This window comes from Reyranella sp. (assembly GCF_965279625.1).
Lineage (GTDB): Bacteria > Pseudomonadota > Alphaproteobacteria > Reyranellales > Reyranellaceae > Reyranella.
In genome coordinates, this window is record NZ_OZ257251.1 from 4,896,799 (window position 1) to 5,004,661 (window position 107,863).

Sequence of the window (107,863 nt, forward strand, 5' to 3'; positions counted from 1 at the left end):
GCCGCGTCCGTCGCCCATCCGCGATCCTACCTGTATCGGACCGCGCACAATCTCGCCGTCGACCATGTCCGCCGCCAGCGCCGGGAGCGCACCGATCCGGTCCCGGTCGACGACATGGAGGGGGTGGCCGACGAACGGCCGTCGCCCGAGCGGGTGGCCGGCGGCCTGAGCGATGTCGCGGCGGCGCGCGATGCGCTGCTGGAACTGCCCGAACGCACCCGCCAGGTCTTTGCTCTGACGCGTATAGAAGGCCTGACCTATGGCGAGGTGGCGCGGCGCCTGCAGATCTCGGACAGTTCGGTGCAGAAGCATCTCGCGAAGGCCGTGAAGCACGTCATGCAGCGGCTGCGCGGACGCTAGCCGGACTCGCTCAAATAAACTTCGCGATGGTTTACCGGATCGGCGGCGGGACTCGTCTTACTGGCGTGGCGATCCCCCTATGTCGACGAGAAGGTCAAGGCCGGCGTGACTGAGCCCAGCGAGCAACAGGACGAAATCGACGAGCGGGCGTCGCTGTGGCTGGCGAAGCTGGGCGATGGCCCGCTGGCGCCCGCCGAGCATCGCGCGCTCGAGCAGTGGCTGGCCGAGGACCCGCGCCACTCGATCGCTTTCCGTGAGGCGCAGGACGCCTGGAGCCTGATGGATGAGGTGGCGAACGCGCCGGGTGCCCTGTTGCACGATGTACAGGTTGCGGGCGTGTCGCCGCCGCGCCGCGCTGCCGGGCGTTGGCGCACGTTTGCAGCCCTGGCCGCGAGTCTCCTGGTGCTGGTTGCCGGCGCGATCCTGTGGATCGGCGATCCGATGGTGATGGTCGCGGCCGACCATCGCACCGCGCCCGGCGAGCGGCGCACGGTGCATCTCTCCGACGGCAGCACGGTCGAGTTGGGACCGGCCAGCGCGATCGCCCTGCATTTCGATGCGGTCGAGCGGCGAGTCGAATTGCTGAGCGGGCTTGCGTATTTCACCGCCGCGCCGCGCAAGGGTGAGGAGCGGCGGCCCTTCGTGGTGCAGGCCGCGGCGGGGAACGCGCGCGCGCTCGGCACGCAGTTCTCGGTGAATCGCCTGTCGGACTCCGTCGAGGTCGTCGTCGTCGAGCACGAGGTCGCGGTCTCGGTCGCGAACGCCGGAGGCCGTCCGGCGGAGATCGTGCTCTCGCCCGGCCAGTCGGTGCGCTATGCCGAGGCGGGACTTGGGCCGCCGCGCCCGGTCGACGTCGAACAGGCGCTGGCCTGGCGGCGGGACCGCCTGGTGTTCGATCGCGTGACGCTCGGCCATGTCGTCACCGAGCTCAACCGCTATCGCCGTGGCCGCATCGTGATCGGCAACGCGAGCCTCGCGAACCGCCGCGTGTCCGGCGTGTTCGCCCCCGCCGAGCCCGATACCGTCCTCGCCACCATCGCCCGCGAACTCGGCGTGCGCACGGCGTCGGCGCCGCTGGTGACGGTGCTCTACTGACGCGAGCGACGGAAAAAATCCGCCAACTCTTTACCGACTCCCGTCTTCACTTCGTCTCAATCAGGGAGAGCCGAGCCGAACGCCAGGCACTGCAAAGCGTAAGGGAGAGTGCGGTCATGGCGAAGCGGGCAACGGTGCGGAAGGCTCTTCTCGCGGCGACATATGTCGCCGCGCTTTCGATCGCGGCGCCCTGCGTGCACGCGCAAGGAAGGGAGCCCGAACTCGCACAGGCCGTCGTGGCCTATGATATTCCCGCCCAGGACCTGAACACCGCGCTCCTTACCCTCGCCAGCCGCGCGGGCCTGCAGATCTTCTTTGACGTGCAACGCGTGCGCGGCCTGCGGAGCAATGCGCTCGCCGGCACCTTCACGCCACAGCAGGCCCTGACCCAGCTTCTGTCGGGCACCGGCGTCACCTTCCGGTTCACCGGGGCGAACACCGTGTCGCTCGACCCGCCCGGCGCGACCGGCGGGGCGATGCAGCTCGATCCCGTTCAGGTGCAAGGCAACCTGGTGCCGCCCCAGGCGATGATCGACAACCTGCCGCCGGCCTATGCGGGCGGGCAGGTGGCGACCGGCGCTCAAGTCGGCATCCTCGGCGAACGCAGCTTCATGAACACCCCGTTCAATCAGACGAGCTACACATCGGAACTCATGCGCAACCAGAATGCGCGCACCCTGGCGGACGTGGTCGCCAACGATCCGTCGGTGCGCAATTCCTGGTCGGCATCGAGTTACACGACGCCGTTGATGATTCGCGGCTTCAGCTTCAACAACAACGACTGGGCCTTCAACGGTCTCTATGGCGTTGCGCCGCCCGTGCAGGTGCTGCCCGACTATCTCGAAAGGGTCGAGATCCTGAAGGGGCCGAATGCCATGCTGAACGGCATGCCTCCGTTCGGCAGCGTCAGCGGCAGCATCAATCTGGTGCCGAAGCGCGCCGGCGACGAACCGCTCAACCGGGTGACCGCCACCTACGCCACGGGCGCGCAGTTCGGGGGTGCCGTCGATTTCGGTCGTCGCTTCGGCGACGACAAGGAATTCGGCGTGCGCTTCAACGGCACCTATCGTAACGGCCAGACGGCGGTCGACCGCCAGACGCAGGAGCTGGGCGCCGCCGTCTTCGGCATGGACTTCAAGGGCGATCGCGTCCGGCTCTCGTTCGATTACGGCTACCAGACGCAGACCGTGAACTCGCCGCTGCGGCCCACCTATGTAGCCGCCGGAGTCGCCGTGCCGGCGGCGCCGGGCGGCCGGGCCAACTGGTTCCAGCCCTGGACCTATATGCAGACGGACGACCTGTTCGGCGCCGTCCAGGGTGAGTTCGACATCACGCCCGACTGGACGGCCTTTGCGGCGATCGGCGGCCGCCAGCAGAAATATTCCAGCCTGTCGGGTTTCGCCACGATCACCAATGCCAACGGCAATCTGACCGACGCGCCCTTCAACTTCCCCGGCTGGTCGAACGCGGATACCCAGACGGCGGGCGTGCGCGGTCGCGCCACGACCGGTCCGGTGAGCCACGCTCTGTCGGTCACCGGCACGCGGGTCTACCTGGAGAACGGATCGCTCTCGCCGGTACTCGTCTCCGTCCCGTCGAATCTCTACAATCCCACCTTCGTCGCAAAGCCCTTCGTGCCGACCCTCAATGCGCCGAAAATCGCCGGCACGCAGCTCACGAGCCTTGCCGTGGCCGACGTGGCGTCGGTGTTCGACGAGCGCATCCAGTTCATCTTCGGCGGACGCCTGCAGCGCGTTCAAGTCACCAACTTCAGCAACGTGACCGGTGCGGTGACGGCGTCTTACGACCAGAGCGCCTTCTCGCCGGCGCTCGGCTTCATCGTGAAGCCCTGGGACAACGTGTCGATCTACGGCAACTGGATCGAGGGGCTGCAGCAGGGACCGACGGCGCCGGCCGGCACGGTCAACGCCGGCCAGATGTTCGCCCCCATGAAGACCAGGCAGTACGAGGTTGGCGCCAAGGTCGATTTCGGCAAGTTCGCGACGACGCTCAGCCTGTTCCAGATCGAACAGCCCTCGGGCTTCACCAATCCGTCGACGGCCGTCTACTCGGTCGACGGCATACAGCGTAACCAGGGGATCGAGCTGATGGTCTTCGGCGAGCCGTGGGAAGGCTTCCGGCCGCTGGGCGGCATCACGCTGCTCAACGGCAAGCTGCTCAGCACCGCGACGCCCCTTACGCAGGGCAAGACCGCGCCGGGCGTGCCCAACGTACAGCTCAATCTCGGGGCGGAGTGGGACGCCAGCTTCCTGAAGGGCCTGACGTTCTCGGGGCGCCTGATCTACACGAGCGCGCAGTATCTGGACGCGGCGAACTACCAGAGCATCCCGGGCTGGACGCGCTTCGATGCCGGCGTGCGCTATGCCTTCGAGCGGCCGGGCGGCAAGCCGGTGGCGCTGCGCCTCAACGTCGAGAACCTGTTCGACGCCAACTACTGGGCCTCGGCGACCAGCACCTTCGGTCTGTCGATGGGCGCACCGCGAACCTTCCTGTTGTCGCTGACGACCGACTTCTGACGGACGTATGGCAAGAGACGACATCATGAGACTGCGGCGCTGGGCGCTGGTCCACAAATGGACCAGCCTCGCCTGCACGGTGTTCCTGCTGCTGTTCTGCGTCACAGGGCTGCCGCTGATCTTCGGCGACGAGCTGCGCGATCTGCTGAGCGACGAGCCGCCCTTCGCCGACCTGCCGGCGGGAACGCCGAACGCGAACCTCGATCGCATCGTGGCGGCGGCGAGGGAGAAGCGGCCCGATCACCATGTCTGGTTCGTCTTCGTCGACGACGACGAACCTAAGGTGCTGGTCGGCATGCTGCCGTCGCCCACCGCCGATCCGAAGACCACGCGCCGCTTGCGGTTCGACTCGCGCACCGGCGAACTGCTGAACGAAATCGAGCCCGCCGACGTTCGGCCGCTCACCTTCCTGGACCTGATGCTGCGCCTGCATCGCGACTTGTTCGCCGGACTGGCGGGTGAATTGTTCCTGGGCTTCATGGGGCTGGTGTTCGTCGTGGCCGTCGTGTCGGGCGGCGTGCTCTACGCGCCCTTTGCCCGGCGGCAGGCCTTTGGCGCATTGCGTGGCGCCTCGCGTCGCCTGTGGTGGCTCGATCTGCACAACATGCTGGGCGTGGTGACGATCGCCTGGGCGCTGGTGGTCGGCGCGACCGGCGTGATGAACGAGCTGTCGCAGCCGCTCTTCGCCGTCTGGCAGCGCACGGACGTGCAGGAAATGCTGAAGCCCTATCGCGGACAGTCGGTGCCCGAGGTCAGCTCCTTCTCCTCGGTGCAGGCGGCGTTCGAGCTGGCGGCCAGAACTCTGCCGGACCGTCATCCAACGAGTGTGGTGTTTCCCAATGGCCGGGTCGGCAGCCCGCATCACTTCCTGATCTGGACGAAGGGTAATGCTGCGCTCACGGCGCGCCTGTTCACGCCGGTGCTGGTCGAGGTGGTGAGCGGCAAGCTCACGACCGTCGTGGAGATGCCGTGGTACCTGCGCACCTTGCAGGTCTCGCGTCCGCTGCATTTCGGCGACTATGGCGGCCTGCCGCTCAAGATCATCTGGGCGCTGCTCGACCTCGTGACGATCGTGGTCCTGGGCAGCGGCCTCTATCTCTGGCTGTCGCGCCGCCACTCGCCGATCGAGCTGCGTCTCAGGGAAGAGGCAGCGACCCTGGAGTCCGCGCGGTGAAGTGCTGGCGTTGGCCGCTGGTGCTGGCGGTGCTGACCGTCGTCGGCCTGCTGTCCGCCCTGCTGGGCGAGGGCGGGCCCTTCTGGCTCGTTTCGTGGGGGGCACTCTCGATGCCGCTGCTGGTCATCGCGCTTGCCGTCTTGCGATCACTTACATCGCGCAGGAGCTGATTGCAGGGTTGGGACACCGCCATTACGCTTCCGTGCCTGCCGCTCCATCGGGAGATGCCGCGTGTCCGCGAGAACCATCCTCATCACGATCGGGCTTTCGGCCTGGCTGCTGGCGTCGGCGGCGGCCTTTCTCTTCGTCGCCTATACGACTTTCTTCGGGATCGCCGTCATCGGCCTGGCCATTTGCTGGACCGCCACACAGTTCGAATTGGATGCGGATGCGCCGGTGGGTAATGCCCTCAACCCGGGATTCCTCGCAGCGCAAATTCAGGCCAGGCGACCTGTCGAAAGAGCAACGCCTCTCCGCGCAGCATGAGCAGTCGCTTGCGATCCAGTCGGCGCGCTTCTTCAAACTGTTTGGCTTGAGCCTCGTCGTCATCGGCCTGTGCGGCGGCCTGTACTACCAGCTCTGATGGCTCGGCCCGTCTTCCGTCAGGGGCGTGACGGGTGGTGCAGCCGGTGCCGCAGGCGATCGGCGTGCGTGTGGAGGTGGTGGCGTAGCCCGCGAAGCAGGCCGCCTTTTGCCGTCGCCTCGAAGATCTCGTCGGGTCCCTCGGGATCGAGCACCTGGTTGTCGGCCAGCCACTTTTCGACCTCCTCGAGGTCGGGGACCTCGTAGGGGCGTAGCGACCGGCCGTCGCCGCGCAACGCCTCGATGGCCTCGATCAGCGAGCCCTTGGTCTCGATCGCGGCGGCGACCGTGTCGGCGGGGACGCCCAGATGCTCGGCGAGCAGGCTGTCGCGCAGGGAGCGGATCTCGCCTGCGGCGGCCTCGTTGCCGGGATGAGCGGCATCGATGGTGACGTCGCATTCGGTGTCGAGGCGCATCGAGCGGTTGTTCAGGTTCGAGGAGCCGACATGCAGCACTTCGTCGTCGACGATCGTCATCTTCGCGTGCACGTAGATCGGCTCGCCGGCCTGCGTGAAGGGGTGATAGATCCGGAACCGTCGATGGCAATCGAGGTGTTCCAGCGCCCCGTAGAGCCGGGCGCGCGCCGTATCCATGGCGACCGGCTCCAGCCAGCCCTGCGATTTGAACGGATTGACCAGCACGATCTCGGGCCCGTCGGGCTCCTCCAGCCGGTGGGCGATCGCCTCGGCGATGCGACGCGACGCGAAGTACTGGCTCTCGGCGTAGATGTATTTCCGGGCGCGGGCGATCAGCGCGAGATAGGTCGCCTCGATCTCGCGCACCGGCGCGCCGCCCTTGCCGTCCCCCTCCGGTCGCGAGCGGCAGATCGCCACCGCAATGTCGCGGAACTGGGCGTCGAGCCCATCGGGCCAGCAGTCGCAGGCGCCTTCGACCGGGGCCAGCACCGCGCCGCCGGCCGCCTGCCAGCGCTGCCGTGCGAGCTCGCCCAGCGCCGCCGCCACCGGGCCTTCGAGGATGGTGGTCGCATCGTGCCACGGCGCATAGGGGCTGCCACCGGGACCGACTCGGCGCGGATCGTGGTCGTGATGCTCGGGCGTGTCCCAGCGATTGCTGGTCATGTCGATGCCGCCGCAGAAGGCCAGGCAGTCGTCGATCACGACGATCTTGTGATGGTGCGAGGCGCCCAGGGTCACGGCACTGTCGAGCCGGGTGTGGATGCGCGGGTGCGCCATCCAGCGCATCAGCGTGAAGATCGTGGTGCCGCGGAACAGGGTCTTCACCGCGCCCATGTTCCAGCGCAGCAGGAACACTTCGAGCTCGGGATTGTGCTTCACCAGCCACAGCACGAACTCGCCCAGGGTGCGCGGCTCGCCCGGCAGGCGCTCGTCGGAGAGCTCGATGCGGGCGTCGAAGTCCCAGCCGATCAGCATGATGCGCTTGCGCGCCTTCAGCATCGCCTTGCGGCCGACCTCGAAGTAGGCCTTCGCATCGACGATCAGCCCGGCCCGCGTCGCGGTCTCCCGGCGCCAGTACGGGGCCGTCGTGTCGGTGCTGTCGCTTGCCTTCATCTGTCCAGTCTAGCGCATGCCGGGGAGAAGGGTGGGCCGCATCTGCTTCAGAAGTGCCAGGCGAGGCGCAGCGTTGCGCTCTGATTGAGGTACGCCGTCCCGGCCGAAAGCCCGTAGGCCGCCTTGGCCTCGAAGCCATGGGTGCGATAGACCTGCAGCCCGGCCTCCAGGGTGGCGAGGAGGTTGGGAGCGGCTACCGTCGCCTGGAACGCGCCCAACCCCGCCAGTGGGCCGGAGACGAACCAGGTCTGGAAAGTCGAGCCGCTGTCGGGCAGCACCGTCGCGCCCGCCACGAGGTAGGGCCGCAGGATCGTGTCCTGGGCCACGTCGATCCGGCCGCCGACTTCCAGCGCCGGCACGATCGCCGGGTGAACCGTGCTCTCGCCGCCGAATCCCATCGCCAGCCCGGACCCGCCGGACTCCTGGAACGCCGGCCGATTGAAGTAGCGCAGCTCGAGGTCGAGGCGCGGCCGCAGGTACCAGCCGTCGAAGGGAACCTCGTAGGCGCCGCGCAGCCGAAAGCTGCCGCCATAGGAGGAGCTCGCGCCGGTGATCTGGCCTGCCTCGCGTTGCAGCGCGTTGACGCTCGCCCCGAAGGCGAGGCCGGCCGCCAGCAGCCACGGACCGCGCACCCACTTGAGCGCGAGGGCGCCGTCGTAGGTCTGGCCGGTGCTCGACACGTATCCGCCGCCGGCCTGGCCCGACGCGAAGCCGATCCCCAGGAATCCGCCCAGGAACCAGTCCTCGGCCACCTGCGTCTGGCCGCCGATGCGAAACACGGCCGCCTGGGACGTGCCCGACGCGTCGCCGCTTCCCTGGCTCGTCCACTGGCCGGACACGGTGCTCCACAGGCAGCCATCCTCGGTCAGCAGGAGCGATCCGCCCGCGAACACCGGGCAGCTGAAGGCCGGCGTCGGCGAGACCGCGGCGCCGGCGGCCGAACCCGCAGCCGCCCCGGCCGAGGCGGTGGTTCCGCCCGTGCCCATGGCGCCCACGATCATCGCGCTCGCCACCACGACGTCGGCGACGATCGTCGCGTCGCGCGGCGGCAGGCCCAGCGAGGTGAGCGCGTTCTGCAGCGTCGAATCGATCTGTGAGACGGTGCCCGGCCGTCGGATGTCGTCGGCTCTGGCGGAATGCGTGCCCAGGACGAATGCGCCGGCCAACGCCAGCAGGCCGATGCTTCGCACGATCCACGCCCTCTCGACTACTCGAACGCCGGCCGATGCCCGCCGTGGGCATCGCCATTCCAACGTTGGTCATCTCGCACGAGCGGGGATTGGCGCCAAGCGAATATAGCCCCCGTCTGGTCCGGGTCGGAACCGATCGTCGTCCATCGTTGTCTCGGTGCTGGGGAGCCGGGGCCGTGGTATCTGGAGGCATGGCAACGACGCGATTGCGCGAAAAGTTCCGGGACCTCTATTTCGGCGACGGTCGCGAGGCCCGCCGGTTCCGCTACGGGCTCGTCGGCTTCGACCTGGCCACGATCGCCCTGTTTCTCGTCGCGCCTTTCGGCGGCCACCAGCCGTGGATGATCGCGCTCGATCTCGTCATCGGCATCCTGCTGTCGATCGAGTTCATGGCGCGGCTCTGGGTGGAGCGCCGGCCGTTGCGCCATCTGTTCAGTATCACGACGGCCGCCGACCTGATCGTGATCGCGTCGCTGCTGCTGCCGGTCTTCCTCGAGAACTTTGCGTTCCTGCGCATCGCCCGGGCGCTGCGCCTGCTGCGCTCCTACCACCTGCTGCGCGACCTCAGGCGCGATTCGGCGTGGTTCCGCCAGCACGAGGACATCATCCAGCGCACGGTCAATCTCGGCGTCTTCATCTTCATCGTGACGTCGGTGGTCTACGTCACCCAGCACCACATCAATCCGCAGATTTCGAACTACGTCGACGCGCTCTACTTCACCATCACGACGCTCACGACCACCGGCTTCGGCGACATCACCCTGAAGAGTCCGGGCGGCCGGCTGCTCGCCGTGATCATCATGGTGGTCGGCGTCGGCCTGTTCCTGCGCCTGCTGCAGGCCATCTTCCGGCCCAACAAGGTCCGCTTCGAATGCCCCTCCTGCGCCCTGCTGGTGCACGATGTCGACGCGGTGCACTGCAAGCATTGCGGCATCGTCCTGCCGATCCCGAACGAGGGGATTTAGACGAGATCACACTCTTCCCCTTTGCGGAGTCCGCAAAGGGGAAGTGCCCTCGTCTTACGAGGGCGATGGGGTCATGACCCCCTGCGCCCCTCCGGGGCACCTCCCCCGAGACGGGGGAGGGGAAGATGCTCTATAGCGCCGGTCCCGCGAGGATGCTCCGGGCCTCCGCAGCGATCGTCTCGGCGATGGTGGCGTAGCTGTCGGCATAGGCCGAGCCGTCGCGCCATACCGCGGCGAGGGAGCGGCTGGCGCTCCAGCCGGCCATCGGGAGGCGCGTGACCATGTCGGCGCCGCCCACCTCCGACCGCAGATAGAGTTCCGGCAGGATGGCGAAGCCCAGACCCGAGCCGCACATCTGGCGCAGGCTGTCGAGGCTGGTGCCTTCATAGTCCTCGAGCAGCGTGGCCTTGAGGTCGTCGCAGATCTCGCGGGCCTGGCGGTGGGCATGGTGGCGGCGGTCGAGGCTGAGGAAGCCGATCCCCGCCAGGTCGCCGCGGCGCACTTTGCCTGCGCGGCCGAGCGGATGCTCGGGCGGGCAGACGATGTGCAGCGGCTCGCGGAACAGCGGCTCGATGTGCAGGTCGCTGCCCGAGACGGGCAGGGGCGACAGCACCATGTCGAGCTCGCCGCGCGCCAGCTCGCGCGCCTGCTCGTCGGGAATGCCCTCGCGGATGTAGAGTCGCAGGTCTGGGAAGCGCCGGTGCAGCGAGGCCACGATGCGCGGCATCAGGTAGGGGCCGAGCGTCGGCGTGACGCCGAACCGGATCGTGCCCGCGATGCCCGCCCGCGAGCGCCGGACCATGTCCTCGGCATCCTTCACGTCGAGCAGGATGCGGCGCGCGCGCGTCACCAGGTCCCGGCCGATCGGCGTGAGCTGGACCGGGCTCTCGTTGCGCTCGACCAGGGTCACGCCCAGCCGCGCCTCCAGCGCCCGCACCTGCTGGCTGAGCGTGGGCTGGGCGATGTGCACGGCGTCCGCGGCCCGCCGGAAATTCCGGGTGTCGGCCAGGGCCACCAGATAGGAGAGCTGGCGCAGCGTGGTCATGGCGGGATCATGGAGGGGTGATAGTCCATGACTATCGACTCTGGCCCATTCTTTCTATTTCTACAATCGCCCGCGGCCGCCCATCTTCGCCCTCTCACCCGCAGAGGACGAACCAACATGCGCCGCCCCACCCTTCGGACCCCGGTATGACCGAGCTTCTGGTCCAGCCCTTCCTCGGCACGCCCGTCTGGTTCTGGCTCGCCTTCGTGACCCTGGTGGCGGCGCTGACCGCCTTCGATCTCGGCCTCCTGCACAAGGAGGACCGGGTGATGGGCATTGGCGAATCGCTGAAGCTCTCGGCCTTCTACATCTCGATCGCGCTGGCCTTCGGCGCCTGGGTCTGGGTCGAGAAGGGCGCCGAGCTGGGCATGCAGTACTACACCGGCTTCTTCATCGAGAAGGCGCTGTCGATCGACAATATCTTCGTCATCAGCCTGATCTTCACCTTCTTCGCCATCCCGGCGAAGTACCAGTATCGCGCGCTGCTGTGGGGCATCATCGGCGTCATCGTGCTGCGCGGCCTGATGATCGCGGCCGGCGCGGCGCTGGTGAGCGAAGCCTACTGGGTGCTCTACCTGTTCGCCGCCTTCCTGATCGTGACGGGCATAAAGATGTTCTTCACCAACGACCAGGAGCCCGACCTCGCCAACAACGCCGCCATCCGCTGGATCTCCACCCGCCTGCGCGTGACCAAGGAGCTGCACGGCGACCGCTTCTTCGTCTCCACGCCCGACCAGCGCACCGGCCGCATGGTCCTGGCCGCGACGCCGCTGTTCCTCGCGCTGGTGGTGATCAACCTCGCGGACCTGGTGTTCGCGGTGGACTCGGTGCCGGCGATCTTCGCCATCACCACCGACACGTTCGTGGTCTACACCTCGAACATCATGGCGGTGCTGGGCCTGCGCGCGCTGTACTTCGCGCTCTCGGCCATGATCGACCGCTTCCACTACCTGAAGCACGCGCTGGCCGCGGTGCTGGTCTTCATCGGCTCCAAGATCTTCGTCTCGGACTTCCTCCTGGACGACGCGAAGTTCCCGCCCATCGCCAGCCTCGCCGTCACCATCGGCCTGATCGCCACCGGCATCGCCTGGTCGATGTGGAAGACGCGGGAGGGGGCGGCGCAGCGGTGAGGGGCGTGCTTCATAAGGCGGTAGTTTTCTGGTGGAAAACTCCGTTGGCGGGTCCGCAGGGAGTCATCTGATTGCCTTTTTCACACCCGCGCACCACGCATCGAATGAAGCAAGTTCGACGGAAAGCTGCTCAATCCTCTTCCATTCCGTCTCTGGATCCACAGCTGAGATAACTGCTTTGCCTGAGTGATGGGCGTGTTCGCCGCGGAGCTCCCCGAACGTTTGCAGGCTTGGGAGAAGCGTAGATCCAAACGCTGATGCCGGAATGCCCAGTGGGACAAACAGGCTGAGAACATTGGCCTCTTTGATCCCGTGGTTATCTTTGATTCGGCTATAGAAGTCTTGAAACAGCGCTGTCGCTGCGCCGTTAAACAACTGTGGACTGTCGTTCGCATTATTCAAGACGGTGGGCACACCAATCTTCTTGATCATGGTGGCAAGAAGAAAGCCAAACGGTACGCTTACTTTCCCGGACTTCTTCCAAAGCTTCTCACTGTTGCGCGCAATATCTTTTGCCCACTCTTCAAAGTAGCTCTCAAAAGCCGCATGACACAGGACCAGAAAAGCTCTTGTGCTCGCTTGAACCTTCGGCATGTCTGGATAGACGCCGAGATTATCAAATTGCGCCGGAAGAAACTGTTTCCTCAACAGCACGATCTCGCGCTTCAGACTCGCCAATCTCTTCGAGTCGGCCATGGCGCTTACTGACTGGCCCCTCTCGTCGATTCTGTAGATCTGTTTGCGACGGGTATCTTTGGAGCTTTGACGGGATTGCCGATGATCTTGGAAAGTGCAGCCGCCCATATATTCAATCGAGTCGATGTGTTCGATGCACCCGCGGTGTCGCTCTCAATAGCCTTGAGAAATTTCGAATCTGTTGAGAATAGGTCCTTGTAAGCTTTTCTTACCTCCGCAGCTTTTGATCGCAAGGCCTTGCGCACTGCAGGCTGAGAGTGGAAATAAATCAATGCATCAAAAATGGCTCGGTTGAACTGTCGCGAGCTGGGCTTCTTGGCTAACTCATCACCAAACACATTCACCAGTTCTTTTACCCCATCTTCAAAGTCTGAGACCGCCCTTTCAACAGAAGGACCGTTGTCGGCCCAATTCGAGTTGAATGTCTCGAATGTCGCATCTAGAAATCCCTTCATTCTTCCCGGGTAACCCTCGGCGAAGAATCTGAAGCTGATAAAGCGAGCCAATATCTCAGTGTCTCGCATTCTGGGGTCGGGCCCGCTGATACCCAATAGTTTCCGAAGTCCGGCGGATTCGGCGGCTCTGTCATCAACGAAATTTGCAAACTCACCGGGTAGTAGCGCCTGTCGCAATTCCTGGGGAGATAAGCTAACGCTGCCTGTATTCAAACGCAGAAATACAGTGTGAAGGAAATCTGTATCCTTCCAATTCCTGATAACAACTGTCCGTATAGTCTGGTTACACAGCGCGTCGAAATCATTCCTGCTAGATTGTTCATTTGATAGATCGGCAAATGACTTTCCATCCAGGTCCTCACGAAGTGTCATACCCGAGAGTCTATACTCATTATTAGTTCCCTCGCCGTTACCCCAAAATTGAAGAATGGTTAGAAGTCGCTGCTTGCCATCGAGAACGATAAACTTGCCGCGTTGTCGCTTTGCTTCGGCTAGTACAATTTGTGGGATCGGCAAGCCCACAATCAGGGATTCGATAAAGCGGCTCTTTCGATCTTGCTTCCATGCGTCTCGGCGCTGGAACCGCGGATTAAGTTGAATGTTGCCGCGCGTGAGTTGAGAAACGATCGTTTCGGTGGTCCAGTCAGTGCCAGTTACAACAGCGGCTATTTCACCGGGCTCGAGTTGTTCAGCAACGCCTTCCTCATCCGCCTCATCGTCGAATTGGAGATCAGGATTTAGAATCTTCTTTGCCATCAACTAGGCTCCACATCGTCCAATCGTCAGCGTGTACAACTTTCGGCCCGCTTGCAGCTACCGTCAACCCGAGCCGAGTGACGAACTGCTTCGCTCTCTATTTCCGAAAGCGGGTTCAGGTGGGAAAGCGCGAGATCGCAGCGAGACTAGGTGAAGTTGGTCTGATGTGGATGAAGTTGGCTGCTGGCCGCCAACGCCTGCGTCAGATCCGCGATCAGATCGTCCGGATGCTCGATGCCCACCGACAGCCGGATCGTCGTGTCTAGAACGCCGATGCGGTCGCGGACTTCGAGGGGGACGCCGGAGTGGGTCATGGCGGCGGGGTGGCTGGCCAATGACTCCGTGCCGCCGAGGCTCACCGCGAGCTTGAAGATTTTCAGCGCGTTCAGGAAGGCGAAGGCTTCCTTTTCGCCGCCCTTGATGTCGAAGGAGAAGGTCGAGCCGGCACCGGTGCATTGGCGCTCGTAGAGTGCCTTCTCGGGCGAGCCCGCCGGCAGCAGGCCAAGATAGTGGAGCTTGGCCACGCTGGGATGGGCCGCTAGCCATTCGGCGACCAGGCGGGCGTTGGAGTTGGCGCGTTCCATCCTGAGGCCCAGCGTTTCCAGCGAGCGACCCAGCATCCAGCAGGAATGCGGGTCGAGCTGGGTGCCGAAGCTGCCGCGCAGGGCGCGGATCGGGCCCATGATCTCCTTCCGGCCCATCGACGCGCCGGCGATCAGGTCGGAATGGCCGCCGACATATTTGGTGAGCGAATAGAGCGAGACGTCGGCGCCGTGGTCGAGCGGGCGCTGGAAGACAGGCCCCAGCAGCGTGTTGTCGCAGACCAGCACGGGCGGCGGCGTGCCCTGGGCCGCGCCGATCTCGTCGGCGAAGCGGCGGAGCAGGGCGATGTCGACCAGCGTGTTGGTCGGATTGGCCGGCGTCTCGATCATGATGACGGAGATGCGCCCCTTCGAGCGTGCCTGGGCGACGGCGGTGCGGATGGCGGCCTCGCTCACCCCGTCGATGAAGCCGACGGCGCTGATGCCGAAGCCCGACAGGGTCTTGGCGAGCAGGGTTTCCGTGCCGCCATAGAGCGGTTGCGAGTGCAGCACCACGTCGCCGGGACGCGCGAAGGCGAGCAGGGTCGTGGAGATCGCCGACATGCCGGAGGAGAAGAGGGCGCAGGTCTCGGCGCCCTCGTAGACCGCCAGCCGGTCCTCGACGATCTCGCTGTTGGGATGGTTGAAGCGCGAATAGACCAGGCCGGCGGCGCTGCCGGCGGGCGGCGTCTTGCGGCCCGAGGCATAGTCGAAGAAATCGCGGCCTTCCTCGGCCGAGCCGAACACGAAGGTCGAGGTCAGGAACACCGGCGGCTTCACCGCGCCTTCCGACAGCGCCGGGTCGTAGCCGTAGCTCAGCATCAACGTCTCGGGCTGGAGCTTGTGGTTGCCGATATGGGTGCGGGACGGGCGCGGTGCGGTCATGGCGTGTCTCCTGTCGCAGGGGCGGGCCTCATCCGCATGATGACGGCAAGGTGTGTCGAAACGGTGTGCCTGCCAGAAAAACAGACCTCCCCTGAGGAGCGGCCCGAAGGGTCGCGTCTCGAAGGGGGGGTACGCGCACCCCGTCTGTTGTCCATCCTTCGAGACGCCGTGCTTCGCACGGCTCCTCAGGATGAGGTGGAAGTGTCCTAAGCCCCCATCAACACCGCGATCTCCGCGCGCACGCTGGCGGAGCGCCGGTAATACTGGTGCGAGCCGGCGAAGCCTGTGTCGTAGTCGGTGAAGCCGCTGCAATCGATCCTGCGGTAGGTGGCGGGCGGGAACAGGATGGGGTCGCTGCCGCCCAGCGGCCCGTCCTGGCCGAGGCGGTGGCAGAAGTTCAGCGTCTCGCTCAGCCCGTCGAGCACCTGGTCGCGGCGGTTGTGCAGGACGGTGATGCGCCGGCCCAGCCGGCAGAGCGGCGCCAGGCTGTTGGTCACGGCCGCGTCGAAGGCATCGTCGACGATGTCGGCCGCGGCCAGGAAGATGTGATCGAACATCTCGGCATCGCCGTTGCCGTTTTCGAACCAGGCCTGCACCGCCCCCTGCAGCGCGAGGTTGCCCATGCTGTGGGTCAGCAGGAAGGTCCGCCGCCCGTTGCGCCGCGCCGTCTCGAGGATGGGCAGCAGGTTGGCGAAGAAGCGCATCAGCGGCAGGCCCGAGCCGCCGGCCATCCGCTGGTCCGAGCGGTAGGGCAGGGTCGGGAAGGGGACCGTGAACAACTGGCCGCGCGAGGGCCAGCTGAAGGTGACGACGGCGGTGTCCGCATCGGCGACGCCCGATTGGGCCAGCCATTCGCGGTTGAAGGCCGCGCGCGTCAGCGCATCGGCGAAGCTGTTGGCGAAGCCGTGGATGAAGACCAGGATGTTGCGCCCGCCCTCCGCCAGATCGTCGATCGCGGTCTGACTGAAGCCGCCTTTCTGCAGATCCTGCAGCGAGCGGATCGCGCCCACCGTGTCGGCCGTCAGCCCGGCGCTGTCGACGAAGGCCGTGCCGTAGGTCACCTGCAGCGGATTGTCCGGCGCGACCATGCTGAACGTATAGTTCTCCGGCCGGTCCGCCGGATGGTTCGCCACTCGATTGGTCGCGAAATAGACGGTGGTCGTCATGATGCTCTCCCCGCGTCGCCCCGCAGCGTGATCCTCTGCCGTTCTTTGTCAATCGGCATGGTTGCACGACGGGCCGTGCGCTCGCGCGCTAGGGGCCCAGCAGCCGCGCCACCTCCGTCACGGCGCGATGGGCCAGCATGATGGCGGGCGGGTCGATCGGCGTGACGAGCGAGGAGAGCTTCACGATCACGAGCCCGTGGTCGGGCACCACGAACAGGTTCTGGCCATGGATGCCCATGGCGAACAGCAGGCGCGGCGGGCCGTCGACGATGTACCAGCCATTGCGATAGCGCGTCGTGCCGAGACCCATGGCGCCGAAGCTCGCGCCGAACTGTCCGGCGCGCCAGGCGCCGGCGTCGCCTCCGGTCCACAGATCGTCGATCACGCTTTGCGCCACGACCTGATGTGGGCCGCGGCGGCTGCCGTCGAGGACGAGCTGTCCCAGGCGTGCGACATCGCGGGCGGTGGCACAGACGCCGCCGCTGCAGCGCGCGGCGCCGCGACTGTCGACGGTGATGAAGGCGTCATGCGCTGCCCCCATCGGTTGCCACAGAAGCTCGCTCGCGAGCTGCGCGTAGGAACGGCCGGTCGCGCGTTCGAGCGCAAGGCCCAGCAGGTCGGTGTTGGCCGAATCGTATTTGAAAGCGCCGCCATGGGCGCCGGACACGGGCGCCATGCCGGCGAAGAAGCGCGCGAGGTCGGCGGGTGGCGCGCCCGCGGGCAGGGCCTCCCAGCCCGTCGCCGCGGCGTAGGCGGCGAGCGTCGCGGCATCGAGCGCGGCGCCGGCCCGCATCTCGAGCAGGTGGCGCACCGTCGCGCCGCGCCACGAAGTGTCGGCGATCTGGGGGACGAGCGTCGCGACGGGCGCCTCGAGGTCGAGCGTGCCGGCCTTGCCCAGCAGGCTGGCAACGAGGCCGGTCACCGCCTTCGACATCGACATCAGGATGTGCGGCGTCTCAGCGTCGAGTCCGTTTCCGTAACTCTCATGGACGATCCGGCCGTGTTGCAGGACGAGGAAGGCGTCGGTCGCCGTGGCGGCCAGCAGCGCCGGCAGGTCGAAATGCCGATCGGGCGCCAAGGCGACGTCGAAGGCGCCGAACTCGGCCATCGGTCCTTCGGGCAGGTCGGAGGGCGCGCCGGGCGCGGCCGCGATGCGCGCGGTCGGGATGAAGTCGGGGACGGTGCGGAACGCGGTGGCGATGACTTCAGGCGTGCGCCAGGTGGCGAGCGTGACGGGACTGTTCTGGGACATGGGCCACGCTAGCCAGATCGGCGGCCTTCCACTATCCGTGAGGCCCCGCTTTTCATTCGAGATCGTCCGAACGTGGATCCGCTTGGGCAGACCGTCGCGCTGCTGCGCCCGAAGGCCCTGCTGTGGAAGCAGATGCAGGCCAACGGCAACTGGACCGTGCGCTTTCCGGCGAGCACCGGTGTCGTCTTCTGCTTCGTCGCCTCGGGCCACTGTGAGTTCGGGGTCGAGGGCGAGCCGCCGCGCGCGCTGGAGCAGGGCGACTTCCTGCTGCTGTCGAGACCGCCAAGCTGGCGTCTCGCGCGCGAGACGGACGCGGCCCGGCCGACGGTCGTGGTGGACTACACGCCAAGAGCGGGGGGCCCGGAGCGCGCACGCTTCGTGGGCGATGCCTCGCGGCCGCCCGAGGTCGAGATCCTGGGCGGCCGCTTCACCTTCGATCCGACCAACGCCGACCTGCTGACTGGCCTCGTGCCCCGCCGCGCCGAGATCCTGTCGCATAATCCGACGGGTCCGCGCCTGCATCATCTCCTGGCGCTCATCCGGGACGAGTCCTCGTCGGAACGTGCCGGGCAGGCACTGGTGCTCGAACGGCTGCTCGAGGTCCTGCTGGTCGAGGCGATCCGCCAGGCCCCCGCGCCAGGTGTCGTTGCAGAACCGGGGCTGCTCACCGGCCTCGGCGACCCACAGCTCGCCAAGGCGCTGAACGCGATGCACGGAGACCTGCGCCGGCCCTGGACGGTGGAGCGGGCGGCCCGCGTCGCCGGCCTGTCGCGCTCGGCATTTGCCGAGCGGTTCACGGCGGTCGTGGGCCTGTCGCCGATGGATTATCTGCTGCGGCTGCGCATGGCGCTCGCCAAGGACAGGCTGCGCTTCGGCGGCGCGCGGCTGGCCGAGGTCGCGACGGCGTGCGGCTACCGCTCGGTGAGTGCGTTCAGTACTGCCTTCCGACGCGTCGTCGGAATCGCACCGGGGGCCTTTGCCTCGCGCCCGTGATTGCGAGGCAGCGGTGAAATCGCCGATCGGTGCATGCTAGGTTGCCCCCATGACGACGTCCCTTCGCGAGGCCTGGGCGGCCCTGCCGTCGCGGCTCAGGCTGCTGGAGCCGGTGACCTTCTCCGATGCGGAGTGGTCGCTGCTCGAACGCCTGCACGGAAACTTCAACGATCGCGAGGCGCATGCGGACCTGCCGCTGGCGATCGCCCGCTTCCGTGACGCTGCGGTGAAGGAGATTTTCGAGCGGGCACGGCAGTTCGACGATGTGGTGACGGTGAACGTCGACGAACGCTGGGAGGAAAGGGCTGCCGTCGGCGCGGGCGATGCCATGGTGCCCTGGGTGCGGCTCTACAACGAGGAAGTCGACGCGATGATCGCCGTGCTGGTTCCCCCGGCACGCTATCGCAAGGAGCACTATGCCTACGGCAGGTTCGTCTTTCCCGAGCCGCACGGGCTGCACACCGACCACAGTCTGGAAGATCCGGCGGCCGGCGGCGAGCCGATCTGCATCGCGCGGATCGAGACGCTGGGCACGCACTATGTCGACGGCGACTACCGGCTGCAGGATGCCGCGACACAGAGCATGCTGAAGGCGCTGCGCTATTGGACGCCCGTTCCCGAGGGCGAGCCTGAGCAGGTCTTCGCCGAGCTGCTGCGGCGCGGCACGCTGAAGACCATCCCGGTGAACCATGTCATGCTGATGGTCGCCGGCAATGCCGCGGACAACGCCCAGGTCACGCAGCACATCTCCGCCCGCCCGCCCGAGGGCGGCCTGCACTCGGCGTTCTTCCAGCGACAGTACCGGCTGGCCTAGCCCGGGAGGGTGCTTCGTTCCGCGTGACGCGCCGGACGCGTCGCGCGTCATTGACCCTCTCCGGGGCGATGCTTACTGTCCGCCCCCGAGCGACACCAGTGGAACGCCGTGCTCCGGGGGAGCCAGTCGTCCTTAGGGACGGGGCGTTGTTCGTGTCCGCCAGATCATCATTCCGACGTTGTCGCCGCCCGACCGAGCTGCTGCCAATTTGGCAGTTCGTCGGCGCGGGCGCGTCTTTTCGTGGGACGGCGGCCAGGTGGAGCAGGGAGCATTTCCGGCAGCGGACGACCAATGGAACGCCGGCCATCTCGGCTGCGGGCCGCTCGTGCTCGACCTGCGCAAGAAGCTGAAGGCGATGCCCGGCGGCGTGCTGCGCGTGATCGCGCTCGACATTTCCGCGCCGCACGACATTCCGGCCTGGTGCCGGCTCACGAACAACGAACTGCTCGCGCACGATCCGGCGACCCAGAGCTTCTGGATCCGCTCGCGCGCCGACTGGTCCTGAAGTCAACAAGGAGGAGAGAGACATGCCCGGTTCATTCGTCGTCAGCCTGACCCACGCCAAGAACGACACCGACAAGGCCACGGTGGCCTTCGTCGTCGCCAACGCCGCCGTCGCGTCGGACAAGAAGACCATGGTCTTCCTGTCGATCGAGGGCACGCGGCTGTCGCAGAAGGGCTATGCCGACGACATCCACGAGGAAGGCTTCGCGCCGCTCAAGGACCTGATGAAGAGCTTCGTCGAGGCCGGCGGCCAGATCTTCGTCTGCTCGCCCTGCTTCAAGAAGCGCAAGCTCGACGAGAACAACCTGGTCGACGGTGCGCTGGTGGTCGGCGGCGCCAAGCTGGTCGAGTTCATGGGCGAAGCCTGCCCCAGCGTCAGCTACTGAGCGAACGATCGCCATGACGATCCTCAAGTCCAACCGCCGCGGCTTCATCGCCGCGTCGGGCGCGCTGTCCGTCGCCTCGCTGCTCGCCAGCCCGGCGATCGCGCAGGGCAAGAAGAAGCTGCGCTTCGGCGTCGGCCCGCTGATGCCCACGCCCGACGACACCAGGAAGGCCTATCTGCCGCTGTTCGCGCATCTCGCCAAGGAACTAGGCAATCCCGACTTCGACCTGGTCGCCACGACCGACTGGGCCGGCATGGCCGTCGCCATGGGCTCGGGCCAGCTCGACGTCGCCTGGATGGGCCCGTGGGGCTACATCATCGCCAACAACGCCACCGGCTGCCAGGCCGTGGCGACGGTGAAGTACGACGACAAGCCGACCTACCTTGGGATCATCGTCGCCCGGCCCGACCTGCAGGTGACGAAGTTTCCCGACGACACGAAGGGCAAGTCGATGTCCTTCGCCGATGTCGGTTCGACCTCGGGCTGGCTGATCCCGACCTACTACGCCAAGGAAGTCTGGAAGATCGATCCCAGGACCTTCTGGAAGTACAGCGAGGGCGCGACGCATCCGGCCAACGAGATGGCGGTGAGCTCGGGCCAGGTCGACATGGCCACCGACTTCGACCGCCAGCGCAACGCCATGATCGCGGCCGGCCGCATCAAGGAAGACAGCAACAAGATCATCTGGACCTCGGATCCGCTGCCTAACGATGCGATCGCGCTGCCGGCCAATGCGCCCAAGGAGATGGGCGCCCAGGTGCAGAAGATCCTGACCTCCATCACGGCCGACCAGGCCAAGACCCTGCTGCCGCCGCGCTACACCGGTTTCGTGTCGGCGACGCACAAGAGCTACGACATGATCGAGAAGGCGGGCATCGCCGTCGGCAAGATCAAGCCGAAGGCGTAGAGTCTTTCTGGGCACGATGGAAACACGTCCGGTTTTCCAACAAAGCCCTCATCCTGAGGAGCGCTCCGCAGGAGCGCGTCTCGAAGGATGGGCACGCGCACCTCGTTTGTTGTCCACCCTTCGAGACGCTCACTGCGTTCGCTCCTCAGCGACTGTGTCTGAGGTCAAGCGTTTTGCCATGGTGTCCTGTCTCTGAGGATGGCGTTGAGGATGACAAGAAGTTTGCGGGCGACGGCGATGGTGGCGACCATCTTGGTCTTACCGGCGGCGATGAGGCGCTCGTAGAAGGTTTTCAAGGGTGGGTTCCAGCGCTTGGCGACTTGGGCGCCAATGAAGAGGGCCGTTCGGACCACCGCCCGTCCGCCCCCGATGCGGGCCTTGCCCTTCCAGAGACCGGACTGGCGTGTGTAGGGAGCCAGGCCGGCAAGCGCTGCAATTTTTTTATGATCGAGCCGCCCCAACTCGGGCAGTTCGGCCAGCAAGGTCCTGGCGATGATCGAGCCAATGCCTGGCACCGATGCCAGCAGGTCTTCCTTCTCCCGCCACAGCGGTGAACCGCGCACGGCGCCATCGATGTCATGGTCGATAGTGCCGAGTTCGCGCTCAAGAGCCTTCAACAATCGCTCGATGCTCTTGCGCACGCGCGGCGGCTCGGTGCGATACAGGCGCTGACGTTCGGACGCAATCATCTCGACGATCTGGCGCCGGCGCGCCATCAGATCGGAAAGCAGGCGAGCGGCCCCATCGGGCAGCAGCCGGATCTGGGGCCGGGTGGCCTCGGCGAAGCGGGCGATGACCGACGCGTCGATCGGATCGGTCTTGGCACGCTGTCCCAGCGCCTGGGCAAAGGCCCGGACCTGTGCCGGATTGACGATCACCACAGGCATGCCGTGGTCCGAGAGGGTCGCGGCGACGAGGGTCTCGTAGCCGCCAGTGGCTTCGACCGCCACGAGGTCCACCGTGTCGCCCAGGCGGCGGCACAGCTCGACGAGGCCTGTTGCGTCGCGGGAAACCGCAAAGGCCTCCTGCGACGGCAGGACATGCACATCCAGTCGGTCCTTCGACACGTCGATGCCGACAATGCGACGGTGTTCCATGGCAACCCTTCCTTGCGAAAGCGAGCTCGCGATGCGGCCCACGCGACTGTTCGGGTTCGCTGGAACGACGGACGGGCGACCTTGCTGAGGAACGAGCTTCGACGCCCCGGGGTGAGTCGGTCTACCCGCCGCCACCGCGCCGGCTAGTCTAGCCGATCCGGCAGACGCCGACTTACAAGGGTGAGGTGAGTGGGTCAAGGACGGTCGACGTGTCGAGTATGCGTTGATGGCGAGCGCGGCCGAAAAAGCGCTTGCCGAACTCGAGGCGCAGGGGCGTGGCTTCAGTGTCCGACGCCTGCGCCTTTGGCTCATCGCGGCGCTCGTCCTCGCTTTCTATGCCGTGTCGTGGGACCTCGCGGGCATCGACCTCGAACGGCTGGCGACCGGCCTGCCCAGGCTCGGCCACTGGATCGCGTCGGCCTGGCCGCCCGACACGCGCGAGGTGCCGCTGTTCGCCTATCGCATCGCCGAGACGGTGGCGATGGCAGCGCTGGGCACGACGCTGGCGACGCTGCTCGCCATCCCGATGGCGATCCTCGCCAGCCGCAACATCACGCCGTGGCCCGCGCTCTATTACCCGGTGCGTTGGTTCCTGAACGCGCTGCGCGGCATCGACTCCTTCGTCTTCGCGCTGCTGTTCGTCGCGGCGGTCGGCCTCGGCCCCTTCGCGGGCGTGATCGGCATTGCGCTCCACACCTGGGGCAGTGCCGCCAAGTTCTTCGCCGACCATATCGAGAATGCCAATCTCGGGCCGCTCGAAGCCGTGCGCACGACCGGCGCCGGGCGCTTCACCGCGATCTGCTATGCGCTGGTGCCGGACATATTGCCGGTCATGCTCTCGACCACGCTCTTCTGGTGGGAGTTCAACATCCGCGCCTCGACCGTGCTGGGTGTGGTCGGTGCGGGCGGGATCGGGCTGGAACTGAAGAACAGCATGGACCTGCTCGACTTCCCGCGGCTCTTCACCATCATCGCCATGATCCTGGTGGTCGTGACCGTGCTCGACCAAGTCTCGGCCTGGCTGCGCAAGCGGCTCATACGTTCATGAGCGGCGCTCCACGTCTTACAGCCGTCGGTCTCGGCAAGGCCTTCAAGGGCCATGCGGCGATCGACGACATCAGCTTCACCGTGCGCGAGGGCGAGTTCGTTGCCGTTCTGGGGCCCAGCGGCGCCGGCAAGACGACGTTGTTCCGCTGCCTGACCGGCCTGCTGCCACCCGACAAGGGCGAGGTCCGCGTTGACGACGACGATATCGCGAAGCTGCACGGACGCGCCCGCCGCCGCATCGCCGTGGTGTTCCAGCAGTTCAACCTGGTGAGCCGCCTCAGCGCCCTCGACAATGTGCTGGCCGGCCGTCTCGGCCATGTGCCGGCGTGGCGCGGCGTGATGCGTCGCTTCGACCGTGACGACCGGCTGCTGGCGCTGGAATGCCTCGATCGGGTCGGGCTCTTGCGCCAGGCGATGCAGCGCGCCGACACGCTGTCGGGCGGCCAGCAGCAGAGGGTGGCGATCGCACGCGCCATGGCGCAGCGGCCAAGCCTGATCGTCGCCGACGAACCCGTTGCCAGCCTCGATCCCGCCGCCGGCGCGGGCGTCCTCGAACTGCTGCAGCGTATCGCGCGCAGCGACGGCGTTGGCGTCGTCTGCTCGCTCCACCAGGTCCATCTGGCGCGCACCTACGCCGATCGCGTCGTCGGCCTGTCGCAGGGGCGGAAGGTGATCGATAGTCCGGTGGCCCAGTTCGACGAGGCCGCGTTCGGCCATCTCTACGGCAACAGCGAGACCCCGCCATGAAACCGACCGAGACACATGCGTTTCCCGAGGGCATCACCGGTGCCGATGTCAGCTTCGACGGCGGCGATCTCGATTGCGGCAACGGGCTGCTGCTGCTGATCCGCAAGCACATCGATCCGATGGCGCGCGGCCAGCTGCTGGAAATCCTCTCGACGGAAATCTCGGTCGACGAGGACCTGCCGGCCTGGTGCCGCCTCACCTCGAACGAGCTGGTGTCGTTCCGGAAAGTTGGCAAGCAGCGCAGCTTCGTGATCGCCAAGGGCAAGCTCGCGGAGCGCGGCCAGGCGCCGCTGGGGGTGCGCCACTCCAGCGGCGCTCATACTCAAGCGTCGTCGCAGCCCCAAGCCCCCCGTACCCCCATCGCCGCGCCGTCTGTGCCTCCGATGTCCGTCATGGGCATCGGCTCCTGGCCGCGTCCGCGCTGGATGGTTGAGGCCATGCATTCCTACGTAGAAGGCAAGCTCGACGAGGCCGCGTTCCACGAGACCGCCAACGACGCCGTGCGCCTTGTGGTCGCCGCGCAGGAGCGGGCCGGGGCGGGCGTCCTCACCGATGGCGAGCAGCGCCGCGATTCCTATGCGAGCTTCGTGGCGACCCGGCTCGACAATTGCCAGCTCATCCCGCTCACTGACCTGCTGCCGCTGGTCGACGATCCCGAGAAATTCGAGCGCGAGCTCAGGGCGCTCGACGTGCCGGCCGCCGACGTGCGCCATCCGGCGGTGCTGGGCCGCATCTCGCGCAGCCGGCCGCTGGCGGGCCACGAGGCCGATTTCCTGCGTACCCTGACGGCGAAGCCCCTCAAGGTCGCGCTGCCCGGCCCCTATCTGCTCACGCGCACCATGTGGATGGAGTGCCTCAACGAGCGCGCTTATGAAAGCCGCGAGGAGCTCGCGCAGGACATCGTGACGGCGCTGCGGGCCGAGCTGAAGGATCTGCTCGATGCCGGTGTGTCGCTCGTCCAGTTCGACGAGCCCGTCCTGTCGGAGGTGGTGTTCAGCGGTGCCAAGAGCGGCCCGTCCTTCATGTGCGGCGCGCTTTCGGAATCGCGCGAGCCGGCGCACGAGCTTGCCTTCGCGCGCGACCTGGTCAATGCCGTGGTCGAGGGAAGCCCGCGCGAGCGCATTGCGCTGCATGTCTGCCGCGGCAACTGGACGCCCGACGAATCGGTGGCGCTGAGCGGCGACTATCGCCCGCTGGTCGACACGCTGAAGCAGATGCGGGTCGGCGCCTATCTCCTGGAGATGTGCACCCCGCGCGCCGGCGAGCTAGAGATCCTGAAGGCGCTGCCCGACGAGGCCCGGATCGGCGTCGGCGTGGTGAACCAGAAATGCGCCGAGGCCGAGCCGGTGGAGGAGGTCGTGGCCAAGATCGCCCGCGCCATCGACCTGTTCGGCAAGGACCGGCTGCTGTTCCATCCCGACTGCGGCTTCGCCACCTTTGCCGACAACCCGATCTGCAGTGCGGGTTCTGCCGAGGAAAAGCTCAAAGTCATCGCCCAGGCTGTCGAACGGGTGCGCTGAGCCCAGGCCTCACCACACCATGCGGATGCCGGTGGTGAGCGCGTGGCTGGACGTCTGGCTGGAGACGTCGCCCTCGTAGCGGAGATAGGCCGAGGTCGAGTCGGCCAGCGCCGTGCTGGCGGCGAGGCCCAGCACGACACTGTCGCGCTGCGGCGCCGCACCGAAGGTCGTGAAGGGTGAGGCCGGGGCACCGATGAACGAGGCTGTGACCGGGCGAGCCGTGTCGGCGAACTCGTGGCCCCAACCCAGCCGGAACTGCAGGGCAAGCTTCTCGCGCCAGCCGAGGTCCATCGCGCCGCCAAGCTGCGCGCCGAATACCGTGCGCAGCGAATTGGTCGTCTGCGCGGCGACGCTGAGGCCAAGCGAGCCGGCGCCGGTCTCGGTGAAGGCATTCTGGGTTGCCGTCGAGGCTTGCAGGCGTGCGAACGGCGTCACGAAGGCCTGAGCCAGGCCGCCGATATCGAAGCGATAACCGGTCTCGACCTGGCCGAACACCTGATTGACGCCGGCGCGGCCCTGCGCGGTCGCCGCCGGAATGCCGGGGATCGCGATCTGCCGCGTCATCTGGTTGTCGGAATAGGCATAGGCGGCAAGCGCATCCACGTACACGGGGCCGCGCGCGTAGCTGCCGTAGAGGCCGGCCTGCACCGTGCCGGTCGTACCCTGGCCCTGGAAGCCTTGGACCCATTGCGTGCCGCCACTGTAGCCCACGGTGACACCGAGCAGGAAGTCGGGCGAAAGCTTGCGGTCGATACCCGCGGCGAAGCCGCCGAGATTGTAGGTGAGGGTGCCGGCGTTCGTCGTGCCGAGGATGGTGCCGAGACCGCCGACCGCGCCGCCCCAGGCGCCCCACAGCGCCGGAGTGACGCTGTCGCAGGCCACGTCGCAGGCCTCGGCCAGCGCCACGCGGTTGCTGCCGCCGGAGGAACCGCCGGCCTGGCCTGCGAAGTTGCTCATGAAGAGCTGCGCGCCCGCCACGCCAACCGAGGAAAAGCCGGAATAGTTCTGGCCGCTGAGTGCGTTCAGTGCCGCCGTGCCCGCGGCGGGCGACAGGGTGGTGAGGGTGGCGATGGCGCTGCCGAACGAGCCGGTGGCGGTCGCGGCGCTGGCGTCGAACGCCGCGCCGACCGCCGCCTGGTTCGGCGTCTGTGCACCGCGCGCGAAGCTGCGCGAGACGGTGAGGTAGGCGTTGTTGGCGTCGTAGCTCAGCGACGGAAACAGGAAGGCGTAGTTGCCCATGGCGCCGGCAAAGCTGCCGGTGACTCCGCCGGTGGCATTCACGATCGTGTAGGTCTGCTGCGCGGCGTAGGAGCCGGGGTCGCCAATGAAGTTCACTGTGCCGCCCAGCACGGCAGTGCCGGTGACGTTCACGCGATCGGCCTGGCCCTGGTTGTTGAGTTCGACCTGATAGGTGCTGCCTGTCGTCTGGGTGAGGTTGCCCGTGACGGTCAGCGTGCCGATCGAGTTGCCAGGGGCCAGCATGCCGCCGTTGGTCACGCTGCCGAAGATCGTGCCGGCACCCCCCAGGCTGCCTCCTGGACCGACCGTCACGTCGCTGGTGATGCTGCCGTTCACCGCAAGCCGGCCGTTCGAGACCGTGGTCGGGCCGGTATAGGTGTTTATGCCCGTCAGGTTCAGCAGCCCCGTGCCCTGCATCGAGAGGCCGCCGCTGCCGGTGAGGACGGAGGCGAGCGTCGTGCTGGCCGACTCCGTGACGGTGAGCGTGCTGGCGCCCAGCGAGATCGTGCCGCCGGTTCCCTGGAGCAGGGCGACGCTGACATTGTTGCCATTCAGATCGAAGGTACCGCCATTGACGACGAGTGCGCCGAATGGCGATAGCGATGCGCCCGCCGCGAGACGCAGAGTACCTTCGTTGACGAAAGTGCCGCCGGTGTAGCTGTTGGCGCCCGACAGCGTCAGGATGCCCGGGCCCGTCTTGGTCAGGCCGCCGCTGCCTCCGATCGCCCTGCTGACGCGCAGGTCGTTGCCGTTGGTGTCGAAGGTGCCGCCGCCGGCACCCACCGTGACCGAGCGGTCGATGGTGAAGGCCGAGGTCGCCTGCAGCGTGCCGCCGGTGAAGGTGAGGCCGCCCGACAAAGCGCCCATGGCGGCATCGGTGCCGGCGCGCAGCGTGCCGCCCGAGGCGATCCACAGGCCGCCGGTGAAGGTGTTGCTGCCCAGCAGGTTGACCGTGCCGCCCGAGATGGTGAGGCCACCTGGCCCGGAGATGGTGCCGGAGAAGGTGCCGGTACCCGTCTGACTGAACGTCGTGTTGCCCATGAGGTAGGCGTCGAAATCAGTGGTGAAGCCGCTTGCAAGCGCGAGCGTGCCCGTCAGCGCCAGCATTGGATCCAGCGTCGCAGTGGTGGTCAGACCGGAATCGGACAGTGAATAGCCCACGAAGCCGTTCACCGGATCGAACAGGTAGTTGAAGCCGGCAAAGAACTGCCGGCCGGTGTTGAGGAACGGCGTGCTCGAGGTGGAGCCCTCGACGCGGCACGGCTTCATCGAGTTGCTGGAAGTGGTCGCACACTGCAGCTTTGAGCGGTCGATGTCGAAACTGTAAAGGGCACCCGTCGCCGAGGTGCCCGGCATGGAGATGTCGACCCGTTCGTTGTCGTGGCCGAACGGCTTGAGGAAGGCATAGTCGATGCCGGTGTCGTGGAGAATCGTTCCGCTGCCAGCGGCGCCGCTTCCGACCTTGAGCGAGACCGGAATGCCGTTCCAGAGGTTGGGCCCGTTTGCCGCATCCGGAGTGAGCTGGACGAACGAATAGCCGTTGTTGGCCGTGGTCAGGCCGACGACGATCCGGTCGTTCATGACGACATAGCCCTGGTTGGGCAACGCTGTGCCGTTCACCGAAACGTTGAGCAGGGGATTCATCCCCACCGCCGAGACCTGCGTGAGATTCCCTTGAGCCACGTTCTGGGCAAAGGTGAGAGAGGGGTTGATCGTGCCGCTGTAGACGTTGTTCCTGTTGTTGCCGATGCCGAAATACCTGGTGTTGTCGTCGTTGGTAACGACCAGCACCTTGACGGTGGTTGAACCCGTCGCGGGGGTGCCGCCCGAGGTGCCGCCGAGCAGGCTGACGGGCAACTCATAGAACGTGCCGGACGGCGAGGCGCCGCTGCTGTCGTAGTTGATGGTGCCGGCGCCGAGCGGCTTGTAAGCCGCGAGCGATGGAAGCAGAGCGGCCGAGATTGCGATGCCGGTGGAGCCGGTATCGATGGTGAACCCGTTGATCCTGGCGCCTCCAATCGCAACGTCGATGAGAGCGGCATGATTGCCGGCCACGCCGCCCGAAACCGTGTTCAGAGCGCCGGCCGTGTACTGGATCTCGAGGCTCGTACCCCCCTGGTACATGTTCCAGGCGGGAGCCGACGGCTCCGCCAGGGCCGGCATGCCGGCGACTGCAACAAGAATTAGGGTCAGTCCGGGAAGAAGTGATTTTTGCGGAAACATCATGAAAAGCTACGACCCAGGACTGCCCAAAATGCACAGTCCTATGCATATGCCAAGGAGAGCAAGTTAGGAACTCGCCGTGGTTTCACGTCTCCACGACCCGACCGTGCTTCGGCAATCCCGCCGCGCGCCTCCTATCCGTGCTACACAGAAGCATGACGGTCCACGCCCCCGAAGTTCTTCCGTTTTCCAGCGAACGGGCCGACGGGAACTCGTTCCGCCCGTTGGCCGAGGGCGTACTGGACTATGCCGTCTACATGCTCGATCCGGCTGGCAACGTCGTGAGCTGGAACAGTGCGGCGGAGCGCTTCAAGGGCTATAGCGCGGCCGAGATCGTCGGCAGCCATTTCTCGTGCTTCTATGCCGAGGAGGATCGCCGCTCCGGCCTGCCGGCGCGGGCGCTCGACCTCGCGTTGCGGGAAGGCAGGTTCGAGAACGAGGGCTGGCGCGTGCGCAAGGACGGCACGCGTTTCTGGGCACACGTCGTCATGGAACCGATCCGTGGTCCGGACGGCATGCTGCTGGGCTTCGCCAAGGTCACGCGCGATCTCACCCGGCGGCGGGCGGCCGAAGAGCAGTTGCGCCGCAGCCAGGAGGAAACCCGCCTGCTGGTGCAGAGCGTCACCGACTACGGCATCTACATGCTCGACCCCGAGGGCAACGTGGCGACATGGAACGCCGGCGCCCAGCGCATCAAGGGCTATACGGCCGAGGAGATCGTCGGCCAGCACTTCTCGCGCTTCTACACCGAGGAGGACCGCGCCGCCGGCGAGCCGCAACGGGCGCTGGCGACGGCGGTCCAGGAGGGCCGCTTCGAGAAGGAGGGCTGGCGCGTGCGCCGCGACGGCACGCGCTTCTGGGCCAGCGCCGTCATCGATCCGGTGCGCGGGCCCGACGGCGCGCTGCTGGGTTTCGCCAAGGTCACCCGCGACATCACCGAACGCCGCGACGCCCAGCTCGAGTTGGAGCGCGCGCGCGAGGCGCTGTTCCAGTCGCAGAAGATGGAGGCGATCGGCCAGCTCACCGGCGGCGTCGCGCACGACTTCAACAACCTGCTGACGGCCGTGATCGGCAGCCTCGAACTGGTACGCAAGCGCCTGTCGCCGGACGAGAAGAACCTGCTGCTGATCGACAATGCCATGCAGGCGGCGCGCCGCGGCGCCACCCTGACGCAGCGCATGCTGGCCTTCGCGCGACGGCAGGAGCTCGATCCCGAACTGGCCTCGGTCGCTGCGCTGGTGGCCGGCATGACGACGCTGTTCGACCACACGCTCGGCCCCGCGATCGTGCTCGACGTCGACTGTCCGCCATCGCTCGCCCCGGTACGGGTCGACGTCAACCAGCTCGAGATGGCGTTGCTCAACCTCGTGGTCAACGCGCGCGATGCCATGCCGCGCGGCGGCACGATCGCCATCTCCGCAGCCGAGGTTGAAGCGGGGCCGGCCTCGCCGTTCCCGCTGCCGTCCGGCCGTTACGTGCGCCTCTCGGTGCGCGACCAGGGCCATGGCATGGACGCGGCCACGCTGGCGCGCGCGACCGAGCCCTTCTTCACGACCAAGGGCGTGGGCAAGGGCACCGGCCTCGGCCTCTCGATGGTGCACGGCCTCGCCGAGCAGCTGGGCGGCCGGCTGCAGCTCGAGAGCGGGCCGGGCGCCGGCACGACCGCGTCGCTGTGGATCCCGGTGGCCGCCGGCGCCGATGTCCCGACGCAGCGCTCCCCCTCGGCGCCGGCGCCGGAAGCGACATCGCTTCATATCCTCGCGGTCGACGACGATGCGCTGATCCTCGTCAACACGGCTGCCATGCTGGAGGATCTCGGCCATGAGGTCACCACCGCCTATTCCGGTCACGAGGCGCTGTCGGCCCTCGCGCGGATGAAGAGGGTCGATCTCGTCGTCACCGACCAGGCGATGCCGGGCATGACCGGCACCGAACTGATCGCCGCGATCAGGCGGGAACGCCCCGATCTGCCGATCCTGCTGGCGACCGGCTATGCCGAGCTGCCCAACGGCGAAGGCACCGGCATCCCGCGCCTCAACAAGCCGTTCCTGCAGGCCCATCTCGACCAGGCGATTGCCGAATTGATGCGCGACCGAAACCGGTCGTCCTGAGCGCAGCGAAGGACCTCACGGAACGACCAAAGGACTGTGTCGCGAGGGTTGGATCCTTCGCTTCGCTCAGGATGACAAGGGTTCAGGCGCTGCTGCGCCCCACCTTGGGCTCGGTGCCGGCGAGCAGGCGCGCGATGTTGGCGCGGTGGAGTGCGAGCACGTAGAGGCCGCCGGCGATGACCAGCAGGCGAGAGGGCAGCGGCTCAGGCAGGACACAGACGAGGATCGCGGCCGTCACCGCGGCCAGCATCGAGGCGAGCGACACGATCCGCACGAGCGCCAGCACGGCGAGGAAAACGGCCGCCGCGCCTATGCCGACCGGCCAGGACAGAGCGAGCAGGACGCCAAGTCCCGTTGCCGCCGATTTGCCGCCGGTGAACCCCAGCCAGATCGAGCGGCTGTGTCCCAGCAGCACCGCCAGGCCGCACAGGCACACGGTCCAGGGCAGCCACGCCGCCGGCGCCTGCAGCCAGGGAAAGAGCCAGCGCGCCAGCAGGATCGCCGCGACCCCCTTCAGCACGTCGACGACCAGCACCGCCAGCGCCGGTCCCTTGCCCAGCGTGCGCAACACGTTGGTCGCGCCGGTCGACCCCGAGCCATGTTCGCGAATGTCGATGCCGCGGAGCCTGCCCGCCAGATAGCCCGTGGGTATGGAGCCCAGGAGATAGGCGAAGGCGACGCCTGCGATCCCGAACAGCGAAATGAATAGCGGCGATGTCGCGTCGTGCAGCGGAAGGCTCCTTCGAATCCGTTCCGACTGTAGCGCACAAAGTCGCGACCGTGCGCCATCTGCTTGCTGCCTTCACTCGTCCTGAACTAGTGTTCCGCCCGCAAGATCAAGGGGCGCGAAGGCCCTGGATCAGGGAGGACTGAAGTATGCGTACACCGACTCGTCGCGGGCTCATCGTTGCGGGTGCGGGCGCTCTCGCGGCGCCGGCTCTTTTCGCCACCTCGTCGCGGGCGCAGGGCGCGTTCCCGAACAAGCCGATCCGCATCCTCGTGCCCTATCCGGCGGGCGGCCAGACCGACGGTATCGCGCGCGTCTATGGTGAATATCTCGGCCGAAAGCTCGGCACCTCCGTGGTGGTCGAGAACAAAGGCGGCGCCGGCGGCACGATCGGCGTGGCCGAGGTCAAGCGCGCGCCGCCGGACGGCTACACCATCCTCTGCACCATCTCCTCGTCGCTGATCCAGAACCGGGTCACGGTGAAGGACCTGCCGTACGATCCGGAGAAGGACTTCACCTATCTCACCATGACCACCAGCCTGGGCGGTCCGGTCGTGGCGGCCGAGAAGACCGGTGCCACCAACCTCAAGCAGTTCCTCGAATACGCCAAGAAGGTCGACAAGCTGAACTTCGGCGCCTACGGGCCCGGCTCGACGCCGCAGATGCTGATCGAGACGATGGCGCGCCAGTACGGGTTCAAGGTCGAGGTCGTGCAGTATCGCGGCGAGGCGGCGATGTTCGCCGACGTGGCGGCCCAGCAGCTCGACGGCGCGGCCGGCAGCCCCGCCGGTGCGGCGGCGGTGATCGCTTCCGGCAAGGGCAAGGCCATCGCCATGATGGGCGACCGTCTGCCGGCCTATCCCGGCGTCGAGACGATGGTGGAGCAGGGCGCCGTCGGCGGATTCTACGAGACCCGCGCCTTCGCCGTCTTCGCCGTCCCGGCCGCGACGCCGAAGGACATCGCCAAGAAGCTTTCCGACACGCTGATCGAGGCCGGCACCGACGAGAAGGTGAAGGCGCTGATGGCCAACTTCCTGATCGTGGGCCCGCTCAGCTTTGAGGAGACCAACAAGGTCTTCCAGCGCGACAGCAAGATCATGCTCGAGGTGATGAAGGAGATCGGGATCAAGCCTGAATAGGACCGGGCTTCGCCCGCTCCCATTCGGGCCGTGAGCCGGTGCAACACATCTCTTGAACAGCGAGGAAACAACCATGTCCTTCACCGTGACCAGCGACAGCTTCCAGGAAGGCGCCGCCCTCGGCATGGAGCACATCCTGTCGGCCGAGTACGGCTTCGGCTGCGGCGGCGGCAACAAGTCGCCGCACCTGCGCTGGTCGGGCGCGCCCGAGGGCACCAAGAGCTTTGCCGTGCACTGTTTCGATCCCGACGCGCCGACCGGCTCGGGCTTCTGGCACTGGGTAGTGGTCAACATCCCCGCCGGCACGACCGAGCTGGCGCTCGATGCCGGCAACCCGAAGGCTGGCCTTCTCCCGAAGGGCGCCCTGCAGACGCGCACCGACTTCGGCGCCCCGGGCTATGGCGGCCCGTGCCCGCCGCAGGGCCACGGCCCGCACCGCTACGTGTTCACGGTGTTCGCCGTGAAGGAGGAGAGCCTGCCGGTGAATGCCGAGACTTCAGCCGCCGTCGTTGGGTTTCAGTTGCATTTCAATACGCTGGCCAAGGCCGCGCTGACCGGCACGTTCGAGCGATCGGCTTAGAAGGCCGAGCGAAGCCCGGCCTTCTAAGCCGGTGAGCGTCAGGACATTGCCTTCGGCAAGGTCCGGGAGCGACGTATGGCTCTCTCCACGCCTATCTTTCATCCAATGGCGGAAATTTCCACTTCCCGTCCCGGATCGGCAGGAACGATCCGTCGTCGACACCCACCTCCTCGGCGATGCGCTCGTTCGTCACCTGGTTGAGCGCGAGGATGAGGTCGCCGTTCTTCTTAGGGTCGAGCGCCAGGTTGGCCATCTCGTCGGGATCGGCCTGCAGGTCGTAGACCTCGAGGTCGTTCTTCGCGAGCAGCTCCTCCATCGTCTTCGGCGTGTTGAACAGGACAGGCGAGAAATAGCGCGAGAAGCGGTAGCGGCCGTCGAAGATGCTGCGGATCGACGTCCGGCTCCGGAAGTCCGGCGGATGCCCCGTCAGCATCGCCTCCTGCTGCGCGGGTGGCTTCGTCCTGTAGGTGCGGGTGTCTATCGTCATCGCAGCCCAGGTGGGATCCGCGTAGGACAGCATGTCGAAATTGAAAAGAGTGGCCGGTCGCACGGCCTTCTCTCCCGCGGCGTCCGGGTCGCGCAGCAGCGCGGAGAAGTCCTTGCCCGGCAGCCCCTCGCCGGCCCGGGCGCGGGCGGCGGCGTCCTTGCCGGTGAGTGCCAGGATCGTCGGCGTGAGGTCGAGCTGCGAGGTCAGCGCCCGGCACTGCTTGCCGCCCGCGAGAGCGGGATGGACGATCATGAGGGGCAGGTGGTTCTGTTCCCGGTACGTGGTCGTGCCCTTGCCGCGCATCTGGTGGCTGCCGCCCAGCTCGCCATGGTCCGCCGTGAAGACGACGATCGTGTTCTGCGCCATGCCGTTGCCTTCGAGCGCCTGCATCAGGCGCTCCACCTTGCGGTCGCAGTCGCGGATGGCGTTGAAGTAGTAGTTGCGCAGGGCGCGCCAGCGCCGATCCTCGTCCGGCCAGGCGCCCACCAGCAGGTCGATGGATTGCTGGTAGTAGAGGTGTGCCTTCGGCCGCCCCGGCGCGTCGAGCGGCTGGTGGCGGCTCGCGGGGAGTGGCACGCCGTCCCAGGTCGCGCGGTAGAGTTCGTCGTCCGGAGCGCGGGCGATGCCGAACGCGTGGCGCTTGCCCTGGATGTTCTCAGCTCCGATGTCGGAGTCGAAATACATCGTGTCGTGCGGGTTCACGAAATTGACGGCGAGGTACCATGGCTGGCCCTTGGTGCGCAGCGTCTGAGCTTCCGTCCGCAGCCACGAGATCGCCGTCGCGAGCGTACCGTCGTCGTACGAATAACCACCCAGGGTTCCGTCGATCATGTCGCCGATGCCGAAGAAGTCCTGGAAGCCGTAGGACTGCATGGTCTTGTGATAGTCGAGCAGCGGCGCGTCGACCGGCTTGTCGTTGAGATCAAGGTTCGCCGAGAGATGCCACTTGCCCTGATAGGCGGCGTGATATCCTAGCTCGGCGAGACGGTGGCCGATCGTCTTGATCTTCGTCGAGAGGTCGCGTTGCCAGATGGAGTTGAGGTTGTCGGCGATGCCGGTGTGCTGGATGTGCTGGCCGGTATAGACGACCGAGCGCGCCGAGGAGCAGACGCAGGAGGCCGCCTGGTGATTGAGGAAGGTGACGGCCTTCTTCTTGATCGCCTCGCGCCCTGGCACCGGGAACGGCCAGGTCGGGAAGAAATGCTCCTGGTCGACCAGCACGAAGAGGATGTTGTAGCCGGCGGGCATCGCGGCGCTTGCGGGAGCGGCCGGAGCCGTGGCGGGCGCCTGGGCCTGCGCTTGAGAGACACCGCCCGCCAGCAGGGTCGTGCCCAGCAGGGCCGCACCGGACGTCATGGCCATTCGGCGGGACGGGAGCGACGAGTCGTCTTCGGGCTTCGTCATCCGGTTGCTCCTGTGTGAACGCGCCTCATGCTACGCGGAATGGACGGTCGATTACATACGAAATGAACTCGGCGATTGGGGCGCACTGACGTAGGTTCGGCGTAACGGAGCAGGGAGCGTGAACATGTCTTTTCGACGTATCGCGGTCGAAGAAGCTTTCGTGACGCCCGAGATCCTGGCGGAATGGCAGAAGGTGCTGGCGGGAGCCGACGTCGAGCCGGGTTTCGCGAAGATGGGCGAAACGATCCTTGCGCAGACGCCGGTGAACAAGCCGATGGACGATCGCCTGCTCGACATCGGCGCTGCCCGCATCGCCCACATGGATGCAATCGGCATCGACATGCAGGTTCTCTCGCTCACCTCGCCGGGCGTGCAGGTGTTCGAGGCCTCGCTCGCGACACGGCTCGCGGCCGAGTCGAACGACGCGCTGGCCGCCGCCGTGCGCGCCCATCCGACGCGCTTCGCCGGCCTGGCGGCGATCGCGCCGCAGGATCCCGCGGCGGCCGCGAAGGAGATCGAGCGCGCCGCCGGGAGCCTGAAACTGAACGGCCTGATCGTGAACTCCCATACGAAGGGCGAGTATCTCGACGCGCCGAAGTTCCGGCCGATCCTCGAGGCGGCCGAGGCGCACGACATGCCGATCTATCTCCATCCCCGCGAGCCCGCCGCCTCCTGGGTCGCGCCCTATCTCGACTATGCGCTGTGGTTCGCCGGCTGGGGCTTCGCCGCCGAGACCGGCCTGCATGCGATGCGCCTCATCATGTCGGGCACCTTCGCGCGGCATCCGAAGCTCAGGGTCGTCCTCGGGCACATGGGCGAAGGCCTTCCCTTCTGGCTGCAGCGCATCGACAACCGATATCGGCTGGAAGTGCAGATCGGCGCCTGCCAGAAGCTGCCGCGACTCCCGAGCGAATACTTCCTCGACAACTTCGTGATCACCACGTCGGGTGTGACCTCGATGCCGGCGCTGCGCCTCTCGCTGGACGAGTTGGGCGTCGACCGCATCCTCTTCGCCGCCGACTTCCCTTACGAAGACGACGCCGATGCCGTGCGTTTCATGGACGGGGCGAGCGTCACGGAGGAGGAGCGAAAGAAGATCTACGAGACGAATGCCCGGCGGGTTTTCCGCTTGGCGTAGTCAGCGTCAGGACATTGCGCAGCAATGTCCGGGAGCGCCGCTTGGTGTGGCGACACTCACCTCGAGGGTCGAGCCTAAGCGCGACGTTCTCAGTAGAGCTTGAGGCCGTAGTTCAGCACCACGCGCAGTTCCTCGCTGTTGGTGACGGTGCTGCCCTGCCACACGGTGGACCGGCCGTACTGCGTGCGGAACCAGAGACCCCGCAGCGGCTTGTGGTCGGGACGCCAGTCGATGTGGAAGTCCCATTCGCTCTCGACCAGCGGCGCACCCGCGGCGGGCGCGCTGGTCCAGCCGTTGAAAAAGTGGGCGGACAGCGCGATGCCGGGCAGGCCGACCGGCTTCAGCGTCTGCGACAGGCCGATCATCACCGCCTGTTCGCCGGCGCGCTGGAAGCCCTGGATCAGGGCATCAGTGTAGAAGGGGTTGGCGCTCCACGGCGTCAGGATGCCGAGACCGGGATTCACGACCGAATAGCCCAGGGTCAGGATGCCGGTGTCGTAGCCGAGATCGACCTTCATGCCGAGCTGGTTGGTGGCGAAGGCGTTGCCGCCGTTGATCAGCGTCTGCCCGGTGCTGTTCTGGGCGACGAACTGCGCCGCGGCGAGCGCCGTGAAGCCGCCGCCGAAATCGTGGCCGACCTTGCCCTCGGTGTAGAAGATGTTGAGCAGGTCCTGGCTGTAGTAATTGATCGCGCCGATCGAGACCGGTCCCCAGTTCATCAGGCCGCCCAGGATGCCGACGCCGGCATTCGAGGTGGGCGCGCCCGCCGCGCTGGCCATCGACTGGAAGGCGAGCGCGTCGCGCGGCTTCATGGCGTCGATGTAGGCGACCCCGTAGCGAAAGCTCGGTCCGCCTGCGTCGCCGTTGAACGTGCCGACCAGCCGGTAGCCGGAGAAGGTGTTGGGCGACATGCGGTTGTCGTGCGCGCCGAGGAAAGGCGTGTTGTAGAGGTGGCGACCCAGCGTGATCTCGTAGGCATCGCCGAGATGCACCTGGGCATAGAGCTGGCCGAACACCGCATAGCCCTGCTGGTCGGGCAGCAGCAGCCCCGTGTTGCCGTAGTGCGGCGGCGCGATGACGGGGAAGGACGTGTAGAGAACGGCACCCAGCGAGACGAGGTCGAACAGCTTGCCGGTCTCGGCCGAGACCGAGCCGCCGCTTGCCCAGGCCTCCTGGATGGTCGTGCTGCCCGGCGGGCGTACGGCGTCGCGGTAGTAGCTGCGGGCGTCGATGCTCACCTTGGAATCGCGCAGGAACGCCGGTGTGTCCTGCCAGCGTTCGCGCAGTTCCGGAAACGCGGTGAGCGGCGGCGGCTTCGGCGGCGTGAAGACCCGCTCGATCGCCGTCAGGTCCTCCGACGGGCTCCGCGGGATCGGATATTCCTGCTTGCTGGCCTGCGCCAGCGCGCTGCCCGATCCGGCGAGGATCCCTATGACGCCCGCCACCGCAAGCCCTGTTGCGGCGAGAGATTTCACGAAGACATCGACTCTAACAACGGCACGAACCTCCCTTTTTTGTTGGCGTCGCTGGCGTTCAAGCATGGACGTGCGTCGCCTGTATCGGCGTCAGGTGATGTAGACCTGCGCACGATGATAGGTGAGATAGGCCCGCTGGCTGTCCGAGAAGCCTTGCGCCAGCCAGGGCATCGGCGCTTCGGAGAAGCCGAGCTGTTTCCACGCATGTTCGCCGAGCCCGAGGCGGCGAAGGTCGCCCTGGTCGAAGCGAGGAGAAACCCGCACCTCGCCGCTGTCCTCGAACGAGATGAAGCCGCGATCGAACAGCAGATCGGCATCGGGCGTCAGCAGGAGACCATTGGCGCCGTCGAGTCGCTGGTCGGCGGTCTCGCAGGATCGCCAGGGCCTGATGTGGCTGGCGATCAGGAGGGCGGGATTGGTGATGCCGGTGAGCCGGCAGGCTTGCTCCATCTTCTGCACGTTTGACCGGAAAGTACCCTGACCGCGGCGCGCCTGGATCGTGGCGTTGCGGATCGTGTCCTCCAGGCTGAGGTCGCTGCGAATGGAGGCCTCGACGCGGTCGTCGAGTTCGTCCGTGACGGTGCGGAAGCTCAGCCGGTTGGCGCCGCCGGTTTCGAGCCCGACCGCGTCGACATGCGCGTGCGCCGTGATGATGTCGTGCACTTCCCGCGGAATGGCCGCGAGGTAGACGCCCTGATTGCCGTCGCCGGAAGAGGCGCGAATGGGCGAGTACTTGTCCGGCAGCAGCGGCCCGATCAGGGCGAGCAGATCCTTCGGCCGCACCGGCGGGTCGAGGCGGGTCCAGAAGACCGGCAGCAGCCACCCTTCGTTGTTCCAGTACGTGCCGGTCGCGCCGAACTCCGACGGCTTGGGGGCCGTGAAGGCGAACTCCGCGACCCGTCCGACGTAGCGGATGAGCTGGTTGGCATAGGAGAGGACGAGGTCCCCCGGATTTGCCGCGCGCATATTGTCGTAGAAGCGGTTGCGGGCACCGTTGCTGGAGGTCTTGGGCGACCACAGGTACTGATGCTCAATCTCTTGATTGAACGTCTGCTTGTGATTGACCCACCAGTATTGGCGCATGCGAGTGGCAATCTAGCCGCTGCCTGGGGCACGGGCCAAGGGCCCCGCTTCGGCGGCCCTCAAATCCCCCCTTTCGTTCGGGCGAGGCGCCCGCCATAAGACGGGATGGGGGAGGGCCGATCGACGGCCTTCGTGTTCGACAGGGAACTGAAATGGCCGGGCTTTTGGGGGATCGCGGGACACAGGTCCGCAGGCTCGTCGTGGCAGCGGCGGCGGGCGCGCTGCTCACGGCCTGCGCGAGCAGCGACAGCACGTCCTACCAGGAGCAGGCGCTGCGGGCGTCGGAGGGCGGCGACCTCAAGGCGGCGACCAGCCTGGCGCAGAAGGAGGTCGAGAAATACTCGGCCACCGACCAGTGCTCCTCCACCACCAACTATAATTGCGGCACCCTGGCGCTCGCCTATAGCAGCCTGGCCGAGTACCAGATCCGCAGCGGCAACCTGGCGGCCGGCGAGCGCAGCTTTGACCGCGCCAAGGGCACGCTCCAGATGGTGCCGAAGGACAACAAGCCCAGCGCCACCGGCATGGTCTATCGCGACGTGTCCGAGGCCTTCTGGAAGGCCGGCGACAAGCGGCGCGCCATCGCCGTCTTCAAGGAAGGCACGACCCGCGGTGCCGACGAGTGGCTCTACACCACCTCGGCCGCCAAGGCCGTCTCCCAGCAGGAAGGCCGCCCCGCATCCGCCGGTGCTGCAGGCGCGCCCGGTATGCCCGCCGCGCCAGGCGCGCCGGTTCCGCTCGGCCCCGCCGTCATGCCGGCGTCGGCGAGCGAGCCCGACACGATGGTGAAGCCGACCCAGGTCAACGACCCGGCGACCGGCGATCCGGCGATCAACGATCCGATGCGCGGCCGGGCGCCGAGTTCGGCCGAACCGGCGCCCGCCCCGCTGGCGCCGAGTCCGCTCACCCCGACCCCTTTGCAGAGATCGCGCTGAGGCGCACGCGCCGTCGGGAGGGAAGGACGCCGCAGGCATGCCCAGGGAGTAGGTAGGCAATGAAGGATTGGTTGTTGGCCGGTGGCATCAGTCTCGTGGCGGCTGTCGCGGCCGCTCTTGCGTTCGGGGCGTGGAAGAACGCCGACTTCGTGGATGGGCAGAGCGACCGGCTTCGCATGGAAGGCACCTTCGTCAACGGCTTCTACGACCAGGGCCAGGGCAAGGGCATTCCGGATGTCGGCTTCATCGCGCTACCGAACAAGCACGTCACGGCCCGGAGACTGCTGGACGATCGCGTGATCTACGATGCGTCCTACACGACGGGGGCCGATCATTTTCGTGTCGTTCCCAAGGTCGAGAACGCCCAGCGCTGCGTCCTGCTGTTCGGCGATTCGTTCACGTTCGGCGAAGGCGTGAACGACGACGAGACCACGGCGGCCCAGATCGTCGCCAAGAGCAAGGGACAGGTCGAGGTCAAGAGCCTGGGGATCGGCGGCTGGGGACCGCACCAGTTCCTGTCCGGTCTCCAATCCGGCCGCTTTCAGAAGGCGATCACCTGCAAGCCGACCGATGCGGTCTATCTGTTCATCCCCGCCCATACCGCCCGGGCGGCGGGGCGCGGGAAATGGGACAGGTACGGTCCGCGTTTCGTGGTGGACGACAAAGGCCGGGCGGTGCGTGACGGGAACTTCAATACCGTCGGCAAGAGCTGGCGCGAGCTGGTCGGGTTCAACCGCCTGACCGAAAGCGAGGAGGAGGAGCTGGCGGCGGCGATCATCACCGAAGCCTCGCGCGAGCTCGAGCGCCTGTATCCCGGCATTCGCTTTCATGTCTTCACGTGGGACGGCGTCACCGCCGGCGTGATCGATCGCCTGAAACAGAATGGCGTGCGTGTGCACACGATCCGCCAGATCATTCCCGACTATACCGACGCCTACCTGATCGCCCCGCCGTTCGAATATCACCCGACGCCGGCCGCCTACCAGCGAGTCGCCGACTACCTGCTGACGCTGCTGAAGTAGCGGTGTGCGGTCACCGGATCGCAGTGCAAGCTTCCTCGCAAGAAGGGGGAAGCGCATTTGAGGTAAAGGTCCCTCACTTCGTTCGGGATGACACTGTTTGTTTGATTGAGCGCACTGCGCAAATCCCAACAAAATTGTCATCCCGAACGAAGTGAGGGACCTTTCGCTTTCTTGAAAGGTGAACGGCAACGGCGCTTCAGCTCTTCGATCGCTCGAACACCTCGTGGCGCTCCCGGACATTGCTGCGCAATGTCCTGACGCTTGGGGAACTCAGCGCGGGCCAAGCCAGGCTTGGCCCACGCTTAGCTCACACCTGTGCCAGGCCGCCGTCGACGAAGACCTCGCCGCCGGTCATGAAGCTCGAGTCGGAGGAGGCGAGGAACGCCGCCACCGCGCCGGTTTCCGACGGCTCGCCGATGCGGCCGAGCGGGGTCATGGCGCCGATCGCTTCGAAGGCTTCCTTGCCCACCACCTCGAGTGCGAGGTCCGTCCGGGTCGGGCCCGGCGACAGGACGTTGACGCGGATGCCGGTGCCCTTCAGGTCGAGCGCCCAGCTGCGCGCCAGGTTGCGGACGGCGGCCTTGGTGGCGCTGTAGATGCTGAACTGCGCCGTGCCCATCTCGCCGGTGGTCGAACCGGTGAGGATGATCGAGCCGCCGGCCTTCATCAGCGGCAGGCCCTTCTGCACCGAGAAGATCAGCCCCTTCACGTTGACGTCGAAGATCTGGTCGTACTGCTGCGGCGTGATCGCGCCCAGCGGGGCGAAGGCGCCGGTGCCGGCATTGGCGAACAGGATGTCGAGCCCGCCGCGCTCCGTCTTCACGGTCTCGTACAGCCGGTCGAGGTCGGCCATCTCCGTCACCGAGCCGCGCACGGCGCGCGCCGACGTGCCGAGCGTCGCCACGGCGGCGTCGAGCTGTTCCTGCCGTCTCCCGAAGAGATAGACGAACGCGCCTTCCTCGACGAAGCGCTGCGCGGCGCCCAGCCCGATACCGGTGCCGCCGCCTGTGATCACCGCCGTCTTTCCTTTGAGTCTGCTCATCCTGTGCTCCTGCGTTTGAGGTTGCAAAGAGCTGGAGGCGTACCCACCTAAGGACAAGTATGCACCTTTTGGTAAGTGCCTAAAAATGTCGAAGACCTCCCCGCAGGCCCAGACCTGCACCCCGACCCTGCCGGGCTTCACCTGCGGCCTCGACGCGACGCTCCGGGTCATCGCCGGCAAGTGGAAGCCGCTGATCCTCTACTTCCTGGCCCAGGGTGGCCCGACCCGCTACGGCGAGCTGCGCCGCGCCATGCGCGACGTGAGCGACAAGATGCTGATCCAGCAGCTCAAGGAGCTGACGGCCGACGGTCTCGTCAAACGGACCGACTACAGGGAGGTCCCGCCGCGGGTCGACTACGCCCTGACCCCGCTCGGCGAAAGCCTCGCCCAGGCCCTGGTGCCGCTCTGCACCTGGGGCACGGACAACCTCGCCGAGGTGACGCGGGTCTTCGCGCAGCGCGCGGCCGAGCGCGAGACGTCGAGCGGGAAGGGACTGTAAGCGGGTTCCCCTGTCGCGCGGCCATTGATCGGCGGTCGCTGCCATGGGCAGAGTGGCCCGCAATGAAGCGGCGGTCCTTTCTCGGTTCCTTCGGCGCAGGCATCGCGTCGGCAACGGTCGGCGGCTGCAGTGCGCCGACCCGATTGGCGGCTCTCCCGGAGAGGCGCCTTGACCACGGGCGTTTCGCCGGCATGCCGGACGATTGCCGGGTCGTGCTCGACGGCAGCAACGACAGGCTTTTCGGCCGCATCGCCTTCGCCGCCCTGCGTCGCGAGATGGCCTACGCGCAGCGGACGGGTGGGACCTTGAGCGAGGCCAGCTTTCTCGCGATCTCGGGCGGTGGCGAAAACGGCGCTTTCGGCGCAGGGCTGCTGACGGGCTGGACGCAACTGGGCACCCGGCCGGAGTTCAAGGGCGTGACGGGCGTCAGCACCGGGGCGCTGAGCGCGCCATTCGCCTTTCTCGGGCCGGACTACGACCGGGACCTCGCGAGCGTCTACACCGACAGCGCCGTCGCCGACATCATGACGAGCCGCGGCGTACTGAGGGGATTGCTGGGCGATTCACTCTACGATTCCGCGCCGCTGTTGCGCACGATCCGGCGCTTCGTCACGCAGGGGCTGCTCGCCGCGATCGCCCGTGAATACACCGAAAAGGGCCGCCTGCTGTTCGTTGCGACGACCAATCTCGACGTGCCGGTCGGCGTGCTGTGGAACATGGGGGCGATCGCCGCCAGCGGGCACGCGCGCGCAGCGGACTTCTTCGCCGAGATCCTGCTCGCGTCCGCGTCGATCCCCGGCATCCTGCCGCCGGTGATGTTCGACATCGAGATGGGCGGCGAGCGCTATCAGGAAATGCATGTCGATGGCGGCACGGTGGCCCAGGTGGTCCTCTATCCGCCGTCGCTGGGCGGCGACAACCTGCTGCGCGACGCGTCCGACGCAAGTCCCGGCATGATCGAGGCGCTGTCCCGTCGGCCGCGGCGGCTCTACATCATCCGCAACGCACGGCCGGGCGCCGACCAGGAGACGGTGCCGCGCAACACGATGAAGATCGCCGACCGCGCCATCGCCACGCTGATCCAGGCGCAGGGGCTGAGCGATCTCTACCAGCTCTACGTCATCGCCCAGCGCGATGGCATCGAGTACAACGTGGCATTCATTCCCCAGAGCTTCAGCGACAGGTTGAGCGGCCCCTTCGACCAGGCCTATATGCGCAAGCTCTACTTGGTCGGCCGCGACACCATGCTGAACGGCGCCGCCTGGTTCAGTGCCCCGCCGGGCTTCAACGCGACCCCGGTCCAACGGCTCTCCCTGAACGGGCAGCGAACCTCACCGTGAGAAGCGCCCTCACCCCATCTTCTTCGCCGGGGGCGGGGACCAGCTGCCGTCGATGATCGACGGCGGCGTCTCGTTGGGCCAGTACATGCGCAGCATCAGCTGGAACTTGCCCTTGGGCGCGGGCAGCCAGTTCGACTCCTTGTCGGCGCCGGGCGATTCGTTCTGGATGTAGAGGTCGGTCGAGCCGTCGGCGTTGGCCTTCAGCTTCTGCCGCGCGCTGATCGAGTAGCGGTTGATCGGGTTGGCGACGAAGAAGAAGTCGGCGTCGTACATGGTGAGCGACCAGAAGCCCTTGACCGGCGGGAGCTGGCCCTTGGCGAAGCGCACCACGTACTTGTTCGCGCCGTCATAATCGCGCCCGCTGGCATCCTTCAGCGACATCGGATAGATCGCGTCCTGCGGGCGGTTGGCGCCCAGCCCGATCGCCGTGACCAGCGCGCGGTTCAGATAGTCGGTGCCGTAGATCCCGGTGACCGTGTCGTAGAGCCAGCCGTTCACGTTCTTCACCGACTTGCCGACCTTGAGCTGCAGCATGATGCGGTCGAAGGCGATGTGCGGGATGCGCGCGACGAAGTCGGCATTGAGCTTCGTCTTGTCGAAGTCCTGGCCGGGCACCAGGCCGATGCGGGCGAAGCGCGCGACCGCGGCGGCGTCGGCCGCGACCGGCGGGTTGGTCTTCATCAGCTCGGCCAGCAGCGTGAAGTAGGAGACGGCGTCGAGCGCGTTCACCTGCTCGCGCACCGCCGTCTTCATGTCGACCGACGCGTCGACCGTTGCGGCCGGCGGCGTGTAGTCCTTGCCCCAGGCGCTGAGCGGCACCAGCTTGCACTGGTCCTGGAGCGCATGGACGGCGGCGTAATCCTCCGGCGTGCCGGTGCAGTAGATGCGGCCCAGCATCCAGACCAGGCCGGTCGGCGACTTGTATTCCTTCACGCCGGCGGGAAGCGTGCCCTTCCAGCCCGGGCCGGTGATGGCATAGGTCTGCGCGCCCGTGCCGGTGGTGCGCGCGCCGGGCACCTGGAACACGGTGGTCCAGCCGTCGAGCAGCGGGAACAGGTAATAGCGGCCCTTCATGTCGGGCAGGCTGAGCACCCACGGCTCCTTGCCGACATCGGCCCAGGCGATCGTGTAGAGCGTGTCGGCGTTGGGCGCGGTGACGTCGCGGAAGGCGGCGTTGGGATATTCGCGGATGCGCGCGAACTGGCCCATCGGCGCGCGCGTACCGGCGGGGGCGGCGACGTTGGTCATGATCCGCCGCGTCATCTCCATGGTGACCAGCGGGTAGCCGTAGACATAGGCGTCGGTGGCCAGCCAGAACTCTTCCAGCCCGCCGAGCACCGGCACACCTTCCTGGGCGCGCGCGCCGGACAGCGGCAGCAGGCCGCCGAGGGCCGAGAGCGTGCCGGCGAGACCGCCCAAAGTGGCGTTGCGACGATTGATGGCCATGATCGAACCTCTCTCTTTCAGAATCGGAAACTCGCGCCGACGACCGGGCCGTAGAAGACCTCGTTGAGGCCGAAGGCGGTGGCGCCACTGCCGCTGTTGTAGTTGACGCCCAGCGCACGGAAGCCGAGCAGGGCTGCGATCCGGTAGCCGCTCATCTGCCAGTCGTAGGAGTAGACGGCGAGCGCCTGCCAGCTCAGCGAGTTCTGCAGGTTGAAGCCGCCGATGTCGCCGCGCACCGTGATCGTCTGGTTGGGCGCGAGCTGGTGGCGCAGGCGCAGGCCGACCAGCGGATCGACCCACGCCGTGGTGCCGCTGTCGGCCAGCGCGAAGCCGGCGCTTCGGCTCAGGTTGAAGCGCGTCGTGTCGGCGGTGATCAGCGCGTCGAAGGTGCCGGTGAGGTTGACGTTCCAGTAGCGGAAGCCGCCCACCGCCTCGAGCGTGGTGGAGCCGCCGCCGGCGCCGCCCCAGCGCGCCAGCTCGTAGACGCCGCCGATCTCGACGATGAACATCTGCATCGTGAGCGCCGCATTGGCCGTCGCGCTGAGTTTCAGGCCGGGAAGGGGATTGCGATAGGCGGCCTGGCTGGTGGTGAAGCCCATCTTGGTGAAGACGAAGTCGGCATAGACGCCGAGCGGTCCCTTGTCGGCCTCGAGATAGCCCATGTAGCCGATCAGCGAATCGCTCTTCTGCAGCAGGTCGATGAAGCTCGCATTGGTGTCGACCGTCTGGCCGTGCGAGGTGGTGCTGCCGCTCACGCTCATCAGCCAGCCATAGGTCGCGGCCTGGAAACGCCAGGCGTCGCGATCCGCCGTCGCGGTGTTGGCGGCCGCCGGCTCCGCCATCGCAACGCCCGTGCAGGCGAAGACACCCCCAACGACGATCGCAGCGGCCGCCAACTTCAGATTCAACGAGGCTTCCTCGATCATTGCGATGGGCCCGATATGTCGGCGGCGGTGTGCCAAAGCGCACCGCCCGACGCCATGACAGTTTGCGCCAAAAGTGCAACGATCGGGACAAGGTGACGATTCTCGCGACATCCAAAGAACCCGGCGCGCTCGCCCGCTGCAGCGGCTCTGAAGGCCGGGCGATGCGGGTCGGGCCCATGCTGGGCCTCGAGGCCTTGCTGGCGCGGTTCGGCGTTGCGCTGGCGCCGCTGCTGGCCGAGAGCGGCCTTCCGCCCGACAGTCTTGACGATCCCGAGGCCCGCTGGCCGGTCGACCGGCTGCTCGATCTCGCCGCGCGCGGCGCCGAACGGGCGGACTGTCCGCATTTGGGGCTGCTGCTCGCGGAGCCGGTGGGACCCGACGCGTTGGGCGCGCCGATCGCCGGCCTGCTGGGCGGCGCACGCTCGGTCGAGCGGGCGCTGCGCGGGCTCACGATGAACCTGCATCTCAACGGCGAGGCGCTGGTGCCGGCTCTGACGGTCGGCGCCGACGGCGCCCGCTTCAGCTTCACGCCCTACGCCTATCACCGGCGCGGCACCGACCTCCTCGAGGACTTCTCGCTGGTGGCGGTGGCGAACATCCTGCGCCTCCTGTGCGGGCCCAAATGGACCCCGTCGCGCGTCACCTTCGCCCGTCGCGCGCCGGCCGACCGGCGGCCCTACGAGGCGTTCTTCAAGGTGCCGCTCGCCTTCGGCGCGCCGCTCAGCGCCGTGGTCTTCGATCCGTGCTGGCTGCCGCGCCGGCCTGAGCCCGTGCCGCGGGGACCGACAGCGCCGCCTGTGCCGCCATCGCCCGGAGAGGAACTGGACATCGCGATCCGCGCCCGCCGCGCCATCATCCGCGGGCTGGCGCAGGGCGTCGTCGACGCCGACGCCGTCGCCTCCGCCCTGGGTTTGAGCAATCGCACCCTGAACCGCCGCCTCGCCGAGCGCGGGACCACGGTCCGCGATCTGATCGCCGAGGTCCGCCTCCAGGTCGCGCAGAAACTCTTGCGCGACACCGATCTCACCGTCGCCGACATCGCGGTCACCACCTGCTACGCTGACGTTGCCGCTTTTTCGCGCGCTTTCAGTGCCAGGATGGGCCTGCCCCCGGCGGCCTGGCGGAACCACGTTCGGTGAACACCCCGTGCAGCGCGCAACTTCGCAGGGGCGGAAAGCGTTGCTGCGATGGAACTGCACCTTGGAGGGTCGGCTATGTTGGGAATGTCTGCGAGGCTCGCGCTGGTTGCCGCTATCGGCCTGGCGGCCGCTGCCTGCCAGCCCGCGCCGGCCTACAACAACGCCTACGGGGCGCCCCCGCCGCCGCGTAACACCTATTCCCAGCCGGCGCCCAACTACTACCCCAACCAGCAGGGCTACAATCCCTACCAGCAGCAGAACTACCAGCAGCAGAATTCGGGGCGCTACAATCAGGCCGACGGCCGGCGCTACACCACCGTCGCCGTGACCAATCGCGGCCAGAACGGCTATCAGGATCAGGTCGTGCAGCAGCAGGTCGTCTGCGGCAGCCAGTATTACGACGGCTATCGCAGCCGCACCGCGCCCTACTGCTGATCGGTTCCCCGCGCGCGAAACTCGAAGCGCGGAACAGGACAGCTTACGTCACACCGAAATCCCGGCGCCCCCCTGCTATGAGGCGCCGGAATTATCTGGAGGTGTGTCATGCGTAGGAACAGCTTCATCGCGCTCGGCCTGTCGTTCGCGGGCGCCGCGCTGGTCGGCCCCGCGGCGGCCCTGGCGCAGACGGCGGACTTCCCCAGCAAGCCGATCACGATCCTCGTGGGCTACGCGCCCGGCGGAAACATCGACGTGACGGCGCGCACCGTCGGCCAGGCGCTGTCGAAGCGGCTGGGCCAGGCCGTCGTCATCGAGAACCGGCCGGGCGCCGCCGGCCTGATCGCCCAGACCGCCGCCGCGAAGGCCAAGCCCGATGGCTACACACTGGTGCTGGCCGGTACGACCGGCTTCGTGCTGGCGCCGCGCCTGGTGGCGCAGCCGCCCTATACCGTCGACGATTTCGCGGGCCTCGGCACGGTGTCGGAGACGCCGCTGGTGATCGAAGTCCCGGCCACCAGCCGCTTCCAGAGCTTCGCCGAGCTGGCGGCCTTCGCCAAGGCCAACCCCGAAGCGGTGCGGATCGGCCATGCCGGCAACGGCACCACCAACCATGTCGCGATCCTGCGGATGCAGCAGATGCTCGGCGCGAAGTTCACCGCCGTTCCCTACAAGGGCTCGTCGCCGGCCATCGCCGACCTGATGGGCGGGAACATCGACGCCGTCGTCGACCAGCTCCCGAGCTCGATCGGCCAGCTCCGCGCCGGCACCTTCAAGCCGCTGGCGGTGACCAGCCTGAAGCGCGCCGCCGACCTGCCCGAGACGCCGACCCTCGACGAGCTCGGCCTGAAAGGCTTCGAGGTCGTCACCGGCTCGGGCCTGCTCGCACCCGCCAGGACGCCGCCCGCCACGATCAAGGTGCTGGGCGACGCGCTGCAGAAGGTGCTCGACGATCCCGAGGTCCAGGCCAGGCTGAAGAACCTCGGCACCGAGGCGCGCAAGATGACCCCCGACCAGTACGACGTTCTCCTGAAGAAGGAAGACGCGGCGGCGGCGCAGATGATCAAGGACGGGCTGCTGAAGGGGGAGTAGGGGCCGGCCCGTTTTCGTAGAGCGCGCTGCGCGTGCTAAGGTGCAGCTCGCGCCAAGGGCCCGCGAGACGCTTCGGTGATCAATTCGTACCATCGACTGATTGAATGGGTGGATCGCCCGTCGGTACTCCTCCGGCTGGCCATCGCTTTCATTGCCGGGTGGGCGATCTTCTTTTTGCAGGTTTCCACTCTCGACCAGGTGCCGCCCGATTATGTCGACAAGGGTATGTATTGCCTCCACGCTCTGGGCCACACCCTGAGCATGGCGATGTTCCGAAGCCTGTTCCCCTGGCTGGTCGCCGCACAGATCGCCAGCGTAGTGCTCATCGCGCTCCGGATCGTACCGCTTGTCTAGATCCCGCTCGTGGTCTTGCCGCTGTTCTGGGGCGGGCTGGTCGGCGCCTGTCCTTAGTGCGAAGTCGCCCTCAATTTGGGCGGCCCATCATGGATGAGGCGACGCGCACAGCGCAGGCCCTGAGTTCTTGCTTGCTGTAAGAGGTCTCGGCCATCTGCAGACAGAAGAGGTTCGCGGTCGTCAGGTATCCGATCTCCGTGCGAACACGGACACCACGCCAAGGGTCCGGATCGTCGTTCGCGCCACTACGCCGGCTCGCGCTGGCTTCTATCTCAAGAAGCTCGGACCGCAGCCGTTCCTTTACGTCGAGCAGGGAGAGCCAGACGATCTTCTGCACGAAGTTGAAGCGACAATTCCAGACAGGTTGATTCTGCTCGAAGTAGACGTACGAGCTGTCCCAATCAAAGGCGCCACTACCGTGAACCAGCGCTCCGTCGGCACTGCGGTAGAGGCCCGAAAGGACACTTGTGTTGCCCGCATGCAGGTCCAGGGCCCTGGCCCTTGCTGACAAATCTTGATCTGAAGCGCGCTTGGCGTCGTCCGCCCACGTATTGAAGGGCTCGTCCGAAAGATCAGCCTGTTTGCCGATAACGTCGCCGATGACCAGCGTGGCCGTCGCCGGGACACCTTGTGGCAGTATCCGGATCGGCCGTCGGGTGTCGCGGCCAAGCGCCTTTACCTGCTCCTCGAACTGTGACCTGAGGGCTGGGGCGCATGTGGCATCCGGCGGTTGAAATCCGCGCTGCAGGAGCGTCAATGATGTCGTGAAATCCGGCTCGGCTGCGACCTTCGGGAAGTCCCTCTTGGCGATGAGTGGCTGCATCGCCGCTTCCGTCCGGTCGGCGATCTCGTCGGCCACCTTCATGACCTCAGGCTCAAGCGCGAGAGCCGGGGGTGCGCCACCCGCAACGATCAAGAGAGTCAGCAGCAGCAAACGTGAGATGACCATCGGGCGCCCTCCGCCTCATCCATTTATCGGATGAAGCAGTGTGATTATCAATTCCTGGTGGCGCGGCCCGAGCCCATTAGCGAACTCCCCCCAGTCGTCCGGCACGATCGACGCGGCAGCGTGGCTCGCTGATTGAGTGCGCTATCGTGAGACTGCTAAACACCATTCCTTGTCATCGCGTCAGAAGAAGGCACGCCAATGAAAAACAGCCCCCGCATCATCATCAACTCCGACGTGCTCGCACCCTCGGCCATGGCGTTGCTCGAGGCGCGGGGGGCGGAGGTGCGGATGTTGCCGACGCGGGCCACCGAGGCCGAGATGATCGCGGCGGTGTCGGAGGCGCCCACCCATGCGATCCTGGTGCGCACCACGAAGATCACACCGGCCGTCTATGACGCCGCGCCGGATCTGCGCGTCGTGTCCAAGCATGGCGTCGGCTACGACAATATCGACGTCGCGGCCGCGAGCGCGCGCGGCATCGCGGTGCTGCGCACGCACGGCGCCAATGCCCGCTCGGTGGCCGAGCTGGCGCTGGGCATGATGATCTCGGTTCTTCGCTACATGGTGCCGTTCGACACGGCGCTGAAGCAGGGCACGTGGCCGCAATCGGCCTTCATGGGCCGCGAACTGTCGGGCTCGAAGCTCGGCATCGTCGGCTGCGGCGCCGTCGGCTCCTCGCTGGTCGCGCTGTGCCGGCCGTTCGATCTCGAGATCCGGATCTACGATCCCTACCTCGCGCCCGACGCGATCCCCGAAGGCGTCGGCCGCGTCGATGTCCTCGACCAGCTGCTGGAGTGGGCGGACATCGTCACGCTGCATTGTCCGCTGACCGAGGAGACCGACCGCATGATCGACGCGGCGGCGCTCGCCCGCATGCGCCAGGGCACGTTCCTGGTGAATGCCGGCCGCGGCCCGCTGGTCGATGACGTGGCGCTGGTCGCCGCGCTGGAGAGCGGCCATCTCGCCGGCGCCGCGCTCGACACCTTCGTGGTCGAGCCGCCCGATCCGAACCATCCGCTGTGGAAGCAGAAGAACGTGGTCTTCACGCCGCATATCGGCGGCTCGACCCGGCAGTCGCTGGAGCGCGTCGCCGTGCAGGCGGTCGAGAACATTTTCTACGTGCTCGACGGCACGCCGCTGCCGGCGAAGTGCGTGGTGGGGTGAGAGCGGCCCGCCTGCGGGCGTCGCACACAACCTCATCCTGAGGAGGTCGCGCAGCGACCGTCTCGAAGGATGGGTGTCAGGCGCGGTGCTCGTTCGACCCTTCGAGACGCGCTCCAGAGGAGCGCTCCTCAGGGTGAGGACGGGTCACCCCACGTCCGGCATCTTCTCCAGCAGCTTGTCGAGCGTGATCGGGTAGTCGCGGACGCGGACGCCGGTGGCGTTGTAGATCGCGTTGGCGACGGCGGCGCCGACGCCGCAGATGCCGAGTTCGCCGACGCCCTTGGCCTTCATCGGCGAGGACAGCGGATCGGTCTCGTCGAGGAAGATCACCTCCTGGTGCGGGATGTCGGCATGGACCGGGACTTCGTAGCCCACGAGGTCGTGGTTGACGAAAAAGCCGTGGCGCGTGTCGACCGCCAGCTCCTCCATCAGCGCCGCACCCGCGCCCATGGTCATGGCGCCGATCACCTGGCTGCGCGCCGATTTCGGATTGAGGATGCGGCCGGCGGCGCAGACCGCCAGCATGCGCCGGATCCGTACCTCGGCCGTGGCGGCATCGACGCCGACCTCGACGAAATGCGCACCGAAGGTCGAGAGCTGGTGCTTCTTGTCGAGGCCACCGAATTCGATCGAATCCTCGGCCACAAGCTCGCCCGCCTTGGCCGCGTCGGCCAGCGCGATGCTGCGTTCACCCGAGCGGACCTGGCCGTCGGCGAACTGCGCGTCGGCGGCGTTGAGACCGAGCTTGCCCGTCACCGCCTCGCGCAGCTTCACGCAGGCGGCATAGACGCCGGCGGTCGCGGAGTTGGCGCCGAACTGTCCGCCCGAACCGGCCGAGACGGGGAAGGCGGAATCGCCCAGCTTCACCACCACCTTGTCCAGCGGCACGCCCATCATCTCGGCCGCGGTCTGGGCGATGATCGTGTAGCTGCCGGTGCCGATGTCGGTCATGTCGGTCTCGACGGTGACGATGCCCTTTGCGTCGAGCCGCACGCGCGCGCCCGACTTGATCACCGGCGAGCCGCGATAAGCGGCTGCCATGCCGAGGCCGATCCGCCAGCGCCCCTCGCGCATCTGCCGCGGCGTGGCCTGGCGGGCCGACCAGCCGAAGCGACCGGCGCCGGTCCGCAGGCATTCGGTGAGCTGGCGCTGCGAGAATTTGCGCTCGGGCTTCTCGGGATCGACCTGCGTGTCGTTGCGGATGCGGAACTCGATCGGGTCGAGTCCGAGCTTCTCGGCCATCTCGTCCATGGCGATCTCGAGCGCCATCATGCCGGGCGCCTCGCCGGGCGCGCGCATCGAGTTGCCTTCCGGCAGGTCGAGCACGGCCAGCCGCAGCCGCGTCAGGCGGTTGGCGCCGGCATAGAGCAGCCGCGTCTGCAGGACCGCCGTTTCCGGCTTGCCGTCGGGCAGGTCGCCCGACCAGCTGTCATGGCCGATCGCGGTGATGATGCCGTCCTTGGTCGCGCCGAGGCGCAGGCGCTGGATCGTCGCCGGACGGTGGGTGGTGTTGTTGAACATCAGCGGCCGCTGCAGCGCCACTTTGACGGGACGCTTCGCCGCGCGCGCGCCCAGCGCCGCCAACACCGCGTCGGCGCGCACCCACAGCTTGCCGCCGAAGCCGCCGCCAATATAGGGCGACATCAGGTGGATCTTGTCCTTGGCGATGCCCAGCGTCTTGGCCATGTCGCCGACGCTCCAGGCGATCATCTGGTTGGAAGTCCAGAGCGAGAGCTTGTCGCCCTCCCAGGCGGCGATGCTGGCGTGCGGCTCCATCATCGCATGCGCCTGGTCGGGCGTGGTGTAGGTGGCGTCGAGCGTCACCGGCGCGGCGGCAAAGGCGCCGTCGAAGGCGCCGACAGCACTGTCGGCGGGCTCGTCGTCGGTGCCGGCGGGCTTGGCCTTGTCGCGGGACGCGGCGAGGTCGTAGGCGCCCTTGGCCGGCGCATACTGGACCTTGATCAGCTCGGCCGCGTGGCGCGCCTGTTCGAAGGTCTCGGCGACCACCAGTGCGATGGCCTGGTGATAGTGCTGGATCTCGGGCCCGCCCAGCAGCTTCGCGGTATTGTACTCACCCTTGCCGAGCTTGCCGGCATTCTCGGCCGTGACGACGGCCAGCACGCCGGGCGCGGCCTTGGCGGCGGCGATATCCATCGAGGCGATGCGGCCCTTGGCGATGGCCGCTCCCAGCACATGGCCATAGGCCGCGTCGGGCGCGACATCGTGGCGTTCATAGGCATAGGGCGCGGTGCCCGTGGTCTTCAGCGGTCCGTCGATGCGGTCGAGCGGATGGCCGACGATCTTCAGCCGGTCGATCGGATTGGTCGTGGCGGGTGTATCGAATTTCATGGCTCAGCCCCTCGGCTCGGCCAGCACGGCGGCGAGCGCGCGCTCGGCCAGTGGCACCTTGAACTTGTTCTCTTCGGTCGGTTTGGCGCCGGCGAGCAGCTTCGCCATCACAGGCTTCGCGCCGCGCGACATGTCCGCTTCGGCGTCCTCGCTGCGCCATGGCTTGGGCGCGACGCCGCCCAGGGCCACGCGGCCGCTGCCGTCCGGCTGGACGATGGCGGCGATCGACACGAGCGCGAAGGCGTAGGAGGCGCGGTCGCGCACCTTGCGATAGTGCTGCGTGCCGCCGGCCGGCTTCGGCAGCGTCACCGACGTGATCAACTCGCCGGACTCCAGCACCGTCTCGATCTCGGGCGTATCGCCGGGCAGGCGGTGGAAGTCGGCGATCGGGATCGTGCGCGGGGCGCCCTGCGGCTTCACGGTTTCCACCATGGCGTCGAGGACGCGCATCGCCACCGCCATGTCGGACGGATGCGTGGCGATGCAGGCGTCGCTGCCGCCCACCACGGCGAGCTGGCGGCTGTAGCCGCCCAGCGCCGAACAGCCGCTGCCGGGGCGGCGTTTGTTGCAGGCCATGTTGGTGTCGTAGAAATAGGGGCAACGCGTGCGCTGCAGGAGATTGCCCGCGGTCGTCGCGCGATTGCGCAACTGGCCCGAGGCGCCCGACAGCAGCGCGCGCGACAGCACCGCATAGTCGCGCCGCACGCGGGCATCGGCCGCGAGATCGGTGTTGCGCACCAGCGCGCCGATACGCAGGCCGCCGTCCGGTGTCGGCTCGATCTTGTCGAGGCCGAGGCCATTGACGTCGATCAGATGCGCCGGCGTCTCGATCTGCAGCTTCATCAGGTCGAGCAGGTTGGTGCCGCCGGCGATGAAACGGGCGTCCGGCTGGCGCGCGGCCGCAGCGGCGGCCTCGGAGGGCGAGGCGGCGCGCTCGTAGGTGAAGGGCTTCATGCCTTCCTCCCGGCGACTTCGGTGATGGCGTCGACGATGTTGGAATAGGCGCCGCAGCGGCAGATGTTGCCGCTCATGCGCTCGCGCAGTTCGTCGCCGTTCGTTTGGAGCTTGGCGTTGAGATCGGCGGTGACATGGCTCGGGATGCCGGCCTCGATCTCCTCCAGCACCGCGACCGCCGAGCAGATCTGGCCCGGCGTGCAGTAGCCGCACTGGTAGCCGTCGTGCTTCACGAAGGCGGCCTGCATCGGGTGCAGCTTGTCGGGCGTGCCCAACCCCTCGATCGTGGTGATCTCGCCGCCCTGGTGCATGACCGCCAGCGTGAGGCAGGAATTGATGCGCCGACCGTCGAGGATCACCGTGCAGGCGCCGCACTGGCCGTGATCGCAGCCCTTCTTGGTGCCGCCGAGATGCAGCCCCTCGCGCAACGCGTCGAGCAGCGTCGTGCGCGGATCGAGGTCGAGGTCGCGAGGCTTGCCGTTCACGGTGAAGGAAACTTTGAGTGTCGGCGCGGCGGTGCCGGGGCCGGCGGCTGCCGGCGGGGCGCCGGGAGCGGTCTGCGCCCCGGCCCGTGCGGCCACGGCGCCGACCGCGGCGGTGGCGACGGTGGCCGCCATCAGGGTACGTCTTTTCACATCATTTTCGCGGGGAGTGGCCATGGCTGGCTCCTGCTTGCGGTGGCGCCGGTGCGGGGTTCAGGCCGCTCAACGCCGCGTCCGCCGTCCTCGTTGCGCCGAATCCCGCACCGCTCTTGCCGCGCGCGGCCTGTACCAGCTTCCCCCGTGCGCGCCCGCCGTTGGCTTCGAAGACTGCATAAACGGGGATCGGGCAGCCCACCCGCGCGCCGGGAGCAACCGGCAATCTCCATAGCAAGGGAGAAGTGCGCCTTCGCTCAGGACTCTCTAACGAGCATTGCCGAAAGGAGGCGAAGGTGAAGCGGAAGGTCTGGCCCCGAGAGGACGACGAGGCGCTGAGATACTGCACGCCTGCCCGTACACGGCCGGCCGGATCTCCATTGAGCTCGAATGCTCGCGGCTGACCATCATCAGACTATCCGACGGCGAATCGCCTGGAGGCTGGAGCACTGCAGCTAGACCATCCTGTGGCAGCGTGAGGCGATAGGGCTAAGAGAGTCGGCCACCCGCGCGGGTGTTCAACTGCCGCGGCGAAAGTCTGCACTGATGGTTCAAGATTGAAGCGCAGATTCGGTCTCAACTCTGGATAGTCGCAGTGATGACGAAAGAATTTCATCACGCCTGAGTGAACCGTTGGCTGATTTCCACGAAGTAGCATGACTCATGCCCGGCCTAACTGCAGAGTGTGCGGAGGGGGAGACACAAACTAGGAGCAATCAGAGGGAAAGTAGCGTTATGGGTGCCTTGGGATGGACGATCTACCGGCCGGAGCAATTGGTCGTTATTAGCGGCGTCGGAATATTCGACATCTCTTTCGCCACGGCATTCCGAGAGGCCATGCGGGCAGAGGGTGCCGCCGGCTTCTGCAAGCTGTTTGATTTCAGCCGGCTCGATATCAAGCTCAGCGACCAGGACCTTCAGAGCATGGTTGCCAGCACGCGACTTGCGGGTCCTATAAAGTCTGGGCCGATCGCGCTCTATCTGGGCAAGACACCGCCGCCGCTCCTGGTCGACATGGCGATCCTCTTGAAAGACAGGATCGGGTACCGCAGGCGGATCCGCCTCTTCACCGACGAGTTCGTTGCACGACAGTGGCTACTGTACGAAGGGCCGGCCTTGAACGCTTCACACGAGGCTTTGCTTACTTCGACGACAGATACAGTCGGCGCCCTCGTTCGGCGGTAACGGCCCTCGCTCTCACGGTTTGCCAGGCAGAGAAAGCCGCATGGCTCCCCGACACCGGCGGGGAGCAGGCGGGTCATGTACCGCATTCAGCTCGCTCAAATCGGGCAGGTATCTTGCCTGGCGTGACGCTCTGACACCGAAACAGGCAGACCTTTGGCCAACGAGTTCATCGCCATCGAGATCTCTTTCGCTTTGGCGATGAGCTGCGCCGGATCCGACCCGTCGGACATCGAAACCGAGACCAGCATCCCGCGCTGACGGCGCGAATAGCCGGGCCTACAGCCAATAGGCAAAAGAGAACGATCTATTTGAAACGAAGAACGCCATTGTGAGGATGGCGAACAGTGCCACAGACAGCGCGAATTTGAGTTTCCCAGTCTTCTGCCACACGCGCAGCGCCTCGAGCCAACGGATACGCCTTCGACATATCCGGGTCGCGAGCGGGCTGGGCGGCGTATCCATTCGAGGCGATCAACTTGGGGGCGTTGACGATCCGTGCGCCACTGCCCCTTGGCAAGCAACTCGCGGAAGCGGGCGCTGGCGGCACAAGGCGCATTGGTGAATCCGGCGCGCCGCGAAGAAAGCTGCACTGGCGATTCAAATTAGAGACGGAATCGCAGTCTTTTCGTTGCATAATTGCATCGATAAAGCAAAGTAATAGAAATTTAATAACGATAATATGATATTTAAGGACGTATTGATCCAAGGTTTGGACCTAAAAAGAAATATGATGACTATTACCCGGTCCGATTGCAGGATGCTTTTGGGGGAGAATCGATGGACGACAGGAGCGATCAGAAGGGGGATTAGCGTTATGGGTGCCTTGGCGTGGACGATCTACCGGCCGGAACATATGGTCGTTATTCGCGGTTTTGGCGTATTCGACATCTCCTTCGCCACGGCGTTCCGGGAGACCATGCGGGCAGAGGGTGCTGCCGGCTTCTGCAAGCTGTTCGACCTGAGTCGGGCTCACATTCACCTCAGCAACTTGGATATTCAGACCATGGTCGCGAGTACGCGCCTGCGCGGACCCATTCAATCGGGGCCGATCGCGATCTGTCTCGGCAAGACCCCGCCCCCTCTGCTGGTGGACATGGCGATCCTGCTGAAGGAGCGCATCGGGCATCGCCGCCGGATGCGCCTCTTCACCGACGAAAGCCTTGCGAGACGTTGGCTTGCCGCAGAGGGGCCGGCCGTGAACCCGCCCCCGGCGCTTATTCAACTCCCGTCGAGACACACGATGAGCGTCAGCCTGAGGCGGTGACGCGCGCTCCAACGATCTGCCGTGCGCTGACGGACGGCGATCTCAGCCAGCAGCCTCAGGCAGCGGCGTCCATCACGTCGAGCAGGGCCGGCCGGACGCCCAGCTGCTCGACGAACTGATCGAGCTTGCGGCGGGCCTGCGGGTTGGACTGCTGGTGGCGGGTCGCGAGGATCAGCTCGTTCTTCAGCGTGTGTTCGAGGCCGGTGAACTCGGTCACGCGCACCTTGTAGCCCCGGGCTTCGAGCACCAGGCCGCGCAGCACGTTGGTGGCATGCGCGCCGAACTCGCGGCGATGCAGCGGATGGCGCCACAGCTGGTCGATCGGCGAGGGCTTCGCATGTTCGAGCAGCGACGCGACCTCGGCCTGGCAGCACGGGATCAGCGCCACCACCTTGGCCTCGTGGCGCAGGGCGAAGCGGATCGCGTCGTCGGTGGCGGTGTCGCAGGCATGCAGCGCCGTCACCATGTCGGCGCGGCCGTTCGGCAGCACCGTGTCGGCAATGCCGCCGGCCACGAACGACATGCGCTCGAAGCCGCCGTCGCGGGCCAGCGCCTGCGAACGTTCGACCAGCTCGGCACGCACGTCGACGCCGACGATCGAGCCGCACCCGGCCGGTCCGACCACCAGGTCGTAGAGGATGAAGCCGAGATAGGACTTGCCGGTGCCGAGATCGGCGATCACCGGATCGCTGCCCTCGGCCAGCAGCGTGTCGATCGACGGCCGCAGCAGCTGCACGAGATGCAGCACCTGCTTCAGCTTGCGCCGCGTGTCGAGGTTCAGCCCGCCTTCGCGCGTCAGTACGTGCAGCGCTTTGAGCAGCGTCACCGAACTCTCGCGCGCCGGGCCCGGCCACATCTCCGCCAGCACCTTGCGCGCCGCGATCACGTCGGGCCGTTCGCGGGAGGAGGAGGGCGGTCGCTTGAGGGAATGCTGCTTCGACATCGGGGGAGCTTGTGGGCGAGACCGCAGGCCGCCGCAAGCTCCCCGCGTCGTTTCTAGTGGCGCGCCGGCAGGGGCAGGATCACCGGGACGGGCGGCGGCGGGATCAGAGGCAGGCCGAGCCTGTGGTTGAGCTCGGCCACGTCGTCGATCCAGGGCGAGAGGCGGCCCGAGGCGCCGATCGACGGAAAGGGCTCGGTGGTCACCATCTGCCTCACCGTCACGGAGTCCGGTCGGTGCGGGCCCGCGCCATAGGCGAGGTGGAAGCGGCGCCCGTCGGTGAGGCTCGCGACGCAGTCCAGCGTGCTGAAGGCCAGTGCGCTGAAGGTGCCCGCGCGCTGCATGCGATAGGCCTCGATCTGCTCGAGGTCTTCGAAGGTGAAACCGTAGGGCTGTTGCGCTGCAAGCTCGAAGGCGCGGCGGATCAGGCTGGCATTCCTCTCGAGCGGATCGCGTGCCCCCAAGTCCCGGGCATTGGGCAGGCAATCGAAGGCGATGGACATGGGCTCTCCCTTACAGATGGTGCAGGCCGCGGCAGCAACGCCAGAACCATGCCCGGTGTTCCCGCTCCGCCCATTCGATCATCACGCCTGCATAGTTCCGCGGGTCGGCGATGGTGGGATGGGCCTTTTCGATCAGCTTCGCGGCGTTGAAATGCGCGGTGTAGGAATAGGTGCCGACATGGCGCTCGGCGCGATAATGCGCGACCACCAGGCGGGTCATGCCGGTCAGGCGGCCCCAGGCGAGGATTTCCTCGCGTTCGGCCGCCATGCGCTCCCATTCCAGCGCCACTTCCTCGCGCGTGCCGCCGCGCGTGCAGTGGGCCTTGAGGCGATGAAGCCGCAGCTCCAGCGCATGTTCGCAGAGTTTCGCGGCCTGTTCCGGGCAGGTGAAGTAAAAGCGCCGGATGCCGTTGAACTCGCCGCTGCGCACATCGTCGAACTGGCGCAGCCACCCGTTCAGCTCAGCGTGCTCCGACGCCGTCCAGCCGCCGCGGTGGATGATGGAGGTGGTGTGCGGGAAGGCCCGCTCGAGTTCCGCCGACGTATCGCACCGCACGCGCACCGGCGGCGGTGGCGGGGGAGGCAGGCTGGCACCCATCATCGTCGCCTCCCTTAGTGATTGCGCACGAAGGAACGCACGGAGGCGGCCGACAGGAAGCGCGTGACGCTGAAGGCGCGCGAGCCGCACTTGCCGCAGACCACGCCGGCCTGTTCGAGCGTCCGGCGGTCGCCCGCCACAGCCTTCAGCGCGGCGGCCGTGACGACCACGCGGCGCACGCAATGGTCGCATTCGATGCCGATGGGATGGGTCCCGGTGGCGACGTCGTGAAGCGTGAGAACGGTCATCCAGCACCTCCTTGCTGGGTGGACTCGTATGCGAACAAAACAGGAACAACAAGCCACTTAATGCAGGGGCTCGTAACGGCGAAAACCCGCTAGATGTGGGCTGAAAGCAGTGCTGGCAGCGCCTTCCGCGTCAGTCGGCCGGCATGCCGATATACGGGATGATCTGCCGCTCTGGCTGGTCGAAGTCGATCAGGATGCGGCCGGGAATCTTCGCGATTTCGAGGTTCCTCGTCAGGAAGGCGCGGCTGCCGAAGCGCGGCAGGAACTCGGCTCTCGTCTTCGTCCAGTCGACGAACGCGCAGTACTGCGCGGGCGGCAGGGTGCAGGGATCGCGGGGCGGATCGATCTGGGAAAATCCCAGCGGATGCCAGTCGTGATAGAGGCTGCCGATGAAGCGGCTGGCGGGATAGGGGGCCGGGCCGCAGTTGAACTGCCGCGCCAGCTCGCAGTAACGCGGGTACAAGTCGCGGAAATCGCTCACGCGGTACGACGCAATGTCGGTCGATTGCAGGTCCTTAAGCTCGGCGGGCGTGAGCACGTCGCGGCCTTCGAGGAACCGCTCGCCGATCGCCTCGCCTTTCTCCTGCTCCACCGCGCGGATGATCTGCAACAGGCCGCGCGCATTGGCGGGATAAAGTTCCGTGCGCCGCGGGAAGATGACGGCGGACACGTGCTGACCCTTGCTCAAGCGCAGGCCGTTCTTCTCCAGCGCCTGCTTGGCCGTATAGCCCGCCATCTCCTCGTAGCTCGCGACGAACGAATAGAGCTGGTCCGGTGGCCCGAGCCGCGCCAGCCGGTCGATCGCCAGCCCGGGTTCCTTCTGCGGATCGTAGGCGACCAGGCGAATGAGATGGCCGACAGAGGCGTTGCTCTCCAGGTTCGCCCAGGCCTGCGTGGCGCTCATGCGCGCGAACGCCGGCGTCGGCGCGGGGCGAGGCGGGGCGAGGCCGATCGCCACCGCGGCGAGGATCACGGCGGCGGCCAGGCTCGCGAACAGGGCACTCCTGAGGAGCCGTGTCGAAGAGATCTTCATTCAACCTTCTCTATACCCCGAGACGATCGCCTATGAGCGAAAGGTCCCTCGCTGCGCTCGGGATGACACCGTTTGTTTGATCGGCGCACTGCGCTAATCCCAACATAATTGTCATCGCGGGCGGGGTAATCCCCCCTGGAGCGCAGCGAGGAACCTTTCCCTTTCACGCCTTGCCATCTTTCGGACGTGGTGACACCCCACATCGGAAAGTCATGCTTCGAGGCGACGATCTGGTGACACCTTTCTCCCGACTTAGAACCGCGGCCGGCTCCACCTTGGAAGGCATCGCCGCGGCGTTCGATGCCTCGCCGCTCTCGCAGCGGCGGCATCGCATTGCCGTGACCGGGCTGCAGCGCTCGGGCAAGACCGTGTTCATCACGGCCTTCGCCCATGCGCTGCGCACGGCGGCGCAGGCGCCGATGGCGGCCTTCCCGTTCTTTCCCTGGCGCGCCCATGTGCGCGACGTCGAGCTGCTGGAGATTCCGGGCGTGCCGCGCTTTCCCTTCGAGGAGCGGCTGGACCAGCTTCTTGCCGACAAGCCCGCCTGGCCCGCCCCGACCACCGGCCTCAGCGGCCTGCGCGTGCGCATCCGTCATGGCGATGTCGGGCTGTTGCGCTCGGCGCTCTCGTCCACGGCCACCACCGATCTCGATCTCATCGACTATCCCGGCGAATGGCTTTTGGACCTGCCGATGCTGACCCAGTCGTTCCGCGACTGGTCGCTGCAGATGGAGGAGCTGGCCAACAGCGCCGGGCGGCACGACCTCGCGACGCCGTGGCTGGAGGCGGTGCGCACGCTCGATCCCGCCGCGCCGGAGAACCCGGCCGAGCTGGCACGCATCGGCTCTCTCTACCGCGACTATCTCCTGCGCTGCCGGCAGGAGCGCAGCCTGTGCTTCGTGCAGCCGGGTCGCTTCGCGCTGGCCGACGAAACGGTCGATCCCGCCGCCTTGTTCTTTCCGCTCTCGTCGGTGCGCTCGGGCCTGCTCTCGGCCAAAAGCGGCACGATCGGCGCGGCGCTGCTGCGGCGCCATGCCGACTATCTGAAGCGCGTCCGGCAGTTCTACGGCGAGGTCTTCGGGCGCCTGGGCAAGCAGGTGCTGCTGGTCGATCTCCTCTCCGCGCTGCAGCAGGGGCACGAGGCTTTCGCCGATCTCGGCCTCGCCATCCGCAGCATCAGCGACGCCTTCGACGAGCTGCGGCACCCGCTGCTGCGCCTGCTGCCGATCGCCCGGGTCGACCGGCTGGCGCTGGCCGCGACCAAGGCCGACCATGTCACCGCCGACCAGCACGCCAACCTGGTCAACCTGCTGCGCGACCTGATCGGCGAGCCGTTCCTGCAGGCGACGGCGCGGCAGTCGGGCCTGATGGCCGTGGCCTCGGTGAAGGCCACGACCGATCTCAAGCTCAAGGTGAACGGGCTGGCGACGCCGTTCCTGCGCGGCATCCCCGCCGGCCGCGACGAGGTGCTCGACCTCCAGCCCGGCGTCATCCCCGGCACCATTCCCGCCGCCGACCAGTGGGCCGAGCTGGGCTTCAACATCCGCCGCTTCGAGCCGCCGCGGCTGGGGCCCGCCTTCCGCGACCGGCCGCTGCCGCACGTCAATCTCGACAAGGTCCTCCAGTTCCTCCTCGCGTGAGCATCCCCATGAGCATGACCCCACAGGCTGAGACGCCCCGCCGCCTCGTCGACATGGAGTTCCGGCCGGGCGACCTGCCGCCCGCCGACGCGCCGTCGCTCGACGAGGCGCTGCCGGAGGTGACGACGCGCCCGCCCGCGATCCGCTGGCCGGCGAGGCTGGCGCTGGGCTCGGCCGGCCTGCTGCTGCTGCTCTTCGTCGTGGATGGCGCGGTCTCGCTGCTGCGCAGCGCCATCGAGCAGGGCAGCCTGCTCGACCTCGCGCAGTTCGCCGTGCTCGTAGCCCTCGTCGGCTCGACGCTGTGGCTGCTGGCCGGACAGGCCCGCGCCTATGCGCGGCTCAAGTCGGCGGAGCGGGCGCGCGAGCTGGCCGAGCATCTGTCGCGGCTGGGCGGCGTCGGCAGCGGCGGCCGGCTGGTCGGCGTCCTCGACGCGCTCTACGCCGGCAATCCCGAAGTGCGCGGCAAGCTCGGCGCCGTCTCGGCCGCGCTGCAGCCGCAGCACACCGACGCCGACGTGATCGATCTTCTGAACCGCGAGATCTTCGTGCCGATGGACCGGCGGGCCGACGACCGCATCCAGCGCGCCGCGCTGCGCGCCAGCCTCGGCGTCGCGGCCTGTCCGCATCCCGCGCTCGACGCGCTGGTCGTGCTGGGCATCAGCGTCGCGCTGGTGAAGGACCTGATGCAGATCTACGGCCTGCGCCACAGCGCGCGCGCCGTCTGGCGCATCATCTCGCACGTCCTGTTCTCGGCCTCCTCGACCGCCGTCATGAGCAGCGTCGTGGAGTTCGCGATGAAGGCCACCCACGACCGCATCGCCGCCGCCGTCGTCGGCACCGCCGGCGAAGCCCTCGTCGTCGCCCGCCGCATGTTCGCGCTCGGCATGCTGGCCAAGGAGGAGATCCGGCCGCTGCCGGCGCCGCGGTGAAGCGGCATCTTCCTCCTCCCCATTCAAATGGGGAGGTGGCCCGCAGGGCCGGAGGGGTCATGACCCCATCGCCCTCGTAAGACGAGGGCACTTCCCCTTTGCGGAGTCCGCAAAGGGGAAGAAAATGATCGCTCAGGCGCCGCGGATCTTCGCCACGTGGTGCGCCAGCTTCGCCAGGGTCTGGCCGCCATATTCGACGGCGCCGAAGCCGATCGCGCCGTCGCGTTGCGCCCTGGACGGATGCATCTGGCGCAGGGTGAGGACGGTCTTGCCGTCGCTCTGCTCGTCGAAGGTGACGAGCATGCGGAAGCGGCCGGGATCCTCGTCGAGGTCCGAGCCGTGCTCGACCTCGATGAGGGACGGCGCCTCGAGGCGCAGGAAGCGCATGCGGTTGTCGTAGCGCGTGCCGCCGGGCGCCACCATGTCGAAGCGCCACAGCCCGCCCGGCCGCAGGTCGATCGTGTGGCTCTGTATCTCGAAGCCCTCGGGCCCGAACCAGACCTGGATCTGCTCCGGGTCGGTCCAGGCGGCATAGACGAGGGCGCGCGGGGCGTCGATCACGCGGGTCAGCACGATCTCGCGGTCGAGGGGCCAGTCCTGCCACGCGGACGGCGGCGGCGTGTAGGTCGCGCTCATGGTTCTAGTGCTTCCTCTTCATGCGTTGGACATGGGCCTCGAGGCGATCGAGGCGCCGCTCCCAGGTGGCGATGTGCCGGTGGATCCAGGCTTCGGTCTCCTGCAGCGCACGCCGCTCGATCCGGCAGGTCCGCACGCGCCCGGTCTTCTCCGAGCTGATCAGCCCGCTCTCTTCGAGCACTCGCACATGCTTCAGGAGCGACGGCAGGGCGATCTCGAACGGCTCGGACAACTCGCTCACCGACCTCGGCCCCTCGCACAGCCGACTGACGATCGCCCGCCGGATCGGATCGGAAAGCGCTGCGAAGGCTCTGTCGAGGTCAGGAGAAAGGTTAGCCATGACGGAAACTATTGGACGACGCGACAGCGGCGTCAAGAAAAAGTTTCACGAATGGCTAAGTGTTCAGCCAGCTATTGCTTGCTCAGACGAAGCCTCCGCCGGCAGGTACGTCGCGTGGGATCGCATTGCCGCGACGGCGGACATTGCAGTAAATGGTCGGCGAGTGTTCGCATCGTCCACCGACTGCGGGCTGACTTGGCCACGCCGAATGAGCCATGCCCACCGCACTCATTCATGTTCCGATGCGCGTGCATGAGGGCTGCCTCGCAGGCGCGTCAAACTTTAATGCCAGTCAATGAGACTACGCGATCTTGAAAGTCTTGATAGTCGTGACCAGTTGCGGCGATCAGGTCCGATATCTTATAGAAGCGATTTGTGCTGGGGCTTTCTCTGCGAGCGGTGGTCAAGTCGATCTTGTCCACGTTAACGACAGTCCAGCACTCGACGTAGCCGTTCGCCTTTGCTTTTTGATGGCTCTTTTCAGCTTCGCCAATCCGGTTGTGGATGTTCGAAAAATCAGAACCTGCTTTGACCTCGATAGCAATTATCTGCCGATAAACATTAGGTCGCATTTCTTCGCGAATTATGATGTCCGGATCGGGGGCAAATTCAATAAGGACTTTCCTTCCGGTCGCATTCACTATTTCCATCTGCGAATCTGTGCGGGTTTTAACAGATGCTTTGACGATTTCGTGCACAGCGTTGAAAACCGTGCGAATTCCTGCTGCGCCTTTTCGTACGTTTGCCCCGCCGCGGAGTTGGGGGCCTAGCGTAAGCAAGGTAAGATCATCTAGCAAAGCGGCACTTATTTTCGCTGCGCCAATCCCGCCTATGAGTAGAGCGCCTGCAAGGCACAAGGCCGTTGCTAAGTCTGGGATGTCTTTGACTACGTCTCTACGAAGCGTGCCCCGTTCTTCCATTCCCTTGAAGCGCCCGAGACCCGTTGAAGTGGTGTAGAACTCCTTCTGACTGTAACCATACAGCAGTCGATAATATCCTAAGAGCTTCGGGTTTGCGGTGAGGATTAGAGGAACGGGAAATACCATCTCGCCTCGCAATCCATGTGCAGCCAAAGTTGTGAGGCTTTGCGCAGGGACATGAGCTGCAAGCTCCTTGTCGATATCAGGAACAGACAATGTCCTAACCGTCTCGGACAAAGCGTCTTGCAAGTACTGGCTACGAATCCCTGTCAGCGCAGTAGCGAAGTCAATCTGCGCATCTGGTGGCGGTACTATGATTGTCATGCTGCAATCCTGACAATCTTCACATCCTCGAGGCCATCCCGATTGGAAGCGATTTCCACATATTTCGGATTCAGCTCTATTCCTACGTAGCGGCGGTCGAGCGCCTCGGACACGACCCCAGCCGTTCCAGCGCCGGAAAAGGGATCTAGAACGAAGTCACCCGGCCGGGTGGAAGCCTTAATGCAGGGCTCTACGAGCTTCGGTGGAAACGTGGCGAAGTGTGCTCCGCTGAAGCCCTGTGTATGGACGTTCCACACCGAGCGGCGATTCCTACCATTCAATTCTAGGATAGCCTTGCGGTCGTAAAAATAACGCTCACCCTTCGTGAACATGAAAATGTATTCATGAGCGCGAGTTGGTCTGTCCTTGACGCTTTCTGGCATCGCGTTGGGCTTGTTCCATACGATGTCGGCGCGAAGATACCAGCCATCTTCCTGCAACGCGAAAGCCAAGCGCCAGGGGATTCCAAGGAGATCCTTTGGCTTGAGACCTTCTGGTGTTTCGGGGCGTACGTCCATAGCGCGAGCAGGGTTCTTTTTGTCGGGCGCTCGCCACCCTCTGTTCCCGCTAGTGTAACCATCTCCAATGTTCAGCCAGAATATGCCGTCTTCTCGCAAAACACGCCGAAGTTCGGCGAATACAGTTCGGAGGCGATTGATGAACTGTGGAAGGGTCGGCTCTAGGCCAATCTGATCCGGGATGTCGTAGTCCCGAAGTCCCCAATAGGGAGGTGAGGTAACGGCGCACTGGACACTGTTTGACGGCAGCCTTTGCAGGACCGTGAGAGCGTCTCCCTCAAAGAGAATCGAATCTTCGAGAGACAGAAATTCAGGCTTGGCAATTTTCTTAGTTTTCATTTGAGGAATGCCCACATTGTCTTGATATTTTTGGTGACCGTGCCCCGGTGAGTCGACTAGGTCAACCCAGCTATCGCCAACCTCGCCCCCTAGATTCTTTTCTTCCTTCGTAAGGGCCTCGATGCGTCGGTCCGCTTCCCGCTGAAGCTCTTTCTTTCGCCGTTTCCCGTGCTTCGTCTCGGCGATGCGCTTTGTGTCAGACGTCTTTTCAGAGCCGCCGGTATTCAAGCCTCCCGGACCCAGCTGATTCAACTGCCGATCAAGAAGGGATTGAGCATCTTGCATTACCAGTAGCTGGCCCATGTCGAGTTGATCCTCGAAGATGTCGAGCAATATGATGGTGAGGCGATTGAGCTCCCTGTTCTCGTTCTGCCACGTCCGCAGGCCCATCTTCTCGGATTTATGGTTTGCTTTTTCGGCAGTTAATTCCGAAGGCGTAAGGCTCTTGGCTGCGTAGACCAGCGTGGCTTGTGTCCGCTGGTAGAATTCGCGGGCGGCTTCCGTAGTGCCATCATAGTCTTGGCACAGCGCGCAGATCCGACGAAGCTCGCGGTAGACACTGGCTTCGTCGGAGCGAATTTCTCGAATGATCTCGCGGAGTACAGCGACCTGATCGACATTGTCAGGTTGCTTCAGGCTTGCGGCATCGACCACGAAACCCTTCTTGGAGAATTGCACCAGAATGCCTGTCGCCCAGCGGCGAAAGACTGTGGCCTGGCCGAAGGAAACCCGGTAGCCCACCAAGATGACGACATCCAGGTTGTAGCAATCGATCTGCTTTTCGACCTTGCGGGAGCCCTCTTGGCGAACTTGTGCAATTTTTGCACTAGTTGCCTCGGGCTCTAGCTCCCCCTCGGCATACACATTGGCCAGGTGCTTCGTGACGACCGAGCGATCCACGCCGAACAGTTGGGCGATCTGCGCCTCAGTCATCCACAGGGTCTCACCCTCATAACGGATGTCGAGCCGCAGGCCCTTGTCCGTCCCGTACACAAGGAACCGGTTGCCAGTCTCGTCCTCAACCAGATGCACCGGCTCATTGTCAGTCATGGATTGCCCATCTCGAATGTGAGAACATTCTAGCAACATTTGGCGCGCAATGCGCCACCTGAGTCTTCCGTCAGGACAGGGCCTTTTGGTAGCGGCGCATCTGCCGGAGAAAGCCCGACCACAGGGTGCGCCGCTTCGCGAACCAGACCACTCGCTCATCCTCGCGCCAGGATCGGAACGGGACGCCACTCCACGGCGTGCGCTTCTGGTTTTCGTGGGTCTGCAGGTGGGAGAGCCAGACCAAGGCAGCTCCGGCGTGGGCTTCGTGGGGGAACTGGCCGAGCTGTTCGCAGTCGGGCTCGAGCCAGCGGTCGAAGCCGAGGCCGAGGGCGCGTTCGACCCTCTGGAAGTCGCGGCTGCGGTGGGCGACCTCGGCGCTGCAGATCGCGACGGCGCGGGCGCGGAAGGTCTCGATCTTGATGACAGGCGCGGGGAGGGGGCGGCGGTGGCGGCGGATCAGGTCGGCGACGGTCTCTTTCGGGCGTACGGAGAGACTGTCGGGCATGGGGATAGTATCGGATCGGGGTCCGGATTTTTCAAGTCAAAATCCGGAGTAAAGTCCGGATCTCTGTCTGTCGTCCTGAGCGCAGCGAAGGACCTAACCGGGCGGTCAGGGGACTCCCTTGCGGGCGTGAGATCCTTCGCTGCGCTCCAGGGCGGGGGTTACCCCGCCCGCGATGACAAGGCGTGAACGGCTCGTTCTGCCTTCGACGCTCCCGGACATTGCTACGCAATGTCCTGACGCTCCCCCGCGTTAGCCGAGCTTCGCTCGGCTAACGCCCACCTTTCATGAGTTCATCCCACTCCAGCACGCGGTAGACGCGGAACACCATCTTGCGGTCGACGTCGAATTCCTTGGCCGGACGGTACTGCGCGAGCTTCAGGGTCTTGGCCGAGATGCCGACCAGGAGCTTGACCACGGTCTGGCGCACGCTGGAGCCGGCGATCGGCCTGAACTCGACCACGACATGGTCGTTGACGCTCGGGGCGCGGTCGCGCTCGACATAGATCAGGCTGTTGGGCTTGCGCCACGGCCACATCGAATCGCCCACCACGTTCAGCGCGAACACGTCGCCGCGGCCATGGATGCCCGGCGGGCGCGCGACATGGTCGATCACCGTGCCGTTCATCTCGAACTCGCCGTTGCCGTCGCCGCCCATCGCCGTGCCATAGAGCGGCACGTCGTTGGCCATGTGGCCGAGCATCGGCCGGGCGGGCGCATCGAAGGCGGGCACGACGTTGCCGGCGAGATCGGTCAGGAAGGAGGAGGCCGCGCCGTCGGCCGTCGCGGGGGACTCGCCCTGCAGCTCGGCGACGCCGACCGGACGGCCGGTCTTCTTGGCAGCACCGGCCGCCAGCCGTGCATAGGTCTTGTCGGTCAGCGTCTTGGCGCCGGTCGGGTCGTCCAGGAATTTGCGCAGCGTTCCGTCGCCCAGGCCTGAGAGCGATTCCCACTGGGCGACGTTGAGGCCGGCCCCGGCCATGAAGGCACGCAGGGCCTGGCGGCGCTGGTTGGCGTCGAAGGCCATGCCGTCAGTCTGGCATGTTCCGGACTGATTTCCGAGTGGAGTATTTTCCGGAATCCGGCTTGAAGTCGGATATTAATCCGGATATCTTTCCGGGATGGTCGCTCCGAAGCTTTCCCCTCCCGTCCTCCACCCGTTCCTGGTCGAGGACGCCGCCGACTGCCTAGGCTTCGAACGGGCCGGCGGTTACTCGGCCCGCGCCGCCCGGATGGCGACCCGCGACATGCTGGCCGACCGCGCCCGCGCGCTGGGCTATCCCGAACGCGAGATCGAGCGGGCGGTCGATGCGGCGCTGGCGGCCGCGTCGCTGCAATGAGGACCCGTCGTCTCGACGACGAGGGGCGTGGACGGGCGTTACTTCTCGCCCAGCCAATGCGGCCAGCTGCCCTTGCGCGCCTTGCGGGCCTCGAACTCGGCGTCGGCGTAGCGCTGGGCGGCGCGCGGTTCCCACGACAGCGGCTCGTCGAGCTCGTGGCCGTAGACGACGCCGGAGGCCAGCATGGCGCCGCCGAGATCGATCGGCTGGGCCTCGTCGAGCGCGCATTGCGCCACGAGACGGCATTCCGAATCGTAACGCGCGATGCGGCACTTCACCTTGTGGTCGGCACGCGCCAGCAGGTCCTCGAGCGTGGCCCGCGCGCGCATGCCGGGCACGGTCTCGACCCGCTGGGCATCGCGCAGCGCCGGCGCCTGTACGCCCCAGATCCGGAGCGGCGTCTTGAGGCCGCTGCCGCCCAGCGACTCGCCGTCGAGGGCGAAGGCCTGGCCGGACCAGTTCTGCGGCAGCGCGCCGTTGCTGGCGGTGCAGCCCTGCGGTTTGGCAGGCGCCGCGGCCGGAGCCGCGGGCGCAGCGGCCGGCGGCTTGGCGTTCTGCGCCCAAGCGGCGGGGGCCAGCAGCGCGAGTGAGAGGGCGGCGAGGGCAACTCTTTTCATGCGCCGACCGTGACTTCCGTTTGAGGCGAGGTAAAGGCCGATGGCACGCAACAGAACGATCAAGCTCGAGCTTCTCCTTTCCAGTCGCGCAGGAGCGAGGCCATGAGCCGCGGCCGTCCCTGGAGCGCCGACGATGCGGCGCAGCTCCGCCGGCTGGTCGCCGCCGGCGAGACCGATGCGCGGATCGCCGAGGCGATGGAGCGGCATCCCGACATCATCCGCCGTCAGCGCCGCGCCGCCGGCCTCGCGCCCGGCCAGTCGCGCGCCGCCACGATCATGCTGATGCGCGTGAACCGGCGGCGGCTCGGCAAGAAGGTCGCCGGCAAGTACGACACGGAGAGAACGTGATGGCCGAGCGCCCCACAGAGTTCAGCGAGGCGCTGGCCGCCGAGATCTGCCGCCGCCTCGCCGACGGCGAGCTGCTGTGCGACATCTGCCGCCCGGCCCGCATGCCCAGCCGCGACACGGTGCGCCGCTGGCAGAGTGAGAACGGCCCGTTCCGCGACCGCTATGCCGCAGCCCGCGACCAGCAGGCCGACGCGCTCGCCGAGGAAGCGATCGGTATCGCCCGCAACGCCGATGCCGACACCGTGGCCGTGTGCCGGCTCCAGATCGACACGATCAAATGGCTCACCGCGAAGATCGCGCCGAGGCGCTACGGCGAGAAGGTGGTGCCCGACGCGACCGTGAAAGTCTCGATCGGCGACGCGATCGAGAAGGGGCGGGAGCGGGTGGGGCGGATGCGGGAGGGGGGTAGCTGACCAAACGGAGTGGATTATCTCTAGCGCGGCTCTTCCATGAGGGTCGCATTCGATACTTGTGCCATAACGTCGCTTAAACGAGGCAAGCTGACAAAGCTACCATCGCTTTGAATTAGCGAAATAGCGACCCCCACCACATCGGACGTAAATGGGTTGGGTGCCGTTCTTTCGACGGCTCGAAATGTCTTCCAAGAGGCAGCGTCGATTTTGCCCGGCCCCCACGTCATCACATGAATGCTTCCGGGCCAGCCTCGCGGCTCGGTATTTTTGCGAGTCCGTCTGTTGGCAATCGTAAGTCCTCGTTGCCCGAAAAGAACGGAAGGACGTGCAAGGAAGTGCTGACTGGAGCCAACTTTCTCGCCTCCCGACGGTAAGACTGCTCCACCGTCGAAATACTCAGTTCGAATACCCAGCGTTATTCTTGACGGGTGAAAATCGAAAAACGTAGCCAAGACGATTTCTCGGCCAGGAATAATCTTGAATGGGTGTGCTAATTCCGGTCCCCAGTCGGCCCTGAAAACGAAAGCCTCGCGCTGAACGTCGTAGAAAAATTGCCCAATATCCTCACCATCCCACAATGTAGCCTCCACCCGACCGTCATTTAAAATGGCGGGACTTGCTCTGCATCGTGCAAATATAAAAGAAGACCGCTGCCCCAAACTTAGCCCTCCCAACAAATATGGGGCCGGGGGCGGGTTATCGCCGAATGTTAGCACTGCTAGTTCTCGTGACATGGCGGCCGGAATATTCGAGACAAACAACTGGTGCCGTAGCGGCGCATCGTCAGTCACTATGAACGCATCAAGAGTTGTCGCCGCGCGGGCAAGATGCAGATCTTGCCGCTTGACCTTCAACCCTTGAATTCCGTCGCCGGGCGGTACCGACAATATTGTATGCCGCGTGGAGCAATCTACGAGTAGTCGTTCCAAAGCCTCGAATGGAATAGTCGTCCGGTGCTTATGTTTTCGCAGAATGCGAACAGCGTCTTGATATGCGATGTCATCTACAAACAGCGATACTCCTGCGCCACGCAGCACGGCTAGAGCCTTCGCGCCGAACCCGTCGGAGACAAGGGACGCGTCTAGCAGCACGTTTGTATCTATAACGGCCCGCTTTGGGTGCTCTTCAATTGGGCTTTTGTCCGGAGCGTAACTAGGGGGTGAAGAGGAAGGAAAATCACGATGAGAAAAGACCACCTTATTGGGTGCTTGCTGCTCCCGAAAATATTCGACTAGTTTGGCTCGATCTCCGTGCCCGAGCCGCTTTGTAATCAGCCATTGCGTGAGTTCAAACGTGGTGGAACTGCAACCAATCACTTGAAAGTTAATAGCCGCGCTGCTTGGCCCTAGATCAATTTTTACAATCTCGGACGCGCGCAGCTCGCCGTTGACTTCAAGTTCGAGCTGACAAATTGCGTTGCCGCTACATTGCGCCATCGCGATGAGCGCGATTGGTTTTCCAAAAAATGGGGCGAGGATTTCAGCCTTAATAGCAACGGTCTCGTCGGATACTTGGAAAACCAAGTCGTGTGTGTCACTGATCCAAAGTTCGGCAGCGGGAGGGCGTACTCCGTAGTCGCTTTCAGCGGTGTACCACCTGGCCAGCGACTGTCGCTCGGCCGATGGCTTGGTCGGATAGAACGTTCCAACTAGGATGCATCCTAGTCCCGCCTGGAGATCGATATGGATTTCCCCGGTGAAACCTTGCCCAGGACCAAACGTGATATAACCGCCTGCCACTCTAGGAGGCTTGGGGGCGTTCATGGCGGGACGCCGCGCGAGGTTCGCCGGAATGTGCAGTGAGGCATTATGTGGCCCCCGCATAGAGTGGGGATTTGAGCGTCCGCATGTCTCCCAACCGTGCGCCCTTCAACTCTATTGTGAGGGCGGTAGCGTGAAGCGCGATAGGATCAATATGCTCTCCCAAACGTTCCCTAGATGGCACCAAGGGGCATACAACGCCATTAGTATCGAGCCCGGGGCCACAAGAACCTATTCCAACGCCTGGGAATGCTGAATTGTTAGGATCGAACCAAGTTTATGTTCTACTGAGAAAAACTCCACCGTGCAGTCAGTGAAAAGAGGCCTTCGATCGGACATTGCATCTTCTGCGGTAAGTCCGCGCCGCATTAGGCGACGAGCACATCATTCCCCGCGCGTTGGCTAGTGTACCATCGGAGAGGAACCCGTTTCTGATGTCCCCGATGTCGGCATTCTTCTGGATCCGAGCGGAAGAGATGGCTGATCGGGGTTAGTTCCTTGGCGCCATTCCTGGATGCTGAGATGCTGATATTATAAAACTATGGGTTGATTTCGTTAATCTCGGCCGAAAGGCCCGATCCGACCCATGCCTCACTCAGTCATCGCTCTCCTGCCCCAGCCGGGCGAGGCGGGTGCGTGCGGCGGTGCGCGTCTTGTCGCGACGGTGCTTGTAGGCGAGCAGGTCTTCCGCGCGGATGCGGCGATGGGTGCCGATCTTGTGGTGCGGGATCTCCTTGGTCTCCAGCATCTTCACGAGAAAGGGCCGGGAGACCTCGAGCATGTCGGCCGCCTGCTGGGTGGAGAGATCCGCGCCGGACGGCACGAGCGTGACGGCGTCGCCCTTGCCAATGGCCTGCAGGAGATCGAGCACCAGGCGGGCGACCGCCGGCGGAAGGTCCACGTCGGCGCTCTTGGCTCCCTTCTTGACGTGAAGCGACAGGCCGCCGCGCTTGTCCCGGTGACTCGCCAGGACGGTGCCGGCCTTCGCGGCTTTCTCGGCTTCGGCCGGGGTCGGGAGGCGTTCGGAAAGCGAGTCGTCGACGGGCATCGGGGTCTCCACCTGGTGTGTGTCGCCGCAGGGGCGGGACGGGCACTATAAACGAAACAATCGAAATAGTCGAAACATTCGAAATCAATGTCGCAGGCAGGCGAGCGGGGCCGAAATCGGCAGCCGGTTGCGAGAATTGCGTTGACATACAAAGGCCGGAATGGGCGCACAGGGTCTTTCGTCATGGCCACCAGTTCGATCGAATGGACGAACGCGACCTGGAATCCGGTCGCGGGCTGCACGGTTCTGACGCCGGGCTGCACCAATTGCTACGCGATGCGCCTGGCGGCGCGTCTCGAAGCGATGGGCATGGCGAAGTATGCCGGGCTGACGCGCATGTCGGGCGGGCGGGCGAAGTGGACGGGCGCGGTGCGGCTCGATCGCGCGGCGCTGGGCGTGCCCGTGGGCTGGAAGAAGCCGCGCATGATCTTCGTCAACTCGATGTCGGACCTCTTCTGGGAGGCGGTGCCGGACTCGTTCGTCGCCGATGTCTGGGACGTCATGGCGCGGACGCCGCATCATACCTACCAGATCCTCACCAAGCGGCCCGAGCGCATGGAGGAACTGACGGCGCGGCTGCCGCTGCTGCCCAACGTCTGGCTGGGGACGAGCGTCGAGAACGCCGACCATCTCTTCCGCCTCGATCACCTGCGCCGCGTGCGGGCGGCCGTGCGCTTCCTGTCGCTGGAGCCGCTGCTGTCGTCGCTGGTGTCGTCGGTGCCGGGCGGCATCGATCGCGGTGGAATCGATCTGAGGGGCATCGACTGGGCCATCGCCGGCGGCGAGTCCGGTCCCGGCGCCCGGCCGGTCGATCCGTCGTGGGTGCGCGAGATCCGCGACGCCTGCCGCGCGCAGGGCACGGCGTTCTTCTTCAAGCAGTGGGGTGGGACGAACAAGAAGAAGCAGGGCCGCACGCTGGATGGCCGGACCTGGGACGAGTTTCCGGCGGCGGGCTTGCGGGCGGCTTGAGCGGCGTCATCGATCGGCGCCACGGGCCGCAACGAAACCGGGCTGCGCTCGTTACGCGCCACACCCCTAACCCCGGGAGCGCGCCATGAGCGGTTTGTTCGATTTCGTGAAGACCATCGGCCGGAAGATCTTCGGCGACGACGAGGCCGATCCCTCGGCCAAGATCAAGGCCGAGATCGAAAAGGCCAATCCCGGCATCAAGGATCTCGGAGTCTCGTTCAAGGACGGTGCCGTCTCGCTCACGGGCAGCGGCCCGGTCGAAGCCTTGCAGAAGGCCATCCTGATGGCGGGCAACATCATGGGCGTGAGCCAGGTGAAGGTCGACGGCGCCCAGGTCGCCTCGATCGACGACGGCACGCAGTATTACGTCATCAAGTCCGGCGACACGCTGTCGGCCATCGCCAAGCAGTTCTATGGCGATGCCAACACCTACCCGAAGATCTTCGAAGCCAATCGCGAAGTCATCAAGGACGCCAACCTGATCTTCCCCGGCCAGAAGATCCGCATTCCCAAAGCCTGAGCCGTCGTCGCGACGCGCGCTATCGCCTCCGCCCTGCGATAGCGCCCGCGCCAACCCGATAGTCCTCCCCGACCGCATCCTCTAGGCTTCCGGTCAAGCAGGCGACATGACCTGCCGGAAACGATCGGGGAGGAGACATCGATGCGCCTGACACGTCGCGCCGCGCTGGGCGGCCTTTTGGCTGCGTCACCCGCTTTGGCTACGTCACCTGCCATTGCGCAGACGCGTGCGCCGGCAAGCGACTGGCCCAACCGGCGGCTGCGGCTGGTGGTGCCGAGCGCGGCCGGCGGCTACGAGGTCTATGCCCGCATCCTGGCGCCGCGCCTCGCCGAGCTGCTGGGGCAGCCCGTGGTGGTCGACAACAAGCCCGGCGCCAACGGCATCATCGGCATGCAGGAGGTCCAGCGCAGCGCGCCCGACGGCTACACCTTCATGTTCGCCCATGTCGGCGCCATCTCGATCGGCAGCAGCATCTATCCCAACATGCCGCTCGATCCGGTCGACGATCTCGCGTCGATCTCGGTGGCCGTCACCTCGCCGCTGGTCTGGGTGGTGACGCCGTCGCTGCCGTTCAAGACGATGCCGGAGTTCATCGCCAAGGCGCAGGCCGAGCCCGGCCAGTGGCGCTACGGCCTGCCGGCGTCGGGCAGCATCCCGCACCTGGTCGCCGAGGACACGAAGATCCGCCACAGGCTCGACATGCCGGCCGTGCCCTATCGCAGCACGCCGCAATCGCTGCTCGCGGTGATCAACGGCGAGGTGCCGATCACGGTCGACAGTCTGGGCGCCAGCGCCGGGCACATCGCGGGCGGCAAGCTGCGGGCGCTCGCGATCACCTCGCGCGAGCGCTCGCCGCGCCTGCCCGACGTGCCGACCATGATGGAACTGGGCCTCGATGCGCGTGAGTGGGTGGCCTGGTACGCCTTCATGGCGCCCAAGGGCACGCCCGAGGAGATCGTCCAGCGGCTGAACGGCGCCATCAACCAGGCGCTGCAGGAGGAGGCCATCGCTGCTCGCATCCGCGATCTGGGCGCTTCACCCCGGACCACGACGCCCGACGAGACGCTGGCCTTCATCGCGCAGGAGCGCACCGATTTCGGCGCCATCGCCAAGGCGGGCAACATCCGCGTGGAGTAGGGGGCCGCCGCGTTTCGCCTCGCGTACGGTTCTTGTCCTGCGGCCCCGTCGCCGGGCAAGAACCGTGAAGGTGCGGGCGGGGCGAACGAACGAAACGAACGATTGTTGCCGGGAGTGAGGCGCGGCGCGCCATTCCGGAGTAGGATGCACCGATGTCTGATATCGAAGCTCTCCGCAAATCGCTGGCCCTCTCCTCCGAGGGGCTGGCTTCCGAAGACAAGAAGAAGATGGCGGTCGACGCCATTACGACGATCATCGACGCGCTGGGCCGCGGCGTCGGCCCGTTCGGCGAATGGGAACAGCGCTGCCTGGCCGCCGCGATCGTGGCGCTGCGCGCCGGCAAGAACGACGAGTCCCGCTCGCTGGCGCGGCGCGCGATCTGGCCCGAGGAAAACCGCCGCAATTCCGGCGTCGCCCGCCTGCTGCTGCGGCCGGGCATGCTGACCCTGCCGGAGCTCACCCGCGAACTCGAAGTCGCCGTGACCATGCCCTCGCGCCGCGTCCGGCCGGTCGAATAGGGTCCTTGGACCGCTCCCAAATACAATTGATACAAAAGGGCGGGGGGTAACGCCTCGTCCGCGCCCCGGCCTGTCATGATATCCTGCCACCGGCGCTTTTATGAGGGTACCGGTGCGCAGGGACGACAGGAAGCTTGCCGAGCTCGAGACCAATCTCAACCGGCTCCGTGACGATCTCAACGATCTGTCGAAGGAGCTGAACGTCAATCCGCGCAACACCAGCCTGGTGATCCGCAGGGTCAACCTGATGGGCCGGATCGTGGCCACCCAATCCAACGTCGAACAGCTGCGCGGCACCCTGCGCCACGCCTGAGCGCGCACGGCATCGCTTCTGCGCGGACGTTGTCGTCGCGCCTGCGCTATTGCCGCGACGCCACGCAGCCGTCGATTCGGGCGCTCATCGTGTCGGGATCGCCGAGATCGAAGCTGCGCGTGACGTTGCGCGCGGGGAGGCGCACCTCCATGCGCTTCGACGCGAAGAACACGTCGGTGAAGTCGTTTTCCAGGACCGGGCTCCACAGCCGGTCCGTCGAGCGCTGGGCCAGGGGGAAGGTGAAGCGCTTGCCGCTGGGCTGCAGGACGACGATGGCCTCGTCCCGGGCGCCGCTCGTGGCCGGACCCGGCAGGATGAAGTGACGCCGGCCGTCCTCGCCGAAGCTCAGCCGCAATCCCTCATTGTCCGTGCCCGTCGTGTCGGCGACGCAGCTTACGAACCGGCCCTTGTCGTCGAGGAGGCTGATCGCCCAGCCGCCGAACGTGCCGATCTTCTTCGTCTGCGCGGTCCCGGGCGCCGCCGCGGCGAACGCCCCCACCATCGATCCCAGGACCAGCAGGCCCCGCCACCGCCCGACCATCTCGAACTCCCCCAAGGCGCCTCGATATGCCACGTATTTGCATGCCCGTGCAGCCGGATCCTGTTGCCGTGCCGTGCCCGATGGGCCAGAACAGGCGCGGGTGCCCGCGCCTCGCCGCGGTCAGGGATTAGCGCTGGTCGGGCCGCCAGCGATTCTGTTTCCATGTGGCACCCATGACCCGCAATCCTCACGTGCGTCCGACCCTGTTGCGCCGCTTCATCGATAACGAAGCGTCGGGCGGCATCGTCCTGATGGGGGCCGCGGCGCTGGCGCTGATCGTTGCCAACTCGGCGCTGGCTCCTGCCTATTTCGCGATGCTCAAGGTCTATGTCGGGCCGCTCAGCGTTTCGCACTGGATCAACGATGCGCTGATGGCGGTGTTCTTTCTGCTGGTCGGGCTGGAGATCAAGCGCGAGGTCGTCGACGGCCAGCTCTCGACCTGGTCACGGCGCATCCTGCCCGGCCTCTGCGCCGCCGGCGGCATGGCGGTGCCGGCGCTGATCTTCGCCGCGCTCAACTGGCACAACGGCGAGGTGATCCGCGGCTGGGCGATTCCCACCGCGACCGACATCGCCTTCGCGCTGGGCGTGCTGTCGCTGTTCGGCAACCGTGTGCCCGCGTCGATGAAGGTGTTCCTGACGGCGCTGGCGATCATCGACGATCTCGGCGCCGTGCTGATCATCGCCGTCTTCTACACCGGCAATCTCGACCTCGCGGCGCTGGGCGGCGCGGGCGCGGTGCTGGTGGCGCTGCTCGTGCTCAACCGGCTGGGGGTGCGGGCGCTGCTTCCCTATCTGATGCTGGGCGCGGTGCTGTGGCTGCTGGTGCTGTTGTCGGGCGTGCATGCCACGGTCGCGGGCGTGGCGCTCGCCTTCACCATCCCGCTCGGTCGCCCGGTGGCCGGCGGGCGCGAGTCGGTCCCGAACTCGCCGCTGCACACGCTCGAGCATGCGCTGATCAAGGTCGTGCCGTTCTTCATCATTCCGATCTTCGGCTTCGCCAATGCCGGCGTCTCGCTCGCGGGCTTCGACGTGGCGGCCCTCGTCGATCCGCTGACCCTGGGCGTCGCGGGCGGGTTGGTGCTCGGCAAGGTGATCGGCGTCTATGGCACGGCTCTTGCGACCGTGAAGCTTGGCTGGGCCGACGGTCCGACCAACGCGGCGCCGCTGCATGTGCTTGGCGTGGCGCTGCTTTGCGGCATCGGCTTCACCATGAGCCTGTTCATCGGCCTGCTGGCCTTTCCGGACAGCGCGGCCCTGCAGGACGGCGTGAAAATCGGCATTCTGCTGGGCTCGTTGCTCGCGGCGGTGCTCGGGACGATGGTCCTTCTTCTGAGCCCCCGTCCGGGCGGCGCAGAGGCGAGGGCCTTTTAAAACCTGGGGTTGTTTCCAAGGCCGCCCTACCGCCTTTCGTTGTTGCGCGGCGGGCGCATACTGTTAGTAGTCGTACGATTCTCAGCAAGGACTGCCGAAGGCATGCCACTCCACTGGACGATCGATTCGCGCTCGAAGATCATGGTCGCCACCGGCGACGGTCCCGTCGACCTCGACGAAGTCAATCGCATGCTGGACATGATCGCTGGGTCCAACATCCTGGGTTATCGCAAGCTGTTCGATGGCCGGCTGGTCCAGACGCAGATGGAGCCCGAGCATCTGCTCACGGTCGGCGTCCGCCTCCGGTCGATGCACGAGGCGGCCGGCAGCGGGCTCGGTCCGCTCGCCCTCGTGGTGCGCGACGAGAATTACTGGCAGGTGGCGCGGCTGCTGGGCATCCTCGCCGTGCCGAAGCGGCCGATGCGCGTTTTCAAGCAGGCGGACAAGGCCCGCATCTGGCTCGATTCGCCCGTCATCCTGGCCAGCACGCCGGGCTGAAACGGTCCGGCTAGGGCGTCGGAACGGCGCCCCCGCTGACGTCCGGCGCCTGGTCGTAGAAATCGACCTGCATCCGCATCTTCCCGAGCGGCTCCACGTGGTGCGGCTGGTCGGGCAGGACGAGGCCCGGGCGATCCGGGGTCAGGATCGTTTCCGCGCCGCCGACGATGACGAGCCTGACCTCGCCCTCGAGCACGCGGATTATGCCCCACACGCCGGCCTTCGTCCGGTGCTCGCGCCGCAGCGCCGCGGGCAGCGTCGTCTCGTCGAACACCGGCGTGGATTTGTAGGAGGTGGGGGCGGGCATTTCGTTCCTCATGCGCCGGCGCTAAATCCGCGACCTGGCCACGTCCTGGCCTCGCGTCGCGGCGTCTCAGATGCCCGCGCCAAAGCGGGCGAGGTTCAGCTTGAAGCTCTCCGCGATGCGGGCGGCCTTTGCCTGCAGCGAGCGCGCGGCGGCGGGCGGCATCTCCGCTTCGGTGGCCTCGCCCCACAGGGCGAGCCAGCGGTCGAACATCGCCGGCGTGATCCGCGCGCGATGCCGGAAATGGGCCGCCATCGGCCTGCCGTCGTAGCGGCCGGTGCCCAGCATCAGCGAGGACCAGAAGGCGGCGAGCTTGTCGAGATGCAGCGGCCAGTCGTCGATCGCGTCGTTGAACACGGGGCCGATCAGCGCGTCGGACCGGACGGCGGCATAGAAGCGGCCCACCAGCCGGGCCAGGCTCTCTTCGTCGACGCCTTCGATCTCGCCAAACGCCAGGCCGCTCATCGCCCGCTCCCCTCCTGTGACCGCGAGACATCTATGGCGCGGCATCGACCCTGTAAATCGCGTCACGCGCCCCTGAAGACCCGCACGGCCCGCGAGGTGGCGCGGCCTCAGTATTTGGTGTCGCCGCCACCGCTGGCGGCGCCGCGCGCCGAGTCCTCCTTGATGCGCTGCATGAGCATGGTCGACGAGCTGGTCGTGCCGTTCCAGGTCGCGTTGACGTTGGAGCGGACGCCCATGTAGCGCTCCGACGCCGCGCCGGTGGCGCCGGGGTTGCCGCCGGTCGGGCCGGCCGTGCCGGTGTCGGCGGTGCCGCTGCAGCCGGCCAGGATCAGGAACAACGCCACGAACGGCATCTTCTTCATCGACATGCGAACCTCCACGGAAGAGCTACGGGGCCTGCCAACAGGCGACCGCCGACGACGTTGCATGGTTTTCCCTGGGCGCGCCGTTGGCAAGGCCGTTGGCGGCACGACATCGCCTGTGTAGACAGCACGCGTCATGACGATCGGCGATCCCGGCTCCCGCCCCCATCCCGGCCGATGGCGGCTCGTGCGCTGGGCGGCCTCGTCGGCGACGCTGGGCTTCCCGCAGGCCGCGGCGCCGGTCGCCTTCGCGCTGCTGGCCGTCAGCCTGGGCGGCGCGGCGAGCGGCGGTGCCGCCATGATCCTCGCGATGACCTTGGCGCAGGTCGCGGGCGCGCTGCCGCTGACGCGGCTCGGCCGGGCGCTGCCGATGGCCACTTTCCTGAAGCTGCTGCTGGCGGTCCGCACCGCGGCCCTCGTGGCGATCGCGCTGGGCGCGGCCTTCGGGATGTCGCTGCCATGGCTGATCGCGCTCGCCGCCTGCGCCGGGCTGGTGAACGGCGCCGCCGCCGGCACCCTGCGCGCGGTCCTCAACCAGTTCGCGCCGGTCTCGGGGATGTCGCGGGCGCTGGGGATCGCGGCCACGCTCAACGAACTCACCTTCGTCGCCGCACCGGTGGTGGCCTCGGGCCTCGGCTCGATCTCGCCGGTGTTTGGCATCGTGGCGATGGCGGCGGTGGGTGCGCTGCCGGCGCTGCTGATTCCGAACCTCGGCCCGGCCGCGGCACCCGAAGACATCCCGCGCGAACGAACCTCGATCCTGAGCCCGCCGATCCTGCTGTGGCTCGCCTGCACGATGGCCGGCGGCGCGACCGTAGCCGCCGTCGAGATCGGCGCCGTCGCGCTGGCGTTGGCCTTCGGCTACGAGCCGGCGCTGGCGATCCTGTTCACGGTGCCGCTGTGCCTCGCCTCGGTGGCGGGCGGCATCTGGGTCAGCGTGCGCAACCGGCGGCCGTCGCGCCGCACGGTGATGGCGCAGCTGCTGGTCATGTGCGCCGGCTCAGGGCTGGCGGCGGCCGGCCTCTCGGTGGCCGCGACGCTCGCGGGCGCGGTCCTGATCGGCCTCGTGCTGGCGCCGCTGGCGACCCACTACTCGCTGATCCTCGACACGCTGGCGCCGCCGCACCGCCGCCCGGAAGTCTTCGCCCTGATGCGCACCGCCAACGCCTGCGGCGTCATCCTCGCCAGCGCCCTCCTGACGGCGGCCTCGCTGCCGACTGCGCTGCTCGCGATCACGGGGGTGATGGTGGCGGCGACCGTCGGGGTGGGCGTGGCGGGGGTGAGGGGACGGCACGCTTCGGCGGCGCGGGTAGGGGGCTCCGGAAAGTCAGGCGGCACTTAGGCCGTTGGCGTCGCGGAAGGAGTCCGATCTTCTTTGCCGACTACAGGCGGCCCGAACTTGTTGAAGCGACGAATCTGCTGCGGTTGTCGGAGGTAGGGTAGGGGAGTCGGACTGCGACGGCTAGAGGTGGCCTTTGAGGAGGTGCATGTCTTGCTTGAGCCCCAGCAACTCAAATCGTGCTGACATTGTGTGTTGAAATGCATGGAGCGCGAACAGTCCAGCGCGCGCTGTATTCTTCATCGCACCGGCGGTAAACGTAGTGTTCCCGTGAAGATACTGCACCTTATAGTTCTTAGTCTTTCCCTCTTCGGTCATCGACATGTTGGCTGTCAACGACTTCTCGTTTGGATGGGCGCCGAAGTCGATGCAGTACTCATATAAGCCTTCAAAAACGCGTAGCAGGCTAGGGTCAACCTGCATCAATGCGTCTTTGACGGCGCGCACCGTAAATGTGTTTCTGACCCTCTTCCTTTCGGTTGGCCCGTCGTCTCTACTCAACCATGCGCTGCCAAGTGTTGGATCGCGATGGATGAGCAGAGCGTAGCCGGCGGTCTCCAGAATGGTTCGCACTAAGGGATAGGTGTCGGTCGGCATGCCTGACGCCGCGATTAGTGTAGCAGCGCGATATGCGGAATGAGTACGAAGTAGAAGAAGTGCGACAAGAGCACTTTGAGGTTCTATCTGGTTTGTTGCTATTCGTTGGAGTAGTTCGTCCACGCGATGCAATAGCCGCAATTCCGATGATGCATGCGCAAAGCTCGCAACAACATTGCCTTCTGCTGCTTCCCAGAACGCACTGAGGGAGTCCTTCGCCCATCGGACGGGCACGTTGCGAGTAACGCAACGTGATAAAACGGGGTCTGTTTCGCCGGCTTTCTCTGGAATATTGCTGGTCACTATGCGCCTGCCATATCTCTGCTAGCTGTCGTAACTCGTTGAACAATTGGCGGTGGGGTTGAGACATTACATCCCGCCATTGTCTCCTTGAACAAATCGAACGATGGAGTCGATTTCTGCCACTGTTGTGTCGAACCACTCAGTGCCAGGGGCATCGCGCTTACGTCCCCGGGCGCTGAGAGTGAAGTGAATTGCGTGTTCAACGGCGGAGACTCTCAAGACGCGCCACGTCTGTAGAACCTTCGGATATTCGAAGCAGCAAGTCTGTCGGCATTGTTGCCGGACGCGAGCATCTGCATCGTCTGAGCGAGTCAAGCCAATCTTAATTGGAAAGGCCACATCATGGCGCTCTATGGAAGGAAATGAATAAGCATAGATAAATGCGGGGGCATCGTCGCGGCCTTCTTCTACCTCGGCGTCTGCTTCAGCTTCGGCTTCTTCGATCTCTCCCGCCTCGTCTGCGCGCGAGAGATTCTTGAATATTCCTCCACCGCATCTTTCGAAGATATTCAAGTTCTTGGCGAGGAATGGAATGTAGAAGCCGAATATTCGGCTCATTCTTTCCACCTCGTCGGACTGTTCCTTCTTAATCTCTGTATCCAACTGTTCCTGACTGTATGTCTCCGACAATACTCGCCGAGACAATTCGCGGAGAAGGAAGGGTTGCTCCCCGAATTCACGCGCTAGCTCGGCAATCTTGGGGAGAATCTCGTACCGAGTCGCTCTGTAGACATATGAGCGAGTCGGCTCAAACGGGATTGTCATACTCAGTTCTCTCTATGGTTGTGATCACTGGAGCATTGGCAATGGCGCGCGCGACTTAGATAGCACCTATGGGAAAGAGCCGCATGTATTGCGTGTGACCGTGCTCGCCTTCTCGAGGTGCGCGAGCATCACGCCAGCTTTTGTCTCGCGCTAGGCGTCACGTGAGAGGCGGCGGGTGCGATGGCGACGGCGCGCGATGCGTCCGTTGCCGCCGTCGAACGGGTGGATGGTGACGAAACATAAAATGTGCGACGGCCGCCGCAATGATCGGATCGCGGTCGGAAGAGGCCGGAGACGACTCCCCCCGTACGTAAGCGCTGTTTTCTCCGCAGAATGTGCGGAGAAAGAGCGCTCCATTCACCGCATCGGCGGTACTCCCAGTTTGCAGCCCTGCGTTCGAAATCGCACACACACCGCAATTGTTGCCCCTCGCCGGATGGGCCATAGGAAGGCGTGGCGTGAGCAGGGTGCAGCGGGGCAAATGAATACCGGCGAGATCTTTGGCTACATCGCTTCCGTTCTCGTGTTCGCCACCTTCTACATGCGCACCATGCTGCCGCTGCGCATCGTGGCGGTGGCCAGCAACCTCGCCTTCATCACCTACGCCGCGATCGACGGGCTGACGCCCATCCTGATCCTGCACTCGGCGCTGCTGCCGCTGAACCTGCTGCGCCTCATGCAGATCCGCGAACTGGGCGCGCAGGTCGAACGCGCCTCCAGCCACGAATTCTCGGCGGCGGCGATCCTGCCGTTCATGCGCAAGCGCGGGGTGCGCGCCAACGAGGTCCTGTTCTCGTCGGGCGACCTCGCGGAGGAGCTGTTCTACGTGCTGGAAGGCGAGGTCTTCCTGCCCGAGGTCCAGCAGACGGTCGGGCCCGGCGCCTTCTTCGGCGAGATCGCGCTGTTCTCGGCCTCGGGCCGGCGCACCGCCACCGCCATTGCGCGCACCAACGGCATCGTCATGGCGCTCAGCAAGAAGGCGGTGCTGGCGGCCCTGTTGCAGAGCCCGCAGCTCGGCATCCATCTCCTGCGCATCATCACCGCCCGCATGCTGCAGAACGCCGGCCTGCGTGACGAGTCGATGGTGGCAGTCGAGGAGTCGCCCGCGGTGGTGGCGGCTTCGGGGCCGGGCGCGGCGCGTCGCCCGCTGGCGCAACGCTTCGGGCGCAAGAGCCGGATCGCGCTCGTGGTCGGGCTCGGCCTCATCCCTATCTGCGTCGCGGTGTTCCAGCCGCTCTACATCATGCTCGATCGCGATGCCGCGGTGACCTCGTGGCTCAGCCTCGCCACGGCGCCGATCGGCGGCACGCTCGAAGGCTTCGACACGCGCATCGGACAGCAGGTCGGCGCGCGCGGCGACGTCACCACCATCGTCAATCGCAGCGTCGACCGCAGCGGCGTGATTCGCGCCGAGGGCAACGAACGCCGCGCCGAGGCCCGGCTGGTGCAGCTCCGGCTCTATCAGGAGCGCGTGACCCTGCTCGCCCGGGAATGGTCGGAGCGCCGCGCGCGCTATGCCGAGGGCTTCCGGCGCGACCTCGACATCGACATCCAGGATCTCGACAAGCGGCTCGCGCTCCTGAAGGAGCGGGTGGTGCTGGCCGACGCCTCGGCGCAGCGCCGGCGCTCGCTGCGCGCGACCGGGACCGGGTCGCAGGCCGACGAGGACGTGGCCACCTCCCTCCATCGCGAGCTGCAGGTGACGATGACCCAGATGGAGAATGCGCTGGCCCGCGTGCGCGAACGCCGCCGGCTGGCGGGCGAGGGCGTCTACCTGCAGGCCGACGCCAAGGAGCCGGAATGGTCGTGGCGCAGCCTCGACGAGATCAACCTCGAGGCGGCCCGCGCCAACCGCGCGCTGTCGGACGCGCAGGAAGAACTCAATACCGCGCGCGCCATCCTGGTCGACGAGCGCCGCAACCTCGAAGCGCTGTCGACCGCGACCATCCGCATTCCTCCGTTCATGACCCTGTGGTCGGCGCCGGTGAGCGATGGCGCCACGGTGCGGCAGGGCGAGAAGCTGTTCTCGTGGATCGACTGCAAGGTGCTGCTGGTCGACGTGCCGGTGACCGAGACGCTGGCGGCGCTGCTGCAGGAGGGCATGCCGGCCACGGTGCTGCTGGAAGGCGATTCGCGCAGCCATGCCGGGACGGTGCTGCTGACCCGCGGCGCCTCTTCGCGAATTGGCAGCGACGATCTCGCGAGCCTCAGCCGCGGCCACAAGAGCTGGAGCGCCCAGGCCCTCGTCGAGATCAAGGACACCGTCGGTCTTCCAGAATGCCCGCTCGGCCGCCGCGCCTTCGTCGGCTTCCCCGAAATCCGCCTCGTCCAGTACCTGCGCGCCTATCTGCCGGGGTGGTAGGGGCGGCAGCCTTTCCGAGCGCGACAGAATCACCAACACCCACCTCATGCTGGGGAGCGCTCAGCAGGAGCGCGTCTTGAAGCATGGGCACGAGCACAGCGTTTGGTGCCCATCCTTCGAGACGCACGCCTTCGGCATGCTCCTCAGGATGAGGTCGTGCGGGAAATCGCGCCCTCAACCTGTGTCGTTGCCGCCGCCGTCGGCGCCCATCGCGCGCGGGCCTCGTTCAGCACATCGGCGACGCGCTGGGGCGGGAGTTCCCAGAAGCTGCCGAGTTCGAGACTTCCGGTGAGGTAGCGCCGCCAGGCCGGCTTCGGCGGGCCCTCGTGCGCGAACTCTCCGACGACGACGGTGAACCGCCGCGGTCTGGACAACACGAAGAAACGAGCGAAGGCGCTCCAAGGATATTCGACGGTGCGGAACGTATGGCGCCAGATCAGTCCGTGCGGGTCGAGAATGAGCGTCGCGGGGCGTACGGCCATCGCACCGAATGTCACGACGCCAAGTCCCAGAAAGCCCAGGAAGATGAGATGCCAGGCGGAGTACACGCGCACGGGGATCAGCAGGATGAGACCGCCCACGACCATGAGACACAGGCCCAACAAAGACAGTTTCAGCCGGTCCTGGCGCAGCACGATCGGCGGATCGTCGAGCGACCCTTCGACCGCCGGCATCCATTTGGGAAGCCCGAGCTCTTCCTTGGTTCGCAGTCTGGCATGCCGTGTCATCTGTCCCGCCAATCTTGCGAAGGCGATTGGCCTTTAGCAATGGCTGCCGCTGGCCTCGCCTAGCGCTGGCGCAGGGAGGCGACGGCGCCGTAGCCGGCGAGGGCGCAGAGGCCGGCCAGCAGGACGAAGAAGAGGGCGAAGGGATCGCGGCGGCCGAAGCCCATCCAGAGCGCGGCACCGACGAAGGCCAGGGTGAGGACCAGCGCGCTCCACCAGATGGCGCGCACGCCGACGCGGAGCGTCTGGATGCGCTCGACTGGCTTCTGCTTTTCGTCGGGAGTCCCGGGCGGAGCGTCCGGGGCGGGGGCCGGTGGAGCCTCCTTCGGCGGGTCGGCCGCGCCGGGAGGGTCGCCGATCGGAACCTCCTTGCCGGGCTTGGGATCGTCGATGGGGGGATCGGAGACCGTGCGGGAGTCTGACATCGTCCGTAACGCAGCAGGCCGCCGGGGGCTGCGTCGCCGGCCCCGACCTGTGGCCGCCAGGACACGGTTCGCGCAAATGGGGCGTCTCGGGGCGCCGTGGCTGGAACTGTCGGCGAATGGCCGCCGTTCGCTCTTCCGTCGCAACTTTCAACGACGATTTAGAACAATGAACGGGCAACGGGATACCGACATGGACGACAGCTCTCGCCACCTCCTCCTCGCGACCTTCGGCTACCTCGTGTTCATGGGCGGTCTCATCGGCAGCCTGGGCGCCGCCTTCGGGGGCTGACGCCCTAAGGCCGCGCATGTCTTCAGGCGCTCCCGACCGGGTTGCCAGACGCCCGCGATGAGCGCCCTATGGAGTCCGCAGTCCAGCCCAGGGGGGCGCATGACATGCAGGACTTCATACGCCGCAAGAACATAGAGAACCTGACGAAGCAGCTGGCCGGAGGCCGGCTCGACGCCGGACAGTGTCGCTATGCCGAGAAGCGGCTGGCCGAGGAGCTGGCCACCGAGAAGGCCGACGAGCTAACGAACGCGCGGGCCCACAAGCCCGTGCCGGATCCCGCTCCCTGCTGATCGCGACGCGGTCTCGTGCGTAGCGTCAGGCGCGGCGCCGGTCGATCTCGGCGCGGGCGTTGCGGCGCGCCATCTCTTCGGCCACTGCCGTGGGCACGCAGACCTTGTTCACCGGATTGAGCACCGTGCCCAGCGACTTGGCGATCACCAGGGCGACCGGAATACCGACGATCGAGAAGCACAGCGCGAACACCTGGATCGCGTTCAGGATCACGAACAGCACGCCGAACGGCAGGTAGACCAGCATCACCAGCGTCGAGTAGGCGCGCCACAGCGGGTTCTGAGGCATGTCGAGGTCGGACTTGCTCACCATCTCGTTGCCGAACGGCGCCAGCAGGAACTTGCCGAACTCCATCAGCCCGAGCCCCAGCGGCGCGGTGACGACCAGCAGGGTGAGCACCAGGCCGAGCAGCCAGTAGAAGGCCGCGGTGAGGAACCCGAGGAACGGGATGTGCCACAGAATGTTGCCCAAGGTCCTCAACGTCTCTCTCCTCCTGCCGCCACCTGCGGCGTGGCGGCCACCATGCCCCGTGCGCCGGGCACGTGGCAATCGCCGCCCGGCCGTCCGCCGTCCATGAGGTGAAGGAATGAACCGTCGGGCCGAATGAATTTCCAGCCGGCGTGACGGCACCCTAGCCTCCTTCACCATGAATGAAGAGGAGGCCGGGATGGCAGGACGTCGGGCGATGGGATGGCTGGCGGCGGCCGCGGTGGCGCTGATGCTGCCGGTGGCGGTCGAGGCGCAGCAGCCGAAGACGCTGCGCGTGGTGATGCATTCCGATCTCAAGATCCTCGATCCGATCTGGACCTCGGCTTTCATCGTGCGCAACCACGGCTACATGGTCTACGACACGCTGTTCGCGCTCGACGGCGACCTCAAGGTCAAGCCGCAGATGGTCGAGACCTGGAACGTCACGCCCGACAATCTCACCTGGACCTTCACCCTGCGCGACGGGCTCGAGTTCCATGACGGAAAGCCGGTGACGACCGAGGACGTGCTGGCCTCGCTCAAGCGCTGGGCGGTGCGCGATTCGGTGGGCCAGATCCTGTGGTCCAAGCTCGCCGAGGCCAAGGCGGTCGATGCAAAGACCTTCCAGCTCGTGCTGAAGTCGCCCACCGGCGTCGTGCTGCAGGCGCTGTCCAAGCCCTCCGGCAATCCCTTCATCATGCCCAAGCGGGTCGCCGAGACCTCGCCCAACGACCAGATCAAGGAGTTCGTCGGCTCCGGCCCGTTCATCTTCAAGGCCGACGAATGGAAGCCCGGCGACAAGACGGTCTATGTGAAGAACCCGAAGTACAAGCCGCGCGCCGAGCCCGCCTCCGGCCTCGCCGGCGGTAAGGTGGCGAAGGTCGACCGGGTCGAGTGGATCGCCATGCCCGATCAGCAGACCGCGGTGAACGCGCTGCAGACTGGCGAGATCGACATCATCGAGGCGCCGCAGCACGACCTCTATCCGCTGCTGAAGCAGGACCGCAACGCCGAGCTGATCAATCCCAGCAAGTGGGGCAGCCAGTACATCTATCGCTTCAACCAGCTGCACAAGCCGTTCGACAATGCCAGGAACCGGCAGGCGATGCTCTACGCGCTGAACCAGAAGGACTTCCTCGACGGCGTGATCGGCGATCCGGAGTTCTACCAGGTTTGCAAGGCGATGTTCATCTGCGGCGGGCCCTACGAGACGACGGCGGGCTTCGCCGACAAGTACGAGAGCGACTTCGCCAAGGCGAAGCAGCTGCTGGCCGAGGGCGGCTACGACAATACACCGGTCGTGCTGCTGCATTCGACCGACCTCTATGCGCTGGCCAACATGGCGCCGATCGCCAAGGCGCTGATGGAGAAGGCGGGCATGAAGGTCGACATGCAGTCGATGGACTGGCAGACGCTGGTCGCCCGCCGCGCCAAGAAGGATCCGCCGGACAAAGGCGGCTGGAACGTGCTGATCACCTCGACCTCGGCGCCGGATGCGCTCGATCCGCTGGCCTTGGGCTTCATCGTGGCGACCTGCGACAAGGCCCCGTTCGGCTGGCCGTGCGACGAGGAGCTGGTGCGGCTGCGCAGCGCCTTCGCCGACGAGCCCGACGAGGCCAGGCGCAAGGAGATCGTCGAGAAGATCCAGCTCCGCGCCGCCGAGGTGCCGACCCATGCCTTTCTCGGCCAGTACACGAGCGCGATGGCGCGCCGCAAGACCATCACGGGCAACGTTACCTCGCCGGTAACGGTCTTCTGGAACGTCGAGAAGCGGTAGGGAGGGGAGTTCCGACATGGCGAGCCGGGTCCTGATCGCGCAGTTCATGCACGAGACCAACACCTTCTCGAAACTGCCGACCACGCTGGAGGATTACCGCCGCCAGCGCCTGATCGAGGGCGCGGCGATCGTGCCGAACTTCAGCGGCACGCGGAACGAGCTGGGCGGTTTCATCGATGCGGCGAAGACCCATGGCTGGGAGGCGGTGTGGGGCGTGGCCGCCAACACCATTCCCTCGGGGCCGCTCACGCGCGAAGCCTGGGAACATATACGCGACCGCATTCTCGACGCGGCGCGCGGCGGCGGGGACGGGAAGGGCAAGGTCGACGCGGTCTGCCTGTCGCTGCACGGCGCCATGGTGAGCGAGACCGAGGACGATGCCGAGGGCGCGTTGCTCGAAGCGGTGCGCGGCGTGGTCGGTCCCGATGTGCCGATGGTCGCGACGCTCGACCTGCATGCCAATGCCACGGCGCGGATGGCGCGCCATGCCAATGCGCTGGTGAGCTATCGCACCTATCCGCATGTCGACGGCTACGAGCGCGCGCAGCAGGCCGCCCAACTCGTCGAGGATGCGCTGCGGGGACGCAAGAGCCCGCGCTGCCTGCTGGTGCAGCCGGTGATGCTGAAGGGCGCCGATCACGGCCGCACGACGCAGCCCGGCATCATGCGCGACCTGCTGGCCCGCGCCGACGCCTTCGAGAAGCAGCCGGGGCTGAACGTGGTTTCGATCCAGGTGGGCTTCACCTGGTCCGACATCCAATGGGCCGGCCCGTCGATCGCCGTCAGCCACGAGCCGGGGGCGGAAGCCGCCGCCACGCAGGCGGCCGAGGCGCTGATCGCGGAGATGTGGGCACGCCGCAACGAGTTCTCCTCGTTCTATCGCTCGATCGACGAGGCGGTGATGGCCGCGCGGCGCGGCGGCGACCGGCCGCTGGTGCTGGCCGAGGGCACCGATAATCCCGGCGGCGGCGGCTACAACGATGCGCCCAATCTCCTGCGCGCATTGCTCGACGCCGGCATCCCGAACGTGGCGGTCGGCACGATCTATGATCCCGGCACGGTGCGGCAGGCGCTGAAGGCCGGCGTCGGCGCGCGCATCGCGGTGGCGCTGGGCGGCCACACCGATCCGTCGCTCGGCGCGCCGGTGCAGGCGACGGCCGAGGTACGGCATCTCTCCGACGGCAACTTCCGCAACGACGGGCCGATGAACGCCGGCGTCCAGGTGGCGCTGGGCGCGACCGCCGTGCTGCGGCTCGGCGACAGCATCGACGTCGTGGTGACCTCGACGCGCATGCACACGATCGACCTGCAGGTCTTCCTCAGCCAGGGCATCGATCCGCTCGGCCGCAACGTGCTGGTGGTGAAGAGCTCGCAGCATTTCCGCGCCGCCTTCGAGCCGATCGCGCGCGAGGTGATGCTGGTCGATGCCGGCGGCCTGTGCTCGACCGACGCCTCGCGCTTCACCTACGCCAAGCTGCGCCGCCCGATCTGGCCACTCGACCCGGTCGATGAGCCGCTATCAGCCGCTCACATGCGATAGGCGCTCGCAACCTGGGGAGCGTCCTGCGGATCGCGGGTGAAGCCGAGAGGGGCGGCTTCGGCGGCGCCCAGCCACTTCATCTGCGTCGGGCCCGTCAGATGCAGGAACACCATGATCGAGGCGTAGGGCGTGCCGCGCGCCATCGCGTTCTGCGCGATCAACTCGTTGCAGGCGACCGACCGGCTGCGGTCGCCGGCCGTGTGGCATGAATGCAGGCCGAGCCGGCCGCTGCCCTCGATCGTGCGGTGAGCGCCCGACAGGAACAGGATCTGCGCGCAGGCCGAGGCGCAGCTCGCGCCCTCGCGCACCACCGTCGCGACGCGCTCGCGGTCCATCACATCGACCATGGCGAATGCCTCGACGATCGCTCCGCCGGGACCGTCGAGCGCCAGCACCTTGTATCCGGCCGGATCTCGATCGGCCGATCGTAGCGCCACCCGCAGCCGCGCGGCGTCGCCCTCGGCCACCGGCCCTTCGGCCAGCACGATGCGCGTGCCGTCGGCCCGAGTCAGGGTCGAGAAGGTCATGGCCCCGGCGGGCGGGGCAGCCCAGCCGCTCAGGAAGGCGGCGATCAGAAGAGCGGCGAACAGCGCCCCGGGGCGAGCACGGGATGCGGATTCAACGACGCGCATGCATGGGTACGACGGCATCGCCGAACGGCGATACGCGATCGCCCGGGCCGGCGAGTTCCTCCGAGTTCCGAACGTCCGCCGCGACAATGCGGTTCATCATCCGGCAGAGGTCCCGGCGTTGATAGGGCTTCACCAGCAGGTTGGCATTGGGCTTGATGTTGCCCCTCTCGACCAGCGCGTGCTCGAAGTAGCCGGACGTGAAGAGGATCCTGATGTCGGGCCGGATCGTGCGTGCCTCCTCGGCGACCTGGCCGCCGTCCATGCCGGGCATGATGACGTCGGTGAAGAGCACGTCGATACTCTCGTCACGGGCCAGTATGTCGAGCGCTTCCTCGCCGCTGGCCGCAGTGAGCACCTCGTAGCCGAGGTCCTCGAGCTGGTGCATCGCCGTCACCCGCACGACCTCTTCGTCGTCGACCAGCAGCACTTTGGGCGCCCGCCGCGCCGGCGTCGCTGCCAGCCCCGTGGCGGCGTCTCTCGCGGCCTCCAGCGCCTGCATCATGAGGCCGAAGGCCACCAGATTATGCTGCGGATCGCGCAGCGGGATCACGACCTCGCGCAGCTCGAGACCCGTGCCGTTGCTGTGCGTGCGCCGGCAGATCTCCTCATGCCGGCCGTATCGCCGGGCCTTGGCCAGCGACGGCGGCGCGCCGGCCGCGTCGAGGGTTTCCGGCGGAACGATGCGGGCGAATGGCTGGCCGACCGCGTCGGCCTCCTCGTAACCCAGCAATCCCTTTGCGCCGGCATTCCAGCTCAGCACCTTGCCCTCGGTGTCGAGCAGCACCAGCCCGCAATCGCGCAAGTTGTCGACCATGAGCTGCTTCAGAATATCTGATCCCAGACTATACACTTGCCGCTCCGCGGGTTGAAAAAGCAGCGCCGCTGAATAGCCCTGCAACCATTACTACGCTGGAGCGTCAGATTCGGTTTCAGGACGGATTCAGCCCTCACGATTCGTGACGTCACGTGGGGACCATTGGCATCGAGCGAGGGCGGCATGACGGATGTACGAGAAATGATGCGCGAGAGGGTCACGGGCGGGGCGGGCTTCGTGGCCGCGCTCGACCAGAGCGGCGGCTCGACGCCGAAGGCGCTGGCACAATACGGGATTGCCGCTTCCGCCTATGCGAACGAAACCGAAATGTTCGGCTTGATGCACGAGATGCGCGTGCGAATCATGCGGGCGCCGTCGTTCAGTGGCGAGCGCATCCTCGGCGCCATCCTGTTTGAGCGTACGATGCGCGGCACCGCCGACGGTACGCCCGTGCCGGCCTTCCTGTGGAACCGCGGCATCGTTCCCTTCCTCAAGGTCGACGAGGGGCTGCAGCCCGAGCGCGACGGGGTGAGTCTGATGAAGCCGCTGACAGGGCTCGAGGCAAGGCTGGCGGAGGCCACACGCCTTGGCGTGTTCGGAACCAAGATGCGCTCGACCATCCGCAATGCTTCGCACGATGGCGTCGCCGCGGTGGTCGACCAGCAGTTCGAGATCGCGCTGCAGATCGCACGTCTGGGGCTGATGCCGATCATCGAGCCTGAGGTGCTGATCGACAGTCCCGACAAGGCCGCCGCCGAGGCGGTGTTGCGCGACGCGCTGCTGCGCCGCCTCGATGCCCTGCCCAAAGGAATGCAGGTCATCCTCAAGCTGACGTTGCCGAGCGATCCGGGCCGCTACGGTGACCTGCTGGGCCACGCCAGCGTCGCGCGGTTGCTCGCTCTGTCCGGCGGCTACCCGCGCGTCGAGGCCTGCCGCCGCCTCGCCGCGACACCGGGCATGATCGCGAGCTTCTCGCGCGCGTTGACCGAGGGCCTGCAGGTCACGATGAGCGATCGCGAATTCGATGCGGCGCTCGAGCGCTCGATCGCCGAGATCCACGAAGCGTCGACGCGGAAGCGGGTCGGCGACTAGCAACTTCAGGCGGCGTCTGGCGGACGCGCTGCCGCGGGCGTCAGCGGCGGGCCTTGCGGGGCGAGGCGGCCGTCGTGCAGAAGGTGGCGCTGCGCGCTAACCTGCCTTGCAGAGGCCGAGGCAGCTGGAGACGCTTGGATGGCACAGAGTAAAAAGGCAAGCCCGCGCATCGGCCGCGCCGCGACCGCGAAGCCGGTCGCCCGCGGCGTCTCCGGCGGCAAGCCGGTGTCCTGGGAACGACTGGTGAGTTGGCACCCTGCCTGTCATCTCGTGACCGGCGAGTACGAGGCCGACCGGGTCGACCGGCTGAAGCTGTTGGGCCGCCTGATCGTTGCCTTGCGGGCCAAGGGCGACTGGGCGATCCGCGTCAGCCGCGACCGCGGCCGACTGCTTGTGCAGGCTGCCTTCGAAGACGAGAACGACGGGCTGCGTCTGACCGAAGTGGTGGGCGCCAAGCCGGTCCGCCGTTATGTCGGCTGGGCCACCCAGCAGGAGTTCGAGTTCACGCCGGAGGTCGCCGAGCGCCTACGCAAGGCGCTCATGCTGACCTAGAGTCTTTCCGGCCGAACCAGGCACCTTCCTCCCGATTCAGATGGGGAGGCGTCGTCGTCGGACGACCACGGCGGGGCAGGATGCGCGGAGACGATCGGCATGACCCCATCGCCCCGTACGCCCCGTATGACGGGGCACTTCCTCATTTGACTGTGGTAGCTGTTAATGCCGAACTATCGCGGCTCAATTCACATCGGAAGGATGCCTGCGAGAGGCGGGGGCTCCGGCTTCGCTGTCGCCAAATGGCCGGAGGTTATTCCATCCGCCCACCCGCCGGATAATCCCCCGGGGCGCTGCGTTGCGCTGACTTACTGCGGCGTGAGCCGGACCGCCTTCAGGTAGCGGGTGTTGTAGTAGTCGGCGTCGAGCGACGTCACCATGACCGGCGAGCCACGATGCGTGGCGTGCACGAACTGGCCGTTGCCGCTGTAGATGCCGACGTGGGTGATGGCGCCGCGATAGCCGAACATCACGAGGTCGCCCTTCTGCAGGTCGCTGCGCGCGACCGGCGTGGCCTCGCGCACCATGTCGTGCGGCATGCGCGGGATACGCTGTCCGAAGACCGCGTCGTAGAGATAGTAGACGAAGCCGCTGCAGTCGAAGCCGGTCTTGGGCGAGGTGCCACCGTAGCGATAGGGCGTGCCCAGATAGTTCATGGCGCGCGATACCAGGCGGTCGCCCCATTCGCTGTTGCCGGTGGACGGGTTGGCCTTCGCCGCGCCGGCCGCGGGGCCGGTCGAGAAGGACGCCGGGGTTGCCCGCGCAGCGGCGGCGGGCGTCGCGGCGCTGAAGCCCGCGAAGGCGGCGTTGTCCTGCTGCCACTTGGCATTGAGCTGGTCGGCGACGCTGTCCGTCGGATCGGCCGGGGCCGCCTTGGGTGCGGGCTTGAACTTGGACTTTGCCGGGACCTTCGCCTGGGCCATCGCGGGGGAAACGACTGCGGTCGTTCCGAAGAGTGTAGCGGCGGCCAGCACCGCCACCGACCAGGCGGTGGCCCGGGAGAGGAGGCGAGTGCGTGAGGGGATCGGTTGACCGGCTTCGAACGCCATTAACTTTTCTCCGTGGTGGAACCAAAGGTGGCGGCCTGCGGCCTCGGAGATAATGGCCGACGAAGGGCGTCCCGTCCAACAAATGTTGTAATTTTGCCACAGTAAAAATTGGCCTCTAAGTGATTGATTAATCACGATTTTCGACCATTTGGCGCGTCCCGTGAATGGTTGGGCACCCTGCGGAAAGCCTTTCGGAGAGGGTCGATGGCGCGATCCCGGTGGGCAGTGCTAGCCTTCGCACATGTGCGGCAAGTTCACGGCCCAGGCTTCCTGGCGCGAGGTCGTCGCCTTCTCCCAGCCGCTCGCGCCAAGCAGCGGCGGCGAGGGTGAAGGGGACGGGTTCGGAGCCGAAGGCGGCGACGATGCCATCGTCACCTATCGCGTCGGCGCGGCAGTGCCGGTGGTTGTGTGGGACGCCGAGGCGGGCCGGCGACGGGTCGTGCCGATGCGCTGGGGCTTTCCCGATCCAAAGGACTGGCGGCGGCCGCGCCCGATCCATGCGCGCTCGGAGACGATCGACGCGAAGGAGCCGTTCCGCACGCCCTTCCACGCAGGCCAGCGCGGCATCGTCGTCTTCCGCACCTTCAACGAGGGCGAGGAGGTGGTGAAGCCGTCGGGCCGGCCCGAGACGCGGCAATGGACGATCGATCCGCGCGACGGCCGCCCGCGCGGCTTTGCTTTCGTATGGCGGCGCTACGAGATCGAGGGCCAGCCCGCGCCGCTGCTGTTCTGCGTGATGGCCACGGTGCCGGCCAACGATCTTATCCGCCGCACGATCAAGACCGGCGAGGACGATCCGCGCATGCCTGCGATCCTCGAGGATGGCGCCTGGGCCACCTGGCTCGGCGAGGATGGCGCGGCGGCAGCCTCCGCCAAGACATTGCTCCGGACGATGGAAGGGGTGAACTGGACCTCGGCCCCCGAACCGAAGAAGCCGCGCAGGCCGCCGCCGCGCTGACCGGTCGGCTAGGCTATCGTCCGGCGCCGATCGGCATGGCCACCGCGCCGCCCGGATCGCGCCCCGCAGGCGCCCGATCGTCCCCGGGGGCTGCGGAAGGCGACGCCATGGGCGCGTTGGGGACGGCGGTCGGGCGCCATTCACTCGACGGGGTAGGGGCTGGCGAACCATTCAGGCGCGCGGTCGCCGCCTGCAGTTCCTCCGTCAGCGCCGCGCGTTCAGCCTTCAGTTCATCCAGCCGGCGGCTCAGGAACCGGCGGCGACGGCGAATCTGGCCGGCCTCGACCTCATCGGCCGTCTCGAGCTTGGTCTTCAGGACGTTCCCCTCCGTCTGGAGACGGGTCAGATCCTCCTTCACTTCCGCGAGTCGGTCGATGCAGTAATGGCGTGATTGCACCAGCCGCTGGTTCACTTCGTCAGCCATCTTCTGCCGCTCCTCATCCTTCTCGACCAAAGCGCCGGACTGCGCGGTGTTTCTTCCAGTTCCATTCTCATTTCCACTGAATAATGGCGACCGGTTGCGGGTTCCAGACTGTAACTGGCGAGAATACGGCAAGTCTCAAAAAGGATTACGGCAATGGAATGTCGACATTGACCATTCATTCCAACCAGACACGCTCTCCGTGTCGGGGCCACCGATCATCCACAGGTCATTTTCGCGGGGAGCCCAAGCGCCTGGCCGATAGAAGTCTGCCGGCGGGGGCATCGTCGGCGCGGCGTTCGCAGTGAAATCCGGTCCGCCGCCCACACGCGACGGACCGGTATCGACACCCATCACCCGTGTCTACGGAACATCAAATCGATCGGCCTCGCTGTCTCGAATTGTACACTTCCGAGAAATCGTCGAGAGGGGCGCAACTATGTGTTGTCGATCACCATTTCGATCAGCTTCGCGATCTTGTCCCGCGTGAGGTCGCCGGAATTCGAAATGAACGGCTCGGCGTCGGGGCGGTAGACATAGGCGACGCCCTTGGCGGTACCGCCATCGCCGGTACGCGTCACGACCACGTTGCCCAGCGCCGTCGAGATGCTGGTGGTGCCGCCATCGCCGATGATGAACGACACGCCGACTGCGCGGTGATCCTGCATGTCGATCTGGTGGGAGTAGGCGAACTGGTCGGGCCCGAGACGCTCCTGCAACTCCGCGAGGAACGGCAGGACGTTGTTTTCCATTGCGGTCTTGCAGTACTCGACATCCGCGCCGCGCTTGTCGATGAATTCGGAGACTGGCGGTTTCGCTCGTTGGCCGCCGCGCCCATCTTGGCCTCGAATTTCTCCGCGAGTTCCCGGGCGTCCATCGTCTTCCTTCCCCCATGCTTGCGGACCCGGAGATCGAGACCACGGGGGGCAATGGGCGGTTCGTCTTCCGGTTCCGCCTCGGGCGTGATTGGCGAGCGGGGTGCGGCGAAGGGTTGGACGTCCTTCGCCGCACGTTCGCGACTTGATGATGTCAAAGTTGGGGAAGGACGCGCGGCCAGCTCATCGGCGGTGGCGAGACCGCGTAGGGCAGCTCCTCGTCAGTCAGGCGCGGGGCGGCCATGACGGTTGCCAGCGCTTCGAGCAGGCGCGGCCGGGAGAAGGGCTTCTCCAGGATCGGCGCGCCGGCATGGCGGGCCGGCAGCGGATTGGAGCGCGCCGTCAGGAACAGCACCGGCACGCCGGCATCGACAATCCTGTCGGCCAGGACGAAGGCCAGCCGGCCGGCATCCGCGTCGACGAGGGCGGCATCGACCGTGCCGCGGGCCAGCAGCGCCTCGACGGCGGGCAGGCTGGTGGCCGGCCCGAGGACGCGGTAGCCCGCTTCGCGCAGGGTCCGCTGCAGGTCGAGCGCCACGACCGCCTGGTCCTCGACGATCAGGATGCGGCCACGCGGTCCGTCGGCTGCCAGCTGAGGGGGATGCGACGTGTGGGGGAGAGTGTGAACGGACTTCCACTGGGTGTTCGTGGAAGCAGCTGAACCAGTCATGCCTGTCCTCCTATTGAACGAAACGAGGGAAGGTCGGGACGCTATTGCCGCGCGATCGACGCGCGCGGCTCCGCCTTTTCCACGGCGATCACGCGCGGCTTCTTCTCCTCCGGCACCTCGCGCCGCAGATCGACGGTGAGCAGCCCGTTGGCCAGGCTCGCGCTCACGACCCGGACATGGTCGGCGAGCTGGAAGGTGCGCTCGAAATTGCGACTCGCGATGCCGCGATAAAGATATTCCCGCTTGTCGTCGCCGCCGGTGGCCTGGCCGCCGATCAGCAGCTCGTTCTCCTTCTGCACGACGCTGAGTTCGGCTTCGCCGAAGCCGGCCACGGCCATGACGATCCGGTAGGAATCGTCGCCGGTCTTCTCGATGTCGTAAGGCGGATATCCGGGCGTGCCGGAGCGGCTGGCCACCGAGTCGAGCAGGTCGAAGACCCGGTCGAAGCCGACGGTGCCGCGGTGAAAAGGTGCGAAATCGATGGTGTTGCGCATGAAGCATCCTCCGATGAGCGATGGTTGCGACCCGGCCCCCGGACGGCGGCCGATTCTGCGAGACCGGTTGGTGGAACCGGCAACGGATCGATCTAGAAAGGCCCTTTGGGGCTTCAAGGGGGCCTGAAAAAAAAATCCCGCGAGAGCAGGTGAAGTCCCGAAACACCGCGGGGCACCTTTGCGGCGGTCGGGCGTTCACTGGCCATGCCCGACACATCATCCGCGGCGACGGCAGAGGCCGACGTCGAGAAGCTCCGCCGCCATGTCCGCATTCTGGTCGAGCTGGGCCGGCTCGCGGGCCACGATTCGACACCGGAGCGCTTTCTCGACCATGCGGTCGTCCAGGTCGGGCGGGCGGTCGAGATCCACCACGTCAAGGTGCTGCGCTACCGTCCGACGACGGCCGATCTGCTGATGGTGGCCGGGACCGGGTGGAAGGAAGGCCTCGTCCGCTCCGCGACCTTCTCGTCCGATCTGCGCTCGCCCCCCGGCCGCGCCTACCGGACGGCCGAGCCGGTCTGCATTGCCGATTTCACGAAGGCACCGGACTTCGTCGTTTCCGAAGTGCTGAAGGAGCATGGCATCGTTTCCCTGGCGAACGTGCCGATCCTCACCGACGGCGCCGCCTGGGGCGTGCTCGAAGTCGACAGCACGAAGCCGCGCGATTTCACCTCGGATACGGTGGAGTTCCTGATCGCCGCGGCGGCGATCATCGCGTCCACCGTGCGAAGCCACAGCTCGGCGCGCGGCGAGGCGGCGGCTCTGGCGGAGGCCGCGTCGGAGGCGCAGCGGCGCGAGGTGCTGCTGCGCGAGCTTCAGCACCGGGTGAAGAACAATTTCCAGCTGATCCTCGCCTCCATCAGCCTGCAGAAGCGGCGCTTCAAGGAGGGGGAAGGGCTGCGCGCGCTCGACCACATCGCCAACCGCATCAACGCCATCTCGCTCGCACACGACCAGCTGGCGCCGCGGCAGGATGCGCAGGCCGTCGACGTCGCGGGCTATCTCCGCGCGCTGTGTGCGTCGATCGAGCAGCAGGTGGAGAACGTCTCGATCGAGATCGAAGCCGACGAGGTCGAACTTTCGATCGAGCGGGCCGTGCCGCTCGGCCTGATCCTCAACGAGGCGGCGACCAACAGCGCCAAGCATGCCTTCGCCGAGAAGGGGGGGCTCATCGTCGTCAGGCTCCAGGCGGGGATCGGCTTCGGCGAGGGACGGCTGACCATCTGCGACAATGGCCATGGCTTTCAGAAGACGTTGTCCAGCGGCTCGGGGCTCAAGCTGATCGATTCACTGGCGCGACAGATAGGCGGACAGGTCTTCACCGAGAGTTCGAAGGGCGGAACGTCGACGTCAGTGATCTTCCCGATCATCAGCTGACCAGGCGAGACGTGCGGCGTTTCAGCTTCTCCGCTTCCGTACGGGAACTAACCCGGGATACCACTCGTTGTCCCATCTCGTTCGGGAGGCCGAAGGAGTCCGGATGTCTCTGGATCGCGGCTTTGGGGGGTGAGCGTTGGAAAAGACATCGGTCCTTGTTCTGATTGCCGAAGACCAGGCGGAAATCGCCGACGTGCTCACGATGTCGTTCGAGGATGGCGGTTACGAGGTGCTGCTCGCCTCGACGGCGGACGAGGCGATGGGCGCGCTGGACTCGCGCGGCGAGGAAGTGCGCGCGCTCGTGACCGACATCAAGCTGGGTTCCAGCGCCACCGGATGGGACGTGGCGAGGCACGCCCGCGAGATGAAGCCGGACATGCCGGTCGTGTACATGACCGGATCCGAGGGCAACGACTGGGCCTCGCTGGGCGTGCCCAACAGCATCCTGGTGCCCAAGCCCTTCGCCGCCTCGCAGGTGCTCACCGCCGTCTCCCAGCTCCTGAACGCGACCAACACGCCCGGCTCATAGCGGACGGCGCACGTGTCCGGGGAATCCGCTCCGAATAGAGGGGCGGGGCCCGGGAGGCCGGGCTATGGTCCCCAATGATCAAAATCGCGCCCCTCAAGAAATATTCGCTGCGGGCCGAACGCCCCGGCACACACCAGTACCTGACCGAGGGCTACAACTCGCTGGGCAAGGCCACCGAGCGAAAGGCGGCGCTCGAGGAAGCCGGCTACACCGTCCTCGTCACCCTGTCCGATCCCTCGGCCGCCTGAGCTGAGTAGGCGGCGCGAATCGAAGGGCTCCATCCACGCCGTGTTCATCCGCCGAACACGAGCGCGCGGTGGAGGGAGGTGCCCGCCGTGACGCCGTCGGCCACTGCCCAGCTCACGCTGTGCGGCGCGCGGGCGATGTCTCCGGCGGCGTAGAGGCCGGGGACGGTGGTCATCCTGTCGGCGTCCGTGCGGATGATCGGACCGATCGGCCCCTCGTCGATCGCGACACCGAGCTGTTCGGCGATCGGGCTCGCCAGGCAGGATTGCGGCGCGATGTAGAGCGCCTCGACGGCACGCTCGTGTCCCTCCTCGAACGCGACTCCGGACAAGTCGGTGCCCTCGCCGACGAGGCGCTTCAACCTGCCGCGTTCGACCGTTACGCCGTGTCGCGCAAGCATCTCCGCACTCTCGGGCGCGAGGTCCGCGCCGTTCAGGAACAAAGTCGTCGGCCCCCATTCGGCGACCAGGCAGGCCTGGTGCACCGACATGGGCGTGCGAAAGAGCACCCCGAGCGGCCGGTCGCTGAATTCGAAACCGTGGCAGTAAGGACAATGCAGCACCGTCCGGCCCCAGCGTTCCTTCAGGCCCGGGATCGGCTCCAACTCGTCGCGCAGCCCGAAGGCGAGGAGCGCCTTCTGCGCCGCGATCTCCTCGCCGCTCTGCAGCGAGACGGCGAAGCCGTCACCCCGGACGCGGGCGCTTGCGGCTTCGCCCTCGACGAAGGTCACGCTTGGATAGGCCGCGAGCTGCGCGCGCGCCCGCGCCAGGACCGACGACGGCGCGCTGCCGTCCGACCCCAGGAAGCCATGCGAGGCCTCGGCGAAACGGTTGCGCGGCCGGCCCGCATCGATCACGCACACGCGCCGCCGCGCGCGGGCGAGGTAGGTGGCGGCGGCGAGGCCGGCGAAGGCGCCTCCGACGATCACGACATCATGCTGCATGGTTCGTCTCCAGGTCGGTCGACCCGCCGCGCCGGGCGAGGCGTTTGTGGAAGTCGGCGCTCAGCGCCGCGAGGGTGAGGGCGCCGAAGCGGCGCAGGAGCAGCGCTTCGGCTTGGTCGAAGGCGTCGCCGAGGGCAGCGTTCACCGCCTGCTCGACGAGACAGCCGGGCGCCTCGGTGCGGTTGCCCATGGCCAGCAACTCGGGCCGGCCGAGCGCTTCGTAGACGTCGCGCAAGCTGACCGCGGCGAGATCGCACGCGATCGTCCAGCCGCCGCCATGTCCCTTCTCCGATTGAACGAACCCGCGCTCGCGCAGGCCCGCCATGAGGCGGCGGATCACCACCGGATTGGTGCCCATGGCGCGCGCCAGCATCTCCGACGTCATCGGACCGGCATGCTCTGCCATGTGCAGCAGGACGTGCAGCACGCCCGATAGTCGGCTGTCTCTTCTCATGTAACTTCATATGTTGCGACTCGTCTCCGGTTTCAAGCCTTTTCGCGGGAACGAGATTGAGCGGTGCCAATGAGGGGATCGCAACGATGATCGCGGCGTGCAGGAAGTTCGTCGCGCTTCGCCAGCCCGGCGCCGGCCAATGAACGAAACAAACGAAATAAACAAGATATTCGAAACCGACGTCGCACCTCCCCGAGCAGGTATCATGGTACCGCGCCCGACGTCCCGGCAACCGGCGGCGCCCCGAAACGTTCCTGCGGCATCGGGAGGGAACGGAGGGATGGCGCGGAAGCTCAAGGCCTTCACGACCTCGGCGGGCTTCTTCGATCTCGCGGTGTCCGCGCCGTCGATGAAGGCGGCGCTCGAAGCCTGGGGCGCCGGGGCCAATCTGTTTCACCAGGGATTTGCCAGGCAGACCGACGATCCGGCCATCGTCGAGGCCACGATGGCGCGGCCCGGCATCGTGCTGCGGCGGCCGGTCGGCACCGACCAGCACTTCAAGGAGGACGCCGAGGCCTCCGAGGCCGCCTTCGAGGGCAAGCTCGAAAGAAAGTCCAGGCCCGCGCGCCGGCGGCGCGAGCCGGTGGTGGCAAAGGCGACGGACCCCAAGCAAGAGCGTGAAGCCGCGCGCGCCTTCGAGAAGGAGCGCGAGCGCCGGGAGCGCCTGGAGCGCAGGCAAGAGGCGGCGCGGCTGGCGGAAGGGGCGCGGCGGGATCGCGTCATTGCGGCCGCGCAGAACGCGCTCGACGAGGCCGTGGAACGCCATGCGGCAGAGGTCGCGGAGATCGAGCGGGCGCGGGCCGCGCTCGATGCCAAGGCCGATCGTGAACGCGAGCGGTGGCGGCGCGAGAAGGATGAACTCGAAGACGCGTTGCGTCGCGCCCGCGTGCCGCGGCATCTGCGGCCGGTGTGACGACGACCCTCTGCAACCTTTTCCCGGAAAGGCCGTTTCGGGATTGGCTCACAGGGGAGAGAGGATGAACGGGCCCGCATCACCGACATCGACGTTGCAATCATCGACAGGTGGCCGATGACCGGCGTTCGCGGCCGTCGCCTCGACTGGAACGCGTTCTTCCAGACCGTCCAGGAGCCGCACGGTATTCGCATCAGGCTCTCGACAGTCGACGCTGCGTCGCCGGCGGCGATGACGGCCGAGAAACGCGTGCTGCGACTGATCAGATCCAAGCTCGCGTCCGAACGCTTCGCCCTGCGGCGCTCCTTCTCGACGGGACCCACTGTCATAGAGTGCGTGTTCGACTCCGCCCCCCTGGCCGACAAGTTGGCCCGCGAATTCGGTGCCGGGCGCGGCGAGGCGGTTCCCGGCTGGACGAGCGGCCGTGCCCTCGTCGCCGACGAGCGGGCGCTACGGCATTTGCTCAAGCAGGGCGCTGCGGCGCCGCGCGAGGCGAAGCAGCCGGATGAGGTCGTCCCAGTTAAAGGGCCGGTCGACGAAGCGAGGTCGCGGCTGCAGAGGATGTCGCTGGAGGAGCAGGCTGCAGCGCTGTTCAAATCGATGACGCGGGGGCCGTGATGGCAGTCGTGCGGCGACGCAAGCAGATGCTCGAAACGGCGCTGGGCGGCGTCAAGGCCTACGAAAGGGGGCTATCGGGTGAGGAGGGTCTTAGTGCCGCACGATCATCTGACCGGAGGTCGTCTGCACCGCGTCATCGGCTGCGCCGCGCGCGATCGAGTCGGAGGAGAAGGCTGGCGGGATAACGAATCTGCCGTAGTACGTTAAGGTGGACGCGCGAAAACGCCGCCGAACTGCCGTGGCACAGAGTTGGTGAGATTGAAGTTCAGGCCCTGGAGCGTCAGCACTGTCGCTCTCCGGGGGAGGGGAAGCAACCTGTCTTCTGCCGATGGCGGGCGGGTGCGGCGAGGATCATCGCCAGAAGGGCAATGCGCGCATAACTTTCGCGGCGTTCGACCCGTTCATCCGCGGCCAACGCGGGAGCCGTCTGCCGTGGCGACCACGCCAGCGCGTTTGTCGGAGTGTGTTGGCGGGAAATGAAAGGCGCTGCCGGCCCGAGGACCGACAGCGCGATGGTCTGTAGCGAAGGCCGGTCCTACTTGGAGGCGCCTTCCGCCATCGCTGCCTTGTGCTTCCGCAGCCATTCGCGAGCCTGCGCCTTGCGGACGCGCAGCTCCAGCAACTCGACCTCGGCACGCAGGGCGACGACAACGTCTTCTGAATTCTTCGGTTCTTTTGCCATTACCATCTCCACTTCAGTTTCTTCGTTCAGCTCGACTGTAGCTTCTTCGCTCGTCTTTACGGCCACTTTCTCGGGGCTTGTAGCAGAGCCCCGCTTGAATAGTCGTGTGACGCTGAAGCGCGGCTTCTTGCTCATTTCAGTTCCGCGAGGCGTAGTTGCTCAGCACGCTCACAGGCCTCACTCGCGCCCTTGTATTGTTTAAGGTCCAGATGCGCACGTGCCAAAAATTCATAATGAGTGGGCTTTCTGTAGTCGTTGGCCGCAACAGACTTTAGCAAATGTCGGGCCGCCGAGCGCTGGTTGACTGCGGCGAGGGCACGAACCGCCAGGCACGTGGCTTCGAGGCGCAGGGCGCGATCGGTCTTGATGCCCGCAATGCGCTCATAAAGGCTCGACACCCCATCCCAATCCGCGCGAGCGAACGACGACCGAATTTCCCGAATGAGTTGTCCTTCCGGCTTCGTATCTTCCTCTGTCATCACCGCATTCTCCCCCAATATCGTCTCAAAATGATGAACGGGCTCCCGGTGATGCCGGAAGGTCTTGCCAAGACGGCGCCCGCCGTGGGGCGTCGCAATCTCCGCTGCGGTACCGGAAAGGTTTCGCTGTTGGGGGACGCCCTGGAGGACGTCTAGCGCAAATCATGCCATCCCGACTAGTTAAAGGCTTAAAGCGATCTTTGGATCGTTACCAATATGGTGAGATTTGCTCAAGGGAGAGCTCGACGCCGGATGGCGCCGTTCAGGGCGAGGGAATTCGAAACTTTCTGCACTCATGTCCAGACTTGCGAAGAGCGCTTCAATGATCGCAGGTCACACGGTGATATTGGTCTGCGACCTAAAGCTACGTAGCCCCACAAGGACCGAGCGGCTCGTTCGCAGGAGGTCATGCCGGCGACCGATTGCCTAATCATTGCACAGCCAGACGGGCTTTCGCGGCTTACCAAAAGTCGCCTTGGGTGAGTTCGATCGTCTGACCATGCGGGGTCCGGTCCGCGGCATGCTCCCACGCGTGAAAGTAACGGTCGAGCGTTTCCGTCGACGCGATACCCTTGCGCGCGACCAGCCGCTCCAGCGTGGCGAGCCAGTGGCGGTAGTAGGTCGTGCCGTCGTCGGGATCGCCCTCGGCGATGGCGGCCTTGATCTGGGTGCCGAGCTCGTCGGCCCATTCGTTCCAGGTGAAGACGCCGCGCTGCTGCAGGCTGAGCGCCATCGCAAAAGCCTGGGCCTCCCACGGCTCGACGAACACCGGCGCCTCGCCTTCGCAGGGAACGCCGGGCACGGTCTCCAGAACCGCGCGGACCGAAGCGGGATCCTGCGTCATCACGCCGGCTCCAGGTAGGGCTCGAACGCTTCGATGGAAACCGTGGCGCCGTCCTCCGCGTCGGGGCCCCACAGTTCCCGTCCGTCGAACACCACCGTGTAGAGCCATTCGCCCTGCTTGATACCCTTCTCGACCATCGCGTCGGGAAAAGTGTGGCAGCCCTGGATGCGCTCGATCGTGCCGAGGTGACCGCGCGCGAAGCGAGGCAGGCGCGTATGCGAACGGGGATGGATGTTGCGGGCGCGCACCTTCTGGCCGACCGCGAAGAGGGCGGGCGCGCGCGGCGGCTGGTCGTGATTGGGGCGGCTGACGGCGGTGCCGGCCTGAGGGCCCGACAGCGGCTTGCGTTTCAGCGCCCGACCCGGTGCGCTCGAATGGCCGCTTGCCAGCTCGGCCTCGGAGACGAGGCCGCGATCGAGGCACAGACGCTCGAGGCGCAGGAACCACTTCCTGTAATAGGACGAGGAAAGATAGACCGCGGGCGGCAGCGTCTCGATCCAGTAGCGGCCGACATCGATGTTCCATTCGCCGGCCGAGCCCATGACCCGGTTGAGCGCGAAGGAGCGCGCCTGCCAGTCGGCCTGGAAGGGCACCTCGTGCGGATCGGGCGCGACCTTGCCGAAGCCGTCCATGCCGCCCATGTCGTGCACGCCGTTCATGCTGCGACCTCGTTCGCCGCCTTCGGGAACCCGGTCCCGATCATCGAATCGCGGGTGACCAGGGAGGCGAGCTGCTCCTCGGACCAGCCGTCGGTCGCGGCGGGCCGCATCGGCAGCACGATGAACCGCGTCTCCGCCGTCGAGTCCCACACGCGCACCTTCGTCTCGTCGGGAAGGCTCACGCCGAAATCGGCCAGCACCTTGCGCGGCTCCTTGACGGTGCGCGCACGGTAGGGCGCCGACTTGTACCAGGCCGGCGGCAGGCCCAGCAGATCCCACGGGTAGCAGGAGCACAGGGTGCAGACGATCATGTTGTGCGTGGCGGACGTGTTCTCGACGGCGATCAGATGGTCGCCGACCTTCTGCTGCAGGCCGAGCTGCGCGATCGCCTTGCTGGCGTCGGCGAGCAGCGCTTCGCGGAATGCCGGATCGGCCCAGGCCTTGGCCACCACCTGCGCGCCGATATGAGGTCCGATCTTCGTCTCGTAGGTCTCGATGATCGAATCGAGCGCGGCTGGATCGACATAGCCCTTTTCGGTCAGGATGGTTTCGAGGGCGCGGACGCGAAGCTGCATCTCCGAAAGCTCGGATCCATGCTCGTGGTCGTGATCATGGTCGTGCGACATTGCACCTCCTGAGACTGAAGCGGGCAGCCTAGTGCATTCCGCCCGGGCGAAACAGGTCGGGCTGCTCCGCCGTCAGTGCGGCACGGCGCCCAGCTCGACGCCGGTCTTGTCGTGCAGGGCGAAACGGTCGACGAGGTCGGCGCTGGCCTCGTTGTAGCCGATGACCTTCACCTCCGAGCCGTCGCGGCGCAGGCGGGCCACGATCTTGTCGAGCGCGCCGACGCCGGAGATGTCCCAGAAGTGCGCCGCCGACACGTCGA

At 66.3% G+C, this 107,863-nt stretch carries 115 protein-coding genes (2 of these 115 running past the window's edge); 56 read left to right on the forward strand and 59 right to left on the reverse strand.

Annotated features, from left to right (window positions below):
- From ACQY78_RS23740 to ACQY78_RS23765, 6 genes are all read left to right on the forward strand, one after another.
- Window positions 1-360 carry the 3' portion of an RNA polymerase sigma factor gene (locus ACQY78_RS23740; protein ID WP_428679556.1) on the forward strand. The gene continues 147 nt to the left of window position 1, outside the view, so the window shows 360 of its 507 coding nt (coding positions 148-507); its start codon lies beyond the left edge, outside the window; its stop codon occupies window positions 358-360.
- Between the two features lie 105 nt (window positions 361-465).
- Window positions 466-1,455, forward strand: a complete 990-nt coding sequence (locus ACQY78_RS23745; protein WP_428679559.1) for a FecR family protein — start codon at window positions 466-468, stop codon at window positions 1,453-1,455.
- A gap of 116 nt (window positions 1,456-1,571) precedes the next feature.
- Window positions 1,572-3,992 carry a TonB-dependent siderophore receptor gene (locus ACQY78_RS23750; RefSeq protein WP_428679561.1) on the forward strand — a complete coding sequence of 807 codons (2,421 nt, stop codon included), beginning with the start codon at window positions 1,572-1,574 and terminating at the stop codon, window positions 3,990-3,992.
- Window positions 3,993-4,017: 25 nt separating this feature from the next.
- Window positions 4,018-5,166: a PepSY-associated TM helix domain-containing protein gene (locus tag ACQY78_RS23755; protein WP_428679564.1), complete on the forward strand. Its 1,149-nt coding sequence runs from the start codon at window positions 4,018-4,020 to the stop codon at window positions 5,164-5,166.
- Window positions 5,163-5,336 (forward strand): hypothetical protein, encoded by a 174-nt coding sequence (locus ACQY78_RS23760; protein ID WP_428679567.1) that lies wholly within the window; start codon window positions 5,163-5,165, stop codon window positions 5,334-5,336. Before ACQY78_RS23755 ends, ACQY78_RS23760 begins: the two co-directional genes overlap by 4 nt.
- A gap of 61 nt (window positions 5,337-5,397) precedes the next feature.
- Window positions 5,398-5,652, forward strand: coding sequence for a hypothetical protein (locus ACQY78_RS23765; protein ID WP_428679569.1), 255 nt, complete (start codon window positions 5,398-5,400; stop codon window positions 5,650-5,652).
- Between the two features lie 116 nt (window positions 5,653-5,768).
- Here ACQY78_RS23765 and ACQY78_RS23770 read toward each other — a convergent pair whose 3' ends face one another.
- Window positions 5,769-7,277 carry a phospholipase D-like domain-containing protein gene (locus tag ACQY78_RS23770; protein WP_428679572.1) on the reverse strand — a complete coding sequence of 503 codons (1,509 nt, stop codon included), beginning with the start codon at window positions 7,275-7,277 and terminating at the stop codon, window positions 5,769-5,771.
- Window positions 7,278-7,324: 47 nt separating this feature from the next.
- The gene (locus tag ACQY78_RS23775; RefSeq protein ID WP_428679575.1) at window positions 7,325-8,467 is read right to left on the reverse strand and encodes an autotransporter outer membrane beta-barrel domain-containing protein; all 1,143 of its coding nucleotides are present in this window, start codon (window positions 8,465-8,467) and stop codon (window positions 7,325-7,327) included.
- 191 nt (window positions 8,468-8,658) lie between these two features.
- On the opposite strand from ACQY78_RS23775, the gene ACQY78_RS23780 reads away from it, so the two are divergent.
- Window positions 8,659-9,432 (forward strand): potassium channel family protein, encoded by a 774-nt coding sequence (locus ACQY78_RS23780; protein ID WP_428679578.1) that lies wholly within the window; start codon window positions 8,659-8,661, stop codon window positions 9,430-9,432.
- Between the two features lie 130 nt (window positions 9,433-9,562).
- Here the strand turns inward: ACQY78_RS23780 and ACQY78_RS23785 are convergent, their stop codons facing one another.
- Window positions 9,563-10,477, reverse strand: a complete 915-nt coding sequence (locus tag ACQY78_RS23785) for a LysR substrate-binding domain-containing protein (protein WP_428679581.1) — start codon at window positions 10,475-10,477, stop codon at window positions 9,563-9,565.
- A 146-nt stretch (window positions 10,478-10,623) separates the two neighbouring features.
- On the opposite strand from ACQY78_RS23785, the gene ACQY78_RS23790 reads away from it, so the two are divergent.
- Window positions 10,624-11,607 (forward strand): TerC family protein, encoded by a 984-nt coding sequence (locus tag ACQY78_RS23790; RefSeq protein ID WP_428679584.1) that lies wholly within the window; start codon window positions 10,624-10,626, stop codon window positions 11,605-11,607.
- A 63-nt stretch (window positions 11,608-11,670) separates the two neighbouring features.
- Here the strand turns inward: ACQY78_RS23790 and ACQY78_RS23795 are convergent, their stop codons facing one another.
- From ACQY78_RS23795 to ACQY78_RS23815, 5 genes are all read right to left on the reverse strand, one after another.
- Complete coding sequence (locus ACQY78_RS23795) at window positions 11,671-12,303, reverse strand: HEPN domain-containing protein (protein WP_428679586.1); 633 nt, start codon at window positions 12,301-12,303, stop codon at window positions 11,671-11,673.
- 5 nt (window positions 12,304-12,308) lie between these two features.
- Complete coding sequence (locus ACQY78_RS23800) at window positions 12,309-13,514, reverse strand: DUF262 domain-containing protein (RefSeq protein WP_428679589.1); 1,206 nt, start codon at window positions 13,512-13,514, stop codon at window positions 12,309-12,311.
- 146 nt (window positions 13,515-13,660) lie between these two features.
- Window positions 13,661-14,980: a cystathionine gamma-synthase family protein gene (locus ACQY78_RS23805; RefSeq protein ID WP_428679591.1), complete on the reverse strand. Its 1,320-nt coding sequence runs from the start codon at window positions 14,978-14,980 to the stop codon at window positions 13,661-13,663.
- Window positions 14,981-15,186: 206 nt separating this feature from the next.
- Window positions 15,187-16,146 carry an alpha/beta hydrolase gene (locus ACQY78_RS23810; RefSeq protein WP_428679594.1) on the reverse strand — a complete coding sequence of 320 codons (960 nt, stop codon included), beginning with the start codon at window positions 16,144-16,146 and terminating at the stop codon, window positions 15,187-15,189.
- Window positions 16,147-16,234: 88 nt separating this feature from the next.
- Window positions 16,235-17,398: a serine hydrolase domain-containing protein gene (locus ACQY78_RS23815; RefSeq protein ID WP_428679597.1), complete on the reverse strand. Its 1,164-nt coding sequence runs from the start codon at window positions 17,396-17,398 to the stop codon at window positions 16,235-16,237.
- A gap of 72 nt (window positions 17,399-17,470) precedes the next feature.
- On the opposite strand from ACQY78_RS23815, the gene ACQY78_RS23820 reads away from it, so the two are divergent.
- The 5 genes from ACQY78_RS23820 to ACQY78_RS23840 all read left to right on the forward strand — a co-directional run bounded on the left by ACQY78_RS23820 (window position 17,471) and on the right by ACQY78_RS23840 (window position 21,002).
- The gene (locus tag ACQY78_RS23820; RefSeq protein ID WP_428679599.1) at window positions 17,471-18,391 is read left to right on the forward strand and encodes an AraC family transcriptional regulator; all 921 of its coding nucleotides are present in this window, start codon (window positions 17,471-17,473) and stop codon (window positions 18,389-18,391) included.
- Between the two features lie 49 nt (window positions 18,392-18,440).
- Window positions 18,441-19,205, forward strand: coding sequence for a hypothetical protein (locus ACQY78_RS23825; RefSeq protein WP_428679602.1), 765 nt, complete (start codon window positions 18,441-18,443; stop codon window positions 19,203-19,205).
- A 208-nt stretch (window positions 19,206-19,413) separates the two neighbouring features.
- On the forward strand, window positions 19,414-19,710 hold the full coding sequence (locus ACQY78_RS23830) for a sulfurtransferase TusA family protein (RefSeq protein WP_428679604.1): 297 nt from the start codon (window positions 19,414-19,416) through the stop codon (window positions 19,708-19,710).
- 22 nt (window positions 19,711-19,732) lie between these two features.
- Window positions 19,733-20,095, forward strand: a complete 363-nt coding sequence (locus ACQY78_RS23835) for a DsrE family protein (RefSeq protein ID WP_295145723.1) — start codon at window positions 19,733-19,735, stop codon at window positions 20,093-20,095.
- A gap of 13 nt (window positions 20,096-20,108) precedes the next feature.
- A complete protein-coding gene (locus ACQY78_RS23840) occupies window positions 20,109-21,002 on the forward strand; it encodes a phosphate/phosphite/phosphonate ABC transporter substrate-binding protein (RefSeq protein WP_428679607.1) in 894 nt (297 codons plus the stop codon).
- A 164-nt stretch (window positions 21,003-21,166) separates the two neighbouring features.
- Here the strand turns inward: ACQY78_RS23840 and ACQY78_RS23845 are convergent, their stop codons facing one another.
- Window positions 21,167-22,099 carry an IS110 family transposase gene (locus tag ACQY78_RS23845; RefSeq protein WP_428676352.1) on the reverse strand — a complete coding sequence of 311 codons (933 nt, stop codon included), beginning with the start codon at window positions 22,097-22,099 and terminating at the stop codon, window positions 21,167-21,169.
- 226 nt (window positions 22,100-22,325) lie between these two features.
- Here ACQY78_RS23845 and phnE point away from each other — a divergent pair, with 226 nt between their 5' ends.
- From phnE to ACQY78_RS23860, 3 genes are read left to right on the forward strand one after another with little or no spacing between them, the layout of a single operon-like run.
- The gene (phnE, locus tag ACQY78_RS23850) at window positions 22,326-23,147 is read left to right on the forward strand and encodes a phosphonate ABC transporter, permease protein PhnE (RefSeq protein ID WP_428679609.1); all 822 of its coding nucleotides are present in this window, start codon (window positions 22,326-22,328) and stop codon (window positions 23,145-23,147) included.
- On the forward strand, window positions 23,144-23,893 hold the full coding sequence (gene phnC, locus ACQY78_RS23855; RefSeq protein WP_428679612.1) for a phosphonate ABC transporter ATP-binding protein: 750 nt from the start codon (window positions 23,144-23,146) through the stop codon (window positions 23,891-23,893). Before phnE ends, phnC begins: the two co-directional genes overlap by 4 nt.
- Window positions 23,890-25,413, forward strand: coding sequence for a 5-methyltetrahydropteroyltriglutamate--homocysteine methyltransferase (locus tag ACQY78_RS23860; protein WP_428679615.1), 1,524 nt, complete (start codon window positions 23,890-23,892; stop codon window positions 25,411-25,413). Before phnC ends, ACQY78_RS23860 begins: the two co-directional genes overlap by 4 nt.
- 9 nt (window positions 25,414-25,422) lie before the next feature.
- Here ACQY78_RS23860 and ACQY78_RS23865 read toward each other — a convergent pair whose 3' ends face one another.
- On the reverse strand, window positions 25,423-28,815 hold the full coding sequence (locus ACQY78_RS23865) for an autotransporter outer membrane beta-barrel domain-containing protein (protein WP_428679617.1): 3,393 nt from the start codon (window positions 28,813-28,815) through the stop codon (window positions 25,423-25,425).
- Between the two features lie 215 nt (window positions 28,816-29,030).
- On the opposite strand from ACQY78_RS23865, the gene ACQY78_RS23870 reads away from it, so the two are divergent.
- Window positions 29,031-30,986, forward strand: coding sequence for a PAS domain S-box protein (locus ACQY78_RS23870; RefSeq protein ID WP_428679620.1), 1,956 nt, complete (start codon window positions 29,031-29,033; stop codon window positions 30,984-30,986).
- Between the two features lie 82 nt (window positions 30,987-31,068).
- Here the strand turns inward: ACQY78_RS23870 and plsY are convergent, their stop codons facing one another.
- Complete coding sequence (gene plsY / locus ACQY78_RS23875) at window positions 31,069-31,689, reverse strand: glycerol-3-phosphate 1-O-acyltransferase PlsY (protein WP_428686480.1); 621 nt, start codon at window positions 31,687-31,689, stop codon at window positions 31,069-31,071.
- A gap of 173 nt (window positions 31,690-31,862) precedes the next feature.
- On the opposite strand from plsY, the gene ACQY78_RS23880 reads away from it, so the two are divergent.
- Entirely contained in the window at window positions 31,863-32,852 is a 990-nt protein-coding gene (locus tag ACQY78_RS23880) for a Bug family tripartite tricarboxylate transporter substrate binding protein (RefSeq protein WP_428679622.1), read from the forward strand.
- 73 nt (window positions 32,853-32,925) lie between these two features.
- A complete protein-coding gene (locus ACQY78_RS23885; protein WP_428679625.1) occupies window positions 32,926-33,432 on the forward strand; it encodes a YbhB/YbcL family Raf kinase inhibitor-like protein in 507 nt (168 codons plus the stop codon).
- A gap of 91 nt (window positions 33,433-33,523) precedes the next feature.
- Here ACQY78_RS23885 and ACQY78_RS23890 read toward each other — a convergent pair whose 3' ends face one another.
- Window positions 33,524-35,323, reverse strand: coding sequence for a sulfatase-like hydrolase/transferase (locus tag ACQY78_RS23890; RefSeq protein WP_428679628.1), 1,800 nt, complete (start codon window positions 35,321-35,323; stop codon window positions 33,524-33,526).
- A gap of 124 nt (window positions 35,324-35,447) precedes the next feature.
- On the opposite strand from ACQY78_RS23890, the gene ACQY78_RS23895 reads away from it, so the two are divergent.
- Window positions 35,448-36,461 carry an amidohydrolase family protein gene (locus ACQY78_RS23895; RefSeq protein WP_428679630.1) on the forward strand — a complete coding sequence of 338 codons (1,014 nt, stop codon included), beginning with the start codon at window positions 35,448-35,450 and terminating at the stop codon, window positions 36,459-36,461.
- 89 nt (window positions 36,462-36,550) lie between these two features.
- On the opposite strand, the gene ACQY78_RS23900 is transcribed toward ACQY78_RS23895, so the two are convergent.
- Window positions 36,551-37,936, reverse strand: a complete 1,386-nt coding sequence (locus tag ACQY78_RS23900) for an OprD family outer membrane porin (RefSeq protein ID WP_428679632.1) — start codon at window positions 37,934-37,936, stop codon at window positions 36,551-36,553.
- A gap of 90 nt (window positions 37,937-38,026) precedes the next feature.
- Window positions 38,027-39,019, reverse strand: a complete 993-nt coding sequence (locus tag ACQY78_RS23905) for an HNH endonuclease (protein WP_428679634.1) — start codon at window positions 39,017-39,019, stop codon at window positions 38,027-38,029.
- 152 nt (window positions 39,020-39,171) lie between these two features.
- Between ACQY78_RS23905 and ACQY78_RS23910 the strand changes: the two genes are divergently transcribed.
- Window positions 39,172-39,954: a hypothetical protein gene (locus ACQY78_RS23910; protein ID WP_428679636.1), complete on the forward strand. Its 783-nt coding sequence runs from the start codon at window positions 39,172-39,174 to the stop codon at window positions 39,952-39,954.
- 59 nt (window positions 39,955-40,013) lie between these two features.
- A complete protein-coding gene (locus tag ACQY78_RS23915; RefSeq protein ID WP_428679638.1) occupies window positions 40,014-40,976 on the forward strand; it encodes a hypothetical protein in 963 nt (320 codons plus the stop codon).
- A 307-nt stretch (window positions 40,977-41,283) separates the two neighbouring features.
- Here the strand turns inward: ACQY78_RS23915 and ACQY78_RS23920 are convergent, their stop codons facing one another.
- A complete protein-coding gene (locus ACQY78_RS23920; RefSeq protein ID WP_428679641.1) occupies window positions 41,284-42,018 on the reverse strand; it encodes an SDR family NAD(P)-dependent oxidoreductase in 735 nt (244 codons plus the stop codon).
- An 85-nt stretch (window positions 42,019-42,103) separates the two neighbouring features.
- Here ACQY78_RS23920 and ACQY78_RS23925 point away from each other — a divergent pair, with 85 nt between their 5' ends.
- Window positions 42,104-42,517, forward strand: a complete 414-nt coding sequence (locus ACQY78_RS23925) for a winged helix-turn-helix transcriptional regulator (protein WP_428679643.1) — start codon at window positions 42,104-42,106, stop codon at window positions 42,515-42,517.
- 62 nt (window positions 42,518-42,579) lie between these two features.
- On the forward strand, window positions 42,580-43,857 hold the full coding sequence (locus tag ACQY78_RS23930) for a patatin-like phospholipase family protein (RefSeq protein WP_428679645.1): 1,278 nt from the start codon (window positions 42,580-42,582) through the stop codon (window positions 43,855-43,857).
- Between the two features lie 9 nt (window positions 43,858-43,866).
- Here the strand turns inward: ACQY78_RS23930 and ACQY78_RS23935 are convergent, their stop codons facing one another.
- Together ACQY78_RS23935 and ACQY78_RS23940 are read right to left on the reverse strand one after the other, a co-directional pair.
- The gene (locus ACQY78_RS23935; protein ID WP_428679647.1) at window positions 43,867-45,303 is read right to left on the reverse strand and encodes a DUF1254 domain-containing protein; all 1,437 of its coding nucleotides are present in this window, start codon (window positions 45,301-45,303) and stop codon (window positions 43,867-43,869) included.
- A gap of 17 nt (window positions 45,304-45,320) precedes the next feature.
- On the reverse strand, window positions 45,321-46,211 hold the full coding sequence (locus tag ACQY78_RS23940; RefSeq protein WP_428679650.1) for a hypothetical protein: 891 nt from the start codon (window positions 46,209-46,211) through the stop codon (window positions 45,321-45,323).
- A gap of 179 nt (window positions 46,212-46,390) precedes the next feature.
- Here ACQY78_RS23940 and ACQY78_RS23945 point away from each other — a divergent pair, with 179 nt between their 5' ends.
- From ACQY78_RS23945 to ACQY78_RS23960, 4 genes are all read left to right on the forward strand, one after another.
- Window positions 46,391-47,368 (forward strand): AraC family transcriptional regulator, encoded by a 978-nt coding sequence (locus ACQY78_RS23945; RefSeq protein WP_428679652.1) that lies wholly within the window; start codon window positions 46,391-46,393, stop codon window positions 47,366-47,368.
- An 84-nt stretch (window positions 47,369-47,452) separates the two neighbouring features.
- Complete coding sequence (locus tag ACQY78_RS23950; protein ID WP_428679655.1) at window positions 47,453-47,803, forward strand: hypothetical protein; 351 nt, start codon at window positions 47,453-47,455, stop codon at window positions 47,801-47,803.
- Between the two features lie 108 nt (window positions 47,804-47,911).
- The gene (locus ACQY78_RS23955) at window positions 47,912-48,895 is read left to right on the forward strand and encodes a Bug family tripartite tricarboxylate transporter substrate binding protein (RefSeq protein ID WP_428679658.1); all 984 of its coding nucleotides are present in this window, start codon (window positions 47,912-47,914) and stop codon (window positions 48,893-48,895) included.
- 75 nt (window positions 48,896-48,970) lie between these two features.
- Complete coding sequence (locus ACQY78_RS23960) at window positions 48,971-49,249, forward strand: hypothetical protein (RefSeq protein ID WP_428679660.1); 279 nt, start codon at window positions 48,971-48,973, stop codon at window positions 49,247-49,249.
- A 70-nt stretch (window positions 49,250-49,319) separates the two neighbouring features.
- On the opposite strand, the gene ACQY78_RS23965 is transcribed toward ACQY78_RS23960, so the two are convergent.
- Entirely contained in the window at window positions 49,320-50,198 is an 879-nt protein-coding gene (locus ACQY78_RS23965) for a hypothetical protein (RefSeq protein ID WP_428679666.1), read from the reverse strand.
- A 198-nt stretch (window positions 50,199-50,396) separates the two neighbouring features.
- On the opposite strand from ACQY78_RS23965, the gene ACQY78_RS23970 reads away from it, so the two are divergent.
- On the forward strand, window positions 50,397-51,362 hold the full coding sequence (locus ACQY78_RS23970; protein WP_428679669.1) for a hydroxyacid dehydrogenase: 966 nt from the start codon (window positions 50,397-50,399) through the stop codon (window positions 51,360-51,362).
- Window positions 51,363-51,506: 144 nt separating this feature from the next.
- On the opposite strand, the gene paoC is transcribed toward ACQY78_RS23970, so the two are convergent.
- Genes paoC through paoA form a run of 3 tightly spaced genes read right to left on the reverse strand, consistent with a single transcriptional unit; the run spans window position 51,507 to window position 55,324 of the window.
- The gene (paoC, locus tag ACQY78_RS23975) at window positions 51,507-53,711 is read right to left on the reverse strand and encodes an aldehyde oxidoreductase molybdenum-binding subunit PaoC (protein WP_428679671.1); all 2,205 of its coding nucleotides are present in this window, start codon (window positions 53,709-53,711) and stop codon (window positions 51,507-51,509) included.
- A 3-nt stretch (window positions 53,712-53,714) separates the two neighbouring features.
- Window positions 53,715-54,665, reverse strand: a complete 951-nt coding sequence (locus ACQY78_RS23980) for an FAD binding domain-containing protein (protein WP_428679674.1) — start codon at window positions 54,663-54,665, stop codon at window positions 53,715-53,717.
- On the reverse strand, window positions 54,662-55,324 hold the full coding sequence (gene paoA, locus ACQY78_RS23985) for an aldehyde dehydrogenase iron-sulfur subunit PaoA (protein ID WP_428679676.1): 663 nt from the start codon (window positions 55,322-55,324) through the stop codon (window positions 54,662-54,664). The genes ACQY78_RS23980 and paoA overlap by 4 nt, the downstream gene beginning before the upstream one ends.
- Window positions 55,325-56,035: 711 nt before the next feature.
- Between paoA and ACQY78_RS23990 the strand changes: the two genes are divergently transcribed.
- Together ACQY78_RS23990 and ACQY78_RS23995 are read left to right on the forward strand one after the other, a co-directional pair.
- The gene (locus tag ACQY78_RS23990; protein ID WP_428679679.1) at window positions 56,036-56,485 is read left to right on the forward strand and encodes a hypothetical protein; all 450 of its coding nucleotides are present in this window, start codon (window positions 56,036-56,038) and stop codon (window positions 56,483-56,485) included.
- Window positions 56,486-57,299: 814 nt separating this feature from the next.
- Window positions 57,300-57,749, forward strand: coding sequence for a hypothetical protein (locus ACQY78_RS23995; RefSeq protein ID WP_428679681.1), 450 nt, complete (start codon window positions 57,300-57,302; stop codon window positions 57,747-57,749).
- Window positions 57,750-57,804: 55 nt separating this feature from the next.
- On the opposite strand, the gene ACQY78_RS24000 is transcribed toward ACQY78_RS23995, so the two are convergent.
- The 5 genes from ACQY78_RS24000 to ACQY78_RS24020 form a co-directional block, all read right to left on the reverse strand.
- Window positions 57,805-58,692 carry a class I SAM-dependent methyltransferase gene (locus ACQY78_RS24000; RefSeq protein ID WP_428679684.1) on the reverse strand — a complete coding sequence of 296 codons (888 nt, stop codon included), beginning with the start codon at window positions 58,690-58,692 and terminating at the stop codon, window positions 57,805-57,807.
- 53 nt (window positions 58,693-58,745) lie between these two features.
- On the reverse strand, window positions 58,746-59,192 hold the full coding sequence (locus tag ACQY78_RS24005) for a hypothetical protein (protein ID WP_428679687.1): 447 nt from the start codon (window positions 59,190-59,192) through the stop codon (window positions 58,746-58,748).
- A gap of 10 nt (window positions 59,193-59,202) precedes the next feature.
- Entirely contained in the window at window positions 59,203-59,793 is a 591-nt protein-coding gene (locus ACQY78_RS24010; RefSeq protein WP_428679690.1) for a hypothetical protein, read from the reverse strand.
- 11 nt (window positions 59,794-59,804) lie between these two features.
- A complete protein-coding gene (locus tag ACQY78_RS24015; protein ID WP_428679692.1) occupies window positions 59,805-60,038 on the reverse strand; it encodes a hypothetical protein in 234 nt (77 codons plus the stop codon).
- 130 nt (window positions 60,039-60,168) lie between these two features.
- Window positions 60,169-61,071: a hypothetical protein gene (locus ACQY78_RS24020; protein ID WP_428679695.1), complete on the reverse strand. Its 903-nt coding sequence runs from the start codon at window positions 61,069-61,071 to the stop codon at window positions 60,169-60,171.
- A 233-nt stretch (window positions 61,072-61,304) separates the two neighbouring features.
- On the opposite strand from ACQY78_RS24020, the gene ACQY78_RS24025 reads away from it, so the two are divergent.
- Window positions 61,305-62,711 carry a YcjX family protein gene (locus ACQY78_RS24025; RefSeq protein ID WP_428679698.1) on the forward strand — a complete coding sequence of 469 codons (1,407 nt, stop codon included), beginning with the start codon at window positions 61,305-61,307 and terminating at the stop codon, window positions 62,709-62,711.
- An 8-nt stretch (window positions 62,712-62,719) separates the two neighbouring features.
- Window positions 62,720-63,640 (forward strand): YcjF family protein, encoded by a 921-nt coding sequence (locus ACQY78_RS24030; protein WP_428679701.1) that lies wholly within the window; start codon window positions 62,720-62,722, stop codon window positions 63,638-63,640.
- 132 nt (window positions 63,641-63,772) lie between these two features.
- Here ACQY78_RS24030 and ACQY78_RS24035 read toward each other — a convergent pair whose 3' ends face one another.
- The 6 genes from ACQY78_RS24035 to ACQY78_RS24060 form a co-directional block, all read right to left on the reverse strand.
- Window positions 63,773-64,276, reverse strand: a complete 504-nt coding sequence (locus tag ACQY78_RS24035) for an SRPBCC family protein (protein ID WP_428679703.1) — start codon at window positions 64,274-64,276, stop codon at window positions 63,773-63,775.
- Window positions 64,277-64,280: 4 nt separating this feature from the next.
- The gene (locus ACQY78_RS24040) at window positions 64,281-64,616 is read right to left on the reverse strand and encodes an ArsR/SmtB family transcription factor (protein ID WP_428679706.1); all 336 of its coding nucleotides are present in this window, start codon (window positions 64,614-64,616) and stop codon (window positions 64,281-64,283) included.
- Window positions 64,617-64,891: 275 nt separating this feature from the next.
- Window positions 64,892-65,860: an XcyI family restriction endonuclease gene (locus ACQY78_RS24045; protein ID WP_428679708.1), complete on the reverse strand. Its 969-nt coding sequence runs from the start codon at window positions 65,858-65,860 to the stop codon at window positions 64,892-64,894.
- Entirely contained in the window at window positions 65,857-67,767 is a 1,911-nt protein-coding gene (rhuM, locus tag ACQY78_RS24050) for a RhuM family protein (RefSeq protein ID WP_428679711.1), read from the reverse strand. The genes ACQY78_RS24045 and rhuM overlap by 4 nt, the downstream gene beginning before the upstream one ends.
- Window positions 67,768-67,837: 70 nt before the next feature.
- Window positions 67,838-68,272: a hypothetical protein gene (locus ACQY78_RS24055; RefSeq protein WP_428679713.1), complete on the reverse strand. Its 435-nt coding sequence runs from the start codon at window positions 68,270-68,272 to the stop codon at window positions 67,838-67,840.
- 268 nt (window positions 68,273-68,540) lie between these two features.
- Window positions 68,541-69,296 carry a S24 family peptidase gene (locus ACQY78_RS24060; RefSeq protein ID WP_428679715.1) on the reverse strand — a complete coding sequence of 252 codons (756 nt, stop codon included), beginning with the start codon at window positions 69,294-69,296 and terminating at the stop codon, window positions 68,541-68,543.
- Between the two features lie 94 nt (window positions 69,297-69,390).
- Between ACQY78_RS24060 and ACQY78_RS24065 the strand changes: the two genes are divergently transcribed.
- Window positions 69,391-69,609: a hypothetical protein gene (locus tag ACQY78_RS24065; protein WP_428679717.1), complete on the forward strand. Its 219-nt coding sequence runs from the start codon at window positions 69,391-69,393 to the stop codon at window positions 69,607-69,609.
- A 38-nt stretch (window positions 69,610-69,647) separates the two neighbouring features.
- Here the strand turns inward: ACQY78_RS24065 and ACQY78_RS24070 are convergent, their stop codons facing one another.
- A complete protein-coding gene (locus tag ACQY78_RS24070; protein WP_428679719.1) occupies window positions 69,648-70,226 on the reverse strand; it encodes a thermonuclease family protein in 579 nt (192 codons plus the stop codon).
- 102 nt (window positions 70,227-70,328) lie between these two features.
- Here ACQY78_RS24070 and ACQY78_RS24075 point away from each other — a divergent pair, with 102 nt between their 5' ends.
- Both ACQY78_RS24075 and ACQY78_RS24080 read left to right on the forward strand, forming a co-directional pair.
- Window positions 70,329-70,574 carry a hypothetical protein gene (locus ACQY78_RS24075; protein WP_428679722.1) on the forward strand — a complete coding sequence of 82 codons (246 nt, stop codon included), beginning with the start codon at window positions 70,329-70,331 and terminating at the stop codon, window positions 70,572-70,574.
- Window positions 70,574-70,987, forward strand: coding sequence for a hypothetical protein (locus ACQY78_RS24080; protein ID WP_428679725.1), 414 nt, complete (start codon window positions 70,574-70,576; stop codon window positions 70,985-70,987). The genes ACQY78_RS24075 and ACQY78_RS24080 overlap by 1 nt, the downstream gene beginning before the upstream one ends.
- Window positions 70,988-71,007: 20 nt before the next feature.
- Here ACQY78_RS24080 and ACQY78_RS24085 read toward each other — a convergent pair whose 3' ends face one another.
- A complete protein-coding gene (locus tag ACQY78_RS24085; protein WP_428679728.1) occupies window positions 71,008-72,750 on the reverse strand; it encodes a hypothetical protein in 1,743 nt (580 codons plus the stop codon).
- 592 nt (window positions 72,751-73,342) lie between these two features.
- On the reverse strand, window positions 73,343-73,795 hold the full coding sequence (locus tag ACQY78_RS24090) for a helix-turn-helix domain-containing protein (protein WP_428679731.1): 453 nt from the start codon (window positions 73,793-73,795) through the stop codon (window positions 73,343-73,345).
- Window positions 73,796-73,978: 183 nt separating this feature from the next.
- Between ACQY78_RS24090 and ACQY78_RS24095 the strand changes: the two genes are divergently transcribed.
- The 5 genes from ACQY78_RS24095 (at window position 73,979) to ACQY78_RS24115 (ending at window position 77,252) form a co-directional block, all read left to right on the forward strand.
- Entirely contained in the window at window positions 73,979-74,764 is a 786-nt protein-coding gene (locus ACQY78_RS24095) for a DUF5131 family protein (RefSeq protein WP_428679733.1), read from the forward strand.
- Between the two features lie 85 nt (window positions 74,765-74,849).
- Complete coding sequence (gene lysM, locus ACQY78_RS24100; protein ID WP_428679735.1) at window positions 74,850-75,284, forward strand: peptidoglycan-binding protein LysM; 435 nt, start codon at window positions 74,850-74,852, stop codon at window positions 75,282-75,284.
- 141 nt (window positions 75,285-75,425) lie between these two features.
- Window positions 75,426-76,421, forward strand: a complete 996-nt coding sequence (locus ACQY78_RS24105; protein WP_428679738.1) for a Bug family tripartite tricarboxylate transporter substrate binding protein — start codon at window positions 75,426-75,428, stop codon at window positions 76,419-76,421.
- Between the two features lie 152 nt (window positions 76,422-76,573).
- Entirely contained in the window at window positions 76,574-76,939 is a 366-nt protein-coding gene (locus ACQY78_RS24110) for a hypothetical protein (protein WP_428679740.1), read from the forward strand.
- Between the two features lie 112 nt (window positions 76,940-77,051).
- Entirely contained in the window at window positions 77,052-77,252 is a 201-nt protein-coding gene (locus ACQY78_RS24115) for a hypothetical protein (RefSeq protein WP_425067082.1), read from the forward strand.
- A 46-nt stretch (window positions 77,253-77,298) separates the two neighbouring features.
- Here ACQY78_RS24115 and ACQY78_RS24120 read toward each other — a convergent pair whose 3' ends face one another.
- Complete coding sequence (locus ACQY78_RS24120; protein ID WP_428679742.1) at window positions 77,299-77,793, reverse strand: hypothetical protein; 495 nt, start codon at window positions 77,791-77,793, stop codon at window positions 77,299-77,301.
- Between the two features lie 173 nt (window positions 77,794-77,966).
- Between ACQY78_RS24120 and nhaA the strand changes: the two genes are divergently transcribed.
- Complete coding sequence (nhaA, locus tag ACQY78_RS24125; RefSeq protein ID WP_428679745.1) at window positions 77,967-79,166, forward strand: Na+/H+ antiporter NhaA; 1,200 nt, start codon at window positions 77,967-77,969, stop codon at window positions 79,164-79,166.
- Window positions 79,167-79,268: 102 nt separating this feature from the next.
- On the forward strand, window positions 79,269-79,664 hold the full coding sequence (locus tag ACQY78_RS24130; RefSeq protein ID WP_428679748.1) for a hypothetical protein: 396 nt from the start codon (window positions 79,269-79,271) through the stop codon (window positions 79,662-79,664).
- Window positions 79,665-79,674: 10 nt separating this feature from the next.
- Here the strand turns inward: ACQY78_RS24130 and ACQY78_RS24135 are convergent, their stop codons facing one another.
- The 3 genes from ACQY78_RS24135 to ACQY78_RS24145 form a co-directional block, all read right to left on the reverse strand.
- A complete protein-coding gene (locus tag ACQY78_RS24135) occupies window positions 79,675-79,971 on the reverse strand; it encodes a DUF1971 domain-containing protein (RefSeq protein WP_428679750.1) in 297 nt (98 codons plus the stop codon).
- A gap of 66 nt (window positions 79,972-80,037) precedes the next feature.
- On the reverse strand, window positions 80,038-80,433 hold the full coding sequence (locus tag ACQY78_RS24140; RefSeq protein ID WP_428679753.1) for a group III truncated hemoglobin: 396 nt from the start codon (window positions 80,431-80,433) through the stop codon (window positions 80,038-80,040).
- 107 nt (window positions 80,434-80,540) lie between these two features.
- Entirely contained in the window at window positions 80,541-80,801 is a 261-nt protein-coding gene (locus ACQY78_RS24145) for a hypothetical protein (protein WP_428679755.1), read from the reverse strand.
- Window positions 80,802-80,931: 130 nt separating this feature from the next.
- On the opposite strand from ACQY78_RS24145, the gene ACQY78_RS24150 reads away from it, so the two are divergent.
- On the forward strand, window positions 80,932-82,137 hold the full coding sequence (locus tag ACQY78_RS24150) for an MFS transporter (RefSeq protein WP_428679758.1): 1,206 nt from the start codon (window positions 80,932-80,934) through the stop codon (window positions 82,135-82,137).
- Window positions 82,138-82,257: 120 nt separating this feature from the next.
- Here the strand turns inward: ACQY78_RS24150 and ACQY78_RS24155 are convergent, their stop codons facing one another.
- Both ACQY78_RS24155 and ACQY78_RS24160 read right to left on the reverse strand, forming a co-directional pair.
- Window positions 82,258-83,034 (reverse strand): hypothetical protein, encoded by a 777-nt coding sequence (locus tag ACQY78_RS24155; protein ID WP_428679761.1) that lies wholly within the window; start codon window positions 83,032-83,034, stop codon window positions 82,258-82,260.
- 66 nt (window positions 83,035-83,100) lie between these two features.
- The gene (locus tag ACQY78_RS24160) at window positions 83,101-83,799 is read right to left on the reverse strand and encodes a GIY-YIG nuclease family protein (protein WP_428679764.1); all 699 of its coding nucleotides are present in this window, start codon (window positions 83,797-83,799) and stop codon (window positions 83,101-83,103) included.
- A gap of 481 nt (window positions 83,800-84,280) precedes the next feature.
- On the opposite strand from ACQY78_RS24160, the gene ACQY78_RS24165 reads away from it, so the two are divergent.
- Window positions 84,281-86,161 carry a cyclic nucleotide-binding domain-containing protein gene (locus ACQY78_RS24165; RefSeq protein WP_428679767.1) on the forward strand — a complete coding sequence of 627 codons (1,881 nt, stop codon included), beginning with the start codon at window positions 84,281-84,283 and terminating at the stop codon, window positions 86,159-86,161.
- A gap of 143 nt (window positions 86,162-86,304) precedes the next feature.
- Here the strand turns inward: ACQY78_RS24165 and ACQY78_RS24170 are convergent, their stop codons facing one another.
- Together ACQY78_RS24170 and ACQY78_RS24175 are read right to left on the reverse strand one after the other, a co-directional pair.
- On the reverse strand, window positions 86,305-86,889 hold the full coding sequence (locus ACQY78_RS24170) for a hypothetical protein (protein WP_428679769.1): 585 nt from the start codon (window positions 86,887-86,889) through the stop codon (window positions 86,305-86,307).
- A gap of 59 nt (window positions 86,890-86,948) precedes the next feature.
- Window positions 86,949-87,311, reverse strand: coding sequence for a hypothetical protein (locus ACQY78_RS24175; protein ID WP_428679772.1), 363 nt, complete (start codon window positions 87,309-87,311; stop codon window positions 86,949-86,951).
- Window positions 87,312-87,704: 393 nt separating this feature from the next.
- Between ACQY78_RS24175 and ACQY78_RS24180 the strand changes: the two genes are divergently transcribed.
- On the forward strand, window positions 87,705-87,890 hold the full coding sequence (locus ACQY78_RS24180; protein WP_428679774.1) for a hypothetical protein: 186 nt from the start codon (window positions 87,705-87,707) through the stop codon (window positions 87,888-87,890).
- 25 nt (window positions 87,891-87,915) lie between these two features.
- Here ACQY78_RS24180 and ACQY78_RS24185 read toward each other — a convergent pair whose 3' ends face one another.
- Window positions 87,916-88,371, reverse strand: coding sequence for a YccF domain-containing protein (locus tag ACQY78_RS24185; protein WP_428679776.1), 456 nt, complete (start codon window positions 88,369-88,371; stop codon window positions 87,916-87,918).
- 187 nt (window positions 88,372-88,558) lie between these two features.
- On the opposite strand from ACQY78_RS24185, the gene ACQY78_RS24190 reads away from it, so the two are divergent.
- Together ACQY78_RS24190 and ACQY78_RS24195 are read left to right on the forward strand one after the other, a co-directional pair.
- A complete protein-coding gene (locus ACQY78_RS24190) occupies window positions 88,559-90,136 on the forward strand; it encodes an ABC transporter substrate-binding protein (protein WP_428679778.1) in 1,578 nt (525 codons plus the stop codon).
- A 16-nt stretch (window positions 90,137-90,152) separates the two neighbouring features.
- Window positions 90,153-91,676 carry a M81 family metallopeptidase gene (locus tag ACQY78_RS24195; RefSeq protein ID WP_428679781.1) on the forward strand — a complete coding sequence of 508 codons (1,524 nt, stop codon included), beginning with the start codon at window positions 90,153-90,155 and terminating at the stop codon, window positions 91,674-91,676.
- Here ACQY78_RS24195 and ACQY78_RS24200 read toward each other — a convergent pair.
- Complete coding sequence (locus ACQY78_RS24200) at window positions 91,664-92,308, reverse strand: hypothetical protein (RefSeq protein WP_428679783.1); 645 nt, start codon at window positions 92,306-92,308, stop codon at window positions 91,664-91,666. The two genes, ACQY78_RS24195 and ACQY78_RS24200, sit on opposite strands and share 13 nt — an antisense overlap.
- On the reverse strand, window positions 92,295-93,122 hold the full coding sequence (locus tag ACQY78_RS24205; protein ID WP_428679786.1) for a response regulator: 828 nt from the start codon (window positions 93,120-93,122) through the stop codon (window positions 92,295-92,297). Before ACQY78_RS24205 ends, ACQY78_RS24200 begins: the two co-directional genes overlap by 14 nt.
- Window positions 93,123-93,305: 183 nt before the next feature.
- Between ACQY78_RS24205 and ACQY78_RS24210 the strand changes: the two genes are divergently transcribed.
- Together ACQY78_RS24210 and ACQY78_RS24215 are read left to right on the forward strand one after the other, a co-directional pair.
- Window positions 93,306-94,214, forward strand: a complete 909-nt coding sequence (locus tag ACQY78_RS24210; RefSeq protein ID WP_428679789.1) for a fructose bisphosphate aldolase — start codon at window positions 93,306-93,308, stop codon at window positions 94,212-94,214.
- 138 nt (window positions 94,215-94,352) lie between these two features.
- Entirely contained in the window at window positions 94,353-94,766 is a 414-nt protein-coding gene (locus ACQY78_RS24215; RefSeq protein WP_428679792.1) for a hypothetical protein, read from the forward strand.
- A 308-nt stretch (window positions 94,767-95,074) separates the two neighbouring features.
- Here ACQY78_RS24215 and ACQY78_RS24220 read toward each other — a convergent pair whose 3' ends face one another.
- Entirely contained in the window at window positions 95,075-95,815 is a 741-nt protein-coding gene (locus ACQY78_RS24220) for a C40 family peptidase (RefSeq protein WP_428679795.1), read from the reverse strand.
- 241 nt (window positions 95,816-96,056) lie between these two features.
- Between ACQY78_RS24220 and ACQY78_RS24225 the strand changes: the two genes are divergently transcribed.
- On the forward strand, window positions 96,057-96,773 hold the full coding sequence (locus ACQY78_RS24225) for an SOS response-associated peptidase family protein (RefSeq protein ID WP_428679798.1): 717 nt from the start codon (window positions 96,057-96,059) through the stop codon (window positions 96,771-96,773).
- A 13-nt stretch (window positions 96,774-96,786) separates the two neighbouring features.
- On the opposite strand, the gene ACQY78_RS24230 is transcribed toward ACQY78_RS24225, so the two are convergent.
- The 4 genes from ACQY78_RS24230 to ACQY78_RS24245 all read right to left on the reverse strand — a co-directional run bounded on the left by ACQY78_RS24230 (window position 96,787) and on the right by ACQY78_RS24245 (window position 99,233).
- The gene (locus tag ACQY78_RS24230; RefSeq protein ID WP_428679801.1) at window positions 96,787-97,197 is read right to left on the reverse strand and encodes a hypothetical protein; all 411 of its coding nucleotides are present in this window, start codon (window positions 97,195-97,197) and stop codon (window positions 96,787-96,789) included.
- Window positions 97,198-97,631: 434 nt separating this feature from the next.
- Window positions 97,632-97,946: a hypothetical protein gene (locus ACQY78_RS24235; protein ID WP_428679803.1), complete on the reverse strand. Its 315-nt coding sequence runs from the start codon at window positions 97,944-97,946 to the stop codon at window positions 97,632-97,634.
- A 277-nt stretch (window positions 97,947-98,223) separates the two neighbouring features.
- The gene (locus tag ACQY78_RS24240; protein WP_428679806.1) at window positions 98,224-98,739 is read right to left on the reverse strand and encodes a response regulator; all 516 of its coding nucleotides are present in this window, start codon (window positions 98,737-98,739) and stop codon (window positions 98,224-98,226) included.
- A 41-nt stretch (window positions 98,740-98,780) separates the two neighbouring features.
- Window positions 98,781-99,233 (reverse strand): Hsp20 family protein, encoded by a 453-nt coding sequence (locus ACQY78_RS24245; RefSeq protein ID WP_428679809.1) that lies wholly within the window; start codon window positions 99,231-99,233, stop codon window positions 98,781-98,783.
- A 204-nt stretch (window positions 99,234-99,437) separates the two neighbouring features.
- On the opposite strand from ACQY78_RS24245, the gene ACQY78_RS24250 reads away from it, so the two are divergent.
- The 3 genes from ACQY78_RS24250 to ACQY78_RS24260 all read left to right on the forward strand — a co-directional run bounded on the left by ACQY78_RS24250 (window position 99,438) and on the right by ACQY78_RS24260 (window position 101,387).
- Window positions 99,438-100,610: a histidine kinase dimerization/phosphoacceptor domain -containing protein gene (locus tag ACQY78_RS24250; protein WP_428679812.1), complete on the forward strand. Its 1,173-nt coding sequence runs from the start codon at window positions 99,438-99,440 to the stop codon at window positions 100,608-100,610.
- Between the two features lie 136 nt (window positions 100,611-100,746).
- A complete protein-coding gene (locus ACQY78_RS24255) occupies window positions 100,747-101,139 on the forward strand; it encodes a response regulator (RefSeq protein WP_428679815.1) in 393 nt (130 codons plus the stop codon).
- Window positions 101,140-101,213: 74 nt separating this feature from the next.
- Entirely contained in the window at window positions 101,214-101,387 is a 174-nt protein-coding gene (locus tag ACQY78_RS24260) for a hypothetical protein (RefSeq protein ID WP_425067061.1), read from the forward strand.
- 44 nt (window positions 101,388-101,431) lie between these two features.
- Here ACQY78_RS24260 and ACQY78_RS24265 read toward each other — a convergent pair whose 3' ends face one another.
- The gene (locus tag ACQY78_RS24265) at window positions 101,432-102,328 is read right to left on the reverse strand and encodes an NAD(P)/FAD-dependent oxidoreductase (RefSeq protein ID WP_428679818.1); all 897 of its coding nucleotides are present in this window, start codon (window positions 102,326-102,328) and stop codon (window positions 101,432-101,434) included.
- Window positions 102,318-102,782, reverse strand: a complete 465-nt coding sequence (locus ACQY78_RS24270; RefSeq protein WP_428679821.1) for an Rrf2 family transcriptional regulator — start codon at window positions 102,780-102,782, stop codon at window positions 102,318-102,320. Before ACQY78_RS24270 ends, ACQY78_RS24265 begins: the two co-directional genes overlap by 11 nt.
- A 280-nt stretch (window positions 102,783-103,062) precedes the next feature.
- On the opposite strand from ACQY78_RS24270, the gene ACQY78_RS24275 reads away from it, so the two are divergent.
- Together ACQY78_RS24275 and ACQY78_RS24280 are read left to right on the forward strand one after the other, a co-directional pair.
- Window positions 103,063-103,695 (forward strand): cell envelope biogenesis protein TolA, encoded by a 633-nt coding sequence (locus tag ACQY78_RS24275; protein ID WP_428679824.1) that lies wholly within the window; start codon window positions 103,063-103,065, stop codon window positions 103,693-103,695.
- Between the two features lie 117 nt (window positions 103,696-103,812).
- Entirely contained in the window at window positions 103,813-104,313 is a 501-nt protein-coding gene (locus tag ACQY78_RS24280; protein ID WP_428679827.1) for a hypothetical protein, read from the forward strand.
- A 535-nt stretch (window positions 104,314-104,848) separates the two neighbouring features.
- Here ACQY78_RS24280 and ACQY78_RS24285 read toward each other — a convergent pair.
- The 6 genes from ACQY78_RS24285 to ACQY78_RS24310 all read right to left on the reverse strand — a co-directional run.
- A complete protein-coding gene (locus ACQY78_RS24285; protein ID WP_428679829.1) occupies window positions 104,849-105,130 on the reverse strand; it encodes a hypothetical protein in 282 nt (93 codons plus the stop codon).
- Window positions 105,127-105,474 (reverse strand): hypothetical protein, encoded by a 348-nt coding sequence (locus ACQY78_RS24290; protein WP_428679832.1) that lies wholly within the window; start codon window positions 105,472-105,474, stop codon window positions 105,127-105,129. The genes ACQY78_RS24285 and ACQY78_RS24290 overlap by 4 nt, the downstream gene beginning before the upstream one ends.
- A gap of 460 nt (window positions 105,475-105,934) precedes the next feature.
- Window positions 105,935-106,318, reverse strand: a complete 384-nt coding sequence (locus ACQY78_RS24295; RefSeq protein ID WP_428679835.1) for a nitrile hydratase accessory protein — start codon at window positions 106,316-106,318, stop codon at window positions 105,935-105,937.
- Entirely contained in the window at window positions 106,318-106,977 is a 660-nt protein-coding gene (nthB, locus tag ACQY78_RS24300; RefSeq protein WP_428679838.1) for a nitrile hydratase subunit beta, read from the reverse strand. The genes ACQY78_RS24295 and nthB overlap by 1 nt, the downstream gene beginning before the upstream one ends.
- Entirely contained in the window at window positions 106,974-107,603 is a 630-nt protein-coding gene (gene nthA, locus ACQY78_RS24305) for a nitrile hydratase subunit alpha (RefSeq protein ID WP_428679841.1), read from the reverse strand. Before nthA ends, nthB begins: the two co-directional genes overlap by 4 nt.
- Window positions 107,604-107,675: 72 nt before the next feature.
- On the reverse strand, window positions 107,676-107,863 hold the end of the coding sequence (locus tag ACQY78_RS24310) for a SulP family inorganic anion transporter (RefSeq protein ID WP_428686482.1). 1,291 nt of this gene lie beyond the right edge of the window; 188 of the gene's 1,479 nt are visible here — the last part of the coding sequence; its start codon lies off the right edge, out of view — the gene reads right to left on this strand; it ends in the stop codon at window positions 107,676-107,678.

Excerpts from the sequence above, each read along its gene's own strand:
- ACQY78_RS23750 (WP_428679561.1), top strand. The coding sequence starts at position 1,572 with ATGGCGAAGCGGGCAACGGTGCGGAAGGCTCTTCTCGCGGCGACATAT.
- ACQY78_RS23755 (WP_428679564.1), top strand. The coding sequence starts at position 4,018 with ATGAGACTGCGGCGCTGGGCGCTGGTCCACAAATGGACCAGCCTCGCC.
- ACQY78_RS23770 (WP_428679572.1), bottom strand. The coding sequence starts at position 7,277 with ATGAAGGCAAGCGACAGCACCGACACGACGGCCCCGTACTGGCGCCGG.
- ACQY78_RS23780 (WP_428679578.1), top strand. The coding sequence starts at position 8,659 with ATGGCAACGACGCGATTGCGCGAAAAGTTCCGGGACCTCTATTTCGGC.
- ACQY78_RS23785 (WP_428679581.1), bottom strand. The coding sequence starts at position 10,477 with ATGACCACGCTGCGCCAGCTCTCCTATCTGGTGGCCCTGGCCGACACC.
- ACQY78_RS23790 (WP_428679584.1), top strand. The coding sequence starts at position 10,624 with ATGACCGAGCTTCTGGTCCAGCCCTTCCTCGGCACGCCCGTCTGGTTC.
- ACQY78_RS23795 (WP_428679586.1), bottom strand. The coding sequence starts at position 12,303 with ATGGCCGACTCGAAGAGATTGGCGAGTCTGAAGCGCGAGATCGTGCTG.
- ACQY78_RS23800 (WP_428679589.1), bottom strand. The coding sequence starts at position 13,514 with ATGGCAAAGAAGATTCTAAATCCTGATCTCCAATTCGACGATGAGGCG.
- ACQY78_RS23805 (WP_428679591.1), bottom strand. The coding sequence starts at position 14,980 with ATGACCGCACCGCGCCCGTCCCGCACCCATATCGGCAACCACAAGCTC.
- ACQY78_RS23810 (WP_428679594.1), bottom strand. The coding sequence starts at position 16,146 with ATGACGACCACCGTCTATTTCGCGACCAATCGAGTGGCGAACCATCCG.
- ACQY78_RS23815 (WP_428679597.1), bottom strand. The coding sequence starts at position 17,398 with ATGTCCCAGAACAGTCCCGTCACGCTCGCCACCTGGCGCACGCCTGAA.
- ACQY78_RS23825 (WP_428679602.1), top strand. The coding sequence starts at position 18,441 with ATGACGACGTCCCTTCGCGAGGCCTGGGCGGCCCTGCCGTCGCGGCTC.
- ACQY78_RS23835 (WP_295145723.1), top strand. The coding sequence starts at position 19,733 with ATGCCCGGTTCATTCGTCGTCAGCCTGACCCACGCCAAGAACGACACC.
- ACQY78_RS23840 (WP_428679607.1), top strand. The coding sequence starts at position 20,109 with ATGACGATCCTCAAGTCCAACCGCCGCGGCTTCATCGCCGCGTCGGGC.
- ACQY78_RS23845 (WP_428676352.1), bottom strand. The coding sequence starts at position 22,099 with ATGGAACACCGTCGCATTGTCGGCATCGACGTGTCGAAGGACCGACTG.
- phnE (WP_428679609.1), top strand. The coding sequence starts at position 22,326 with ATGGCGAGCGCGGCCGAAAAAGCGCTTGCCGAACTCGAGGCGCAGGGG.
- phnC (WP_428679612.1), top strand. The coding sequence starts at position 23,144 with ATGAGCGGCGCTCCACGTCTTACAGCCGTCGGTCTCGGCAAGGCCTTC.
- ACQY78_RS23860 (WP_428679615.1), top strand. The coding sequence starts at position 23,890 with ATGAAACCGACCGAGACACATGCGTTTCCCGAGGGCATCACCGGTGCC.
- ACQY78_RS23865 (WP_428679617.1), bottom strand. The coding sequence starts at position 28,815 with ATGCCGGCCCTGGCGGAGCCGTCGGCTCCCGCCTGGAACATGTACCAG.
- ACQY78_RS23870 (WP_428679620.1), top strand. The coding sequence starts at position 29,031 with ATGACGGTCCACGCCCCCGAAGTTCTTCCGTTTTCCAGCGAACGGGCC.
- ACQY78_RS23880 (WP_428679622.1), top strand. The coding sequence starts at position 31,863 with ATGCGTACACCGACTCGTCGCGGGCTCATCGTTGCGGGTGCGGGCGCT.
- ACQY78_RS23885 (WP_428679625.1), top strand. The coding sequence starts at position 32,926 with ATGTCCTTCACCGTGACCAGCGACAGCTTCCAGGAAGGCGCCGCCCTC.
- ACQY78_RS23890 (WP_428679628.1), bottom strand. The coding sequence starts at position 35,323 with ATGACGAAGCCCGAAGACGACTCGTCGCTCCCGTCCCGCCGAATGGCC.
- ACQY78_RS23895 (WP_428679630.1), top strand. The coding sequence starts at position 35,448 with ATGTCTTTTCGACGTATCGCGGTCGAAGAAGCTTTCGTGACGCCCGAG.
- ACQY78_RS23905 (WP_428679634.1), bottom strand. The coding sequence starts at position 39,019 with ATGCGCCAATACTGGTGGGTCAATCACAAGCAGACGTTCAATCAAGAG.
- ACQY78_RS23910 (WP_428679636.1), top strand. The coding sequence starts at position 39,172 with ATGGCCGGGCTTTTGGGGGATCGCGGGACACAGGTCCGCAGGCTCGTC.
- ACQY78_RS23915 (WP_428679638.1), top strand. The coding sequence starts at position 40,014 with ATGAAGGATTGGTTGTTGGCCGGTGGCATCAGTCTCGTGGCGGCTGTC.
- ACQY78_RS23920 (WP_428679641.1), bottom strand. The coding sequence starts at position 42,018 with ATGAGCAGACTCAAAGGAAAGACGGCGGTGATCACAGGCGGCGGCACC.
- ACQY78_RS23925 (WP_428679643.1), top strand. The coding sequence starts at position 42,104 with ATGTCGAAGACCTCCCCGCAGGCCCAGACCTGCACCCCGACCCTGCCG.
- ACQY78_RS23930 (WP_428679645.1), top strand. The coding sequence starts at position 42,580 with ATGAAGCGGCGGTCCTTTCTCGGTTCCTTCGGCGCAGGCATCGCGTCG.
- ACQY78_RS23935 (WP_428679647.1), bottom strand. The coding sequence starts at position 45,303 with ATGGCCATCAATCGTCGCAACGCCACTTTGGGCGGTCTCGCCGGCACG.
- ACQY78_RS23945 (WP_428679652.1), top strand. The coding sequence starts at position 46,391 with ATGCGGGTCGGGCCCATGCTGGGCCTCGAGGCCTTGCTGGCGCGGTTC.
- ACQY78_RS23950 (WP_428679655.1), top strand. The coding sequence starts at position 47,453 with ATGTCTGCGAGGCTCGCGCTGGTTGCCGCTATCGGCCTGGCGGCCGCT.
- ACQY78_RS23955 (WP_428679658.1), top strand. The coding sequence starts at position 47,912 with ATGCGTAGGAACAGCTTCATCGCGCTCGGCCTGTCGTTCGCGGGCGCC.
- ACQY78_RS23965 (WP_428679666.1), bottom strand. The coding sequence starts at position 50,198 with ATGGTCATCTCACGTTTGCTGCTGCTGACTCTCTTGATCGTTGCGGGT.
- ACQY78_RS23970 (WP_428679669.1), top strand. The coding sequence starts at position 50,397 with ATGAAAAACAGCCCCCGCATCATCATCAACTCCGACGTGCTCGCACCC.
- paoC (WP_428679671.1), bottom strand. The coding sequence starts at position 53,711 with ATGAAATTCGATACACCCGCCACGACCAATCCGATCGACCGGCTGAAG.
- ACQY78_RS23980 (WP_428679674.1), bottom strand. The coding sequence starts at position 54,665 with ATGAAGCCCTTCACCTACGAGCGCGCCGCCTCGCCCTCCGAGGCCGCC.
- paoA (WP_428679676.1), bottom strand. The coding sequence starts at position 55,324 with ATGGCCACTCCCCGCGAAAATGATGTGAAAAGACGTACCCTGATGGCG.
- ACQY78_RS23990 (WP_428679679.1), top strand. The coding sequence starts at position 56,036 with ATGGGTGCCTTGGGATGGACGATCTACCGGCCGGAGCAATTGGTCGTT.
- ACQY78_RS23995 (WP_428679681.1), top strand. The coding sequence starts at position 57,300 with ATGGGTGCCTTGGCGTGGACGATCTACCGGCCGGAACATATGGTCGTT.
- ACQY78_RS24000 (WP_428679684.1), bottom strand. The coding sequence starts at position 58,692 with ATGTCGAAGCAGCATTCCCTCAAGCGACCGCCCTCCTCCTCCCGCGAA.
- ACQY78_RS24005 (WP_428679687.1), bottom strand. The coding sequence starts at position 59,192 with ATGTCCATCGCCTTCGATTGCCTGCCCAATGCCCGGGACTTGGGGGCA.
- ACQY78_RS24010 (WP_428679690.1), bottom strand. The coding sequence starts at position 59,793 with ATGATGGGTGCCAGCCTGCCTCCCCCGCCACCGCCGCCGGTGCGCGTG.
- ACQY78_RS24015 (WP_428679692.1), bottom strand. The coding sequence starts at position 60,038 with ATGACCGTTCTCACGCTTCACGACGTCGCCACCGGGACCCATCCCATC.
- ACQY78_RS24020 (WP_428679695.1), bottom strand. The coding sequence starts at position 61,071 with ATGAAGATCTCTTCGACACGGCTCCTCAGGAGTGCCCTGTTCGCGAGC.
- ACQY78_RS24030 (WP_428679701.1), top strand. The coding sequence starts at position 62,720 with ATGAGCATGACCCCACAGGCTGAGACGCCCCGCCGCCTCGTCGACATG.
- ACQY78_RS24035 (WP_428679703.1), bottom strand. The coding sequence starts at position 64,276 with ATGAGCGCGACCTACACGCCGCCGCCGTCCGCGTGGCAGGACTGGCCC.
- ACQY78_RS24040 (WP_428679706.1), bottom strand. The coding sequence starts at position 64,616 with ATGGCTAACCTTTCTCCTGACCTCGACAGAGCCTTCGCAGCGCTTTCC.
- ACQY78_RS24045 (WP_428679708.1), bottom strand. The coding sequence starts at position 65,860 with ATGACAATCATAGTACCGCCACCAGATGCGCAGATTGACTTCGCTACT.
- rhuM (WP_428679711.1), bottom strand. The coding sequence starts at position 67,767 with ATGACTGACAATGAGCCGGTGCATCTGGTTGAGGACGAGACTGGCAAC.
- ACQY78_RS24055 (WP_428679713.1), bottom strand. The coding sequence starts at position 68,272 with ATGCCCGACAGTCTCTCCGTACGCCCGAAAGAGACCGTCGCCGACCTG.
- ACQY78_RS24060 (WP_428679715.1), bottom strand. The coding sequence starts at position 69,296 with ATGGCCTTCGACGCCAACCAGCGCCGCCAGGCCCTGCGTGCCTTCATG.
- ACQY78_RS24065 (WP_428679717.1), top strand. The coding sequence starts at position 69,391 with ATGGTCGCTCCGAAGCTTTCCCCTCCCGTCCTCCACCCGTTCCTGGTC.
- ACQY78_RS24070 (WP_428679719.1), bottom strand. The coding sequence starts at position 70,226 with ATGAAAAGAGTTGCCCTCGCCGCCCTCTCACTCGCGCTGCTGGCCCCC.
- ACQY78_RS24075 (WP_428679722.1), top strand. The coding sequence starts at position 70,329 with ATGAGCCGCGGCCGTCCCTGGAGCGCCGACGATGCGGCGCAGCTCCGC.
- ACQY78_RS24080 (WP_428679725.1), top strand. The coding sequence starts at position 70,574 with ATGGCCGAGCGCCCCACAGAGTTCAGCGAGGCGCTGGCCGCCGAGATC.
- ACQY78_RS24085 (WP_428679728.1), bottom strand. The coding sequence starts at position 72,750 with ATGAACGCCCCCAAGCCTCCTAGAGTGGCAGGCGGTTATATCACGTTT.
- ACQY78_RS24090 (WP_428679731.1), bottom strand. The coding sequence starts at position 73,795 with ATGCCCGTCGACGACTCGCTTTCCGAACGCCTCCCGACCCCGGCCGAA.
- ACQY78_RS24095 (WP_428679733.1), top strand. The coding sequence starts at position 73,979 with ATGGCCACCAGTTCGATCGAATGGACGAACGCGACCTGGAATCCGGTC.
- lysM (WP_428679735.1), top strand. The coding sequence starts at position 74,850 with ATGAGCGGTTTGTTCGATTTCGTGAAGACCATCGGCCGGAAGATCTTC.
- ACQY78_RS24105 (WP_428679738.1), top strand. The coding sequence starts at position 75,426 with ATGCGCCTGACACGTCGCGCCGCGCTGGGCGGCCTTTTGGCTGCGTCA.
- ACQY78_RS24110 (WP_428679740.1), top strand. The coding sequence starts at position 76,574 with ATGTCTGATATCGAAGCTCTCCGCAAATCGCTGGCCCTCTCCTCCGAG.
- ACQY78_RS24120 (WP_428679742.1), bottom strand. The coding sequence starts at position 77,793 with ATGGTCGGGCGGTGGCGGGGCCTGCTGGTCCTGGGATCGATGGTGGGG.
- nhaA (WP_428679745.1), top strand. The coding sequence starts at position 77,967 with ATGACCCGCAATCCTCACGTGCGTCCGACCCTGTTGCGCCGCTTCATC.
- ACQY78_RS24130 (WP_428679748.1), top strand. The coding sequence starts at position 79,269 with ATGCCACTCCACTGGACGATCGATTCGCGCTCGAAGATCATGGTCGCC.
- ACQY78_RS24135 (WP_428679750.1), bottom strand. The coding sequence starts at position 79,971 with ATGCCCGCCCCCACCTCCTACAAATCCACGCCGGTGTTCGACGAGACG.
- ACQY78_RS24140 (WP_428679753.1), bottom strand. The coding sequence starts at position 80,433 with ATGAGCGGCCTGGCGTTTGGCGAGATCGAAGGCGTCGACGAAGAGAGC.
- ACQY78_RS24145 (WP_428679755.1), bottom strand. The coding sequence starts at position 80,801 with ATGTCGATGAAGAAGATGCCGTTCGTGGCGTTGTTCCTGATCCTGGCC.
- ACQY78_RS24150 (WP_428679758.1), top strand. The coding sequence starts at position 80,932 with ATGACGATCGGCGATCCCGGCTCCCGCCCCCATCCCGGCCGATGGCGG.
- ACQY78_RS24160 (WP_428679764.1), bottom strand. The coding sequence starts at position 83,799 with ATGACAATCCCGTTTGAGCCGACTCGCTCATATGTCTACAGAGCGACT.
- ACQY78_RS24165 (WP_428679767.1), top strand. The coding sequence starts at position 84,281 with ATGAATACCGGCGAGATCTTTGGCTACATCGCTTCCGTTCTCGTGTTC.
- ACQY78_RS24170 (WP_428679769.1), bottom strand. The coding sequence starts at position 86,889 with ATGACACGGCATGCCAGACTGCGAACCAAGGAAGAGCTCGGGCTTCCC.
- ACQY78_RS24175 (WP_428679772.1), bottom strand. The coding sequence starts at position 87,311 with ATGTCAGACTCCCGCACGGTCTCCGATCCCCCCATCGACGATCCCAAG.
- ACQY78_RS24180 (WP_428679774.1), top strand. The coding sequence starts at position 87,705 with ATGCAGGACTTCATACGCCGCAAGAACATAGAGAACCTGACGAAGCAG.
- ACQY78_RS24190 (WP_428679778.1), top strand. The coding sequence starts at position 88,559 with ATGGCAGGACGTCGGGCGATGGGATGGCTGGCGGCGGCCGCGGTGGCG.
- ACQY78_RS24195 (WP_428679781.1), top strand. The coding sequence starts at position 90,153 with ATGGCGAGCCGGGTCCTGATCGCGCAGTTCATGCACGAGACCAACACC.
- ACQY78_RS24200 (WP_428679783.1), bottom strand. The coding sequence starts at position 92,308 with ATGCGCGTCGTTGAATCCGCATCCCGTGCTCGCCCCGGGGCGCTGTTC.
- ACQY78_RS24205 (WP_428679786.1), bottom strand. The coding sequence starts at position 93,122 with ATGGTCGACAACTTGCGCGATTGCGGGCTGGTGCTGCTCGACACCGAG.
- ACQY78_RS24210 (WP_428679789.1), top strand. The coding sequence starts at position 93,306 with ATGACGGATGTACGAGAAATGATGCGCGAGAGGGTCACGGGCGGGGCG.
- ACQY78_RS24215 (WP_428679792.1), top strand. The coding sequence starts at position 94,353 with ATGGCACAGAGTAAAAAGGCAAGCCCGCGCATCGGCCGCGCCGCGACC.
- ACQY78_RS24220 (WP_428679795.1), bottom strand. The coding sequence starts at position 95,815 with ATGGCGTTCGAAGCCGGTCAACCGATCCCCTCACGCACTCGCCTCCTC.
- ACQY78_RS24225 (WP_428679798.1), top strand. The coding sequence starts at position 96,057 with ATGTGCGGCAAGTTCACGGCCCAGGCTTCCTGGCGCGAGGTCGTCGCC.
- ACQY78_RS24230 (WP_428679801.1), bottom strand. The coding sequence starts at position 97,197 with ATGGCTGACGAAGTGAACCAGCGGCTGGTGCAATCACGCCATTACTGC.
- ACQY78_RS24235 (WP_428679803.1), bottom strand. The coding sequence starts at position 97,946 with ATGGAAAACAACGTCCTGCCGTTCCTCGCGGAGTTGCAGGAGCGTCTC.
- ACQY78_RS24240 (WP_428679806.1), bottom strand. The coding sequence starts at position 98,739 with ATGACTGGTTCAGCTGCTTCCACGAACACCCAGTGGAAGTCCGTTCAC.
- ACQY78_RS24245 (WP_428679809.1), bottom strand. The coding sequence starts at position 99,233 with ATGCGCAACACCATCGATTTCGCACCTTTTCACCGCGGCACCGTCGGC.
- ACQY78_RS24250 (WP_428679812.1), top strand. The coding sequence starts at position 99,438 with ATGCCCGACACATCATCCGCGGCGACGGCAGAGGCCGACGTCGAGAAG.
- ACQY78_RS24260 (WP_425067061.1), top strand. The coding sequence starts at position 101,214 with ATGATCAAAATCGCGCCCCTCAAGAAATATTCGCTGCGGGCCGAACGC.
- ACQY78_RS24265 (WP_428679818.1), bottom strand. The coding sequence starts at position 102,328 with ATGCAGCATGATGTCGTGATCGTCGGAGGCGCCTTCGCCGGCCTCGCC.
- ACQY78_RS24270 (WP_428679821.1), bottom strand. The coding sequence starts at position 102,782 with ATGAGAAGAGACAGCCGACTATCGGGCGTGCTGCACGTCCTGCTGCAC.
- ACQY78_RS24275 (WP_428679824.1), top strand. The coding sequence starts at position 103,063 with ATGGCGCGGAAGCTCAAGGCCTTCACGACCTCGGCGGGCTTCTTCGAT.
- ACQY78_RS24280 (WP_428679827.1), top strand. The coding sequence starts at position 103,813 with ATGACCGGCGTTCGCGGCCGTCGCCTCGACTGGAACGCGTTCTTCCAG.
- ACQY78_RS24285 (WP_428679829.1), bottom strand. The coding sequence starts at position 105,130 with ATGAGCAAGAAGCCGCGCTTCAGCGTCACACGACTATTCAAGCGGGGC.
- ACQY78_RS24290 (WP_428679832.1), bottom strand. The coding sequence starts at position 105,474 with ATGACAGAGGAAGATACGAAGCCGGAAGGACAACTCATTCGGGAAATT.
- ACQY78_RS24295 (WP_428679835.1), bottom strand. The coding sequence starts at position 106,318 with ATGACGCAGGATCCCGCTTCGGTCCGCGCGGTTCTGGAGACCGTGCCC.
- nthB (WP_428679838.1), bottom strand. The coding sequence starts at position 106,977 with ATGAACGGCGTGCACGACATGGGCGGCATGGACGGCTTCGGCAAGGTC.
- nthA (WP_428679841.1), bottom strand. The coding sequence starts at position 107,603 with ATGTCGCACGACCATGATCACGACCACGAGCATGGATCCGAGCTTTCG.